We start from the raw sequence: 114,451 nt of genomic DNA on the forward strand, positions 1-114,451 counted from the left end.
CAAGATGTCAAAACGCGCCATCCCGGCGACTAAGATCAAGCGCCCTGCGCTCTTTCTTATCCGGGCGACCTTTTCCTTCGTAGCGCGGATTACGCGGCACGGGGTCCTGTTTTTCGGTCAAATCAAAGTACAGCGCCTGTGCCTCTGGAGCAGGTCCGCGCCGTGTTCCAAGTGCTTCGACCCGGACGGTCCGGATGATGCGCCCTTGAGGGAAGGTCAGAACGTCCCCAAGAGAGACGTTCTGAGCCGGTTTTGCAATCTTGTTGCCATTGAGACGGAGATGGCCCGCGCTGACCATCTTGGCGGACAGGCTACGGGTCTTGAAGAACCGCGCCTGCCACAACCATTTGTCGATCCTGATCTTTTCAGCGACCTGCGTCATCCATGGCACCAGCAGCCGATCAATCGGATTGTTTCAGTCCCATCAGCGCCGCTGCAAAGGGATTGTCGGGATCAATCTGCTTTTCCTTCTTCGGCGGGCGGGCCGAATAGGTTTTGCTGCCCTGATCCTGACGGCCACCCTTCTTGCCGGGTTTGCCATCGCGGCCAGGCTTGCCGCCACGTGGTTTGCCCTTGCCGCGCGCAGCGTCGCCGCCACGCTTTGCACCGCTCTCGCCAGCGTCCTGACCGCGACGGCCACCGCCGCGGTGGCCGCCCGTCTTCCGGGCGCGCCCCCAGGTGAAGGTGTAGAACACCTCCATCTCAAGCTCGTCTACATTGGCATCGGCAGCTTCGCCAACCGGGGTCTCGATCTCGGCGGTCTCGGGGATCGGATCAACAGCTGCCGGGTCGGCCATGGTTTCTGCAACCGGTGCCACCCCTGCGTCCTCAATCGCCGCAACATCACCCGGAACATCGGCTGGCGCATCAGGATCAGCGGTAACTGTTTCCGTGACGGCAGCGGTATCGGTCTCATCCGGGGCGGCGGCAGGCGTGTTTTCAACCTGTTGCGCCGCGTCCATCACCGGGATATCCGCATCAGGCGTGCTGGTTTCGGTGACCACGGTGTCAACCGCCTTGGCCTTGACCCGCTCGCCCTTGTCGGCCTGATAGCCAAGCCCCTGCATCAAATCTGCAAACTGCTCCAGCGTCATGCCGGTGATCGACAGCATGTCGGCCTTGGCCTCGAACCCGCCACGGCTGTCTTCGGCGCGCAGCATGTCTGCAAGACGTTCGAGCATGTCGATACGGATCATGCGTTCGCCCGCGTTGCGATACCCGCACATGGTATCATAGCCCTGCGGAGCATCCTTGATCACAGGAACGGTCACCAGACCGGCAGGCGGTGCATCGGGGAATTCGCCAAGACCCTCGGACAGCGCCCAGAGCACCAGCCGCAGGCGAGTCGGCGCCGGCTTCAAAAGCAGCGGCATGAAGATGGTGAACTGGCCAAAGCGGATGCCATGTTTGCGCAACGCGCCACGTGCATCCTGGTCCAGATCTTTCACTTCCTGCGCGACACTGCCGCGCGGCAGCAGACCCAGCCCCTCGACCATGCGGAAGGCAAAGCCACGGGCCAGGCCGGTCAGCTCCTCGTCGCGCTGCAGGTTGAGCAGCGGCTCAAACAGCGCGTTGATCTTGCGTGAGATGAAATGTTGCAGGCGGCGTTCGACCTTCTGGGCCACATCTGGGCCCGCAGTATCGTCGACAAACACCTCGATGCGCGGATTCAGCGGGTCAGCGCCGGCCACCAATTTGCCGACAGCATATTCACCCCACATCAGGCCGCCCTGATCGGTAAAATCAATTTCGGTATCCGGCGCGTTGTAAAAACGGTCAGCCCGGAGATGAAAATGCGGTGCGAGTGCTTGCAGGGAGGCGGATTTCAACGCCTTTGCCTCGGCGCCTTGTGCGCCCTTGTCCGGCGAGAACCGGAACCCTTCAAGACGACCAACGAATTCACCTTCGACGGTCACTTCACCCTTATCATTCACTTCGGCCAAAAGGGCCTCCTTCTGTTTGAGCCGGCGCAAAAGCACGGATGTGCGCCGGTCCACAAATCGCTGAGTCAGACGTTCGTGCAAGGCGTCCGACAATCTGTCTTCTACAGCGCGCGTCTCCCCGCGCCAATGACTTTCATCACGGACCCAGCCGTTCCTTTGTGCGACATAGGTCCATGTTCGTATAAAGGCCAAACGTTTCGACAATGCGTCAATGTCGCCATCAACCCGATCAATCCGTTTGACCTGCCGCGCCAGCCAGTCGTCCGGGACAACGCCTGAGTCGTGCAAATACTGGAACAAAACGCCCAAGAGCCCCGAATGTTCCGATTGCGAGATACCGCGAAAATCCGGGATGCGACAGATATCCCAGAGCAATCGTACCGAGGGCGCGTTGGTTGTGCGCGCCAGAATTTCATCCTGCTGGGACAAGGATTTCAAGGCGATAAGATCGTCCGCTTCGCGGGCGCGGATCAGGTTCTGATCGTCAGGCGCTGATTCGAGAGCGCGGATCAGTGCCTCTACCGTGCCGAATTGCAGCGCCGAGGAACGCCAGTTCAATTTCTTCAACGGCGTGAACCGGTGTTCCATGATCGCCTGCGCGACGCCATCCTCCAGCGGCGGGGCATCGCCGGTAACCCCAAAGCTGCCGTGACTCATCCCGCGCCCTGCCCGCCCCGCGATCTGGGCCAGTTCATTCGGGGCCAATTGCCGCATCCGGCGACCGTCAAATTTGCTGAGCGACGAAAAGGCGACGTGATCGATATCCAGATTGAGACCCATGCCGATGGCATCGGTCGCGACCAGATAGTCCACCTCGCCATTCTGGTAGAGCTCGACCTGGGCGTTGCGGGTCCGGGGGCTGAGCGCGCCCATCACAACGGCTGCCCCGCCCTTCTGTCGGCGCAACAGTTCGGCGATGGCATAGACATTGTCGATGGAGAACCCGACGATAGCGGTGCGCGCAGGCATCCGGCTGAGCTTCTTGGATCCGGCATAGACCAGATCCGAAAGCCGTTCGCGGCGCATAAACTGCACGCCCGGAACCAACGCAGCAATCGGCCCGCGCATGGTGTCAGCGCCAAGAAACAGCGTCTCATGAGTGCCACGCGCCCTTAGCAGACGGTCGGTAAAGACATGGCCCCGTTCCGGGTCGGCGCAGAGCTGGATTTCATCCACCGCAAGGAAATCGCAGCCCATCCCCTCGGGCATCGCCTCAACAGTGCAGATCCAGTATTGTGCGCGCGGCGGCACGATACGCTCTTCACCGGTGATCAGTGCCACCACCGACGGGCCACGGGCGGCGACGACCTTGTCATAGACCTCGCGCGCCAGAAGCCGCAACGGGAATCCCATGACACCCGTGCGATGCCCCAGCATACGTTCAATCGCATAGTGCGTCTTGCCGGTATTGGTCGGCCCCAAAACCGCCAGGACCCGGGCGCTCCCGGAACTCTGCGTGCCTGTCATGATATTGCCCTCAACGCCCGAACCGAGCTCAACTGTCCGCCCTAAAGCTCTTTGCCCTCGACTTCGGTCTTCAGCCGGTCGAGCGCGCTGGTTATCGCCTCGTGGTGCGGATGTATAGCCTGCGCCCTTTTATAGGCCTCATAGGCGTTTTGCGGGTCATTGAACTGTTCGAACATCGCCCCCAGCGCAAAAATCGCATTGTAGTCGTTGGGGTTCAGCATCAGCGTCTGCTCCAGATCGGCCACGGCAGGGCCATAGAGGCCCGCGGTGAAATACGCCCGTGCCCGCTCGTACCAGCCCATGGCAAATCCTGGCGCATGATCGGTCAGCGCAGTCAGATGCTCGATGGCAATCCGGGTATCGCCGCGGTCCAGCGCGTCCTTGCCACGTTTCAAAAGCAGGTCCATCGCAGGCGAGCCGCTACTGTTCCAGAGCGCCTGCAGGGATCTGTCCAGACCGATGGCTTCCTGCGGGTCGGCATCGGACAAAGCGGCCAGCAGGTCCGCCTCGCCCTGAACCTCCTGAGCGTGACCTTGCAAAGGCACGGAAAACAGGACTGTCAAAGACGTTGCCGCCACGATAGCTTTGAGATTGGAGAATTTTGCAACCATGATGGGTTAAGTGTAACCGCGCAGCCTGCGTTTTCCAGAGTGGGAAGGACATCCTTCACATAAATTTGCAGGCTGCGGACCAAAATGAGGACTGAACATGAGCGAAACGCTGACCCAAGCAGCAGAAACGCTGAACGCAAAAATGGATGGTGGCTTTGACGGCTCCGCCAAATTCGACATCACCGGCATGGGTACCATCATGCTGGATCAGAACGGGGCCCGCGTCGCCGACGAAGAGGCAGAGGTCACCATGACCGCCGACGCAGAGACGTTTCAGTCCATCATCGAGGGTGAACTGAACCCGACCACGGCATTCATGAGCGGCAAGCTGACCATCGACGGTGACATGGGCACCGCGATGAAACTGGCATCGGCGATGGCCTGATGGACGCGCGCCCGATGGATCTGACCCCCGCTCCCTTCTTTGCCGATATCGCGCGAGGACCAGACGGCGGGCAGGCCCATTGGGTGAGCACCAGCGATGGCCTGCGCATCCGCGTGGGCCATTGGCGCCCTGCGGGCGCTGAGAAGGGCACGTTGCTGCTGTTTCCCGGGCGCACCGAATATATCGAAAAATACGGCGGAGCTGCCCAGGATCTGGCAAGCCGAGGCTATGCAACGCTGGCAATCGACTGGCGCGGCCAGGGGCTGGCGGACAGGATGTTGCCGGAGCGGCTTCTGGGTCACGTCGTCGCCTTTCGCGATTTTCAGAAAGACGTCCAAGCGGCGGTCGAGCTGGCCGATCGGCTCGCTCTGCCGAAACCATGGTTCGTCCTCGGCCATTCTATGGGCGGCGCCATCGGTCTGCGCGCAGTCATGGAAGGGCTTCCGGTCAAAGCCTGCATTTTTTCCGCGCCGATGTGGGGAATTCAGATCCCGCCCGCGCTGCGGCCCGTGGCGCGGCTGCTCAGTTCTATGGGTGACCGGTTCGGCATCGGCGCAATGCGGACCCCGACGACAACCCTAGCCCCATATGTGCAGGCCAGCCCGTTCGAGGGCAATTCGCTCACCAATGATCCTGAGATGTACCGCCTGATGCAGGATCAGCTTGCGGCACAGCCCGATCTGTCGCTTGGCGGGCCGACCGTCCGATGGCTGGGCGAAAGCCTGCGAGAATGTGCAGCCCTTGCGAAAATGCCCTCACCCGCACTGCCCTGCATCACCTTCCTCGGCACACAGGAACAGATCGTCAATACGGCAGCCATTCATGACCGGATGGCGCGCTGGCCGGGCGGCGAACTGGATCTGGTCGAGGGGGCGCAGCATGAGGTGATGATGGAAGAGGCTGAAACCCGCCGCGCCATTTTTGACAAGATCACCCGTTTGTTCGATCAATACGCAGACTAGGTTCACCCCGGACAGGCTGACGCGATCAGCGTTCTTAAAATCTCGCGCGCAGTGCCCCCTGCCCGGCCAATAAATCGCCGCCCGACGCGGGCCGCTTGCTTGTGATCCCCAGCCCTCGCGCTTAGATGTCGTAGAAGACACACAACAGCCCGAGGTGCCCTGATGTTCAACGCTCCCTTCCTTGACCGCGACCTGATGCGAGACGCCAACGCCAATGATGCGGGCGGTGCCGGGCCGGATGGGCTGGGCAATCTGCCTGAATGGGATCTGAGCGACCTCTACACCTCTGAGGATGCGGCAGAGCTGGATCGCGACCTCAACTGGCTGGAGAAAGAATGCGCCAGTTTCGCCAGTGACTACGAAGGCAAACTGGCCGATCTGGATGCCGACGGTCTGCTGGCCTGCGTCTTGCGCAACGAGAAGATCAACGCCATCGCCGGGCGGATCATGTCCTTTGCTGGTCTGCGCTATTATCAGCTGACCACCGATGCCGGTCGCGCCAAATTCATGTCCGACATGCAGGAGAAGGTAACGATCTTCACCACGCCGCTGGTGTTCTTCTCGCTTGAAATCAACCGGGTTGAAGACGCGGCACTGGAGGCCCATTTCGCCGCCAACAGCGATCTCGCCCGCTACAAACCGATTTTTGACCGTATTCGCGCGATGAAGCCTTATCAGCTGTCTGACGAGCTGGAGAAATTCCTGCATGATCTGGGCGTTGTAGGCGACGCCTGGGAGCGGCTTTTTGACGAAACGATTGCCGGCCTCACCTTCACCGTTGACGGCGAAGAGTTGAACATCGAAGGCACGCTGAACCTGTTGACCGAACAAGACCGCACCAAGCGGGAAGCCGCGGCGCGCGAACTTGCCCGGGTGTTCTCCGACAACATCAAGATCTTTGCCCGTGTCCACAATACCCAGGCCAAGGAAAAGGAAATCCTGGACCGCTGGCGCGGGATGCCCTCTCCGCAGATGGGACGCCATCTCTCCAACCACGTCGAGCCGGAGGTCGTCGAGGCCCTGCGAGAAGCTGTGGTGGCCGCCTACCCCAAGCTGTCGCATCGCTATTACGAGCTGAAGCGCAAATGGCTGGGGCTGGACCGGATGCAGGTCTGGGACCGCAATGCGCCGCTGCCAATGGAGACCTCCCGCACCGTCAAATGGGAGGAAGCACGCAAGATGGTGATGGATGCCTATAGCGCTTTTGATCCGCGCATGGGCGATCTGGCAGAGCCGTTCTTTGAGAAGGGCTGGATCGACGCCGCCGTGAAACCGGGCAAGGCGCCGGGGGCATTTGCTCACCCGACCGTCACCGATGTGCACCCCTATGTGATGCTGAACTACCTCGGCAAACCGCGCGATGTGATGACGCTCGCGCATGAGCTGGGCCACGGCGTGCACCAGGTACTTGCAGCCGAGCAGGGCGAAATGCTGTCGTCAACGCCGCTGACGCTAGCGGAAACCGCATCTGTGTTCGGCGAGATGCTGACCTTCCGCAAGATGCTGGAAAACGCCAAGGACCAGAACGAGCGCAAGATCCTCTTGGCGGGCAAGGTCGAGGACATGATCAACACGGTCGTGCGCCAGATCGCGTTCTATGACTTTGAATGCAAATTGCATGCCGCCCGCGCCGAAGGCGAGCTGACCCCTGATGGCATCAACGCGCTGTGGATGTCGGTACAGGCCGAGAGCCTTGGTGAAGCCTTTGATTTCATGGACGGCTACGAGACCTTCTGGACCTATGTACCGCATTTTGTCCACTCGCCCTTCTACGTCTACGCCTATGCTTTTGGCGACGGGCTGGTGAACGCGCTCTACTCCGTCTACGCCGAGGGGGCCGAAGGGTTCGAGGACAAGTATTTCGACATGCTGAAGGCAGGCGGTTCCAAACACCACAAGGAACTTTTGGCGCCCTTTGGCCTGGATGCCTCTGATCCCACCTTCTGGGACAAGGGCCTAAGCATGATCTCCGACATGATCGATGAGCTGGAAGCGATGGAGGGGTGAAGCCGATTACCCTGCGCTCGGCGGCGCGCAGCGAGCTTGATCTGGTCGCCCATACAAGTGTGGAACCGGATCAGGTCCGCTTCTCTGGCACCGTGGCGCAGGCCTTTGAAGAAGGCGAGGACGGCGTGGATTTTTACGCCATCCTCGACGGGCCCCGCGCGCTGGGGTTCTTGAAGATCGACCGCCTTTAACACGAAACCTATGATTTCGCCTCGGCAGATGAGCTGGGCCTGCGCGCGTTTATGATCGACCGCGGCGCGTAGGGTAAAGGTTATGCCCCCACAGCCGTCTCTGCTTTACAGAGCAATCTGCCGACCCAGTACCCGGCCCGCCATGCAGTGGTGCTGAGGGTGAATTTGCAAAACTCTCCGGCGGTTCGCTGCTATCAGAAAGGCGGGTTTCAGGACACCGGCGGCATCTATCCCCATGGCCTTGCCGGCCCCCGGCACATCCTGCGGATGGCCCTACCGCGCGAATAAACCATCATCAATCGCCGCCAGGTGGCGGTCACCCCAGGCAGCAAAAGCCTTTACACTCCTGGAACCGCACTGTCGGATTTTCGGACAATTTATGGTATAGTTTCGCCGTTCACCAGTTTGAGGGGATGAGTAATGTTTATTTTCAAAAAAATTTGTGTATTGGCGATTGTGTCAGCCCTGGCAGCGACGCCGGTTTTCGCAGCGGGCCCCGACCGGAAAAACCGCGTAAGCGGACAAACGGTTGTCGAGCTTTATTCCGGCAAGACATGGATCTGGAGCAAAGGGGGCTCGTATTGGGCGCCTGACGGGAGCTTCCAAGCCGTTTGGGAAGACAGCGTTGGCTTGGGAAAATGGTACGCAACCTCAAAGGGCCAGCTGTGCTATGAGGCGCTCTGGTACAGCAGCGAAGGCGGGTCCGGGGATCAGAACAAAGAATGCTTCCGCCATGTAGCAGACAGCAAGGGCCAGCTGTGGAAGTACAGCGACAAGGACCAATCATGGTACAAGCCGACGAAGGAGTTCGCCGAACGCGTGAAGCCCGGGAACAAGATCTCGTCACAGGTCCGCAAGCTGCGCAAGAAATACGGCATCTGACAGCCTCAGACAGCGAGCCGGACCGACTGAGTAGCTACGGTTAGCAACGCATGCGAAACTGGTCCGCAGGATACCTGCACTGGAGACCTGCTCCCGGTAGACAAGTACGGTCAAGATTAACCGTCGAAGAGTGGCGCGCCGTAGCTGACGGCGCGCCACTGCTCACTGATGCGGGAAGTAATCTTCGCAGTCGCCGTCGCGGTAGACATCTGCCGTACAGCAGTGCAACCCGCCGCCAAAGGCATAGGCGTCGCGCAACTCGACCTCGACCACCTCCATGCCCAGCTTGTCCATCTGCTCGGCCTGATAAACCTCGGATTTCTCGACGCAGACGGTTTTCGGATCCAGCACCAGCACGTTCATCGACAGCCAGGTGGAGGAGTAGCACAGCGGCGGCGGGGTGTTGTGGGCAGGCTGTGCTGCGTCAACGATTTCCCAGCCGTTCTTGTTGAACATCTCGCGCTGCTCTTCCGGCAGGCGGCGCTGCGGGTTGTTCAGGATCAGCCCCGGGCGCAGCGGTGTGAAAGTGGCGTCGATGTGGATCGGGTACGGATCGCCCGGGAAGTTCACAGTATGCACCCTGTGATCCGGGAAGTGGCGGCGCAGCCACTCAATGCCCTTGAGGTTCGTTGTGAAGCCGTGCTGCACCACCAGATCCTTGCCAAAGCGCAACACGTCGGCGGCGTCAAACAGCGGCTCTTCCTCGGTGGTGACAAAGAATTTCTCCGCCGCCCATTCCAGCCGCTTGGCCACGCCGATCTTCTCGCTGAGGTAATCCGGGTGGTAATCTGCGTCCGTGAGGCGCGGCTTGGGGGCGGCTTCGTGGCGGAACCTGGGGTCTTCTTCCCAGTACTTCTGCAAAAGCGGGCGGTAGTTCAGGTATTCGAACCAGCGGCAGCGGTAGGACATCGTCGCTTCCAGCATCTCATGGCCGACAGTCAGCAGCACGTCACGCGGCGGCATGCAGCCGAACTGGCTGTCGGTGTTGAAGTCCGGGGTGGTCACCGGCTGGGAATGATCAATCGAAACCGGCCGGTCCACCCGGATACCGCGGTTCTGCAGCTGGCTGGCAAAATTGTCCAAAAGCTCATTGGCACGGTCGATGGTTTCCTGCGGGCGGCGGCCCCACTGGCCGCGCATGTCGCTGTCTTCCGGCACCTTGGCATCCAGCGCGGGCTCTTCCGGCGGGATGTGGCAATCATCGGCACGGCCCACGATCACATGGCGCAGCGTGTCCCATTCATTCCAGCTTTTGACTTCAGTTTTTTCCGGCGACCAGGCCATGGATGCCTCCCTTGATCTCGGGAGGCAAAGGCGGGGCCTTCAATCTCCCGATTGAAAGTCCCGGCGTACAGGAGCGTGGTTTTGGGCCAGAGCAGTCTGCCTGCGGCGACGCCATCGCCTGTGAGCCCGGCTCGGGATATAGCATCCGCAGATGGCGCGGGGAAGATACTTCGGCGCGATCAAGCCGGCGAAAGGACCATGTTACTTCAGCTGGCTGTCCTTGGAGCCGCGCCGATTGATTCCGCCACGCGCCTGCTGGGCGCCGTCGCGTTCCTGCTGACACTCGATACAGAGTTTGACGCCAGGGATCGCCTTACGCCGCGGTTCGGGGATCGGCTCCTCGCAATCGGCGCAATGTGTCAGGCTTTCACCGACCGGAGCGCGCCTCGACCTGAGACGCGCCAGCTCGTCACTGATTGACGCTTCGATCTGTTCACTCACCGCACCATCGCGGGTCCATCCTCCGGCCATTCTGTTTCTCCTCCTGTCCTGCGATTTACTGGTTTCGACCTGCTGCACCCCTGGCTGCGAAACGCCCTCCGCACCGCTCGGGTTCCGGTATCCGCCGGATCGCAGTCTACAATGCGGGCGCTTTATCGGGAACGAAATCGCGATCCGGGCTGTTGAGTATTCGACGACGGCACCGATGCCGTCTTTCTTTTGTGACCGCGCATCACTGGCATGACAAGTATCTGAGCCGAGCGCGGAATTGACCGACTCTGAAGGAGACGCCGCTCATGCTGAAGATCCACTGCCTCGCCTACTCCCGCGCCATTCGCCTGATCTGGCTGATGGAAGACCTCGGGCAACCCTATGATGTCACAACCTACGACCGCACGGATAACTTCAGGGCGCCTGAAAGCCTTGCCAAGATTCATCCGCTCGGCAAATCGCCTGTGATTGAGGACGCCGACATGAAGATAGCGGAATCGGCGACCTGCCTGCGGTATCTTTCTGATCGCTATGGTGACAGCCGCCATCAACCAGCTCCGGGGACAGCAGACGCATTGCGCCACGACGAGCTGCTCGACTACGTCGAGAGCTCCTTTGCCGACGTTGCGATGGGCGTGCTCCTGCCGGCCCTGAAGGGAGAGGATGCTGGCGATGAGGCCAAGAAAGCTCTGGACCTGCATCTGGACTACATCGCCCAGCAGCTTCCTGAAACGGGCTTGCTGTTTGGCGATCAGGCCGCGCTCGCCGATATCCAGTTCTCGTACATCCTCGCCAATCTGGCGGCGATTGGCGCGCTGAAAGATGCGCCGCGCGTCGCGCGCTACTGGACCGATCTGCAGGCACAGGATGGCTACAAGGCCGCAGTGGCGAAGGTGGGACCGATGGCTCCGTCGTTCTGACCCGTCGCCCCGCTGTGCCCCCCCAATTGTCCCAATCCCATTATCGAAATGAGGAAACCGTTATGAAAGTTCTTGTCGCAGGTGCTACTGGCAATACAGGCCGCCGTGTGGTGGAAAAACTCCAGCGCCTGGGCCACCAGCCCATCGCATTGATCCGGGAGGGGTCGGATACCAGCACGCTTCCACCCGGGACTGGCACGCGGCGCGGCGACCTTACCGACCTGCCTACGGATGTCTGCGAGGGGTGCGACGGTGTGATCTTTGCAGCAGGAGCTGGCGGCGACACCTCTCGCGAGATGACGGACAAGGTTGATCGTGATGGCGCGAAGGCGCTTGTGGATCTTGCAAAATCATCGGGCGTGACCCGGTTTGTCATGCTTAGTTCGATAGGAGCCGGCGATCCCGATCCCGAAAGCGAACTTGCCCATTACCTGCAGGCCAAACACGACGCGGATGTTTATCTGGAACAGTCGGGACTGGACTACGCGATCCTGCGCCCAGTACGTCTGACTGATGGCGACGGCAGCGGAGACCTGCTGTTCGGCGAGCAGGTCGATCCCGAAGGCGTCGCCGCACGAGGCGATGTCGCCGCAACCCTCGCAGATGCCGTCAGCAACTCGGCATGGTCGGGAAAGACAAAGCGGATGCAGTCACTGTAGCCGCGGACCATCGCTGACAGCCCTCCTCCTTCTAGCGCAGACGCAGCTCTGTCGTCCCGTCAAAGAAATAGGCGTCAGCATCGTCAAAATCCAAGGCGACGGCGCTTCCTTCGGGCAGCGCCTCGTCCCCCCGTGTTTCGACAATGACCTTCTCTCCCGTTGGGGTGCGTAGATAGTCGTAGGACACACCGCCCAGCCGCTCGCGCAGATCAAGGATCAGATCGCTGTCACGGGCGACGACAGAGAGATGCTGCGGGCGCAATCCCACAAGGACCGATGCACCCTCTTCAGGCAGCGTGACAGAGGCCGCGATCCGGCGGCCGCCAAGAGCGGGTACTGTGACCGCGCCGCCGGAAACGGTCGCTTGCAGGAAATTCATGCTCGGCGAGCCGATAAACCCCGCGACGAACCGGTTGTCGGGATCGGCGTATAGCTTCATCGGGCTGCCAACCTGTTCGACGCGACCGGCCCGAAGCACGACGATCTTGTCTGCCAGCGTCATCGCCTCCACCTGATCATGGGTCACATAGATCATCGTGGCGCCAATTTCCTTGTGCAGCCGAGCGATCTCGACCCGCATATCCACGCGCAGCTCGGCATCGAGATTTGACAGCGGCTCATCGAAGAGAAAGACATCCGGCCCGCGCACGATCGCACGTCCGATGGCGACGCGCTGGCGCTGCCCGCCCGACAGCGCCTTGGGTTTGCGTTTAAGGTATTGATCCAGCTTCAGGATCCGGCTGGCCTCTGCCACCTTTTCCCGGATCGCATCCTTGGGATGACCGGTCATCTTAAGCCCGAACCCCATATTATCCTCAACCGTCATATGCGGATATAGCGCGTAGGACTGGAAAACCATCGCAACCCCACGGTCAGCCGCATCCAGTCGTGTGACATCCCGCTCACCGATATGGATGCTGCCGCTGCTGGTCTCCTCCAACCCGGCGATCATCCGCAGAAGCGTCGACTTTCCGCACCCGGATGGGCCGACAAAGACGCAGAACTCACCGTCCTCAATGGTGAGGTCCACGTCGTGGATCACCTGAACGTCACCATATTTCTTGACGGCCTTGGCCAGAGTGACCCCTGTCATGTGTTCTCTCCCTCGGGTTAATTTGGAAATTGCCAGGTCTCGGCCGCTGCCGCGATTTCCTTGGCGGTTGTCATCAGGGCCGGTCGAAGCGTCTCCAGCTCCTCCAGCGAGCGACGCTGCACGGAGGAGGTGATCGACAGCCCGCCCATCACTTTGCCCGCCTCCGACAGGATCGGAACGGCAATGCAGATGATGCCCGGTTCATGCTCTTCACGGTCGAAGGCAACGCCGTCTTTGCGGATCTGCTGCAACTCGTCCATCAGCGCCTCTGGCGTGGCCAACGTGTTGGGCGTATGGGCAAAAAACGCCTGCCTGCGGATCGCATCCTGCTGCGCCTCCTGCGACAGATACGCGATCATCGCCTTACCCACCCCGGTACAGTAGCCCGGCCCTATTTTGCCCGCCTGGCTGAACATCTCAATCGGTGTGGCCGCATTACGCTTGTCGACGTAGAGTACCTGCCCCCGATCCAGCTGCGCCAGATGTATGGTCTCGCCGATATCCTGTGACAGCTTGTCCAGATAGGGCCGCGCCACCGGAGCCAGCGCGCTTTGCCGCCAGGCAGCATGAGCCAATCGCACCAGGCGCAAACCCGGAGCATAGGTCTGATGGGTCTCATCATAGGACAGCATCCCCTGATTGGTCAGCGTCTGCACCAACCGGTACAGCGTCGCCTTGGGGTGATCCGAGGCCGCCAGCACCTCGCCGAACCGCATTGGGCGGCCCGCTTCAGCGATCTGATCCAACACGGCCAGAGCCTTGCCAACGGTGCCATCTGTCTCTCGCGATTGGGGCGCAGCTTTCGCCATTACTGTCCTTTCTCTGATCGGGCGGGGCCGATGTAACTGTTGACATCCTTAGCCGAGCGCGGTCATAGTTTCAATAGTTGGAATTTGGTTCCAATATATGAAACCAAACGACACACGTCAACAGGGAGGACGTCATGAAGACTTTGAAAGGAACAGTTGCGAGCCTGGCTCTCAGCCTCGGCCTGGCCACTGCGGCACAGGCTGAATTGAGCGGCACGCTCAAGATTTTCTCAGATATGTCCAATCCTGCGCCGCGCGCAGTAATGGAGGGGATGGCGGCTGAATTCGACGCGATGCACCCGAACCTGACCGTTGAGCTGACGGTGATCGACCGCGAGGCCTACAAGACGCAGATTCGCAACTTCCTATCTGCCAACCCACCGGACGTGGCCAACTGGTATGCGGCAAACCGGATGCGGCCCTATGTCTCTGCCGGGTTGTTCGAAGACATTTCCGACCTTTGGGCAGAGCCGGAAATCGCTGATGCGCTGGCTTCCACCAAGGGCGCAATGACATTGGACGGCAAGCAATGGGGCGTGCCCTACACCTACTACCAGTGGGGCGTCTACTACCGCGAGGACATCTACAACGAGCTTGGCCTCGAAGAGCCCGAGGACTGGGAGACCTTCAAAGCGAACTGCCAGAAGATTCTCGATTCAGGTCGCAAGTGTTTCACCATCGGCACCAAGTTCCTGTGGACGGCCGGCGGCTGGTTTGACTACCTGAACATGCGCACCAACGGCTATGATTTCCATATGGCGCTGACCAATGGTGAAGTCGCCTGGACCGATGACCGTGTAAAGCAGACCTTTGCCAACTGGCGGGAACTGATCGACATGGGGGCCTTTATCGACAACCATCAGTCCTACAGCTGGCAGGAGGCCCTGCCCTTCATGGTCAAAGGTGAAGCCGCCGCCTATCTGATGGGCAACTTTGCCGTGGCACCGCTGCGTGAAGCCGGTCTTGGCACCGATCAGCTGGATTTCTACCAGTTCCCGACCATCAATCCCGATGTCGAGCTGGCTGAAGACGCACCAACCGACACCTTCCACATTCCATCCGGCGCCCAGAACAAAGAAGCCGCGCGCGAGTTCCTGCGTTTCGTCGTCTCGGCGGACAATCAGACCAAGATCAACGGCGGCGCAGCACTCGGCCAGCTGCCTGTGAACTCAAAGTCCTCCGTCGATGATGACGAAATGCTCAATCAGGGCTTCGAGATGCTGTCCGCCAACGCGCCCGGTGGTATCGCGCAGTTCTTTGACCGCGATGCACCAGCGGAAATGGCCTCCGTTGCCATGGAGGGCTTCCAGGAGTTCATGGTCTTCCCGGACAATCTGGATGATATCCTGAACCGTTTGGAAAAGACCCGCGAGCGCGTCTACTGATCACTGCTGCTGGCCAAAACAACGCGCAAGGCCGATCTGCCTATCGGCCCTGCGCAGCCCGGTCACGGACCGGAGCGCGCAATATGCTGAACCGTATCGGCCCTTCCCAGTCGACAGGCTGATATCAATCGACAAACAAGGGAGAATTCCCGTGGCTGAGATGAACCTCGCTCCAGAAACCAGATCGTCTGCCAGCGCATCAGGCAGCCGTGACAGCTGGCTAAGGCGCAATCGTCAGACCCTTGCGCCCTGGCTCTTTCTGGCGCCCGGCGTGATTTTCTTTCTCTTCTACGTGATTTTCCCGATCGTACAGAGCTTCAACCTGTCGTTCTACCGCTGGGACGGGCTCGGTGATCCACAGTTCGTCGGCATGGAAAACTACCGGGAGCTGATGGATGATCGCGCGTTTGAGGTCTCGCTCTGGAATAACCTGAAATGGCTTCTGCTGTATTTGCTGGCAATCCCGGCAGGCCTGTTCATCGCGCTGTTCCTCAATCAGACCGTAACCGGCATTCGCCTATACAAGTCTCTGTTCTTCTTTCCATTTGTGATCAGTCAAGTTGTTGTCGGCCTGGTGTTCAGCTGGTTCTATGACCCGACCTTTGGCCTGCTCAATCAAGTGTTGGGCTGGGTTGGCCTTGGGCCGTTGAATGTGCTGGGGGATCCGACGCTGGTGACCTATGGCATCATCGCGGCAGGCCTGTGGCCGCAGACGGCCTATTGCATGATCCTCTACCTCACGGGCCTCAATGCGGTTGATCCCGAACAGGTCGAGGCGGCGCGGCTGGACGGTGCCAAAGGCGCCAAGATGCTGTGGTATGTGATCATCCCGCAACTGCGGCCGGCGACCTTTGTCGCCTTTGTCGTGACAATCATCGGCGCACTGCGCAGCTTTGATCTGATCTCCATCATGACCAACGGCGGCCCGTTCGGCTCCAGCCGGGTGCTGTCGTTCTACATGTTTGAAAAGGCCCTGTCGGAATATGGCTTCCGCATGGGTTATGGCGCAGCAATTGCAGTGGTGTTGTTCCTGATCATGCTGTGCTTCATCGCCTACTTCCTGTGGTCCATGTACCAAGACGACAAAGGGGGCCGCTGATGTTTCCGAAACCCATTCAGAACAGTTCTCGCGGATGGCAGGCCACCTATCAGGCCCTGGTTCCGACTGCGCTCGTCCTTTGGCTGTTGCCGCTGATCGCGGTGGCCATCTTCTCGATCAAACCGGATGTGGACTTTACCACCGGCAACTACTGGGGAATGCCGAGCTCGTTTGAAGGCGCCAGCAATTACGGCAAGGTTTTCTTTGGCTCCGACATGCCACGCTACCTACTGAACTCCGTCCTGATCACGGTGCCGACGGTGATCGGCGCCGTAGCGCTCTCCTGCATGACCGGCTTTGCACTTGGCGTGTATAAATTCCGTGGCAACCTGCTGCTGTTTTTCATGTTTGTGGCAGGCAACTTCGTGCCGTTTCAGATCCTGATGGTTCCGGTACGCGATCTGACGCTGGACATGGGGCTCTACAACACCAAAACTGGCCTCGTGCTGTTTCATATCGCCTTTCAGACCGGGTTTTGCACGCTCTTTATGCGCAACTTCATCCGCGCCCTGCCTTTTGAGCTGATCGAAGCCGCCCGCGTCGAAGGGGTCGCGGAATGGCGGATCTTCTGGTTCGTGGTATTGCCGCTGATGAAACCCGCAATTGCGGCGCTCAGCGTGCTGATCTTTACCTTCATCTGGAATGATTATTTCTGGGCAGTTGTTCTGACCCAGGGCGCCGAGAGCCAGCCGGTGACCGCAGGCATCACCTCCTTCAACGCGCAATACCGGGCAGCGTACCATCTGATGAGCGCGGGCAGCATCGTCGCGGCCCTGCCGCCGGTTGCGATGTTCTTCCTGATGCAGCGCCACTTTATCGCCGGTCTGACGCTGGGAGCCGTGAAGTGAGCACGGTGAGAGACACCCGCTGCTGGGCGCTTCAGGATCAGTGCCAAAGCCTGATCCTCGCCGCCCGTGGCACCGATCTGGCAGAGGTCATCTACTGGGGACCGCGGCTGCCCGATGGAACCGATCTGGACGTGCTCGCCGCCGCCTCGCGCATGGATGTGACGGGGGGGATGCTGGATCAGGTGCCGCCGCTGTCGATCTGCCCCGAGGCACGCCGCACCTTCCCCGGCCAGCCCGGTCTGTCGCTGACGGATGGCGCGGGCAAGGCACTGCTGCCACGCTTCACCTTCGAGCGGGCGGAGGAAGGCACTCGGACCCTCACCCTCCACTACCGCGATGCCAAAATCGGCCTGCACTATCAGGCACAGTTTGAGCTGACGCCCGCAACCAGCATGATCACTGCGCAGGCCGCTCTCACCTCGGAGCAGCCCGTCAGCGTGAACTGGCTCTCCGCTCCGGTCTTTCCGGCACCTCAGAACAGTCATGAGATGATCGACTTCCATGGCCGCTGGATCGGTGAATTTCAGACCAGCCGCACCGCCTGGAGCGCAGGCGCGCGGCTAAGGGACAACCCCACAGGGCGCACCGGGCATGAGCATTTCCCCGGTCTGATTGTGCCCTGCAGTGGTGCCACGAACAGCCAAGGATCCGCCTATGCCTTCCACTACGGCTGGTCGGGGGGCCATAGAATGCTGGCAGAGGAACTCCCCGACGGGCGTCGCCAAATCCAGTGGGGACACGCCACCGGCAGCCGCCGCACATCCGGCACGCGTTTTGAGACCGCGCCACTCTATGCGGTGTTCTCGGATCGGGGGATCAATGGCTGCGCTGTCACCTTCCAACGCCACCTGCGCGATGAGATCCTGCGACCACCTGAGCCTGTGCGCGCGCGTCCGGTACATTTCAACTGCTGGGAAGCGGTCTATTTCGAGCACGATCACGCCATGCTCTGCGAGATCGCAACCCGTGCGGCCGACCTTGGCGCGGAACGTTTCGTGCTGGACGATGGATGGTTCGGCAAACGTGATGACGATACCACATCCCTCGGCGACTGGACGATCGACAGGCGCAAATACCCCGATGGGCTGATGCCACTGATCGACCATGTCCACGCCGAAGGCATGGCATTTGGCATCTGGTTTGAACCGGAAATGATCAATCCTGAAAGCGATCTGTTCCGCGCCCATCCCGACTGGGTTCTGGGCGACTTGGATCAGGTGCTTGGTCGCCAGCAAATGGTACTGAATATCGCCCTGCCGGAGGTACAGGCCTATCTCTACGACCGCATTGCAGCGGTTCTGGCAGATCACCCGATCGACTATGTGAAATGGGACCACAACCGTGTCCTGCCCGAGCCGGACAGCGCCCAGGCCGAGGCAGCCTATGCGCTCTTTGACCGCCTGCGGGCAGACTTCCCCAAGGTGGAATTCGAGAGCTGCTCCTCGGGTGGCGGGCGTATAGACTTTGGGATCCTATCGCGCACCCATCGCGTCTGGCTTTCGGACAGCAACGATCCGCTGGAACGGCTGCGGATCCAGCATGAAGCGGCGCTTTTCCTGCCGATGGTGGTCACCGGCAGCCACGTAGGTCCCCGAAAATGCCACACCTCTGGCCGGGTGACAGACATCCGCCTGCGCGCCTGGGTCGCGGCGCAGCGCCACATGGGGTTTGAAATGGACCCGCGCGAGCTGACCGAAGAAGAGGCAGACATCCTCCGCAAGGTAACTTCCTGGTGGAAATACAACCGCCACTGGATGCAGCGGGCCGATATTCTGCGGCTCGACAGTGACGATCCGGCGGTAATCGCAGAGCTACAGCGCGCAGAGGATGGCAGTCGGTTTGTCGTCTTTGCCGGGGTTTGTGAGGCCAGCGCACAGATCCTGCCCCGCCCGCTTCGCCTGACCGGGCTAGAGCCGGATACACTATATGAAATCAGCCTGCTGAACCGCGAGGATGCCCCCGGCCTGTCACGCGGTTCACCTCTTTTGAAAACCGGCACCGCCCCCCTTAGCGGCCAATATCTGATGCACCAAGGGATCACCCTGCCCTGGACATTCCCACAGTCGATCTGGGTGATTGAAGGAACACGCCTATGACCAAAGACAGACGAAATCGTGCCTGGTATGGCAAACTGGACAAGGACGGATTTATCCACCGCAGCTGGATGAAAAATCAGGGCTTTCCCGATCATGCCTTTGACGGCCGACCAATCATCGGGATCTGCAATACCTGGTCCGAACTGACGCCCTGCAACTCCGGTCTTCGCGATCTCGCCGAAGGGGTGAAGCGCGGGGTCTGGGAGGCTGGCGGCTTCCCGGTTGAGTTCCCGGTCATGTCGCTGGGCGAAACCCAGATGAAACCGACGGCGATGCTGTTCCGCAACCTTCTGGCCATGGATGTGGAAGAGTCGATCCGGGCCTATGGGATTGACGGCGTTGTCCTGCTTGGCGGTTGTGACAAGACCACACCGGGCCAGCTGATGGGAGCGGCCTCGGTCGATCTGCCTGCCATCGTGGTCAGCTCGGGCCCAATGCTGAACGGCAAATGGCAGGGTAAGGATATCGGTTCCGGCACAGACGTCTGGAAATTCTCCGAAGCGGTGCGCGCGGGTGAGATGACCTTGCAGGACTTCATGGCGGCTGAATCCGGGATGAGCCGATCCAAGGGCGTGTGCATGACCATGGGTACGGCCTCCACTATGGCGTCCCTCGTCGAAGCGATGGGGATGAGCCTGCCGACGAATGCCGCCCTGCCAGCAGTGGACGCCCGCCGCATGGCGCTGGCGCATCTCACCGGAAAGCGGATTGTCGAAATGGTGGAGGAAGATCTCAAACCCTCCGACATTCTGACCCGCGATGCGTTCATCAACGCGATCATGGCCAATGCAGCGGTTGGCGGCTCGACCAATGCGGTTGTCCATCTTCTGGCACTGGCTGGCCGTGTCGGGGTAGAGCTGACCCTGGATGATTTTGGTCTGGGGAGCGACATCCCCCTCTTGGTGAACTGCATGCCCTCTGGCAAATACCTGATGGAAGATTTCTGCTATGCGGGCGGCATGCCTGTTGTGCTGAAGCAACTTGCCGATAATGGGCACCTGCGCAGCAACACCACCGTTCTGGGCGGCGATATCTTGGCCTATGCCGAGGGTGCCGCATGTTTCAACGATGATGTCATCAAGAGCTTTGACACCCCAGTCAAACCGGCAGCGGGCCTGCGTGTTCTGCGCGGCAATCTTGCGCCCAACGGGGCCATCGTCAAGCCCTCAGCCGCGACCGATCATCTGCTGGAGCACGAAGGCGTCGCCCATGTTTTCGAGACCATTGAGGACATGAAAGCCAATATTGACCGCGACGATCTACCGGTGACCAAAGACAGTATCCTGGTGCTGAAAGGCGTCGGTCCCAAGGGCTATCCGGGTATGCCGGAGGTCGGCAACATGCCGATCCCACGCAAACTGGTGCGCGACGGGGTACGCGATATGATCCGCATTTCCGATGGTCGAATGTCCGGCACGGCATTTGGCACCGTGATCCTGCATGTCTCGCCAGAATCGCAGGCTGGTGGTCCCCTTGGTCTGGTCCAGACCGGCGACCGGATCCGGGTCAGCGCAAAGAACGGCACGCTTGACCTTCTGGTTTCGGAGGAAGAGCTGACCGCGCGCCGGGAGGCCTGGCGACCAGAGCCGCCGCATTACACGCGCGGCTATGCAAAACTCTATGTCGACAGCGTCCTTCAGGCTGAAAAAGGCGCTGATCTTGATTTTCTCGTGGGCAAAGACACCCGCCCCGTCACACGGGAGAGCCACTGATGAGCGATACTGCAATCTTTCCGGAACTGAAGGGCGCATCGGTTTTCATCACCGGTGGCGGTTCCGGTATTGGGGCCGCGCTGAGCGAGGGGTTTCTGCGTCAGGGCGCCAAGGTCGCCTTTGTCGGACGCTCCGATGCCTACGCATTTGTTCAACGGATGGAAGCCGAGACCGGCAACCGCCCCTTGTTCATCCAATGCGACATCACCGATATCCCGGCGCTGAAATCCGCGATTGAGCAGGCGGCAGAGGCACATGGCCCGATCACCACGCTGGTGAACAACGCCGCCAACGATCAGCGCCACGCCACGCTGGATGTGGACGAAGAGTTTTGGGACTGGGCGCAGGCGATCAATCTTAAGGCCTATTTCTTTGCCTGTCAGGCTGTGCTGCCAGGGATGCAGGCCGCCGGTGGCGGGTCAATCGTGAACTTCACCTCCATCAGCTATATGATGGGCAACAGCGGCTACCCCGCCTATACGACTGCCAACGCAGGCATCAATGGCCTGACCCGCAGCCTTGCCCGCGAGTTCGGGGCGGATCATGTGCGGGTGAATGCGCTGGCGCCCGGGTGGGTGCTGACCGACAAGCAGCTTGATAAATGGGCCACGCCCGAGGCGCTTGCCGCCCATCTCGATCGCCAATGCCTGAAGGATCATCTCACCCCTCAGGATATCGTCGGCTCCACGCTTTTTCTGGCCTCGGCAACAAGCCGCATGATCACAGGACAGACGCTGGTGGTGGATGGCGGGGTTGTGGTGACAGGATGACGGCCGATCCCAACCGTTCCTTTGACATGATGCCAGCTGGCCCGACGCCTGCATGGATTGCGGCTGACTGGGGGACGAGCCAGCTGCGGCTGTGGGTGATGGACAACCGTAATCAGGTCCTCGACCGCATCTCCTCTGACCGCGGCATGTCGCGGCTTGGCCCGCAGGACTATGAACCGACACTGCTGGGCCTGCTTGGCGATCGTCTGGCGCCCGGTAGCAACAGCGATGTCCGGGCGGTTCCGGTCATCTGCTGCGGAATGGCAGGTTCGCGTCAGGGCTGGGCCGAGGCCCCTTATGCCACCGCGCCCTGCCCCCCGCCGGGAATAGCCGAGGCGTCCCGACCGCTGATACAGGACAAACGCCTGACCGTTTACCTGCTGCCCGGGATCAAGACAACCGATCCGGCGGATGTGATGCGCGGGGAAGAAACCCAGATTGCGGGGTACCTCGCACAAGACAGCAATCAGACCGGGCCTCAGGTCATTTGCCTGCCCGGCACCCATAGCAAATGGGTCAAACTGGATCGGGGCCAGGTCACCAGCTTCTCGACCTTCATGACCGGCGAGATGTTCGCACTGCTGCAAGGCCAATCCGTACTTCGACACTGCGTCTCTGAGGATGGCTGGGACGAAAAGGCGTTCAAACAGGCCGTGGCCAAGGCGCTTTCCTCGCCGGCTGCGATCTCGGCACAGCTGTTTCGTATCCGTGCGGATGCGCTGTTGTCCGGGCAGAACGCGGAGACCGGAAGAGCGCGCCTGTCAGGGCTTTTGATCGGTGCGGAGCTTGCCGCGACCCGGGGCTACTGGTCTCACCAATCCGTCACCATACTCGGCACAGATGCGCTGGCCCGCTGCTATGAAACAGCCCTATCCGCGCTGGGGTGCAAGCCCCGTCGCGTTGACGCCGAATCCCTGACACTCGCGGGCCTATGCGCCGCATATGACCAACTGCAAAAAGGCCAAACCCAATGAGCCGTAACATCATCGCCATCCTGCGCGGTCTGCGTCCCAAAGAGGCGCGCGCCATGACCGATGCCCTGATTGATGCAGGTATCACCAAGATCGAAGTGCCGCTGAACTCTCCCCAGCCTTATGACAGCATCGCCGCCATGCTGGATCAGGCGAAGGGGCGCGCCACAGTCGGCGCTGGAACCGTGCTCAACACCGGCGCAGTGGCTCAACTCGCGGCCATGGGGGCGCAGATGGTGGTTTCGCCAGACTGCAACCCTGATGTGATCCGTGCAACCAAAGCCGCAGGCATGTTGTCCTATCCGGGTGTCTTCACCGCGTCAGAGTGTTTTTCGGCTCTCCGAGCCGGTGCTGATGGTCTGAAGTTCTTCCCTGCCTTCAAACTGGGACTGGACGGTTTTTCGGCGCTGAAAGCGGTCCTGCCCGCTGATGCTGAAACCTACGCAGTTGGCGGTGTCGGGCCTGCGGATTTTGCTGATTGGCACAGGGCAGGCATCACCGGTTTTGGCATGGGGTCCTCTCTCTACAAACCCGGCCGCTCTGTCGAAGATGTAACCCTCATCGCTGCAGAAACCGTCGCGGCCTACGACGAGGCCTTCGATGGCACATGATCCGGCGCTCCATCCCATGACAGCGCAGGTCTTCAGCGAAACGCGCTGCACGCTGGGGGAAGGTCCGCTGTGGCATCCGACGCGCAAACAGTTGTTCTGGTTCGACATCCTTGAAAAACAACTGCTGAGCGTTGCCGGAGAAACGGAGATCCGCTGGCAGTTCGACGACTGCGTTTCCGCCGCAGGCTGGGTCGATGATCAGACCCTGATCATGGCCAGCGCCCGTGCGCTATGGCGGTTTGACATCGAAACCGGCACCCGCACGCATCTGATTGATCTGGAGGCCGATCAGCCGCTAACCCGCTCCAACGATGGGCGCGCAGATCCCTGGGGCGGGTTCTGGATTGGCACGATGGGCTACAAAGCGGAACCCGGCCTTGGCGCCATCTACCGCTACTATCGGGGCGAATTGCGCCAGCTGGTCGCACAGCAAACCATCACCAATGCCATCTGTTTTGCCCCTGACAAATCCTGCGCGTATTTCACCGATACAACGACCGGCAAGATCATGCGCCAGCCTCTGGCGACCAAAGACGGCTGGCCGGTTGGCGCGGCATCGGTCTTCCTCGACCTCAGCAACCAGAATTTTGGCCCTGATGGCGCGATTGTCGACGCCGAAGGCCGCTTTTGGAATGCCCAATGGGGGGCCGGCCGTGTCGCTGTCTATACCTCGACCGGCGCGCTGTCAGAGATCTATCCGATCCCAACCTCCCAGGCCTCCTGCCCTTCGCTTGGCGGGGACACCTTGTCAGAGCTGTTCGTTACCACCGCCGCAGACGGGCTGAATGATGCGGCTGCAGGTAGGACCTATCGCATTCAAACAACGGCCAAAGGCCAGCGCGAACACCGCGTCATTCTCTGAGGATCTCCATGCAGCGCACACTTGGCACCTGCTACTATCCCGAACATTGGCCCGAAGACATCTGGCAGGAGGACGCCGCGCGCATGGTTGCGGCCGGGCTCACCTGGGTTCGCATTGGCGAGTTTTCATGGTCGCGCATTGAACCTAGCCCAGGCGATCTGCAGTGGGGCTGGCTTGATCGCGCCATTGATGTGCTGGTGTCGGCCGGACTGAAGGTGGTGCTGGGCACCCCCACCGCTACGCCACCCCGCTGGATGGTGGACCGCCACCCCGATATGTTTGCGCTGGACGTCGACGGCAAACCGCGCGGTTTTGGCTCGCGCCGCCACTATTGTTTCAGTCACGAGGGCTACCGCGCCGAAGCCCGGCGGATCGTCTCCCTGATGGCGGAACGTTATGGCCCAGGTGACCGTATCGCCGCCTGGCAGACCGACAATGAATACGGTTGCCACGACACAACAATCAGCTATTCCCCGGCGGCACAGATCGCCTTTGTCCGCTGGCTAGAGGCGCGTTATGACGGCGATATTCATGCGTTGAACAGTGCCTGGGGCAATGTTTTCTGGTCGATGAACTATGATCGCTTTGATCAGATCGGCCTGCCCAACCTGACCGTGACCGAACCGAACCCGGCGCATGTGCAGGCCTTCCGGCGGTTTTCTTCGGATCAGGTGGTGAGCTTCAACCGCGATCAGGTCGAGATTCTGCGTGCCCATTCCGATGCGCCGATTGCCCATAACTACATGGGGCGGGTGACCGATTTCGATCACTACAAGGTTGGCGAGGATCTCGACATCGCCAGTTGGGACAGCTACCCTTTGGGCTTTCTCGAAGATCGAGTGGGCGCCAACCCCGAGGACCAGCGCCGCTACGCGCGTCAGGGCGACCCTGATTTTCAGGCCTTCCATCATGATCTCTATCGCGCCGTCGGGCGCGGACGCTGGTGGGTGATGGAACAGCAACCCGGACCGGTGAACTGGGCCCCCTACAATCCCGCACCGCTGCCCGGCATGGTCAGGTTCTGGACTTGGGAGGCCTTTGCCCATGGTGCGGAGGCGGTCTGCTATTTCCGCTGGCGCCAGGCGCCGTTTGCGCAGGAACAACTTCACGCCGGTCTGCTGCGTCCTGATAGCCAAGATGCCCCTGCCATCGTCGAGGTGCGTCTGGTTGCCGATGAACTGGCCGCAGCGGGCGCGGTGGCACCGGCTCAAGCTCCCGTGGCGCTGATCTTCGACTATGACGCCGAATGGGCCTGGCAGGTGCAGCCACATGGCCAGGGTCTGAGTTATTTCGACCTTGTGCTGGCGCATTACCGTGCACTGCGACGGGCCGGCCTGTCTGTGGACATCGTTCCCCCGACACAGAGCGATTTTGCAGGATACGCCCTGATCCTTGCACCCGGTCTGATGCACCTCCCCGACCATTTGCGCGCAGCCTTGGCAACAGCGGCGGCTCAGGTGCTCTATGGGCCGCGAACAGGCGCGCGGGATGCGGACTTCAACATCCCAACCAGCCCCCTGCCCCCAGCATTGGACGGGCTAGATATTGTCGTTGCCGCAGTCGAGAGCCTGCGGCCGGATATGCCACTGCCGCTGGCGCAGGTCGACGGGGCCGTCACCGGTTATCTGGAAACACTGGATGGTCAGGGAGAGACTCTGATCGAGACGGCCAACGGTCAGCCCGTGGCTGTTGCCGCAGGAAACGAAGTCTACTGCGCGGGCTGGCTGGACGCGGCGGGTCTGGATCACCTTGTCGCAATGCTTTGCAAGCGTGCGAAGCTGCGCATCTGCAAGATGCCGCTGGGCGTGCGTCGGCGCCAGACCGCGACCGAAGAGTTCTGGTTCAATCATCTGGCTGAAGCGGTAGAGACCGAGGTCGGCACTCTGCCACCTGCGGGCGTTCTGCGCAGAGCAAGAGGCAACTGACCGTACAACCACCCGCCCGGGCAGAAGCCCCGGCGGGTGGTTATCTTCTGAGCCGACATTGGTTCAGACCGTACCGCCGAGGCTCCCCTCCAGTGTCGCCAGCTCTTGCCCGCCGGCCATCATATCCTGCAATTCCTCTGGCGTGATTTCGCCGCGTTTTGCAGTACCGAGAGTCTGCCCGCGATTGAGAACGGTAAACCGATCACCAACGGCCATAGCGTGGCGGACGTTATGTGTGATGAAGACAACCGCAACACCTTGCTTGCGGACTTTGTCGATGGTGGCCAGAACATTCGCTGTCTGGCGCACCCCAAGTGCCGAGGTCGGTTCATCCAGGATCAGCACTTTGGCCCCGAAATGCACCGCACGGGCGATGGCAACCGTCTGACGCTCCCCTCCCGACAGGGTTCCAACCGCCTGATCCGGGCCGCGCAGGTTGATGCCCATCTTGCGCATTTCTTCCATGGTGACCCGGTTGGCATATTCATGGTCAAACAGTTTCAGCGGGCCGATCTTGCGGATCGGCTCATTGCCCATGAAGAAGTTGCGACTGACCGACATCAGCGGGATCATCGCCAGATGCTGGTGTACTGTGGCGATTCCAGCGGCAATCGCGTCGCGAGGATCCGCGAAATGAAGTGGCTGACCCTCAAACAGGATCTCGCCTCTGGTCGGTTTATGCACACCGGACATGGTCTTGATAAAGGTCGATTTCCCGGCGCCATTGTCGCCAAGCAGGCAGTGACATTCGCCCGGAAAGACATCGACCGAAACCCCGGCAAGCGCAATGACGCTGCCAAAATGCTTCTCGATGCCCTGCATCCGGATCAAGGGTTGAGACATGGACATATCAGCGCTCCCCCGTGATGACGCGACGAATGTAGGTGTTGAGGATCACGGCAAACAACAGGATCAGCCCCAGGAAAACGCGGAACAGCGAACTTTCGACGCCAGCAAAGAACAGCCCCTGCTGCACGACGCCAAAGATCAGCGCACCCAGGGCGGCGCCAAGCACAGACCCGTAACCGCCAGTCAGAAGGGCACCGCCAATCACCACCGCAATAATCGCTTCGAACTCTTTCAGCAGGCCCCGGTCCGATCCCGCGCCACCAAATTCCATAACCTGACAGGTCGCAAAGACCGTCGCGCAGAAGGCGGTGAACATGAACATCAGGATCTTCACGCGGTTCACTGGCACGCCGGAATTGCGCGCGGCCTCGGCATCGCCGCCGGCCGCGAAAATCCAGTTCCCGAACCGTGTCTTGGTCAGGATGATATGTCCGACGATAACCAGCAGAATGGCCCAGACGATCAACATCGGCAGCCCGTCGACCACCGGCTGTCCCTTTCTGGTGCCGCGTTCAAAAACGGCAATCCAACCATTGTCACCCAGCCACTGGAACAATCCCGTCAGGATCTTGCCACCAAACAGAGCGGCCAGCCAATCACCCTCAGCTGCGTCTGCCACGCCACCGATAATGGTTTTGCGTTCAATGGTTTGCGGCAGGTAGATCGCAAACCCACGCAGAATGAACAGAAACGCCAGCGTGACGATGAAACTGGGCAACCCCGTCCGCACTACGATAAAGCCGTTCAATGCCCCGATCGCCATCGCCAGCACAAAAGTCACCAGGATCGCAAGCCAGACCGGCCAGCCCAGCGTCACGCTGAAGATTGCGATCAACATGCCGGTAAAACCGATCATGGAGCCGACAGACAGGTCAAACTCGCCTGCGATCATCAGCAGGCAGGCACCAACCGCAATGATCATGAACTGGGCAGAGATCTGGCTCCAGTTCAGCACGCCCTGACTGTTGAACATGCCGCTGTCACCGGCAAAAATAATAAACATCGTAAAGACGGCGATGGTGCCGATAATGCCGCCGAGTTCTGGTCGGATCATGGCTTCGCGGAACTTCGAACGGCTCTTGATCCGTTCGTCCTCCGCAAATTGGGTATGTGCGTCAGACATTGTACTCTCTCTAAAAAAAGGGCGGCCAAATTGCTTCGGCCGCCCGCACCTGGGGGAGATTGTTAGCGGTACTCGCCCGCGAACTCCTCGACCTTTTCCAGGCCGTCCTTGGTGACAAAACCAGGGCCAGAGTTGATGTTGTTGCCCGGCAGAACGCCGTAGCGGTGGTAATTGGTCAGAACCACCACGGGCAGATAGGCCTGCAGGAAGGGCTGCTGATCAATACCCCAGTTGATAACACCGGATTTCAGACCTTTGACGATTTCCTCGCCCAGATCAAAGGTGCCGAAATAGATGTCGCCGGCCATACCGTTTTCTTCCAGTGCCAGCATTGTCGGATCAGCCGATGTCGGCCCCAATGTCAGGATCGCGTCAGTTTCCGGGTTGGTATTCAGATAGGCAAGAACCCGGTTCTTGATCTCAGCCGGATCCTGACCGCTGTCGATCATCTGGTCGCCCAGTTCGATCCCAAGACCATCTGCAAACCCCTGGCAGCGCTCTGTCGAAGAGGGCGAGCTGATATAATGGTTCACACAGAGGAAGCTGCCAACACCGTCGGATTTGGCGCGCAGGCCGGCCGCGTGACCGGCGTCATATTCTGGCTGACCAACATACATCAGAGCCCCCACCTCGCGGGCCTGTTCCGGGGTGCCGGAGTTCATGATAATCACATCCACACCACTGTCGACAGCCGCTCTGATAGGACCGGACAGGACGTCGTAATCGGACAGGGTGGTGATGATGCCATTGGGCCCGGAAGCCGCCGCCTGTTCGATGATCCGCGCCATATCGGCAAGGTCACCGGTCGGCGGGTTGCGATATTCCACCTCCACATTCATCTGCTCACCCGCGAGGGCGATGCCGTTCTTGATGGTGTTCCACCAGCTGTCGCTATCGGGCGCGTGGCTGACAAGGATGTATTTTTCGCCTTCTGCCGAGGCGGTGGTCGCCAGCATCATCGGCGCCGCTGCAACCGTTGTCGCCAGCAGGAATGTCTTGAAAATTGACGTCATTCTTTCCTCCCAAAGTTTTACCGTCACGATCGCGTCCGGGCGGTCCCATCCGCGTCGGGGATCAGCATAACCACGAATCGATTTTTTTTGCAACCGGTTGCAAATTGTGGCAGCATTTTTTCTGCTGAACTTGAATTCGATCCGCGATAGATAGTCTGATCCGGTGCGCAGCCGGTTGCACAGGCGGATGGGCCCGGCCGGGCCCTGACAAAGGGAAGACCAAGAATGGCTGTTACGTTAAAAGATGTGGCTGAACGGGCGCAGGTCTCGCGTTCGGCGGTGTCGCGCACATTCACCGATGGCGCATCGGTATCGGAGAAGATGCGCCGCAAGGTTGAGAAAGCCGCCCAGGAGCTCGGCTATAGTCCGAACGCGCTGGCCTCCTCCCTGACAACCGGGCGGACCAAATTGATTGGCCTGGTGTCCAACAACTTTCACAACCCGATTTTTCTCGAAGTCTTCGACCGGTTTACGCGACGGCTTCAGGACAAGGGGTTGCGCCCGCTGCTGGTCAACCTCTCTGACGAAACCGACCCCGAGAACTCGGTTCGTATGTTGCGGCAATATTCCGTTGACGGCGTTGTTGTCGCCTCGTCGACCCTGCCGCCGGGGTTTGCCAAGGCCTTTCGAGATGCAGGCGTGCCTGTAGTTCACAGTTTCGGCCGCTCCTCCTCCACGCCGCAGGTGCATGTGGTTGGGATCGACAACGTCGAATGCGGACGAATGGCGGCGCGAACGCTGATTGATCGCGGCTATCGCAAACTGGCCTTCATGGGCGGCCCACAGAGCGCGACCTCGACTCAGGATCGCTGGAAGGGATTCACGCTGGAAATGGAAGCTTATCCGGATATCGTCTCCTCCTACAGTTTTGCGGATGATTACTCCTTTGAGGCCGGTCGCCGGGAAATGCTGCGCCTGTTGCAGGACGACCCGGCCGAAGCCTATTTCTGTGGGGATGACGTGTTGTCAATCGGGGCGCTCAGCGCGATCCGCGAACAGGGCCTAAAGGTGCCAGGTGACATCGGGGTCATCGGTCTCAACGATATGGAAATGGCCCGTTGGGAGAACATAGACCTGACCACCATCCACCAGCCGATCGAACAGATCGTCAATTCATCAATCGAGCTGGTTGTTGCCATGCTGGACGAGCCGGATCGCTATCCTGAAGCCCGCATCTTTCCCTGCCATGTGGTGGATCGCGGCACATTGCGACCGCTGACATACTGAAGCGATCCTAGGCATGAAAAGGACACCCGCTGCCGGGTGCCCTGCGATTGCTTAGACCACTGTGTCAGCGAAACATCGGCGGCCGGGCATCAACCCAGGCGCCATCTGTTGCGCCGCTTTCGGCGACGGCAAAAACAGCCGCCATGGACCGCAGCCCATCTTCGGCCCGTGGATAAAGATCCGCCGCCGGGTCCATGGATCGCCCGGCTTTCCGCGCGCCGATGGCTTCGGCCAAATCGCTGTATATATTGGCAAAAGCCAGAGGCATCCCCTCGGCATGGCCGATTGTCACGCGGCTGGTGCGATCCGCTTCGGGGCTGAGGTTGGCTTCACCACGTTCGATTACCTGCAAGCGGCCACCCAGCGGCATCCAATAGAGCTGGTTCGGCTGCTCCTGCGACCAGCGCAGACCGCCCTTTTCACCAAACACCTGCAAGGTCAGCCCATGCTGGCGTCCGATTGCCACAGACGAGGTCCAGAGCCGCCCGACGGTGCCGCCATCAAAGCGCATATTGACCATGGCGTCGTCTTCCAGAACCCGGCTCTCAATACAGCTGACCGTATCCGCAGAAAGGCGTTCCAGTTCCTGCCCGATCACAAAACTGGCCATATGCAGCGCGTGGATGCCGCAATCGGCAAACTGCGCAGAAACCCCGGCCTGAGCCGGATCATAGCGCCAGCGCACCCGCGGATTGTCCGCATCAGCCGCATCAGCATGATGCCCATGGGCAAACTCGGCCTTCACAAGGCGGATCTTTCCAAGATCACCACGCGCCACCATCGCCTTCATGTGGCGGACCAGCGAATAGCCGGAATAGCCATAGTTCACCGCGCAGATCTTGCTCTGCGCCTTGGCGATTTTGACGATTTCCTCGCCTTCCTCCACGGTCATTGTCATCGGTTTTTCGCACAGCACATGAAAACCGGCTTCAAGGAAGCTCTTGGTGATTGCAAAATGCGTGGCATTGGGTGTGGCAACGGTGACAAGATCAACGCGGTCGTTGCGATGACGTTCCCCCTCCAGCATCTCCTGCCAGTCGCCATAGGCGCGGTCTGCGGCCAGCCCCAGCCGCTGACCGTAGGCGCGCCCTTCGTCGGGGCGGTGATCCAATGCCGCTGCGGCGAATTCAAACGCCCCGTCAAGCCCTGCTCCCAGACGATGGGCCGGTCCGATCTGGCTGCCTTCACCACCGCCGATCATGCCCCACTTCAGCTTTGCCATGGTGTTACCCCCTAGTTGAAACCAATGGATTCAAGATATTCACGGTTGGCCCGCGCATCCCCCACCGGGTCGGGATCCAGCGTTGGATCGCAATCCTGCTCCACCGTACACCAGCCGGAAAATCCAGCGTCTAAAAGCAGTTGCCTCACCGCCGGAAAATCCACATCACCCTCGCCGAGATTGCAGAAAATCCCCTGCCCGCAGGCATCATAGAAGTTCGTCCGCTTGGCGATCACATCGGCTTTCACCTTCGGGTCGATATCCTTGAAATGCATATAGCTGATACGATCCATGTGCCGTTTCATGAAAGCGACGGGATCAAAACCGGCGTAGGAATGGTGGCCGGTGTCAAAACAGATCTTCAGGATCCTGTCGTCGACCTCATCCAGCAGCCGCTCCAGCTCCGGCTCGAAATCCATGAACCCCGCCGCATGGGCGTGGATGCCGACGGTGAGACCGTAGTCCTCGGTGCCAATCCGCGCGACGGTGGCGAGCCGGTCACGGAATGCCGACCATTCGTCGCGATCCATCTGCTCGGCTTCATCAGCGCGGCCAGCAGTCGGCGCACGGCGCGGCGAGATCGAATCGATCAGCACCAGATGCTCGGCTCCATGGGCTTTCAACGCCTTGCAGGTGCGGTGCGCCCCGTCCAGCACATCCTCCCATTGGGCCGGATCGTGGAAGGCACGGAAGACGACGCCACCGATCAGTTCCAGATCATGCTCGGCGAGCGCGTCCCTCAGGATCGCAGGGTCCTCAGGCATATACCCAACTGGTCCTAATTCGATCCCCTTGTAGCCAGCATCGGCGCAGTCCTTCAGAACGCTGCGCCATTCCGGATTGCGGGGATCCTGTGCAAATTCCACCCCCCAGGAGCATGGGGCATTGCCAATTCTGATCGTCATTTTGCAGTGCTTTCTTAGATGCTTAGAACTTTGATACGGTTTGCCACGACCGGGCCTTGGACGACGCCATGGCAGCGGCAATCACCTGATTTACGGCCACGCCATCCTCGAATGTCGGCCAAATCGGTGTCTGTGTCTCAATCGCGCGCAGGAAGTCACGCGCCTCGATCAGGATCTGATCCTGATAGCCAGTGCCATGTCCAGGGCCCTGGCAGAACGGCAGATAGTCGGGATGCGCGGGACCGGTCAGGATCTTGCGGAAGCCACGGGTAGCGTCCTCGCCCTCGCTGAGGTAGAGCCAAAGTGCGTTCTGATCCTCCTGGTCAAACCTGATCGCACCCTTTGTTCCCGTAATTTCATAGGCATAGCCCATCTTGCGGCCCGTCGCGATCCGGCTGAAAAACATCTGCCCCATTGCCCCACCGGCAAAGCGGCACATCATCTGGCCCTGATCGTCATTGGTGACAAGGCCACCGGGGCGGTCGCTATGGACGGTCTCAACCTCAGCAATCAGCTCTGCTATCGGCCCGATCAGCGCTATCGCTGCATTGATCATATGCGGGGCAAGATCCCCCATCGTGCCATTCGCCTCTCCTTTGGTCCGCCAGCTCGCCGGGGTATGGGGATCGGCATAGAAATCCTCGGTATGTTCGCCACGAAACCAGGTGACCTCGCCGATCACGCCATCTGCAATCAGCTGGCGGGCAAATTGGCTAGCCGGTGTACGGATGTAATTAAAGCCTACCATGTTGGGACAGCCCGAAACCCGGGCCGCCTCGACCATCGCACGGCTGTCCGCCAGCGAAGCGCCGAGAGGTTTTTCACAGAAAACCGGTTTACCCAGCGCAAAGGCCGCCGCTGCCACCGCACGATGTGTCTGCTGCGGGGTCGCAATCACAATCGCCTCAACCTTTGGGTCATTGACCAATACCTGCCAGTCATCCGTCGCACGACGAAAACCATAGGCCCGCCGATATCGCTCTGCACTGGTGGGGGTTGAGGCACAGACCATCTCCAGCCGTGGGCGCAAAGACGTATCGAACACCGCCCCCACTGCGGCCATCGCGACGGCATGAGCCTTGCCCATGTACCCACCGCCTAGAATTCCGATACCGATTTCGGTCATTCAGGCCTCCCAATCCATGAAATTCGATTTGCAACCGGTTGCAAAACTTGTATCTTGGGATTCGATATCTCGCAAGATCAAATCGACCCGACCACCGACCATCCCAGGGATCCCTGCCTATGACGACGCCGCCGAATACGATAAGATTGACCACCGCCCAGGCCATCATCCGATGGCTCTCCAATCAGTTCATTGTGATCGACGGGGAGGAAATGCGCCTCTGCGGCGGCGGCTTCGGGATCTTCGGCCATGGCAACGTAACCTGCCTCGGAGAAGCCCTTTATGAAGCGCGCGAGGCGCTGCCGCTCTATCGCGGCCAGAATGAACAGAGCATGGGATTTGCCGCCGCGGGATACGCCAAACAATGGCTGCGCCAACGCTTCATGTTCTGCACGGCAAGTGCCGGTCCCGGCACATCGAATCTGGTGACCTCGGCAGCGCTGGCGCACGCCAACCGGCTGCCGATGTTGATGCTCTGCGGTGATACCTTCCTGACCCGCCTGCCCGATCCGGTGTTGCAGCAGATGGAGAACTTCGACGATCCGACCTTTGGCGTGAATGATGCGTTCAAGCCTGTGTCGCGCTACTGGGACCGCATCACCCATCCGGCGCAGATCATCCAGTCCCTGCCCGCCGCGATTGCCACGATGCTGGATCCCGGCGACTGTGGCCCGGCCTTCCTCGGCCTGCCACAGGACGTCCAGGGCTGGACCTATGATTACCCGGAAGTTTTCTTTGAAAAGAAGACCCATCGCATTCGCCGTATCACACCGGACACCGCCGAGATTGCCGAAGCCGCAGCAGCGCTGCGCGGTGCCAAACGCCCGATGATCATCGCAGGCGGTGGCGTGCAATACAGCCGCGCGGTGGCTGAGCTGACCGCCTTTGCCGAGGCCCATCAGATCCCCGTCGTAGAAACCATCGCAGGCCGCGCCAACCTGCGCGACACCCATCCGCTGAACATCGGCCCGATTGGCGTGACCGGGTCGGACAGCGCCAATGCCATCGCGGCAGAGGCGGATGTGATCCTCGCAGTGGGCACAAGGTTGCAGGACTTCACCACCGGTTCCTGGACCGCATTTGCGCAGGATGCCCAGTTCATCTCGATCAATGCGGCACGCCATGATGCAGGCAAGCACTGTGCATTGCCGGTTGTCGGTGACGCCCAGCGCGCCCTGCTCGACCTCGGCTCCGCTTGCCAAGGCTACAGCGCCCCGCAGGACTGGGTGGTCCGCGCACAGGAGGAACGACGCAGCTGGGTCGCCTATGTGGCTGACAATATATCCTATGGCGACAACCGGCCCAATTCCTATGCCCAGGCCATCGGCGTGGTGAACGCGCTCTGCGACCCGCGCGACCGCGTCGTGGCAGCGGCGGGCGGCCTACCCGCCGAGGTCACCGCCAACTGGCGCACGCTGGAACCTGGCACGGTCGATGTCGAGTTCGGATTTTCCTGCATGGGCTATGAAATCTCCGGTGCCTGGGGAGCTCGCATCGCCCAAACCGAGCGTGAGCCGGAGCGTGACACCATCGTCTTTGTCGGCGATGGCTCATATATGATGCTGAACTCTGATATCTACTCCAGCGTACTGAGCCGAAAGAAACTGATCATCCTCGTGCTCGACAATGGCGGTTTCGCCGTCATCAACAAGCTGCAGAACAATACGGGCAACACCAGTTTCAACAATCTTCTCGCCGATTGCCCGACCATCCCTGAGGCCTTTGGCGTGGATTTCGCCGCGCATTCAGCCGCTATGGGCGCGATTGCGGAAACGGTCGCCAATCCGGGCGAGCTGGCAGAGGCCTTCAAGCGTGCTCAGGGCAACGACCGAACCACCGTCATCGTGATGAACGTCGATGCCTACGAGGGCTGGACGACGGAAGGTCACGCCTGGTGGGAAGTCGGCACGCCGCATATCACCAACAATCCCGATGTGCAGGAGGCCCATGTCGAATGGGAATCCAGCCGCAGCAAACAACGGCGGGGGGTCTGATGAACACCCCATCCAAAGCCCATGGCGATCTGTCAGGGCGCAACTTCCTGGTCATCGGGCGGGTGGGCATGGATCTTTGTCCAACCCCGGCAGGCACCGCAACAAAAGATGCCCAAGACATGATGGTGGCGATGGGCGGCAGCAGCGCAAATATCGCCGCTGGACTGGTCAAAATGGGATGCCGTGCCGCGCTGGTCACCAGCATCTCAGACGATGCCGTGGGTTGGTATTGCCTGAACCAGCTGGATCACTACGGGATCGACCGGACTCACGTGAAACGCATCACCGGCGAATATCGGACATCGCTTGCGATTTACGAAAGCGTTGTGGAAGACCACCAGAGCGTGATCTACCGCAACAACGCCGCCGACTTTCAGATGACCATCGCTGATGTCGAGGCGGTGGATTACAGCCAATACAGCGCGCTGATCACCGCAGGCACGGTCTTTGCTGCCGAACCATCGCGCAGCGCGACCTTCCGCGCCTTTGAACTGGCGCGCGCTGCGGGCTTACCAATCATTTTTGACGTCGATTACCGGCCCTACAGCTGGCCCTCGGCCGAGGTGGCCGCTGATTTTCTGTCGCGTGCTGGTGAGTTGTCCGACATCATCGTCGGCAACGACGAAGAATTCGGGTTCATGGCCGGTGGCGTTGACATGGGGCTCGCCAAGGCGCGCAGCCTTGCGCAAACCACCGCCTCCGTCGTGGTTTACAAGATGGGTCCAGAGGGCGCCATCACCTTTGCCGACGGGCAGGAAATCCGCACCGGCATCTACCCTGTTGATGCGCTGAAGCCAACCGGCGCGGGCGACAGCTTCATGGCCGGCTTCCTCGCCGCGCTTTCCGAAGGACGCCATACGAAAGAGGCCATTCTACGCGGCTCCGCCTGTGCCTCCGTTGTTGTAGCCAAACCCGGCTGCGCCCCGGCGATGCCCGATCTTGCTGCGCTGGAGGCGTTCCTCGCAACGCACCCCGGCGCCACCGAAATCTGAAAGGACCCCCCCATGCATATCGCCCCCCATGACAACCAGAACAAAGCCATCGTCGATGCCGACAACGATCTGGTGCCGCTCAACTATTTCAACATCGTCAAGCTGACCAAGGGCCAGACATTCGAATATCAGGTCCCCGGATATGAGACCTGCATCGTTCCCGCCACCGGTACCGTGGATATCGAAGTGGAAGGTCTGAGCTATGCCGGGATCGGCAACCGAACCGCGGACGTCTGGGATGGCGAACCAGAAGGCGTCTATATCCCGGTCGGCGCAAAGGTCACGATAACCTGCACCACCGACGCAACGGAAACCTTCGTTGCCGGTGCAAAATACGACAAGGTTCTGGAGCCGTTCGACGTCCGTGCGGATGGCATCGACCTCGTGCAATACGGATCTGATGACACCAAGACTCACCGGAAGATCAAACATATTCTCGGACAGAAGCAGCATGACAAGGTCGGACGCCTGCTGGTTTCGGAGTTGTTCACTGTGGGTCAAGGCGGCTGGTCCGGCTTTCCGGCGCACAAGCACGACACCGATCGCAAGGACGCCGATGGCAATATCATCGAAACGCGTCATGACGAGACCTATAACTTCCGCTTCCGCCCCAACCATGGTTCCGGCGTCCAGATCCTGCAACGCGAAGAAGGCAAGCCGGGGGATGCTTACCAACTGATGGACGGCTCTACCATCATGATCGACAGGGGCTATCACCCCTGCGCCGTGATGCCGGGATATGAGATGTATTATTTCACCATCCTTGGCGGTCTGAGCCAGCGCAGCCTGATCCAGTATTTCCAGCCAACTCATGCCTATCAGGTCGAAACGATCCCCGGCATCAAGGATATGGTGGCCAAGTTCAAATGACCGTTGCAACTCTGGCTGAGGTCCTGCAACCGGCCCTGCGCGATGGCTATGCCGTCGCCGGGCTGGTGACGCTGGGCTGGGAAGACATGCGCGCCTATGTGGCAGCGGCAGAGGCCGAAGGCGTGCCTGTGATCTTGCAGGCGGGGCCATCCTGTCGCGCCCATACGCCGCTGCCAATCCTGGGCAAGATGTTCCACCATCTGGCCGAGGCCGCATCGGTTCCGGTGGTTGCACATCTCGATCATGGCTACACCCCAGAGGATTGCCGTATTGCCATCGACAGCGGCTTTACCTCCGTGATGTTCGACGGCTCTCGCAAACCTCTTGAGGACAATATCGCCGAAACCGCTGCCATCGCCGAAATGGCCCATGCCGCAGGTGTCTCATGCGAGGGTGAAATCGGATTTGTCGGCTACTCGGGCGGCGAAGGGTCGGCAGGAACTGATCCTGAAGAGGCCCGCCGCTTTGCACTGGAAACCGGCGTGGACGCGATGGCAATCTCTGTCGGCAATGTGCATCTGCAACAGGACAAGGACGGCGGGCTGGATATTGACCGGATCCGCGCCATCGAGGGCCTCACCGAGGTGCCGCTGGTCATCCATGGCGGCTCCGGCGTACCGGTCGCACAGCGCAGAATGCTGGCCCGCGAGTCGCGTATCTGCAAATTCAATATCGGCACCGAATTGCGCATGGCTTTCGGCGCCGCCATGCGCGATGCGGTCAACCGGGACCCGGACCGCTTTGACAGGGTCAGCATCCTGTCGGAAACCCACGATCCGGTCGTTGCCGCGGCGCGCGGCGTTCTTCGCGCCTTCAAGGGAGAAACACAATGTTGAATATCGGCCTTCTGGGCTGCGGGCGCATCGGTCAGGTCCACGCCCGTTCTGTGGGACAATTGGACGGCGTGCGTGTGACAGCCGTCGCCGATGCCGTGCCGGAAGCCGCCAGCGGGCTGGCCAGCAAGATCGGTGCGGATGTGCGCGAGGCCTCGGCGCTGATCACCAGCGCGGACGTAGACGCGGTGGTGATTGGCACACCCACCGATACCCATTACGATCTGATCCATCAGGCCGCAGCGGCGGGTAAGGCAATTTTCTGCGAAAAACCGGTCGATATGTCCGCCGACCGCATCCGTGATTGCCAGAAGGTGGTGGCGGAGGCAGGGGTTGCGTTCCTGACCGCGTTCAACCGACGGTTTGACCCCAACTTTGCCAATCTGCAGCAGCGTCTGCGCGCGGGCGAGATTGGTGATGTGGAGATCGTCTCGATCCTGTCGCGCGATCCCTCTCCGCCCCCGGTCAGCTACATCAAGACCTCAGGCGGGTTGTTCCGGGATATGATGATCCATGATTTCGACATGGCGCGTTTTCTGCTGGGCGAAGAGCCAATTCAGGTCTTCGCCGTCGGCTCGGCCCTGGTCGACCCGGCTATTGGCGCGGCAGGTGACGTGGACACTGCCGCCGTCACCCTGACCACGGCCAGCGGAAAGATCTGCCAGATCTCGAACTCGCGCCGGGCCACCTATGGCTACGATCAGCGGGTTGAGGTACATGGCTCCAAAGGGATGCTGCGCGCTGCCAACATGCTGGAAAACACGGTCGAGGTTGCCGGGGCCAATGGCTTCCAGACAGCGCCCGCGCAGCATTTCTTCCTTGAGCGCTACGAGGCTGCCTATCGCAACGAAATGGCCCGCTTCGTCGAGGCTGTTCAGGCAGGCACCACCCCGTCGCCCAGTATCGACGACGGGCTTCGCGCTCAGATGTTGGCCGATGCCGCCGCCAAATCGCTTGAGACGGGGACACCGGTCAAACTGTAGCGGGTCAGATCATTATGCCCGGCGGCGCGCGTCTTGCGCCGCCAGCGCTTCGTTGAAACGCTCGGGCGGCCAGCCCTCAGCCAGCGCCTGATGCAGCAAATCCGCCTGCGTCTGCGGGGCCAGGCCTCCCGTCGGCGGATCTCTATCCAGATTGGTCGGAAAGGAATAGCCCTCGGCGCAGGCTGCGATTGCCGCGGCGCGCTCCGCCTCTGGCATCGCGCCCTCAGCCTCCAATTGCACCAGCGCCGGATAAAGCCGCTCGGACATGCCGAACCGATCCACGGTTTCCATCGCGCGACCAAAGGCAGACGAGACCTGCAACAAATTCGCCATGCGCTGGACATCCTGCGACCGGTTGGCGCCTGCGGCATGAAACAAAGCCGGGTTGAAAAACACCGCATCGCCCTTGGCCAGTGGCAGCTGGACATAGCGCTCCTCGAAATAGGCGCGGAAATCCGGCCGCCGCCAGGCCACATAGCCCTCCCGGTATCTCTGCGAGAACGGCAGCAGCTTGGTTGGGCCACTTTCAACAGGCATGTCCCCATGGGCGACCGCCCCCTGCAAGGTCAGAACCGGCGACAGATCATGCACATGGGCTGGATACTGCGAGGATGTTTCCGCCGTTTGAAAGCCCAGATGATAGTCGCGATGCGCCTGCTGGGCCTCACCGCCCGGCCGAACCAGATTGATCTGCGCCGTCATCTGGTAGTTCGGCCCCAGCCAAGCCTCGCAAACTGCGGCCAACGCCACATTACCAAAGTAACGCGCGAAGACCTCCGGCGCGGCCTCGCAGAGTTTCTGAAGAGAGTTCCAGATCCGGTCATTCGAGCCTGCCGCCGCGAAGTGATCCGCACCGCCACCATTGGCCAGCTTCTCGTGTGCGATGATCTGTTCATATATCGCGCTCGCGCTGTCGATAGCAGCCGTGTCCTGATAGGCCTGTTTCAGCACCAATACGCCGGCCCCTTCGCGCAAACCCTGCGCCCATTCCGCCATCAGCCGCCGCCGGTCATCACTGTTGCCGAGCATCCCGCTGAGGGCCGTCATGTCGTAGATCGGGATATTCTTCACGATGGCACCCGCGAGCGGCACCTGATCCGCCGTCAAATCCTGTTCAACCAGCTTCCGAAAATCACTCAAGTCACATCCGGCAGGGTCGAAATAGGTATCTCCTCTTCTTGCTGCTCTGTCCGCCATCCCTGTTCTCCTTTGCGTGGTTTCAAATCTCCTGCCATCAGACTGCCGGTGTAATCACTTGTGGTCAGCCGCATGATCCATCAAAAATACATCAATGAGCCATCGCTTCCCGATTAAGGATATCGCTCGGCAGTCCGGGCTGAGCACGGCAACCGTGGACCGCGTCCTGAACGGGCGCGCCAATGTCAGCGCCCGCAGTCGCGCCAGGGTCGCGGCGGCCATCGCCGAGCTGGAGGGCCAGGAACAGCAGCTCTCAGCCCGTGGGCGACGCCTCTATTTCGACGTTGTTGTCGAGGCTCCCGAACGGTTCAGCCGGGAAATCCGTCTCGCGACCGAGGCCGTCCTTCCAACCATCGGTCCGGCGGTGATCCATACCCGCTACAGTTTCCGACAGATTATGTCCGCCGATGACTGCGTTGAAATCCTCGGGCAGATCGCCCGGCGCGGCAGCCATGGGGTAGTGCTGAAGGCACGGGATCTGCCTCAGATTATTGCAACGGTGGCCGAACTGGACAGCAAAGGCATTCCTGTTGTCTGTGTCTTTACCGACCTGCCAAACAGCCCCCGCAGGCTCTACTGCGGGCCTAACAATTATGCGGCGGGCCAGTCTGCCGCCTACATGATCGACAAATGCCTTCCCGGCATCCCTGGCCCGGGCGCAACCATCCTGACCACCCTTAGCCAGATGGCATTCCACGGTGAGGAACAACGGCGGCGCGGCTTCTTGCGCGTCTTGCAGGAACGCCGCCCGGATCTGAGACTGGTCACCCTCAGTGCCGGTGCAGGCCTTGCGCTGGAAACCACGGAGCTGCTGCGTCAACGGCTGGCCGAACCGGATCTCGGCCGGATAGTGGCGGTCTATTCAATGGGCGGCGCCAATCGTGCCATCATCGAACAGCTGTGCGCCTTTGGCCACCAGCCCCGCGCCTATATCGCCCATGATCTGGATGCGGAAAATCGAACCCTGATGCGTCAGGGCAAGATCACCGTGGTCCTGCAACACGACATCGCCAGCGATATGCGCAATGCCTTTCTCAGCCTGCTCCATGCCAACCACATCCTGAAGGCACCTCCCCCCGCGACTCAGAGCAGGATCTCCATGGTTACGCCCTTCGACGCCAGCGAAAGCTGACCAAAGCGTGCCTTTATCGGCTTCTTCCGGAACACAGGAATATTTCTGCGCTGGCGCTTTCAACATAGCCTGCGACGCAAATGCCCTTTTGATTGCAAGCGCCAGTCCTGGCGCTGAAAGGCCGTCTCGCCAAAGGCCGATTTTTCAGCCTCGAAGATGCAATTCTTGTTTCTCTTTGCGCTCATTCTTGGAATGCTTTCGACAATAGCCAGCAGGGAGAGCGGCATGAAAGTAGGATTTATTGGCCTTGGCAACGTCGGCGGCAAACTGAGCGGCAGCCTGCTGCGCAACGGTATCGACCTCAGCGTCTATGACCTGAACGACACGCTGGTCGCAAAGGCGGCCGAGGCGGGAGCGACGGCAGCGAAGAACCCCGCCGAATTGATGCGCAGCTGTGACGCGGTGATCACCTGCCTGCCGTCGCCTGCGGCCTCGGATCAGGTTATGCAGCAGATGCTGCCGGAGATTGGCCCCGGCAAGATCTGGATGGAGATGTCCACCACCGATGAGGCAGAGGTCAAACGCCTCGGCGAGCTGGTGGCGCAGGCGGGCGGCACAGCCGTAGACTGCCCGGTGTCGGGCGGATGCCACCGGGCCGATACCGGAAACATCTCGATCTTCGCCGGATGTGACCGCGAAACCTTCGAACGGATCGTCCCCCTGCTGAAAACCATGGGGCGGCGCATTCTGCACACTGGGCCGATCGGCTCGGCGTCGGTGCTGAAAGTCATCACCAATTATCTGGCCACCGCCAACCTGCTGACCTGCTGCGAGGCGCTGGTCACGGCCAAGGCTGCAGGCATGGATCTCAACACCGCCTATGAGGCGATCAAGATCTCCTCCGGCACCTCATTCGTGCATGAAACGGAAAGCCAGGTGATCCTGAATGGATCCCGCGATATTTCCTTCACCATGGATCTGGTTTCAAAGGATATCGGCCTGTTTCAGGCAGTGGCGGATCGGCATAACGTCCCCCTCGAAATCAACCCGTTGATGATCAAGATCTTCAAGGACGGCGAAGCCCGTTTCGGCAGCCGCGAATTGTCGCCAAACATCATCCGGCGGCTGGAAGAGGCAACAGGGTTAGACATCAGAGCGCCCGGATTTCCGGCTGAGATGGTCGACGACGAGCCGGAGGAACCGGGTTACGAGGTGATCCCCACGGGCCGCAACGCAGCTACCGGCAGCTAAACCTCCGATACGGAAAATGGTAGTGGGGGCGTCTGGCGGTGCCCCCCTTTAGGCACCTGTGCCCGGTGCGTTGGCTCGCGGGCTAGTTGCGCATAGTTCCGCCGACACATCCTATAGAGTCTTGCCAGACTCATTTTTCCCGAATTACGGTACTATTGTCCGTATTATGGGATTCACATGCAGGACCGTCAGATCCTCCTTCTGGAAGCGGTAGCGTCGTCCGCGACGCCAGTGAGCGCAAGCGAGCTGGCCAGAATGACGGCGACCCCTCGGGCCAGCCTCTATCGCCATATTGCCACCCTGCTGGCCTGCGGGTTCCTGGAAGAGATCGACACCGGCAACCGTTACGTATTGGGCATGCGGTTCATCAAGATTGCGCTGACCGGAAAATCGGACACCCATGTGATCAACGCGGTCTCCGCCGTGCTGCTACGGGTGGTCAAAGACCTGGGAGAAACCGCATTTCTGGCGCGCTACCGAGCTGGACGCGTTGACCTCATCCATACGCAGGTCCCGACAGATCCTTCTGTTCCCCATATCTACCCCGGGTTGGGCGCGCGTCCGGTTCATGCCTGCTCCTCGGCCAAGGTTATTGCCGCCTTTCTGGCACCGGAGCTCCAGTGTGATCTGATTGAAACGCAACCCACGCGCTTTACCGACAAGACCCGCACCGACCCCGAGCAGATCACCCGCGAATTGCAGCAGGTGCGCCGCCACGGCTATGCAACCTGCGACGGCGAGATCGACGTCGGTGTCACCAGCATCGCCGTACCAATCATTATTGATCGTCTCGGCGCGGTTTTTTCCATGGGCGTGGTCGGGCCATCTGCCCGCATCACTCCGGCCATTCACCCCCGAATTCTGCCAATTTTGTCGAAAGAAGCCTTTCACGCCGCTGCGGCCATTCAGCATTGCTCGGTCGTTGAGGCGGAAACCACAAATGCCATGTCACTGGCTGCAGCAAAGGAAAGGTCGAACCAACAACACTGAATTTATTGAAGGGAGAAAGAACATGAACAGAAGAGAATTCGGCGGGCTGACCGCTGCTGCTGCACTGGCCATGGCCGGTCCGTTTCGCGCCTTTGCAGACGAGACCTGCCAATCCCCCTATATGCCCAAGATTACGGGCCAAGAAGAATTTGTGTACGTCTGGACCCTCGGTGTCGAGGGGATGGGCGACGAGCAGGACAAGATGGTAACCGTCGACCTCCGCCCTGGCTCATCCACGCGCGGAGAGGTCATCCACAGCCTCTCTGTAGGGGGCCGAAACGAGGCCCATCATGGCGGCTTCTCCGCAGATCGTCGGTATTTCTGGACCGGCGGGCTTGATACCAATCGCATCTTCATCTTTGACATTCACAGCGACCCGGCGGCCCCCAAGCTGCACAAGGTGATTGAAACCTTCGTCGCCGATTCCGGCGGTGTGGTTGGTCCCCACACGTTTTTTGCCCTGCCCGGCAGCATGATGATCACCGGGCTCAGCAATCAGGACGATCACGGCGGTCGCACGGCGCTGGTCGAATATAACGATGATGGAGATTACGTCGCCACCTACTGGATGCCCAACGCAGATGACATGCAGGGTGCCGTTGCGGTGGATGGCGCGGTTGCCGATGGCTACGGCTACGATATCCGCGCGCTGATCCGCAAGAATGTCATGCTCACCTCCTCCTTCACGGGCTGGTCCAACTACATGATGGATTTTGGCCAGATGTTGCAGGATCCCGAAGCGATGAAACGCTTTGGAAACACGATGGTGCTGTGGGATCTGCACACCCGCCAGCCCCGCAAGGTGTTCAATGTGCCCGGCGCACCGTTGGAAGTGCGCTTTCCCTGGGGTCCGAATGCCAATTATGCCTTCTCCACCACCGCGCTCACCTCGCAGCTGTGGCTGATCTACGAAGACGATGATGGCGAATGGCAGGCCAAATCGGTCGCGGATATCGGCAACCCGGAGGACATCCCCCTGCCCGTCGATATCTCCATCGCTGCGGATGACCAGACGCTCTGGGTCAATTCCTTCATGGATGGCAAAACCCGCCTATTTGACATCTCGGACCCGCATAACCCGTCGCAAATCTACGAGAAGACCATCGACCGGCAGGTCAATATGGTCAGCCAGAGCTGGGATGGCAAACGGGTCTATTTCTCGTCGTCGCTGCTCGCCAACTGGGACAAGAAGGGCGAGGATGATGTGCAGTATCTGCGCGCCTATACATGGGACGGCACAGATCTGGTCGAAGATTTCAATATCGACTTCTATGCCGCTGGATTGGGCCGCGCTCACATCATGCGCTTTGGCAGCTCTGCGCTTTACTCAGCCTGACTGCCAGTTCCCGGGGCGGCCAGCTGCCGCTCCGGTCTCCCCTTGCGGACCTAAACTTGCCGGAGGATCTCCATGCGCAAGACAACACTCGCTGTTTCCATTACCGCCGCTGCGGCCTTGCTGACGGGCGTTGTCGCCCTGGCCGACACCTGGCGTCCCTCAGATCTGCTCGCACGGTTGACACCTGCTGCGCTGCGGACCGCCACCACTCCCTTTTCCGATATCTTCCCGAGCGATCCCGCCTTCCAGTTCAGCCCACCGGAACCGGGATCCTATAGGCTGAACCGGCTGAAGCCCGCACCCGATGGCGCGGTTCTGACCACAAACGGAATACAAACCCGCCTGCACCAGCTGTTCGACGAGAAAATCACCCTCGTCAGCTTTGTCTATCTTACCTGTGGCGATGTGGACGGCTGCCCGCTGGCCTTCTCGACGCTTTATGACATTCATGATGCCAGCGCCCAGCTGCCCGGACTGCGCCAGAAGGTGCAGCTGATGACCATCAGCTTTGACCCCGAGCGCGACACGGTAGAGGCGATCGCCGCTTTTGCCCACCCGGTCAGCAGCGACCCCGCCAGCGCGCAGAAACTGGACTGGCACGTCCTGACCACCGCTGACGCGGAGGCGCTGCGCCCCTTGCTGGATGGATTTGGCCAGGTGGTTGATCGCGGATCCTCGGATGATCAGATCAATCACCTGCTGCGGATGTATCTGGTCGACACCCAAGGCATGATCCGCAACGTCTATGGTCTTGGCCTGATCGACCCGCGCCTTTTGATGACCGACGTGGAGACCCTACTGATGGCGGAGGCCGCAGAGTGACCCGCCGCCCGCCTGCCTTGCTGCGCCAACGTCTTGCACCATGTGCTGCGCTTCTGGCTCTGCTCTGGACCGTCCCGGCATCGACTGCGGCGCCGCTACAGATCTCGGCGGAAACCTGTGAACGCTCGCCCGATAATTGGGCTGAAGCTGCGTCAAGACGTAGCCGGACGCCGCAGCTCGGCCTACCGCCATTGCAACATCCGGCCGACAACCCGCCCACAGCAGCACGCATTGCGCTTGGCCGACGGATCTTTTTTGATCGCGCCTTGTCGATCAACAACACCATGTCCTGCGCCATGTGCCATGTGCCGGAACAGGGATTTGCCAATTGGGAGCTGGCGACCTCCATCGGCGTCGAGGGCCGCAGCGTGAAGCGCAATGCTCCCAGCCTGATCAATGTCGGCCTGCTGCGGCCCCTGTTTCATGATGGGCGCGACCCTACACTGGAAACCCAGTTCATCGGACCGCTCACCGCTCGTAACGAGATGGCAAACCCATCGGTGGGCCACGTGGTTGCCTATCTTCAGGAGCAGGCTGACTATGACCGATTGTTTCGCGAGGCATTTGGTGCCTCCGCGTCTCTGGATCGCATAGGTATGGCGCTCGCGGCCTACCAGCGCGCGTTGACGCTGGGCAACAGCTCGTTCGATCGGTGGTTTTATGGCGGCGACAGCGCTGCTGTTTCTTCGGCCGCCAAACGTGGTTTTGACGTCTTTCGCGGCAAGGCAGGCTGCGTCTCCTGCCACAGCATCGGACCAGATGACGCGCTCTTCACCGATCAGCAGTTCCACGACACAGGCTACGGGCAGATGCGCGAACTGGCGCGACAGAACCCGCCCGAAACCCTGCCGGTTCAGGTCGCTCCCGGCGTGGTCCATCAGATCGACTACGCGCTAGTTCGCGCCGTCAGCGGTCCGCGGGAGGCCGATTTGGGGCGCTACGAAGTCACCGAGGATCCACGCGACCGATGGCGTTTCCGCACGCCGACGCTGCGCAATCTCGCCGTCTCGCCGCCCTATATGCACGACGGCGGGTTCGGCACCCTTGCTGAGGTGATCGACTTCTACAATGGTGGCGGTGCCAATCTGCCCGGTCAGGATCCGCGCATTCGACCGCTCGGTCTGACCGATGGCGAACAGCGAGACCTGCTGAGCTTCCTCGAGACGCTCACCTCTTCGGGACTGGACTGCCTCGTCGCGGAGGCACGCCAGCGATAGGCGCCGAACCGCCCGCGAAACCGGTCGGGCGTCCTGAAATCGCCCAAACTCCATGATCAATAGCCGAAACAGACCTGAAGAGGGCGCGTCTCACTCTAGGTGATAGCCGCGAAACTCCTTCACCGTAGAAACCGCCAGCAAGGTCTTCATCTGTGCGACCGACGGGATGTCCGACAACCGGTTGCGATAGAGGTTTTCATAGGTTTCCGTATTGCGCGCCGCGACGCGTATCAGATAGTCGAACTCGCCCGAAATCAGGTGGCATTCCAACACCTCGGGCATATGGGCGATAGTGTTCTCAAAGGCCTGGATATGCTCGCGCTGCTGACCGACCAGCTTGATCTCGATAAAGATCTGAAGCTCCAGACCAATCTTCTTGCGATCCAGCCGCGCGGCATAGCCTTCGATCATACCGCTGGCTTCCATCAACTTGACACGACGGTGACATGCGGACAAAGACAGCCCTACTTTCTCCGAGAGGCGCGCCATTGATATCTGACCATCCTGCTGTAGGGCGGAAAGAATACGAGAATCCAGCATGTCCATCGGAAATTTTCCCAATACTTAATCGTTATCCGCACATTTTTCCGAAATTTTCCGAATAGGCAAGGAAATCGAGAACCTTTCCTATCAACAACGTCATAAAATTGAGACACTTCGTCACAGGGATGACGTAACCAAGGGAGGGGCAGATGGCCTCAAAAATCGTAGTTGGCTACGACGGCAGCACGAGCGCGCGGAGTGCGCTCAACTTTGCGCTGGGTGTAGCAAAGGCACAGGGCGGCAGCATCGTAGTCGCGCATGTGCTGGAATGGTCACCATATTCTTTTCTATCCGCAGCCGAGCTGGCAGAGCGCCACAAGCGCCGCACCGAAGAGCTTGAACGCGCCGAGACCGCGCTGATCCAGCCCCTGCTCAAGGATCTTGAGACCAGCGGTGTCGAGGTCACGGCCACCGTGAAATACGGCAATATCGCCGAGGTTCTCGTGTCCATCGCGAAGTCCGAAGGGGCCAATCACGTGGTTATCGGGCGCACCGGCCATTCCGCATTGTCATCGCGGCTGTTTGGTTCGGTCGCAGGCAGTCTGGCGCAGGCCGCGCCGGTTCCGGTCACCATTGTCCCATAACTGATCGACAGGGGTCATCATGAACAGTTTTTCCAAAGCGGCCGCACTGGCCGTCCCCGGCGCCCTAGTGCTGTCGGGTCCGCTAATGGCACAGAGCATCGACCAGAAGGTCAACGATCTCTTTGCCAGTTCCACGGGCTGGTTTGTCAATTTCATCTTCAGCCCATTTCCGGGCACCAGCTTCCCGTGGATCGTGGCATGGCTGGTAATTGCAGCGACGATTTTCACCATCTATTTCGGCCTGATCCAGTTCCGCGCCTTCCCGCACTCGATCTCGCTGGTGAAGGGCGACTACTCCGACCCGAATGACGCAGGCGAGGTCAGCCATTTCCAGGCTCTGGCCACCGCGCTTTCCGGCACCGTTGGCCTTGGCAATATCGCAGGCGTCGCGGTTGCGGTTGGCATCGGTGGTCCTGGCGCAACCTTCTGGATGATCCTCGCGGGTCTGATGGGGATGGCGTCGAAATTCACCGAATGTACGCTCGGTGTGAAATACCGCAACGAATACCCTGACGGCACAGTTTCCGGTGGCCCGATGTACTACATGACCAAGGGCTTTGCTGCGCGTGGCCTGCCCGGGGGCAAGTTCATGGCGGTCCTGTTCTCGATCTTCTGCATTCTGGGCGCCCTTGGTGGCGGCAATATGTTCCAGGCCAACCAGGCCCATGCCCAGCTGACCAATGTTCTGGGCGACTATCCGGGCTGGGTCACCGGCGTTATCTTCGCTGGTGTCGTCTTTGCCGTGATCATTGGTGGCCTGAAGTCGATCGCCAAAGTCACCGAAAAAGTGGTGCCGTTCATGGGCGTGCTCTATGTGCTGACCGCGCTGGTGATCATCCTGATGAACTTTGACAAAATCGGCTGGGCCTTTGGCCAGATCTTCGACGGTGCCTTTACCGGTCTTGGCGTTGCGGGCGGCATGGTTGGCGCACTGATCCAGGGCTTCAAACGCGCGGCCTTCTCCAACGAAGCGGGCGTTGGCTCCGCGGCAATTGCCCACTCCGCCGTGCGGACCAAGGAGCCGATCACCGAAGGTTTCGTCTCGCTCTTAGAGCCGTTCATCGACACCGTGGTGATCTGCACCATGACCGCCTTGGTGATCATCATCACCGGCCAGCTGGTCAGCAACCCTGAAACCGGTCTCTACGTGCTGAACGAGGCAGGAAGCGCGATCCAGACCGTGGATGGCAATTCCGGCGTGGCTCTGACATCTGCGGCCTTCTCGTCCGCATTTGGCTGGTTCAAGTATATTCTTGCCATCGCGGTGATCCTGTTTGCCTTCTCCACCATGATCAGCTGGTCCTACTACGGCCTCAAAGCCTGGACCTTCCTGTTCGGTGAGGGCAAGACCACTGAACTGGTCTTCAAGGTGATCTTCTGCCTGTTTGTCATCATCGGCGCCGCGGCCAGCCTGGGTCCGGTCATCGACTTCTCCGATGCGGCAATCTTTGCCATGGCCGTGGTGAACATCGTCGCGCTCTACTTCCTGATGCCAATCGTCAAGGGTGAGCTGAACAGCTACATGGCACGCCTCAAGACCGGTGAAATCAAGAAGTTCCAGTAACAAAGCAGCAACCCGGCCGCCGATGGTGGCCGGGTTATTAGGCTGATCCGTCGCCGCGATTGTGCCGACCTTCGGACAGCAACACCCGCGCCTCATGGCTGCGCAAGGACCGCCGCGCCGTCGGAAAGGCCTGCCCCATACTCTCCAGCTCCGGGAACAGTTGGCAAAGCTCTGACCGCTGGGCCATATCCATCCCCGCCAGTGTCAGGTCACCGGGCTGAAAACTCTCGCTCCAGGCTCCATCGGCGCAGATGATTTCGTGCTGATCGAAGAGCAGATGAATATAGGTCACATCCAGTGTTCGCGCCCGGCGGATATCGCGATCGTTGATCAGATGCACAGCCGCCACCAGCACCTCGTTTGAGCCGAACAGCAGTTCGGCACGGCTTCCCGTCAGCAGCATCCTGTGTTGCGGTGACACCATCATATCCCGGTTCGGCACAAGCTCGGCCCCCTCCCGGCCGAGCGCCCCGGCCTCAATCAGGATCGGTTGGAACTGAGGGCGGCGTGCCAACTCTGCCGTTGTAACCACCCGTCGCGCGGTCCAGCGCAGGGTTTGCAACCCGCTGTCGCGCGTCAGGACGCGATCACCAATCTCCAGATCCTCGACCGGAACCGCACCCTGCGGTGTCAGGACAAGGCTGCCCGGCGTAAAACAGGGAATGACCTCTTCGATGTTATAGAAGGTCAACGTTCCAATGGTGTCGTTGTTGTTGTTCGTGACCTCGACCCGGCCGTCCTCTCGGTCAGCGCTGGTATAGATGATCCGGGTGTTTCCAAGCGCGCGCAGCTCGCTGATATCAAGCCGGTCGTAATCATCACCACCTTCGCCACCATCGACGATATCCCCGGCCCCGCCGATCAACAGATCCCGGTCATCCTCGCCGTATAGGCTGTCCGCACCCGCACCGCCGATCAGCGTATCAGCGCCGCTTCCGCCTTCGATGATGTCATCTTCGCTGCCGCCATCCAGCGAATCGCCGCCTGCGCCGCCACTCAGCTGGTCATAGCCCTCGCCGCCCAGCAACGTGTCATTGCCGACGCCGCTGTTCATCACGTCGTCGCCACGGCCACCTTCGCCATAAAAGGATGACCCGGCGGTGCTCCCATCGAGATAGTCATTGCCATCGTCGAGGAAGATGCGGTCGGAATCTTCATAGACACCGATAAAGGCGAGGTCGTCGCCATCGCCGCCATGGATCTCATCATTGCCCTGGCTGCCCGCCAGAATGTCATTGCCAGCCCCGCCCCAGACGGTGTCGGTCCCCATGCTGCCGATCAGCGTGTCATTGCCGTCTTCACCATAAATCAGGTCATCCTGATCGCGGCCAAAGACATGGTCGTCCCCTTCACCAGCATAGATCAGATCGTTGCCATAGAGCCCTTCGAGCTGGTCATTGCCAGCCCCGCCATAGATCGTGTCATCGCCATAGCCTGCGGTGATCGTATCGTTGCCATCGCCGCCCAACAGCAGATCGTTATCGTCGCCGCTGCTAAGCGAGTCATGCCCGATACCACCTTCCAGCGTGTCGCGCCCGGCGCCGCCCTCCAGCGTGTCGCTACCGATGCCACCTTGCAGCAGATCATCACCGGCGCCGCCCTGTAGCAGATCGTTCCCATCGCCGCCAAACAGGGTGTCCGACCCGATACCCCCTTCGACCGAGTCATCGCCGGCACCTGCATCGACCCGGTCATCCCCCTCACCTGCGATAACCGTATCATTGCCGCCGCCGGCCTCGATCACGTCGTCCTGGGAGCCATCAGCCGCGTCGGCGCTGTCGACCCGATCGCCTTCGGGATCGCCCAGGTAGTTGACGTCGATGCGCTCGCCGGAATCGGTGCCTTCGACGATGTAATCCAAGGCCGGCGGGATCGTGAACGTCAGATCGGACAGTCCCGCTCCGCCGGAAACAGGTGCGTCCCCCCCATTGTCAAAGATCACATCCAGCTGCGAAACGGGGCCGTCGATTGCAACACCGATATCGGCGGCTGTGCTGCCCTCAGCCTCGATCGAGACCGTGCCATCGGCGTTGACCGTGACCTGATGGTGGGTAACCCCGGTCAACCCGGCAATGATCTGCGATGCGGGGATCAACACACCGCTTGCGTCCAGCACCCGAAGCGTAAATTTATCGTCATTCGAACTGCCGTTCGAATTCACATGCTGAAGATCAAACCGTAAATTGGTGACAGGATTGGAGAACCCGTAACTTGCGGTGATGGGATCGCTGACGCCAAAGGCACCGAAATCGGAAACCGCGTAGCCATCCTGCGAACTGTCCCAGCTGTCCGCTGTGAACGTGCCTGTCACAACCGTGGTATTGCCGCCTTCACTCAGTGAGGTAGACCCACTTTGCGCGGTGCCGTTGATGCCGGTCAACCAGATCGCATTGTCAAGAATGGCCATGTCTCGCGTCTACCTTGTACCTAACAATTAACTCCGCTCCAGCAACAGCAGCGGACACCCCGCGCCGATACAGCCGGCGCCCCCGATGACGCGCCCGCGCCCAGATCCCACAGGCGGCGCGCTGTTCGGGTCCAGGGAAAAACACATCCAACGGCCAAGATTTACCCGGCAAACACGTCCAACACAGGACCGCTCTGGGACCGGTGCTGGCCCATTTTGCGGTCAGAATATGGCGAAACGCCGGACCGGTGCCGCTGCGATGGTCCGCGCGACAGGGCTACGGCTAGAGTTTTCAATGCAAAATCAATAGCAGCGGCGGCCAAAACCTGACTAAACTGCGGTCATGCAGCGCGCAGATGGTCGCGACGTCTGCTCAATGAAAATGACTTCGTTAACAGGGACAAACAACATGCTTCAGGAATTCAGAGATTTCATTGCCAAGGGCAATGTGATGGACATGGCCGTCGGCATCATCATCGGCGCCGCCTTTACCGCGATCGTCAGCAGCATGGTCAACGACCTGATCAACCCCATCATCGGATTGTTCACTGGCGGGATCGATTTCACCAACTCCTACCTGGTCCTTGCGGGCAACGTCCCTGAAGGTGCCAGCCTGGAGGCCGCACGTGAGGCAGGCGCCGCTGTGTTTGCTCACGGTGCCTTTGTGATGGCCGTGATCAACTTTCTGATCATCGCATTCGTGGTGTTCATGCTGGTGCGCTACGTCAACAAGGTCAAAGACGCCGCTTTCCGCAAGCAGGAAGCCATGCCCGCCGAGGAAGCCCCCGCCGGCCCCACAGAGCTGGATGTCCTGTTGGAAATCCGCGACTCCCTGAAACGGTAAGCAGACACAGACGATCCGCAGGTGGCATCCTGCGGCCGGTCGGACTAAGGCCACACCTCGGGCACCGGCGACCTCGTGTTGCCGGTGATCGGGCATTCCTTTGAGACAATGGCAGGGACCAGACAACAACATGGAAGAATGGATCGAACAATTGGGCGCGCTCTGGCCCTTGCTAATCAGTGCGGCCAAGGCGCTGGTTGTGCTGGTGCTTGGCTGGATAACCGCCGGTATCATCAGCAGCACCGTGCGCCGTCGCATCAACGCTACGCCACATCTGGATCAAACACTCGGTAATTTTGCCGCCAGTGCCGTCCGCTGGATATTGCTGGCCATCGTGCTGGTCGCCGTGCTTGGCATCTTTGGGATAGAGGCCACCAGCCTGGTCGCCATGCTCGGCGCTGCGACCCTGGCGATTGGCCTTGCTCTCCAGGGAACGCTGAGCGATCTGGCTGCGGGCGTCATGCTGGTTCTATTTCGCCCCTACAAGCTCGGCCAGTATGTCGATATCGGCGGCACCTCCGGCACCGTGGTTGACCTGAACCTCTTCGTGACCGAACTGGTCACACCGGACAACGTCCAGATCATCATTCCCAACGGTCAGGCCTGGGGTGCAATCATCACCAACTACTCTGCCCATGACACCCGCCGCGTGGATATGGTCTTTGGTATCGACTACGGCGACAGTGCCGATGACGCCAAGGAGATCATCATGGCCCTCGCCGAGGCCGATACACGGGTCATGGCGGATCCTGCTCCTTGGGTCCGGGTGACCAATCTTGGCGACAGCTCGGTCGATCTCACCGCACGTCTGTGGTGCAAGGCCGCGGATTATTGGGAGCTGAAGTTCGCAATGACCCAAGCCGTCAAAGAGGCTTTTGACGACAAGGGCATCTCAATCCCCTACCCGCACAGCGTGGAAATCAAGAAAGAGGGCTGATCTCCCGGCAGCCGCCCCGGATCTACGTGCAGGGCGGCTGTCTATGGCTTCGAAAGCGTGTTAGCGCGGGATCGCTCTGGTCATCACCAGTGTCGGCTCTTGACGGTAGTTGGCTTCGTGACTGGCGCTGTAGCCCATCTTCTCGGCGACTCGGATCGAGGCTGCGTTGTCAGGGTCCAGAAGACAACAGGTTGATCGCCATTGGGTCGTCTCGGCAGCCCACCGGTGTATGCGCTCGACCGCCTCTGTCGCCAGCCCCTTCCCATGCTCCGCTGGCATCAGCCCCCAGCCCGCCTCGGGCACCGAGCCGAGCGGAGGGTCGATATCTCGCTGATAATCGGCAAAGCCGGCGGTGCCGAGATAGCGTCCGTCGTCGCGGCTGGTGATCGCCCAGTAACCGTAACCCAGCACCTGCCAATGTCCGATGTAGCGCAACAGGCGCGTCCAAGTTTCCTCGCGGCTGGCCGGGCGACCGATTGTATGACGGACAACCACCGGATCCATCCACAACGCCGTCAGCGCATCAAAATCCTCCAGCCGGTGCGGGCGCAGCGACAGCCGCTCCGTCGTCAATGTCGGCCCGGTCACGCAGGCAGGCTCCCCTGCAACACGTAGCGCAGGATTTCGACAACCTGCCGCGGTTCTTTCGCGACAGCCAAGGCAGCGGCATGTACCTCTTTCAAGGCATGCTGATGCTCATCCTGAGACAGGACAATCAGCGACTTGCCCAGAGCGGCCGCGTAGCCCGCATCAAAGGCCGCGTTCCACTGTTTGTATTTTTCGCCAAAGCGGACAACGACGATATCCGCGTCTGACAGACCCTTGCGGGTGCGAATGGCATTGACCATCGCGCCTTTGTGGTCGTGCCAATACTTGTTCGGCTCACTGCCCAGAATAGCCACACCGCAGTCATCGCTGGCGTCATGATCGGTAACCGGGCTGGCAAAATGCACATCCAGGCCCGCCGCACCATCAATAATCTGGTCCCGCCAATCGGTGTGAATTTCGCCTGAGAGATATACGTTCAAAGTCACGGAATGTCCTTTCCTGCGCGAGCAGCTGACGGTTTCGGCTCGCCCTGCCAGATCCTGTCTGTTGCTGGCCCCGCCAATGTGATGTGCCCTGGCGCCGGGACCATAGCCCGTTCGGCCAGCAGGCAGAGTATCCACCAGCTGCAACAATTCGTCCACCGCTTCGCGTCAGGTCAGGAAGCTAGCGCCGCCGTGCCACCAGATAGCGGCTCGGTATCGAGATCGGGTAATTGCCGGTCTCGATAATCTCGAACCCGGCCCGCTCCACGGCGGCCTCCAGCTCAGCAATACTTAGCAAAGCCACCGAGCTCGGCGCCTTTCCGACCAGACGCATCAATGGGATCAGTACCGAGAACATCCAGTACTTCAGGCTGCCACGCTCCTCGCCCAGACAGGGTGTCTTGGAAATGAACAGCTTCCCGCTCGGCACGCGTTCGGCGACCGACGCAAGTGCGGCATCCACATCCGGAACCAGATGCAGAAGGTTGAAAGCCATCACCACGTCAAACGGTCCGGCTGGCAGCGCGTCGTCACCGCAATGTTCAAAGGTCACGTTGTCCGCCCCGGCCTGCGCGGCCCTGTCGCGACCGATGCGCAGCATTCCCTCCGACAGATCGGTTGCGGTCATCGCCGAAACCGCGTCCGACAGTGCGATCGCGGTGGATCCCGTACCGCAGCCCACTTCCAGCACGTGGTCGCCCGCCTTCAGATAGGCTCTCGTGCGCTCCAACGTGTATTGATAGGCGGCCTCATCCCGGATTTTGGATTTGGCGTATTTGGGGGCAATCCTGTCCCAGAAGCGCGCATCGGTTGTCATCTCTATCCTCCTAAGATGGCTACAGGCTACCCATGCAGAAACATAAGTAAAATTGCCAAAATTTGCAGTTGAGGTATACATATTTGTATGGATAAACTCGACTGGAATCATATCCGGGCGTTTCTGGCGACGGCAGAAACCGGCTCCCTCTCCGCCGGTGCGCGCAAGCTGGGGCTGACCCAACCGACCCTGTCCCGACAGGTCGCAGCCCTAGAAGCCGATCTCGGTGTGATGCTGTTTGAACGTCCGGGGCGCCGTCTGGCACTGACTTCCGCAGGGCAGGATCTGCTGGACCACAGCCGCAGGATGGGGGCCGCAGCCGAGGGCCTGTCACTGGCGGCCAGCGCCTCGGCCCAAACCATCGAAGGCACCATTCGGATTACCGCAAGCGACGTCGTGTCGGCCTATGTGCTGCCGCCTGTGCTGCGCCAGATCCGACAGCGCGCGCCGCGGCTGACGATTGATGTCGTGGCCGCCAACGACATCCGGGACCTGATGCGACGCGAAGCGGATATTGCCATCCGCCATGTGCGCCCTGACCAGCCGGAACTGATCGCGCGCCTCGTGCGCGAAGCGCGGGCGCATTTCTACGCCGCCCCGAGCTATCTGGAGCGGCGGGGTCGTCCGGCATCGACCAAGGAGTTGGCAGACCACGATTTTGTCGGTTTTGCCGATGTGGACCGTTCGATTGACTTCCTGGCACCGCTTGGAATCCATCTCGCGCCGGAAAACTTTCGGATCAAGTCCTCCAGCGGTCTTACCGCCTGGGAGCTGGTCAAACAGGGCTTCGGCATCTGCCCGATGATGGAGGATGTGGCCGAGCCCACGCCCGGTATTGAACGGCTACTGCCGCGGCTGGATCCAATCGTATTTCCGATCTGGCTGACCACTCACCGCGAGCTCCACACCAGCCGCCGCATCCGGCTGGTCTTTGACCTTCTGGCAGATTTTCTCGCCCAGAACTGAAAACGCGCCCTCAACCGGGGCGCGTTTCCAGAATAATACAGGTTTCAGCCAGAGGTCACAGGCGCCGTTATCCGCGCAATGTGCCGCCGGTGACCTTGGTGACTTTTGTGACAATCTTGTCGCTGACCGCTTCGATATCCTTTTCGGTCAGGGTTTTTTCGGTCGGCTGCAAGCGGACCGTGATGGCCAGAGACTTGTTGCCCTCTCCCAGGCTGCCACCGATGAACTCGTCAAAAACGCGCACATCATCAATCAGCGCCTTGTCGGCGCCTGCGGCGGCATTGACCAGGGTAAGGGCTTCGACGTCCTCGGCCACGACAAAGGCGAAATCACGCTCGACCGCTTGCAGGTCGCTTTGAACCAGCGCACCACGATTGGCCCCGGTTTTGCGTGGCATCGGAACTTCGTCAGGCCAGATGGTAAAGGCAACAGCGGCCCCCTTGATCCCCATTTCGCTCAGAACCTTCGGGTGCAGTTCGCCAAAGACACCCAGCACTTTCTTCGGACCCAGGCAGATTTTGCCATGCCGCCCCGGATGCCACCAGGGCTCTGCCCCGCGAAGGATCTGGACCTTGGCAGGCGCACCGATTGCGGCCAGAACCGCCTCGATATCTGCCTTGGCGTCAAACGTGTCGACCGCGCGGCTGGTGCCATGCACGTCCTTGGGGCCGGTACGGCCAACCAGAAGGCCGGAAATCAGGTTATGCTGCTCACCCGGTTCACCACCGTGAAAAGCAGGTCCCGCCTCGAAGAGCGCCAGATCCATGAAGCCACGCGCCTGATTGCGTGCGGCAGCCTGCAACAGCCCGGGCAACAGTGCCGGACGCATGTGCGACATCTCGGAGGAGATCGGATTGGCCAGCATGGTCGCATCGTCCCCGCCACCAAACAGCGTTGCAGAGGCCTTGTCGATGAAGGTGTAGCTCACCACCTCGTTATAGCCGAGGCTGGCGCAGGTCCGCCGCGCGATCTGCTGGCGGCGTTGCTCAGGGGTCATCACCGGTGCAGGGACGCCATCTGTCAGGCGCGGCAACGGCTTACCTTCCAGTTTCGTGAGCGACGCGATACGCGCCACCTCCTCCACCAGATCAGCCTCGCCCATCACATCCGGGCGCCAGCTCGGAACATGGGCCATATTGCCCTCAAGCCGGAAACCCAGACGGGTCAGGGTCTGGCGCTGCTCTGATTCCGGGATATCCATCCCGACCAGCGACTGGACCCGCTCGGGATCCAGCTTATAGGCGCGCGCGTGATCCGGTACAGCACCTGCGATCACCACATTCGACGGCTCGCCACCGCAGAGGTCGAGGATCATCCGGGTGGCATGATCGAGACCTTCACGGGTGTATTCGGGGTCGACGCCCCGCTCGAAACGGTAGCGCGCGTCCGAGTTGATTTTCAGCGCCCGGCCAGTGGTCGCGATCTGCACATGGTCCCAGAATGCGCTCTCAAGGAACACATCGGTCGTTTCCTCGGTGCACCCGGTGTCGGCCCCGCCCATGATGCCCGCAATGCTCTCTGGGCCATTGTCGTCGGAGATGACCATCTGCCCTTCGGCGAAGGTGTAGTCCTTCTCATCCAGCGCGGTCAGCGTCTCGCCACCCGCTGCCCGGTGGATGCGCAGATTGCCCGCTACCTTGGCCGCGTCAAAGACATGCAGTGGGCGGTTCTGATCGAAGGTGAAATAATTGGTGATATCAACCAGTGTCGAAATCGGACGCAGACCAATGGCGCTCAACCGGTCCTGTAGCCACTGCGGGCTAGGGCCGTTCTTCACGCCGCGGATCAGGCGACCGGTGAACAGCGGGCAGCCATCCAGCGTATCTGCGTCGATATTGACCTTGATCGGGCTTTCGAATCCGCCGTCGACCGGCTCGATATCAAGCGGCTTCAATGTGCCCAGCCCGCGTGCGGCCAAATCCCGCGCGATCCCCCTAACCCCCAGCGCATCCGGGCGGTTCGGCGTGATGGCGATTTCAATAACGGGATCGACCTTGGCCGGGCTATTCTCGGCCAGCCAATCGACGAAGCGATCGCCGACATTGCCCGAAGGCAGCTCGATGATGCCGTCATGTTCATCCGACAGTTCCAGCTCGCGCTCGGACGCCATCATGCCAAAGCTCTCGACACCGCGGATCTTGCCCACACCGATGGTGATGTCGAGACCGGGAATATACATGCCCGGTTTGCAAACCACGACGGTGATACCTTCACGGGCATTGGGCGCGCCGCAGATGATCTGCATCTCGCCTTCATCGGTGTCGACCTTGCACACCCGCAGCTTGTCCGCGTCGGGGTGTTTCTCGGCATGTTTCACATAGCCGAGCGTAAAATCCTTCAGCCGGTCCGCAGGGTTCGACACACCTTCGACCTCAAGCCCGAGGTCGGTCAGTGTTTCGGTGATGTCCTCGACGGAGGCCTCAGTGTCGAGGTGGTCTTTCAGCCAAGAAAGAGTGAATTTCATCGGTCCGGTTTCCTATGGCAAGCCATGCATGTTGCAGCAGGCAATGACAAAGATTGCCCCCATGTGCAAGCCTTGGCTCCGCTCTCGGTCTAAGGATAGCTGGGGGTGAGACCCAAAAGCTCATCCAGCTGCCGACCGATCCAACCATGCGGGATGAAATGCCCGCCCGGGTGCAGATCCAGGGTGACATCATGCCCACCGCAGCTCCAGCCGGTGCGCGAAAACGTCAGGAAACTGCGGACCTGCCAATCTCCCTGCGCCTCGCCTCCGCCGGAACAGTCGAACGCCCGCCGCCACAAGGCCACCGGATAGGTCACATCACCCCCCGGCCCCATCGGAAAATCCATCACCGTGTCCGCAAGCCCGTGCACATGCCGAACCTCCTGCGGGGCCTCGGCGCAGGTTTCGGTTTGATCAATACTGCCCGCCACCGCCAGCAATGCCGCAATCCCCTTGCCGCTCTGGCAGGCGTAACGCCAGGCCATGGCGGATCCGTAGGAATAGCCCGAGACAAAGACCTGTTCGGCATCGACCGGGTAGCGTTTTGCCACATCCGCCAGCACCGCATCGGCAAAGGTCACATCTTCGGTGTCTGCCGTCCAGAAATTCCAGCTCTTGCCACGGCCATTCGGGGTGACCAGCAATACGCCCCGCCGTTTGGCCGAGGCCCCGACCCGATCGGAGCGCAGCGCATGTTTGCCTGTTCGCGACCAGCCATGAAAATGCATCAGCACAGGCAGCGGCGCGACACCGTCCCAGTTATCAGGCTCCATCACGTGATAGCTGCGATCTCCCAGCGCGCAGGCCAGCTCTTCGCCGCAGGGGTCTGCATTTGCCTTCCACGGCCCCATGGCCGCGACAGAGGTGGCACACATGTAAGCGGTTGAGAGCAAGAGGAGAAAACGTGTCATAGACGGGAGACTACCCGACACCACCCCCCTGTCATTTCACATGTTTGTGGGCAAGACATCGGAAGGCAGCCTACTTATGAAATAGTCTGATCAATCTCTCCAACAACACCCTTCAAATTGTGTGTGTAAATGAAACTAGCCAACGAAGCGGTCCGCATTAGATCTAAACGAAATAGAGACGAGATAAGACCGTGTAGGACACCCCTTCGGTAACTTAAATTGCCCATACACTCCGATGGGTTTTCAAACTTATTATCCTGGCGTTTCTCTATATCCATATCTTTGTGCTGGTTTTCACATATCGCCACATGCTTTCTGAGATACATTGGAACTTGAAGGAGAGTCGCAAAGACGTCACTCTCACACAACAAATCAAGCTCATATGTCAGGCTCTCGATTTCAACGACACATTTCTTAGCTTCGCTCCAATCATCTACGCGTAAGGCCTGATTTATCTGCCCGAGTAGCTGAAGATATGCTCTAAATGCTTGTCGTTTTTCGCTTCGCAACAGAAACTGATGCTCCAACTTTCGCTGCCACCCGAAAACAAAAGTCGACACTAGTAGACCTACGACGGCTGCCGAAGTCACCCACCCTTGTATCACCGGCTCAAACCACCGTGCAGCGTCGGCACGTCGAGACACTGGAAACCGTAGTGGCGCAGCCAGCGCAGGTCGCTGTCGAAGAAGGCGCGCAGATCAGGAATACCGTATTTCAGCATCGCGATCCGGTCGATCCCCATCCCGAACGCAAACCCCTGATAGATGTCTGGGTCGATCCCGCCAGCGGCAATCACCTTGGGGTGCACCATGCCGGAGCCGAGGATTTCAAGCCAGTCGTCACCCTCACCAATCTTCAGCGTGCCATCTTTCCAGGAACAGCGGATATCAACCTCGGCCGACGGTTCGGTGAAGGGGAAATGCGACGCACGGAAACGCAGATCGACGCTGTCCACCTCAAAGAAGGATTTCACGAATTCTTCCAGCACCCATTTCAGGTTCGCCATGGAGATGTTCTTGTCCAGCGCGAGGCCTTCGACCTGATGGAACATCGGCGTGTGGGTCTGATCGTAATCAGCGCGGTAAACGCCACCCGGACAGATGATGCGCAAAGGCGCACCCATCTTCTCCATCGAGCGGATCTGGACGGGGCTGGTATGGGTGCGAAGCACATGCGGCGGGCGGTTATCGCCCTCGGCACGGTGCATGTAGAACGTGTCCATCTCAGCGCGTGCCGGATGGTGGCCGGGGATATTCAGCGCATCGAAATTGTACCAGTCGGTGTCAATACGCGGGCCTTCGGCAACGGAGAAACCCAGCTCGGCAAAGATCGCGGTCAACTCCTCGCTGGCCTGGCTGATCGGATGCAGAGTCCCGCTGCGCGTCGGGCGGGTCGGCAAGGTGACGTCCAGCCATTCGGTCCGCAGGCGCGCATCCAATGCGGCATCGGCCAGCCCGGCCTTCTTGGCGGCGAGTGCGGCGTTGATCTCATCCTTCAGCGCGTTCAGGGCCGGACCCGCAACCTGACGCTCTTCAGGCGTCATCTTGCCCAGCTCACGCATCTTCAGCGCGACTTCGCCCTTTTTCCCAACAGCTGCAACCCGGATGGTCTCCAGCGCGTTTTCATCGGCAGCATCGGCGATCTGCCCGAGATATTTTGCTTTAAGATCGTCCATGACGGTCCCCTGAATAATGCTGCAGCCCTGCTACCACAGCAGAAGCTGAAAGCAAGCTTTTGAACCGGTTCTCTGCCAATCGGGCGGCAATCGCGACAATCCGGCAGCCTCCCCGCCTCCGTCAGACCGTATAGCCTGCCTCTCTAGCAGATCAGCAACAGCAAAAGGGCCGCCCTTTGCAGAGCGGCCCTTTCGGAATTGTCTTGCGCCTAAGCTTAGGCTGCCAGTGCGCTCTGTGCCTGCTTCACGATGGCACCGAATGCTTCGGGCTCGTGTACGGCCAGATCGGCCAGCACTTTGCGGTCCACTTCGATACCGGCCAGGGTCAGGCCGTTGATGAAGCGGGAGTATGTCAGAGCCTCGTCGTGGCTACGCACGGCTGCGTTGATCCGCTGGATCCACAGCGCGCGGAAATTCCGCTTGCGGTTCTTACGGTCGCGGGTTGCGTATTGGTTTGCCTTGTCAACAGCCTGACGCGCGACCTTGAAGGTATTCTTGCGACGGCCATAATAGCCTTTTGCGGCCTTGATGACTTTCTTGTGACGGGCGTGAGTTGTGGTACCACCTTTAACGCGGGACATATCTCAGATCTCCTCTTAGCGGTCGTAGGGCATGAAGCCCTTGACGATCTTTGCGTCGGGTGCCGACAGGGTAGTGGTGCCGCGGGCGTCGCGGATAAACTTGCGGGTCCGCTTGATCATGCCATGGCGCTTGCCGGCCTGACCTGCGAGGACCTTGCCGGTCGCGGTCACTTTGAAGCGCTTCTTGGCGCTCGATTTTGTCTTCATTTTGGGCATTTCCGTCTCCTTCAATGCGGGTTCGGTCTATGCGCGACTCGGCATGCCACATTGGGCCGGCCACGCGAACAGGGCTGCCGTTTACGCAAGCTGGACCATAAGGGCAAGCAGATTCTTCGAGCAGACGGCCAATCCGCCCTGCTGCGGTTCAGTCAGCGCGGCCTCGACAGTCAGCGCGCGCCATGACGCTCAGGTAAAGCGGCCAATCACCCGGAAAATGGCTTTCGGGATATCGTCGATCTGATACCCGCCGGATTTGGTACTGAACGCATATAGGAGCAGACCCACCGCCACGACAAGAAAAACCGCCGACACCCTGGGGGTGCGGCGGTCGGTAGCGGCAGACAACAGCGCGGGTATTGCCAGAAAAGCCAGCAACAACCCAAGCACCAGTGCCAGATCCGTATCCATGCTGCGCGTCCTCGCAGAAGACTAAGACGCGTTCAGGTTACTCCGGGTCGGTGCTGTAGATCAAACGTTCATCGCAGGGTGCCACACGCAGGATGTTGGTGGTGCCCGGAACGTTGAAAGGCACACCGGCCGTCACGACGATCTGATCGGTTTCCCCGGCGAACCCGCCGGAACGGGCGGCACGCGCGGCACCGACCACAGCGCCTTTGAAGCGTTCCTGATCCGGCGTCACCACACAGTTGCAGCCCCAGCTCAGCGCCAGACGGCGGGCCGTCCGGTTCAGCGGCGTCAGCGCAATGATCGGCACGCCCGGACGCTCCCGTGCGGTCAGCAGCGCGGTGGTGCCGCTTTGGGTATAGCAGCAGATCGCCTTGATCTCGGTCTTCTCGGCGATTTCACGCGCGGCAGCGACAATGGCGTCGGCGACGGTATCGCCCTTGGCCGAGCGGGAAGAGGCAATGATCTGGCTATAGGTCGGATCCACCTCTACCTCGGTGGCGACATTATCCATCGTCTTCACCGCTTCGATCGGGTACTGGCCTGCCGCGGATTCAGCGGAGAGCATGATTGCATCCGCCCCCTCGTAGATCGCGGTTGCCACATCGGAGACTTCGGCGCGGGTCGGCATCGGGCTTTCGATCATGCTTTCCAGCATCTGGGTGGCCACGATCACCGGTTTGGCAGCTGCACGGCAGCGACGCACCAGACGTTTCTGGATCGGCGGCACAGCAGCAACCGGCAGTTCAACACCCAGATCGCCGCGCGCAACCATGATCCCGTCGGAGGCATCTAGGATTTCATCGAAATTGTCGACCGCAGCCGGTTTTTCGATTTTCGACAGCACAGCCGCGCGACCATCCGCAAGACCACGTGCCTCGTAGACGTCCTTGGCGCGCTGAACAAAGGACAGCGCCAGCCAATCGACGCCCAGCCCGCAGACAAATTCCAGATCGCCGCGATCTTTCTCCGACAGGGCCGCCAGCGGCAGCACCACATCGGGAACATTCACCCCCTTGCGGTTGGAGATTGTCCCACCTGTGGTGACGGTACAATTGGCGAAGTCGTTGCCGCAGGTCTCCACCTTCAGGCGAATCTTGCCATCGTTGACCAGCAGATGGGCACCGGGCTGCAGGGCTTCGAAAATCTCGGGGTGGGGAAGACAGACGCGATTCACGTCACCCTCTGCCTTGTCCAGATCCAGCCGGAAGGACGCACCTTCGACCAGCTCCTCCGAACCATTGGCAAAGACGCCGACACGCAGCTTCGGCCCCTGAAGGTCGGCGAGGATGGCAATCGAGCTGTCCAGATCGGCCTCGACCTTGCGAATAATCGCATGTTTGGCGGCAATCTCTTCGTGGCTGCCGTGCGACATGTTCAGACGGAACACATCTGCACCCGCCTCATGCAGGGCACGGATGGTCTCATAGGTTTCGGATGCCGGCCCAAGGGTGGCAACAATCTTTACATTGCGCGATCTTCTCATGGGGTCATCCTCTTCATCGGCTGGAACGGTGTTATCGCAAACATTGCTGCGGCGCTTATCGCCTAATTCCCATTTTGCCGCAACTCCCCTAAAGCTTCATCATCAAATGGCGACGGACAGATGACATATTCACCATTCTTCTTGCATGGGGCCGGGCGCCCTGCCCGCTGGGTGATCTGCTGCGATCACGCCACCAATCATGTCCCCCCGTTTGTGAACAACGGCGAACTTGGCCTGCCGCGCGCGGACATGGAGCGCCACATTGCCTATGATATCGGCGCCTATGGGGTGGCACAGCAGTTGGGGCAGCTTCTGGATGCGCCGGTCATCGCCTCCAATTTCTCGCGACTGGTGATTGATCCAAACCGTGGCCCGGATGATCCGACCCTGCTTATGAAACTCTACGACGGGACCATCATTCCCGGCAACCGCCACGCCGATGCGGCCGAGCGAACGGCGCGGATGGCGGCCTGCTACCACCCCTATCATGATGCTCTGGCCGAGCTGCTGATGCGGCCCGGCGCAATTCTGGTGTCCATCCACTCCTTCACCCGCCAACTGCGCGGACGTCCGCCACGGCCCTGGCACATCGGAATCCTGTCACCTGACAACGAGCCCCTGTCGCCCCATATCGTCACCGAGCTGAAGGCGCAGCCGGACCTCTGCGTCGGCGTGAATGCGCCCTACACAGGCTATCTGCCCGGCGATACGCTGGATCGACATGGTACCGCCCATGCGCGCCCAAACACGCTGATCGAACTGCGCAACGATCTGATTGCCAGTGCGGCCAAGCAGCAGGACTGGGCCGAACGTCTGGCCAATGTACTGCCCTGCGCCTTGGACAAATCAGGTCTCTGACACCCGATAGGGCGCGACCACCGGTGCGAGTTGCCCCGCCCGGATGCAACTGCTAGTCACGCAGATAGTGTCATGGAAGGAGCCCGACATGGACAAGCAGACCCAGATCGAACTAGAGGCGGCCGCCTTCCGCCGGTTGCGCCAGCACCTGATGGAAGACCGCACCGATGTGCAGAACATCGACATGATGAATCTCGCAGGGTTCTGCCGCAATTGCCTGTCGCGCTGGTATCAGGAAGCCGCCAATGAACGCGGCATCGAGATGGGAAAAGCCGAGGCACGTGAAAGCTTCTACGGCATGACCATGGATGAATGGAAAGCCAACTATCAGACCGAGGCCTCTGTCGAGAAACAGGCCGCTTTTGAGACCGCATTTCAAGAGAATGTAGGAAAAGAGCCCTCCTGACGGTCCAGCCCCGCCACCACGGACCGCGAGGTTACTGCCGCGTGAAGCGACCTGATGAAGGCCCCGGCAGGGGCCTTTTTTGCGTCACTGCGCCCCTGACACATAGGCGATCATAGCCGATTGGTCGTCGGCTGGTCAGATCACGCCGATTTCCGCAAGCGCCTGCGACAGCTCAGGCGGCAACGGCTTTTCTGCCACACGCCCTTTTCGCAGATCCGGCGGCGTGTCCTCCGGCTTCAGATAGCGCCACCCCTGAAAAGCCCGCCGCGTTGCGACCTGTGTACGGTGGATTTCCGGCTCCAGAACAATTGCACAGCGGCGGATTCCGTCGCCACCGATCACCTCGTCCAGCCGCAGAATGCGTTGACGACACTGGATTTGTCCCTTGATCACCCAATAGATCGACCCACCATTGAGGATCTCCGCTTCGCGCTTGGGCCACATCCGCGTAACATGGCGCGGCAATCCCTCCGGCAACTGCTTGCGGTACTCCGCCTGCCAGGCTGCCAGCCCGTCAACAGTTTCAGTCCCAACGGAAAGTTTCACGAGGTTGATATAGTTATCCACAAGATGCCCACAGAGTCGTCCAGATGATCAACTCTATATTGTAGGTCAGACTGGCAGATCGACAAGGTGTTGTGGTACGATGATGATAAATTTACGCCTCCGCGCGATTTCTGCGTTGAGGATATCGGCGCGGCTGGTGTAGTCAGGCCGCCACCTTGCCACGACCGACCATAGGGATTCGCCATATGAGCCGCTTTGCCGCCCCGATTGCCGAACAGATCTGGGACATGAAATACCGTTTCAAACAGGCCGATGGCACCCCCATCGACCAGACCGTCGAAGACAGCTGGCGCCGCATCGCCCGCGACCTGGCACGGGCTGAGACCGATCCCAAGATGTGGGAGGACAAATTCTACGGCGCGCTTGAGGACTTCCAGTATCTGCCCGCTGGTCGGATCACCGCCGGTGCCGGCACCGCGCGGCAGGTGACCCTGTTCAACTGCTTCGTGATGGGCACCGTCCCCGACAGCATGGCTGGCATCTTCGACATGCTGAAAGAGGCCGCGCTGACCATGCAGCAGGGCGGTGGCATCGGCTATGACTTCTCCACCATCCGTCCGCGCGGCGCCGATGTGAAAGGTGTTGCCGCAGACGCCTCTGGCCCGCTCAGCTTCATGGATGTCTGGGACGCCATGTGCCGCACCATCATGTCCGCAGGCTCGCGCCGGGGCGCGATGATGGCGACCATGCGCTGCGACCATCCCGATATCGAGGCCTTCATCACCGCGAAATCCGATCCCGCCCGCCTGCGCATGTTCAACATGTCCGTGCTGGTCACCGACCCCTTCATGGAAGCGGTAAAGGCAGATGGATCCTGGGATCTGGTTTTTGGTGACAAGGTTTATCACACCGTCCAGGCGCGGGACCTGTGGAACAAGATCATGCAGGCGACTTATGATTACGCCGAACCCGGTGTGATCTTCATCGACCGCATCAACAAGGCCAACAACCTGTCCTACGTGGAACAGATCGCGGCCACCAACCCCTGCGGCGAACAGCCCCTGCCCCCCTATGGCGCCTGCCTGCTTGGCTCGATCAATCTGGCGCGCCTGGTCAAGAACCCCTTCGAGAAAGACTCCGAACTGGATCCGCAGGCCCTGAAAGAGCTGGTCGCCACCGCGGTGCGGATGATGGATAACGTTGTAGACGTGTCGAAATTCCCCTTGGAGGCCCAGGCACAGGAAGCCCAGAACAAGCGCCGCATCGGTCTTGGTGTAACAGGCCTTGCCGACGCACTGCTGATGCTGGGGCTGCGCTATGGCTCGGACGAAGCCGCGCGGCAGACCGAGGATTGGCTGCACGCGATCGCCCGCGCGGCCTATCTGGCCTCGGTGGATCTGGCCAAGGAAAAAGGCGCCTTCCCGCTGTTCGATGCGGATGCCTACCTGGCGTCGGGCACCATGATGAATATGGACGAGGATGTGCGCGACGCAATCCGCGAACACGGTATCCGCAACGCGCTGCTGACCTCCATCGCACCGACCGGCACCATCTCGCTTTATGCGGGCAACGTGTCCTCGGGGATCGAACCCGTCTTTGCCTATGCCTATACCCGCAAGGTCCTGCAAAAGGACGGCAGCCGCACTGAAGAGGAAGTCGTGGATTACGCCGTGCAGATGTGGCGCGACAAGTTCGGCGACAAGGAGCTGCCCGACTATTTCGTCAACGCCCAGACCCTGCCCCCCTCCGACCACGTCAAGATGCAGGCGGCGGCGCAGAAATGGATCGACTCGTCGATCTCCAAGACCATCAACTGCCCCGAAGACATTTCCTTTGATGAGTTCAAGGACGTCTACATGCAGGCCTGGGACCTCGGTTGCAAAGGCTGCACCACCTATCGCCCCAATGACGTAACCGGCTCAGTCCTGACCGTCAGCGAAAGCTCCGACAAGGCGCCGGGCGAAAGCGCCGATGCACCGCATCAAAGTGATATGGGCGAGAATGGCGCCGAAGTCGTCTATATGTCAGAGCCGCTGGACCGCCCGCAGTCTCTGGAGGGTCACACCTACAAACTGAAGTGGCCGGATTCCGAGCACGCCATTTACCTCACCATCAACGACATCATCATCAACGGCCACCGCCGCCCGTTTGAGGTCTTCATCAACTCCAAGAACATGGAGCATTACGCCTGGACCCTGGCGCTGACCCGGATGATCTCGGCCGTGTTCCGCCGTGGCGGCGATGTGTCCTTTGTCGTCGAGGAGCTGAAAGCGGTCTTCGATCCGCGGGGCGGCGCCTGGGTGCAAGGCAAATACATCCCCTCCATTCTGGCGGCGATCGGCGGCGTGATTGAAACCCATATGGTGGCAACCGGCTTCCTCGAAGGTGAAGGCATGGGGCTGAAATCAGATCCGCAAGCGGAAGTGGTTTCCCTCAATGCTCCACGCGGCAAACCCTGCCCCAGCTGCGGCCAATACGATCTGCAGATGGTGGAAGGCTGCATGACCTGCCGCAGCTGCGGCCACAGCAAATGCGGGTAACCTGCGGCACCTGATGTCTCGACAGTCGGACGCAGCATGACCCGCCCATTCAGAGGCGCTTCTTAGCCTTCTGATGCACAGTAAATAGACCACCGGGAGCCCCGCTCTCGGTGGTTTTCTATTAAGCATACTTTCTGCAAAACACCGACTTTGTTGGAGGTTTCTTTCAGGAAAAGCAGCCTGCCTTCAACGTGGAGTTCGCCATCGGCTCCCGGGAAGAGGGAAAAAACTCGCTAGCTGCGCATCCGTCAGCTAGAAGAGATCAGACATGGTCAACACTCAGTTTTCGAACCGTGAGTCACGCATCCTGTCAGAAACCAATCGGCCTCCCCCTCGGTGAAACGATCGAGCCTGTGAGCGATTTCCTGTCAAGCCCCTGGAATACCGAAGAAAAGCGATGGCTCTTGGGACAAGAACCATCTTCAACGCGACCATCAAATCACCATGGGCCTACGACAGATAGACCGTTTGCCGCAGGGCGCAAGCTGCTGAGAGTTTTGGATTTTTGGATATCTTCACATCAAAATGTGAAATGGTGCGGTCGAGAAGACTCGAACTTCCACGGGTGTTACCCCACAGCGACCTCAACGCTGCGCGTCTACCAATTCCGCCACGACCGCACTGTCTTGACTTGGTGTAGCGGCGTATAGACGAGCGCGGGACGGTTGTGAAGATGCAAAATGATCATTTCTCAGGCTTTTCTGCTCGCCCGAAAAAGGAACGGGGGCGGATGATCATTCCGCCCCCGTTGACAGGTCTGATGGTGTGAAAACCAATCAGTCCGTTGAGAAACTCGGCAGCGCGGCCGCGGTGCTGGACGCCGGTACCGGTTGTGCCAATGCGCCGGTCAGGCCCGCAGCGGCGGCCTTGATCAGGGCGACTCGTTCCGGCTGTCCGGGTGCGAAGACCGGATCAACCCCGGCCTCCAGCGCGGAAACAGCTGTCTGATACCAGCCCTGTGCCTGCTCGGGCGATTTCGCAACGCCAAAGCCCTGCGCCAGGTGATGGCCGATCAGCTCTGCATAGGGACGCTGGCCGACACCAACCATGATGAGCGCCGCTCCTAGCGCCACCTCCATATTGTCACGGCGATACCCCGAGAACAGGCAGATCCCGGCGGTATTGGACAGCTGCTCGATCGACATGTTGGATTGCAGCACAAATTTCTGCACGTCGGAAATCAAGGCGTCACTGCCCGTGGTCGCCAGTTTGGCAAGATAGGGTTGAACAGCAGGCCCAAAGGCGTCGCACTGGCTGTCGACCTGTGCCTGGCTCACTCCCTGCACCTTGGCCACAAGCGCTTCGCCGGAATTGATCGCATAGGACCGGGTCAGGCAGAACTGCTCTCCCAATGCCAGCTCCGGGTCGCGCAGATTGGCAACGGTCATATAGCCACCGTTGGAACTGGTGAGCAGGCTGACCTTGCTGCAATGGCTGGTGAGCGACGCGGTGCTTGCCGCCGGTGCCGGTTGCTGGAACAGCTGAATGCCGGCCAGCCCGCCTCCGGCAGGAGCGGGTGCGGGAGCAGGCGCCGGAGCGACGGCCTGCGGCGCGGAGGCCAGCACAGTTGCTCCCGGAGCGGGTGCGGGCGCAGGGGCCGGGGTTGGCACAGCCGCCTGAACCGTGCCAGACGTCGGCTCATCCGTCATCCGGCAGACGCCCTGATGACAGGCGAAGTTTGCCGTCGTGACGCCCCGCGCCATGAAGTCATTGCGCTGATAGCCCTGCGGCGTTGAGGCAAAGACCATGACGGAGCAATGCGACGCACCGCACCAGAAGGAGCTGCCGGACACCGAGGTGTCGATCATGTAGTCGTTCTTGCCATCGCCGTTCAGATCCGCCAGCTGCATGAAACCCGAACGTTGCAACAGCTGTTCGGCGCTGGGATCGGCGCTGGCCGCGATTTCATCCACGGCCTGGCTGACTTCAAACGGCAGGCCGCCGTAGCTGCCATAGCCGGCTGCACTCGCGCTGCGGGTGCCGGTCGCCTCATCCCGCCAGATCCGCAACAGCCCGCGCACGCCATTGGGGCCCTGCATCGCCTTGATCACCTGCGGGCCGCCAATCTGGGCGCGGCTGTAGGACGACACCAGGAAATCCCGTTCATATTGTGTCAGCTGCCCGGTCGCCGGGAAACCCATATGCCCCTGATACTGCGCCACGGCGCTGCGGGATTTGCGCCCCATCACGCCATCGGGGGAGCCGGCGGGAAAGCCGAAGTAATTCAGCGCCGTCTGCGTTTCACGGTTCTGCGCCCGCGCGGGCGAATAGGTCCGTTTGCGGGTCACTGGCTGTTTGCGCGCGCGGTTTTTATGCGCTTCATTGACGATCACGCCGCCGATGATACTGCCGACCAGCGCCGCGCCAAGATTGTCGGCAACCGCCGGAGCAGCCCCGGAGGTCGCCAGAATTGATGCTGCCAATGTAGTTTTAAGAGATTTTGAGAACATATTACGCGTCCCCCCCATTGATGAATACACGCAATCACGGTAGCGCACGACCCATCACGCAGGCCAGAAAATTCCGCGCATTGCTCTATAGTGGTTACAAAAGTCATAACAAAGGACACCGTCGATGGTTGAATGGATCACCACCTCCGGCCTGACCGGCTATGACGAGGCCGTCACCTTCATGGAGGAGCGTGCGGCGGGTATTGCCGCAGGAACCCACGAGGAATGTATCTGGCTGGTTGAACATCCCCCGCTCTATACGGCCGGCACCTCGGCGCGGCCCGGCGATCTGACCGACCCCGACCGTTTCCCGGTCTACGCAAGCAAGCGCGGCGGACAATATACCTACCACGGACCCGGCCAGCGCGTGGTTTACGTCATGCTGGATGTCGCCAAACGGGGCCGCGATGTGCGCTGTTTCGTCCGCCAGATGGAGCGCTGGGTGATCCTGGCGCTCGACCGGTTCAACGTGACCGGCCATATCCGCGACGGCCGTGTCGGCGTCTGGGTGGAGCGGGACGACAAACCCCTGCGGCCCAACGGAGAGAAGACCGAGGACAAGATCGCTGCAATCGGCATCCGCCTGCGCAAATGGGTGAGCTTTCACGGCATTTCGATCAACGTGGAGCCTGACCTCAGCCATTTTGACGGCATCGTCCCCTGCGGCATCACCGAATTCGGCGTTACCAGCCTCGTGGATCTGGGGTTGCCGGTCACGATGACGGATGTGGATGTGGCGCTGAAGCAATGTTTCGATGTCGCCTTTGCCACAACCGATACCTGTGCCCTCGACTAGGCGTCAGCCCCCGTTGCGGGACAGGCCGATCATGACGTCATGCGCTGACGCAGGTCGTCGATCGCTGCAAAAACCAGCTCCGGCTGGGCATAGAGCAGCATGGTACCGGCGCGTTTGCTGACCCGGATCTGAAGGTTGGCGTGACCACTCCCCAGCGCGGCCTGCAATTTGTCGACCGGCGTCACGGTATCTTCTCCGCCATGCAGATAGATGGTCGGCGCGGCCTTGGCACAATGGCGCATGTCGCGCGAGCGAACCGCCAGCCGCAGATCAATTTCGTAGCCGCCGCGCCCCTGCTGCATCATCATCCTGTGGCTCTGGTCCAGAACCGCGCTCAACGCGGGGTCAGCCAGCAGTTGACGGTCCGCGCTTTCGCGGGCGATCTGGCGCGACACCAAGACCTGCGGCCCCTTTTGCCGCACGGACCGTGACCAGCTGCGCACCACAAGCGGCAGCACCGCGCTGGCATGGACCGCGCTCAGCGCCAGCGCGCGCTGATGCCCGCGCAGGGCCCTTGCATGTCCGATACTGGGCAATGGCAGTGTCGCGCCGATACAGACCACCCCGCCCAGCCGGTCACGCAGCCGGCGCCCGGCGGCGGCGGCAAACAGGCATCCGCTGCGATGCCCCAACAGGATGGGATTGACCAAACCCTCCGCGTCGATCAGCGCATCCAACTGGGTTACGAATAAATCAATCGGATCAGTCCCGCTCGGCAAACTGTCCGAGCCACCATAGCCGCAGCGCAAAGGTGCCAGACACCGCAGGCCACGCGCCCGCAACTGCGGTTGCAGCCGCTGGATCGCCGCAACCCCGTCAAAGATACCATGGACAAAGATCACCGGCTGGCCGCGCTCGGCGCCAAACTGCAAATATTGTGAAGTCAGCCCGGACGCCAGGCTCAGTACGCGTTGTGGGGGTGACGCGCGACCCGCAGCGATATCGTGATCGCGAGTCGTCTGCTGCATGAGATAGGCAAGGAACCGCAGCATCTCAGGGCAGCTTGGCGCTGCAGTTTTGCTGAGCATCTGGCCCAGAAGGGCCAGTTCTGGCCCGCGCTCGGCACCGGTCCCGATGCGCAGCTCAATCCAGTCGGCCTCAATCAACAGATGACGCAGCAGCGACATTTCCTCCGGATCAAAGCCGAACCGCAATGCCACCTGATCTGCCGCCACATCCGACCAGCCGGTCGTAAGCTGTTCCACCAGAACCGCCGGTGCCGAGGGGTCCACGGCCCGTAATCGGCCGCGCCATGCAGCCATGTCAGACGGGCGCGCGCCAGAAAGACCATCGACGGCGCCCAGCCTCTCCCCGCGGCCGCCCACCGCTTGGCACATCAGCAGCCGCCCCCCCTCGCCCCGCAGCAACGTAAGTGCAGGGCGCGGCCTATCCTCATCAAAAAGCGTGTGCCACAGCGGCAGCTTGGCATCCGCAACCCCAATGGCCTGAGCGATCCAGGGCGCGGTGATGCGCCCACGGCTCGGCCAGTCATCACCTGCGGCCAGAATCTCCGCCTCGCGCGATACCAGCAGCCAGTTCCTCGCACCGCAGGGAAGCACTGCCTGAAGCTCTGGCCAGGATCCATGGTTCTGCGCCGCGATCAGGCGACTCCTGAGATAGATGGCGCGGTCAAAGTGACGTCCGATCAGCGCCGACCCGGCAAGCTCGCGTTCAGGTGACAAATGCGCCGCAAGCCCCAGCCCGTCAGAAGAGCCCGCAGATCCCTGCCAGGAGCTGGCAACCGCCTTACCGGCGCCAACCGGCGTCGATCCTATCAGTGCGCTCTTGGCTTTCCCGGCGACACCATCATAGCCCGCACGGATCAGCCGGTCCCGCCAGGCGACCGCATTGGACGCGCCAAGAACAGAGCCGTAGACGGCCGCTGCCACCGTCTCGTCCGACAGCCCCCTTAGATCACCACTATCCTCTGCCGTCTTACCCACGGCCCCTCCTCAGCAACATACACAGGCCAAACGCCCGTCACTTTGCAAAACCATGGCGCATCTGCGCAGGTTGGTATGAACACAAGCAGCCCCGACCGATACGAGACTGCCGCAACTTTCATTTCCGGTTCCCCTTCGCCGGGCGTTGCAGAGACACCACGGGCAGGCCAGGGACAGGCCGCCATAAACATGAAACCCACATCGCTCCGCCTGGACAGCTGCGCTGCCAAGCCCCCTCCCGATATCGGTTCAGTTCTCAGTTCTTAAGGCCCTATGGCCAAGACTGCCGGGACCCTAGGATAAACGGGTCACACATATCAATATAAATTTCATCCAAAGGTAGAATAACTGGTCCGCGACTTCGCGCCTGTGCATCAGCACAGCAGCACGAGCCGCGACAGGCCAGGACAGCCCGCCGGTAATCGCTTACTCTGAGAACATGCGGCCTCTATCAGGCGGCGGCGTCCACGGCCTTGCGCATTATCTCCGCATGTGCCTGCAAAACACCCGGATCGGCCATTATGCCCGGTGGTCGCACTGTATCGCCGTCGCGACGTGGCAACACGTGGAAATGCAGATGGAACACCTCCTGCCCACCCGCAGCCTCGTTGAACTGCTGAATGGTAATCCCTTGGGCGTCAAATGCCTGCATCGCGATCCGACCGATCTTCTGCACGGTCGCCATGACCGCAGCCAGCTGGGCCGGTGATGCGTCAAGGACATTCCGGCAGGGCGTCTTGGGGATCACCAGCATGTGCCCGTCGGAGCGCGGCATGATATCCATGAACACCAGCGTATCATTGTCTTCGTAGACTTTGTGCGCTGGCAGTTCTCCGAGCAGAATTTTTGCGAAGATATTGTTTGGATCGTACACCGCCACTATCTGCCCTCCGTAGCTATCAACGGGAACTTGCGCGGCTATCGCCCGCGGGTCAAGCACACAAGGACCGCCCGTTCGATAAAACACGGCTAAATCCTTCCCGGACGACCCAAGGCCGGGGGGCGCTTCACCGTGACATACGCCGGACCACGGCGCCAAAGGATCAGAAAGGCAGCCCGAAAGGGCCTGCCCGCGACAATTATTCTTGATCCATATCAAACTCCGCCATTGAAGGCCTGTTGCCGGCGAACTAAAACGCAGGATGAGTCTAGGCCCGCCGGGGACGGTGTTTGTTGGCCTATCGTTATGCAACAGGAGGCACCTTAATGGCAGATGCAGCCATTCATGGTCACGGCCACGAAGACGAGCGCGGTTTTTTCACCCGCTGGTTCATGAGCACGAACCATAAGGATATCGGCATTCTCTACCTGATCGTTTCGGCGATCGTTGGTTTCATCTCCGTCGCGTTCACCGTTTACATGCGGCTTGAACTGATGGATCCCGGCGTTCAGTACATGTGTGCTCCAGAATCTGGCGGCATGAGGTTCATCGCAGATGCTACGCGTGAGTGTATCCCCAACGGGCATCTGTGGAACGTTCTGATCACCGGCCACGGCATCCTGATGATGTTCTTCGTGGTTATTCCCGCGCTGTTCGGCGGGTTCGGCAACTACTTCATGCCGCTACAGATCGGCGCGCCGGACATGGCGTTCCCGCGGATGAACAACCTGTCGTTCTGGATGTATGTCGCGGGCACCTCGCTGGCGGTTGCCTCGGTCCTCGCACCGGGCGGCAACGACCAGGCCGGTTCCGGCGTCGGCTGGGTTCTCTACCCGCCGCTGTCCACCAACGAAGGCGGCTTCTCCATGGACCTGGCGATCTTCGCCGTTCACGTCTCTGGTGCGTCCTCGATCCTCGGTGCGATCAACATGATCACCACCTTCCTGAACATGCGTGCCCCCGGCATGACCCTGTTCAAGGTGCCGCTGTTCTCCTGGTCGATCTTCGTCACCTCCTGGCTGATCCTGCTGTCCCTGCCTGTTCTGGCCGGCGCGATCACAATGCTGCTGATGGACCGTAACTTTGGGTTCACCTTCTTTGATCCTGCCGGCGGCGGCGACCCGATCCTGTATCAGCACATCCTGTGGTTCTTCGGCCACCCGGAAGTGTACATCGTGATCCTGCCGGGCTTTGGCATCATCTCCCACGTGATCGCGACCTTCGCCCGCAAACCGGTCTTTGGCTACCTGCCGATGGTCTGGGCGATCATCGCGATTGGTGTTCTGGGCTTTGTCGTCTGGGCGCACCACATGTACACCGTCGGCATGTCGCTGAACCAGCAAGCCTACTTCATGCTGGCCACCATGGTGATCGCGGTTCCGACCGGGGTTAAGGTGTTCTCCTGGATCGCCACCATGTGGGGCGGCTCCATCGAGTTCAAAGCACCGATGATGTTCGCCTTCGGCTTCCTGTTCCTGTTCACCGTCGGTGGTGTGACCGGTGTGGTTCTGTCGCAGGCGGCTGTCGACCGCGCCTATCACGACACCTACTATGTGGTTGCGCACTTCCACTACGTGATGTCGCTGGGTGCTGTCTTTGCGATCTTCTCCGGTGTGTACTTCTACTTCGGCAAGATGACCGGTCGTCAGTACTCCGAGCTGGGCGCCCAGATCCATTTCTGGATGTTCTTCATCGGCGCCAACCTGACCTTCTTCCCCCAGCACTTCCTGGGCCGTCAGGGCATGCCACGTCGTTACATCGACTACCCGGAAGGCTTTGCGTACTGGAACAAGATCTCGTCCTATGGCGCGTTCCTGTCCTTTGCATCGTTCCTGCTGTTCTTTGGCGTTGTGATCTACTCGCTGCTGCGCGGCGCCCGCATCACCCAGAACAACTACTGGAACGAATATGCGGATACGCTGGAGTGGACCCTGCCCTCTCCGCCGCCGGAGCACACCTTCGAAATCCTGCCCAAGCAGGAAGACTGGGATCGCTCCCATTCGCACTAAGGTGTTGATGAACTGAATGACAGACAGGCCCCGGAGCACCCGCTTCGGGGCCTTCTTTCTGCCCGCAGCACCGACCCGGTTCCCCCCTTCGCAGCTGTGACGCATGGCCCTGTCGAGATGCTGGACAGGCCGCTGGCGGACGCTAAATTCACGCCATGCCGTATCAATGGATCACAGCCCGAACCGACAGCAATCAAGAGCTGCACCTATGGCCGCATCAGTCGCTGCCGCCAGAGGGCTATGTCCGCTTTCTGGGGGTGCTTGCCGCGCTGATCACCATCCCGATGATCCCCCTTTTGGGCAGTGCGGCGCTCTGGGGGGTTCTGCCCTTTGTGACAGCGACGCTGTTTGCGGTGAAATGGGCACTGGATCGCAGTCGCCGTGACCGGCATGTGCTGGAAGTGCTGACGCTGGACTCCACCGAAGCGCATCTGGAGCGCATCAACCCGACCGGACAGCGCCAGAACTGGCGTTGTAACCGCTATTGGACACAGGTCGAACTGCATGCCGATGACGGACCCGTGCCGAATTACGTCACCCTGCGCGGCAGTGGCCGAGAGGTCGAAATCGGCGCCTTCCTGTCCGAGGAGGAACGCAAGGCGCTCTATGAGGATCTGAAGACCGCGCTGCACCGGCACAGCCCGTGACACCCCGATGCCGGAGCGCCCCGCATAACTGCACCTTTGACTTTGGCCGCGGCGCCGCGTATCAGAGGCATATGTTCAATACGTCCGTATCCTTTTCGATCCAGTATTATCCGCTGTTTTCATAACGGCGGACGTATTCTCATTTCTTGATGTTCATCCCGCCGCGTTCCGGCGGACAGAGGCAGCATCTCACATCATCCCAACGGCAGCGCGGCACAGACCGGAGCCCGATGTCGATGTCGCTTTCCACCAGATTTCCCCGCGTTGGCCTGATTGGTTTTGGCGCCTTTGGCCAGCTGATCGCCCGTCACCTGTCGCCGCTGGTGCCGATCTGCGTGCATGATCCAGCCTCAGGCTGTGACCTGCCGCAACACCCGTCCCTGCGTTTCTGCCCGCTTGCCGAAACCGCCGCCTGCCCGCTGGTCATTATTGCCGTCCCTGTCAGTGCGATGGAGCAGCTCTGCCACGAGATTGCACCGCTGCTCACCCCCGGCGCATTGGTGATGGATGTCGGTTCTGTCAAAATCGCGCCGGCGGAGGTGATGCTGCGGACCCTGCCGCCTGAGGTCCAGCTTCTGGGAAGCCATCCCTTGTTCGGCCCCCAAAGCGCCGCGCAGGGTCTCGCCGGTCAGAAAATCGCCCTCTGCCCCTTACGCGGCGGGCGCCCCTTGCGCCTGGCGGCGCTGCTGCGCCATGTCTTCGGGCTCGATGTCATCTGGACCACACCCGAGGCCCATGACCGCGAGCTGGCGACGGTACAGGGTCTGACCCATCTGATCGCCCAGGCGCTCAGTCAGGTTGCACCGGGTCCCCTGCGGATGACCACAGCCAGTTTCGAACTGATGCAACAGGCCAGCCGGATGGTCGCCGGAGATGCCCCCAACGTGCAGCAGGCGATCCTGCGCGACAATCCCTTCGCCGCTGAGGTGCGCCAGGCCTTCCTGCAATGCGCGGCCGACCTCGGCCAATCATCCACATTCCAGCCCCGGGCAACCCCCTGGTCGGCAACCCAATGCCCAGCAAAAAGCCCGCCAAAGGTGGCGGGCTTCTGATCTGACAGCGATTGGCTCAGGTCAGCGTCAGCAGTCGCCGCTGTGGCAGAGCTGATCCTTCACCAGGGGGCCGACTTTGCCGAAATCCATCTGGCCGGTGTATTTGCCCTTCAGGGCGCCCATCACCTTGCCCATGTCACGGATCGACTGCGCACCAGTATCAGCAACCGCAGCCTTGACCGCCTCGGCGATTTCGTCGTCGCTCAGTTGTTTGGGGAGGAACTCCTCGATGATAGCAATCTCACCCAGCTCGCGTTCGGCCAGGTCCAGCCGTCCGCCTTCTTCGTAGGCGCGTGCGCTTTCGTTGCGCTGCTTGGTCATCTTGCCCAGAATGGCGAGGATCTCTGCATCGCCAATTCCGCCCCCTTCACCATCGACCCGGTCGGCAATTTCACGGTCCTTGATCGCGGCATTGATCAGACGCAAGGTTGCCAGTCGGGCAGCTGCGCGGTCCTTCATGGCCTGTTTCAGGGCCAAATTGACCCGAGTTCGCGTATCCATTTATCTGTCCATTCCCACGGAGTCGGAAACCGGATCTTTACCTAAAGTGGTAGTCAAGTTCAAGTTGGGGCCAGACAAATGACGTTGGGGCACCCAAACACCGTTAGATGGTGCCGGCCTCGCCCCGCAAACAGGCCCAGATCGCAGCGACGGAGGCTTGACGGCTTGGCGCACACCCCTTAGATACCCGTGAATTTTGCCCATATTGGAGAGTCGCGCCATGGCCGATACCGTCCCACCCAAGCCCACCGCATGTTTGGCACTGGCTGATGGCACCATCTTTTATGGAAACGGCTTTGGTGCCACCGGCGAAACCGTGGCAGAGCTCTGCTTCAACACGGCCATGACCGGCTATCAGGAAATCATGACCGACCCCTCCTACGCGGGGCAGATCGTAACCTTCACCTTCCCTCACATCGGCAACACCGGCGTCACCCCCGAGGATGACGAAACCGCCGATCCCGTCGCCGCAGGCATGGTGGTGAAATGGGATCCGACACAATCCTCCAACTGGCGCGCCACCGAAGAGCTGAAAACCTGGCTCACCCGCACCGGACGTATCGCCATCGGCGGCGTTGACACCCGCCGCCTGACCCGTGCGATCCGCCAGCAGGGCGCCCCGCATGTGGCCCTGGCCCATGATCCCGACGGCAATTTCGAGATCGAAGCACTGATCGCCAAGGCCCGCGAATGGTCAGGCCTCGAAGGGCGCGACCTGGCCAAGGACGTTACCTGCGCGCAAAGCTATCGCTGGGACGAAATGCGGTGGGCCTGGCCCGAGGGCTATACCCGTCAGGAAGACCCCAAGCACAAGGTTGTCGCCATCGACTACGGTGCCAAGCGCAATATCCTGCGCTGCCTCGCCTCGGCGGGTTGTGACGTGACCGTCTTGCCGGCCTCTGCCACCGCTGATGAGGTGCTGGCCCATAACCCCGATGGTGTCTTCCTCTCAAATGGTCCCGGTGATCCCGCCGCCACTGGCGTTTATGCCGTGCCGATGATCCAGCAGATCCTCGACACCACGGATCTGCCGATGTTCGGGATCTGCCTCGGCCACCAGATGCTGGCACTGGCGCTTGGCGGCAAGACCGTCAAAATGAACCACGGCCACCACGGCGCCAACCACCCGGTGAAGGAAAACGCCACCGGCAAAGTTGAGATCACATCGATGAACCACGGGTTTGCCGTCGACGGGCAGAGCCTGCCTGACGGTGTCGAAGAGACGCATGTGTCGCTGTTCGACGGCTCCAACTGTGGCATTCGCATCTCCGATCGTCCGGTCTATTCGGTGCAGCACCACCCCGAAGCAAGCCCCGGCCCGCAGGACAGTTTCTACCTGTTCGAGCGCTTCGCCGAGGCTATGGCTGCGCGCAAATCTGCGTAAATTCAGCGGGGCTGAGATAAGCCTACGCAAAAAACACGGTTCCATGGCAAGCTTTTGCCATGGAAAACAAGGGCTTGATAAATACGCCCCTGTAAAAACCTCTTGCTCGAATCCATGACCGCATAAACTGTGCTGTCATGGTTGAACACAACCTCAAATTCCTAGAGGCGGCACGACCCCTCATTCGGCGCGAACGCCAGACCTCCTTTGAACGGCGGCTGGTGGAAGATCACGCCGTCAGCAAGGATCACCTGATGCGGGCGCTGGTTCTGCGTCAGCATCAGCGCGCTCCGATTGATCAGATCCTTGTTTCCGAAGGATGGGCCAGTCAGGAGCAGGTTCTGGATGCGCTGTCGTCCCAGCACGGGATGCCACGGGTTGATCTGGGCGGGCATCGCCCCCAGGCGCGTCTGCTCGCGCGCAAACCCGCCCGGTTCTGGCTGCGTCGCTGTGCGCTGCCATACATGCAACTGGGGCAGACTGTGATCGTCGCGATAGCGCATCCAGCCGCCTTTGCCGAGGTGCAGCGCGACCTTGCAGAAAGCTTTGGCGATGTGCGGCCGGTGATCGCAAGCGAAGCGCAGATCACCGAACTGCTCAGCAGTCATTTCCGCGAGGATCTTGCCCGCGACGCCAGCGCCTCTGTACCGCTGCGCTATAGCTGCCGCACTTTGCGCCAGCCGAACTGGCTGGGCCTGCCGCTGCTGACGGGGCTCGCCGGCCTTGGCCTGACCGCGACCCGGCCAAGGCTGGTTTTCACCCTGCTCTGCGGGTTGGCGCTCTTTACGCTCTTGCTGTTCATTCTGCTGAAATGTGCAGGATTCGTATCCCATTTGCAGGACCGGCGGCGGCGACGTCTGCACGAGAGCACGCAGCCTCTGCCAAAGCAGCCGCCCAGCGCAGGCCCTCTACAGCTGGCGGCCACGGGACGGCGCCTGCCGCGCATGTCGGTCCTTGTCCCGCTCTACAAAGAGGCCGAAATCGGCCGCGCCCTCCTGCGACGCCTGTGCAAACTCACCTACCCGCGCAGCCTGCTCGAAGTGCTTCTGGTCCTCGAAGAAGACGACGAGGTCACCCGCAACGCCATCCATTGCGCCGATTTACCCGATTGGTTCCGCGTGATCGAAGTGCCCGCCCACGGCGGCCTGACCACCAAGCCACGGGCGATGAACTACGCGCTGAACTACTGCCGGGGGGAAATTATCGGTGTTTGGGATGCCGAAGATGCCCCGGATCCCGACCAGTTGGAACAGGTCGCACGTGCCTTTGCGCAGGGCGATAACGATCTGGCCTGCCTGCAAGGCGCGCTCGACTACTACAACCCGGATCAGAACTGGATCTCGCGCTGTTTCACCCTCGAATACGCCAGCTGGTTCCGCATCGTACTGCCGGGCATCGCCCGCCTTGGTCTGGTGGTTCCGCTGGGTGGCACCACGCTGTTTATCCGCCGCGACATTCTGGAACAGCTGGGCGGCTGGGACGCCCATAACGTGACCGAGGATGCCGATCTTGGCGTCCGCCTCAGCCGCCTTGGCTATCGCACGGAAATGCTGCCCACCACCACCTATGAGGAGGCCAACTGCCGCGCATGGCCCTGGATCAAGCAACGCTCGCGCTGGCTGAAGGGGTTCATGGTCACCTATCTGGTGCATATGCGCCGCCCCGCCGTACTGGCGCGGCAATTGGGCTGGCGCCAGTTCCTCGGCCTTCAGGCCTTCTTCCTCGGCACCGTTGGCCAGTTCCTGCTGGCGCCCTGCCTCTGGACCTTCTGGCTGATCACCCTCGGCCTTGGCCATCCCAGCGCCCCGCTGCTGCCCGCAGGCGCGCCCTATCTGGCCGCTGCCGCCCTGGTTTTCTTTGAACTCCTTGGCATCATCATCGCCGTTACGGCGGCCTTTGCCAGCGGTCGGCGATCGCTGGCGCTCTGGGCGCCCAGCATGATGCTCTATTTTCCGATGGGTGTGATTGCCGTCTACAAGGCGCTCTACGAGCTGATTTTCAAACCGTTCTTCTGGGACAAGACCGCGCACGGCCAACCTGCGAAGGCTCGCAAGCCGCTCGACCCGAGGCTCCCGACCGGTGGCGCCTAGCCCTTGCTGCGATCGCCCGCGTCCTGTTTCAGCCGGGTCATGAAGGCGACGGAAATATGGTCCTTAAGCGCCCGCCCCGCCGCCTCTTCATCGCGACGCTCGATCGCGTTCACGATGGTCTTATGTTCGGCCTGCGCAATCCGGCCCCGCCCCTCCGCCGCCAGCGAGGTGGTCGCCATCAGCGCCATCGTGCGGTGGACCAGGTTCAGCTGCTGCACCAGATACCGGTTATGTGACGCCAGATGGATCTGCTCGTGAAACCGGCGGTTGGCCTTCGCAAGCTCCGTCGGATTGTCTACAAAGGCATCGTCAGAGGCGACCATCTCCTGCAGCACCCGGACCTCCTCCTCGGTAGCGTGCCGCGCCGCAAGGCTGGCCGCCAGCCCTTCCAGTTCGCGCCGCACCACATATAGCTCCGCCATCTGGTTGTGATCCAGCGAGGCAACAATCAGCGACCGGCCATCGCGCTCCAGCAGCGATTGGGTCTCCAGCCGCTGCAACGCCTCGCGGATGGGCGTGCGCGAGACACCGAACCGTTCGGCAAGGTCGCTCTCGACCAGACGGTCTCCGGGCCGGTAAACCCCGACATCGATGGCTTCAAGGATCAGCGCGTAAGCGTCGGTCTGGCTGGTGCTGCGGGTCAGGTTCATGTCGATCCTTGGGTTGTTGACCCCCGATGTCTACAGGTCCGGCCGCCGTGCAATCAACCCCGCCCCGACCACGCAGTTAAAATCAGCCCCTCGGATCGACCCGAAGACGCCACGACGATGTAGTGCACCGGCGCATGGCGACAGTTGCAATCATGCGGCGGGCGACCTAGGTCACAGGCCATGGTATCGCAATCTTTTTCTCACGTCCGCCATTGGGTGTTCGATCTCGACAACACCCTCTATCACCCCTCCGCCCGGCTGTTCGATCAGATCGAGGTCAAGATGACGGACTACGTCATGACCGCGCTTGGCGTCGACCAGCAGATGGCCAATAAGCTGCGAGATGACTACTGGCGCGAACATGGCACCACCCTTGCCGGGCTGATGGCCCATCACGATCTGGACCCGGACCCGTTCCTGATCGAGGTCCACGACATCAATTTCGATCATCTGGAGCCGGACAGCCTGCTGGCCGAACGGATCCGGGATCTGCCGGGCAAGCGGATCATCTATACCAATGGCACCGCCCCCTATGCCGAGCGGGTGCTGGCGGCGCGGGGTCTTGAGGGCTGCTTTGACGAGATCTACGGGGTCGAACATGCCAATTACCGCCCCAAACCCGAACGTCAGGCCTTTGACATCATCTTTGCCAAGGCAAAGATCGACCCGACAAAAGCTGCGATGTTCGAGGACGATCCGCGCAATCTGCAGGCGCCGCATGATCTGGGGATGCGTACGGTGCATGTGGCACCAACCGCGGCGACCGGCGCGCATATTCACCACCACACGGATGATCTGACCGGGTTTCTCGGGCTGCTGTAGCCGCCTGCGGACAGCGTAAGGTGGCACCGGCCTGCGCATCCTGTCGCACCCCCGTGGCGCGCCGCCGCACCCGACTTTTTCCGGGACTGATAACCTCTATATGGCAGGTATCTTTTCCGCGCAGGCCCGGCCCTTCCGCCATCAGGCTGCGCTCTCCGCCACAGCCAAGGATGCCCGCCCGATGAATGACCTGACGTTCGACCACAGCCAGCACCGCACCACTGTGACCGCAGCCCCGGCCGCGGCTCCCGTGCCTGCCGATGGCCATAACAGCGGCGCCACAAAGGCGCTTCTGGCTATCCTCCTTTATGTTCTGCTCTGGGGCCTCGCTGTTGCGATCTGGGGCCTGCCCGCGCTGTTCCTCCCTGCGGTCGCCAAGACCGGCATCATGTTTGTCGTCTTGGTGATGATCACCCGTGGCTAGGGGCGCGGCGCCAATAGAACCCCGAAAAAGGCCCGGCATAAGGACAGTATGTCGCTTGTCATTCCAGCTGCCAGCGGCCTATCTCAGGACCAGTGATGAAAGGCAGGTCTGATGACTGACAGCTGTGACATTCTGATTTCGGGTGGCGGTATCGCCGGGCTCACCGCCGCCGCAACCTTTGGCGCCGCCGGGTTCCGGGTGATCTGCGTCGACCCGACCGCGCCCGTAACACTGCGCGACGAGGCCGGTGCCGATCTGCGAACCACCGCAATACTGCAACCGGCAAAGGCGCTGTTGCAGGACGCCGGGATCTGGACCCGGCTCGACGCCCACGCCGCGCCGCTGGACATCATGCGGATCATCGACGCTGGCGGGGCAGAGCCGGTGGCCCGTGTCACCAAGGATTTCAAGTCCGCCGATATCTCCGATCAGCCCTTTGGCTGGAACCTGCCCAACTGGCTCCTGCGGCGGGAACTTTTGGCGCGTCTGGACGATCTGGAGACGGTGGATTTCCGTGCGGGTCTGGGCACCACCGGCCTGTTCACGCGCACGGACTCCGCCCAGGTCACCCTGAGCGATGGCACCCGGGTCACGGCCCGTCTTGTGCTCGCCTGTGACGGGCGCGACAGCCCGATGAGGCGGGCAGCGGGCATCCCTGTGCGGACCACCCGTTACGGACAGAAGGCGCTGGCCTTCGCCGTGACCCACGACCTGCCCCATCAGAATGTCTCGACCGAAATTCACCGCTCCGGCGGCCCCTTCACTCTGGTGCCGCTGCCCGATCACGACGGTCGGCCCTCCTCTGCGATTGTCTGGATGGAACGCGGCCCAAGAGCCGAGGCATTGCAGCGGATGGATCAGGCCCCGTTCGAGATCGAGATGAACCGGCGCAGCTGCGGAGTGCTGGGAGAACTGCGGCTGGCCTCACGCCGCAGCATCTGGCCGATCATCAGCCAGTCTGCCGCCCGCATGTCGGGCGAACGCCTTGCCCTGATGGCCGAAGCCGCCCATGTGGTGCCACCAATCGGCGCCCAGGGCCTGAATATGTCGCTGGGAGATCTGCGGGTGCTGCTGGATCTGGCACAGACCCGGCCCGAGGCCCTGGGCGACGCCAGGATGCTCGAGAGCTATCACAAGGCCCGCCATGGCGACATTCTGATGCGGGTGAAGGGGATCGACCTATTGAACCGGACCTCGATGCTGTCGCCCCGCCCGCTGCGCGATTTGCGCGCGTTTGGCCTGAATGCGCTCTATTCCATGGCCCCCGTACGCAAGACCCTGATGCAGATGGGGCTTGGGGTAAAATAGGGATCCGGCCCCCTGCGGGGACCGGTGCCTTCGGCGAGAGTATTTGGGGAAAGATGACAGGGCTGTCGCATCCGGGCGACGGCGCCGTCTAGCCGAGCGGGCCGGGCCGGCGTTCTTCGCTCAAGAGCACGTTGGCATCCACATTGCCCACCCCCGGCAGGGTCATGATCCGGCGGCGCAGCACGCGTTCAAAATCAGCAATGTCGCGCGCCGTCACCCGCAGGCGATAGTCATACATGCCCAGCACATGTTCGACCGTCTGCACCTCCGGGATGGCAGTCACCGCACGTTCGAAATCCTCAAGCGAGACGCGCCCCTTGGTGGCCAGTTTGAGCCCCAGAAAGACCGTCACACCAAAGCCCAGCTTGCCGGCATCAAGATCCAGCTTGCGGCCCCGGATGATCCCCGTCTCCTGCAGGCGGCGGATGCGGCGCCAGGTTGCGGGCTGGCTCAGCCCCAGTTCGCGCCCCAAGGCGCCGGCCGATTGCGTGGCATCCCGTCCCAATGCGCGCAGCAGCGCGTGGTCGATGTCATCCAGAGCCATCATATCGGCAGCGCCTCGTCCGATTTGATGCGTGCCACATGCATCAGCGCCTCAATGTCGGTGATATGCGGCAGGATCAGGATCTGGCTGCGGTAAATCCCCTGATAATGTGCCATGTCCCGCGCAATCACCGAGAGCCGTACATCGACCTGGCCGAGGAAGGTCTGGATTTCCAGCACCTCCGGGATCTCACGCGCGGCGGGGATGAATTCATCAAAGGCGCGGGGATTGGTCTTGTCCAGCGTGATCCGCAGCGAAACCTCCACCTCATAGCCAAGCGCACGCCAGTCGATCACCGCCCGCTGCCCAAGGATCACGCCGGTCTCGCGCAGCTTCTCCAGCCGCCGCGACAGGCGCGAGGCGGTGAGGCCAAGGCGATCCCCCAGATCAGGCAGCGATTGTTCTGGGTCCGCCTGAAGATGGCGAAGTATGCGTCGGTCCAAGTCATCAAGCATGATCTTCATTATAATTGCGTAACACACGAATGACCATTGCAATAATTTGCAGATTTTCGCGCCAGATACGCCTCTCCTTTATTGAAAACATGCCTATGCTGCATCCAAACACGAACCAAGAGGACGATGATCATGCGTGTATACTATGACCGCGATTGCGACGTTAACCTGATCAAGGACAAGAAAGTGGCCATCCTGGGCTATGGCTCTCAGGGCCACGCCCACGCGCTGAACCTGCGCGACAGCGGCGCCAAGAACCTTGTCGTCGCCCTGCGCGAAGGCTCCCCTTCCGCGAAGAAAGCCGAAGGCGAAGGCCTGCAGGTGATGGGTATCGCAGAAGCAGCGGCCTGGTGTGACGTGATCATGTTCACCATGCCCGACGAACTGCAGGCAGAAACCTACAAGAAATACGTCCACGACAACATCCGTCCGGGTGCCGCGATCGCGTTTGCCCACGGCCTGAACGTGCACTTCGGCCTGATCGAGCCGAAAGAAGGCGTCGACGTCATCATGATGGCCCCCAAAGGCCCCGGCCACACCGTGCGCGGTGAATACACCAAAGGCGGCGGCGTGCCCTGCCTGGTGGCTGTTGACACCGACGCCACCGGCAAAGCGCTGGAAATCGGCCTGTCCTATTGCTCCGCCATCGGTGGCGGCCGCTCCGGCATCATCGAAACCAACTTCCGCGAAGAATGCGAAACCGACCTGTTCGGCGAGCAGGCGGTTCTCTGCGGCGGCATCGTCGAGCTGATCCGTTGCGGGTTCGAAACTCTGGTCGAAGCCGGTTACGCACCTGAGATGGCCTATTTCGAGTGCCTGCACGAAACCAAGCTGATCGTTGACCTGATCTATGAAGGCGGCATTGCCAACATGGATTACTCGATCTCCAACACCGCGGAATACGGCCAGTATGTCACCGGCCCGCGCATCCTGCCCTACGAGCAGACCAAAAAAGCCATGAAAGACGTGCTGACAGACATCCAGCAGGGCAAATTCGTGCGCGACTTCATGCTGGAGAACGCTGTGGGCCAGCCCACCATCAAAGCGTCGCGTCGTGCCAACGACGAGCACCAGATCGAAGTGGTCGGCGGCAAGCTGCGCGACATGATGCCTTGGATTTCCGCAGGCAAGATGGTCGACAAAGAGAAGAACTAAGGCGCCCGCGAGACTGCTCGCACACCCTAGCTCTCCGGGGCGCTCCTGTTTGGGGCGCCCTTTTTCATTTATTTCACTGAGGTGATCCGATGCCAGACTCCCCCGGTGCCGCCAATTGGGCCAAGCTGTTGTTCCTAGGTGTGATCTGGGGCGCCTCCTTCATGGCGGTGTCACTGGCGCTCAGGGGCTTTGCGCCGCTGACCATTGCCGCGCTCAGGATCTCCATCGGTGCAGCCTGTCTGCTGGCGGCTGTCTACGCCATGGGAATCGGCCTGCCCACCCTGCGCAACCGCGACGGCCGCATCATCTGGGCCTGCGCGGCTGGCATGGGGCTCTTTACCAATGCGCTGCCCTTCACCCTGCTTAGCTGGGGGCAGACTTTTGTGGCCAGCGGCTTTGCCGGGGTCTGCATGGCGGTGGTGCCGCTGTTTGTGCTGCCGCTGGCGCATTTTCTGGTGCCGGGCGAGCATATGACCCTGCGCCGCAGCATCAGCTTCCTGATCGGCTTTGCCGGTGTGGTGGTGCTGATCGGGATCGACGCCCTCCGCTCTGCCGGAACGGATTTTGAATCGCTGGCCCGCCTCGCCTGCCTTGGGGCCTCGCTCTGTTATGCCATCGGTGCGATCATCACCCGGCTCTGCCCACAGGTGAATATGCTCTCGCTCTCGGCAGCAACCCTCCTGTGCGGAGCCACAATGATGGTGCCGGCCGCGCTTTGGGTCGAAGGGCTGCCAGAGCTGCCCGCCCCCCTGCCACTGGGCGCCGTGATCTACCTCGGCCTCTTGCCCACCGCGCTCGCCCAGGTGCTGCTGGTGCAGGTCGCCCGCAGCGCAGGCCCGGCATTCCTGTCCACCGTGAACTATCAGGTGCCGGTCTGGTCGGTGATCTTTGGTGCGGCGCTGCTGGGGGAAACCCTGCCACCGCAGCTGTTTGCCGCGCTGGCGCTGATCCTCGGCGGCCTGCTCCTCAGCCGCAGCCGCCGCCCGCGCATGGCCTGAACCGCAAATCGTTCGATAGCGGACAAAGCAATTGCGATTGACCCGGCCACTCCGTCGGGGTCTTGTCGCGCGACACCACAAAGGGAGATCGCGATGCCCGATATCGCCCCGCGCTACTGGCTGATGATCGCCGCCCTGGGCTTTGTCTGGGGTGGGACATTCCTGCTGATCAAGCTGGCCCTGACGGGCACGACGCCGTTCTGGCTCGCGGCCAGCCGCATCGGGTTTGCAGCTTTGCTGCTGACCGCGATCTGGGGCCTGCGCGGGTTCAGGCTGTTCAAGGATGAGACCAACTGGCCATCGCTGATGATCATCGGCGTCCTCAGCACCGCGCTGCCCTTCATGCTGATTTCATGGGGCCAGCAGCATGTCTCCTCTGGATTTACCGGCGTCAGCATGGCGGCGATTCCGCTGATGGTGCTGCCCTTGGCGCATGTCTTTGTGCCGGGAGAGCAGATGACCCTGCGCCGCCTGATCGGGTTTTCCATCGGCTTTGTCGGGGTCGCGGTCCTAATCGGCAGCAAGGCGTTTCAGAGCACCGGCGCCGCATTGGAGGGCTATGGCCGGGCCGCCTGCCTGTCCGCCGCCGCCTGCTATTCGGTCAGCTCCATCCTGACCCGGCGCCTGCCGCCAGTGGATCCGCTGGGGCTGGCCGCCATCCTGCTCATCATCGGTTCTGCCGTGACCCTGCCTGCGGCCTGGCTGCTGGAGGGACCACCGGTGATCCCGGACATGCAAACCCTGGGCATTGCAGCGGTTCTGGGCCTGATCCCCACCGCCGCTGCCAATCTGCTGCGGGTCATTGTCGTTCGTGAAGCAGGCCCCACCTTCATGACACTGACCAACTATCAGGTTCCGGTCTGGGCGGTGGTTCTGGGGGCCATATTTCTGGGCGAGGAACTTCCGCCCTCCATGCTGCTGGCGATGGCCCTGATCCTCGGCGGTCTGGGCATCAGCCAGTTCGGTGCGTTGCGGCGATTGTTTGGCTCCCCGCGCAAGCTGCGGCCCTGAGACAAGGCAAAACCCGCCACCCGGTCACGGGTAGCGGGTCCATCTCAGCTGTCCATCGGCCTGTCACAAGCCCTGTAATGTCACAAGCCCTGTCACAGGGCATACCCGACGACCGGACTATTCAGCCACAGCCGCCTCAACCGCAGCAACCACGCTATTCACCGCCTCTCTCAGCACGGCAGCATCTTCGCATTCGGCCATGACCCTAACCAGCGGTTCGGTGCCTGACTTGCGGATCAGCAGACGTCCCTGCCCCGCAAGAGAGGCTTCGGCGCTCTGGATCGCGCTCTGCACCTGATCTGTTTCCAGCGGTGTCTGCCCGGCGGCAAATCGGACATTCTTCAGCAGCTGCGGCACCGGGGTGAACTGCTGCGCCAGCTGCGATGCCGGGCTGTCGGAGCGGATCATCTCCGCAAGAAAATGCAGCCCTGCCATCAGCCCGTCCCCGGTGGTGGCGTAATCCGACATGACAATATGGCCGGACTGCTCGCCGCCGAGGTTGAAGCCGCCTTCGCGCATCCGTTCCACGACATAGCGATCACCAACTGCCGTCCGCTCAAGCCCGATCCCGCGGGCGTCGAGGTGCCGCTCAAGCCCCAGATTGGACATCACCGTCGCCACCAGAGCCTTGCCGGACAGCAGGTCATCCTCGGCCCAGCGGGTCGCCAGCAGCGCCATCAGCTGATCGCCATCCGCCACTTTTCCTGTCTCGTCGATCAGGATCACCCGGTCGGCATCCCCGTCAAGACAGATCCCCACATGGGCGCCATGGGCCACAACGGTCTCTGCCGCGGTCCCCGGATGAGTAGAGCCACAATCGCGGTTGATATTGGTGCCATCGGGTGAAACACCCACGGGTATCACATCGGCGCCCAGCTCCCACAGGATTTCCGGCGCAGCCCGGTGGGCAGCCCCATTGGCGCAATCAATCACCACCTTCAGCCCGTCCAGCCGGATATCGCGGGGCAGCGAACTTTTGACCCGCTCACCGTAGCGGAACCGCGCGTCATCAATCCGTTTCGCACGCCCGATATTCTGCGCCTGCGCGGGTTCGACACCGGCCTCGATCAGAGCTTCCAGTTCCATTTCGACGGTATCGGACAGTTTGAAACCATCCGGTCCAAAGAACTTGATTCCATTGTCCGCCGCCGGATTGTGGCTGGCCGAGATCATTACGCCAAGATCGGCGCGCATCGAGCGAGTCATCAGCCCCACCGCCGGTGTCGGCACCGGGCCAAGTAGCAGCACATTCATACCGGTCGACGTCAGCCCCGCGGTCAGCGCGCTTTCGAACATGTAGCCCGACAGGCGGGTGTCCTTGCCAATCACCACACGGTGCACCCCGGAGGCGTCGCGGCGGAAATAACGGCCAACAGCCGCGCCAATGCGCAGCGCCATGTCCGCTGTCATAGGATGGATATTGGCCGTGCCACGCACGCCATCCGTGCCAAAAAACTTGCGCATATCAGCCCTTTCGGTCGGGTCTTATCGGACGGCCTGCCACAGGCGAACCGCCTGCGCCGTCTCGGCAACATCATGCACCCGCAGGAATTGCACGCCTTGGGCCAGGGCTGCAAGCCCTACCGCGATAGAGCCCGGCGCGCGGGCGGCAGCATCCGGCTCATGGCCCAGCTTGCCGATAAAGCCCTTGCGCGACACCCCCAGCAGGATTGGACAGCCCAGCCCATGGAACAGGCTGAGATTGCGCAACAGGGTCAGATTGTGGTCCAGCGTCTTGCCAAACCCGATGCCCGGATCAACCACGATCTGTTCCCGCACCACCCCGATATCTTCCAGCCGGTCGATCTGCCCCTTCAGGAAATCATAGACATCCAGCAGGACGTTCTCATAGGTCGGATCTTCCTGCATCGTCGCCGGGTCGCCCTGGGCGTGCATGATACAAGCAGGAACCCCGGCCTGCGCAGTCAAGGGTGCCAGAGCCGGATCAAAGGTAAATCCCGACACGTCGTTGGTCAGGCTCGCTCCGGCGTCCAGCGCCTCGGCCAGAACGACCGCCTTGCGCGTATCAATGGAGATCGGCACCTGCGAACGGGCGCGGATCGCTTCAATCACCGGAGCGGTGCGGCGGATCTCCTCATCTTCGGGGACCAGCGCGGCACCGGGGCGGGTGGATTCTCCGCCAACGTCGATGATGCTTGCCCCGTCGGCAACCATCTGCAAAGCCGCCGCACAGGCGGCGCTGACCTCATCATGCTGCCCGCCATCGGAGAAACTGTCAGGGGTCACATTCAGGATGCCCATGATCTGCGGCTGCGTCATATCCAGCCCGGCAATCGTTGCCCGCCGCGCCGTCAGCCGGTGGCGCACATCCTCGGGCAGCAGACCGGCAGGCATCAGCCGCGGTGGCGCGCCGCGCTCCAGCACTTCCACCTGGGTAAACCAGAGCCCGCCACTGATCAGCGACAACGCTCCCTCGGGGCGATTGTCCCCGTGTTGTACCAGCGGTCGGTAATAACTCACAGTTGGGTCTGCTCCACATCCACGGCGCGCAGCGGCACCCCCGGATTGCCAGGCAGTGCGGCGCCAATCACGATCATCTCGCCGGCCTCGAATGTGGCGGCGAACCAGGCAGCCAGCGCCACCGCGTCAGAGGGCGCCGCCGAAGGGCCATCTACCGCATCCAAAACAATTTTTGACGGTGCCCAGACGCAAATCTGCCCGTTTTTCATGGCCCAGTCCAGCTCCGTTCGCGTCGAAACGACGACGCAGCGATCATCCTTTGCCGCGAGCCGCCAGGCGTTCTGTTCAATCGCCAGCAGATCAATCCGGCGCTGGGTCCATTTGTGACCGGTCTGCGGCGTGGCCAGCTCATGCGCCCCAACACAGAGGATCAACGGACGCTTGCGGCACTGCATCTGGTCGATCCAGCCGGTCAGGTGGTCACTGTCGATGGCACGGTTGGACAAATACATCAGCCGCGGATGCGGGCGCTCTTCACTGTCGACACCAGTCGCGACCTGATTGCGGGCGCGCACGATTTCCACACCCAGTGCCCCCGGCCCGCGATCCAGTTTCTCAATCCGCACAAAGGCCCGCACGGCCTGCGGTTCCAGCAGGATCCGCTCGGCCACGCGCTCCGCCAGGGTTTCCAGCAGGTTCAGACGTTCTTCGGACAGCTCACGCGCAATCGCCTCTGTCACCCGGTCATAGGACAGGATACGGTCGACATCATCATCCAGATCCGCAGGCAGCGGCGCAACTTCAACAACCACATTGAAGCAGATACGCTGGGTGGTTCCGCGTTCTGCCTGAAAGGCGCCGATTTCCACCTCGACGATGTGATCCCTGAGCGAAATCCGATCCAGCGGTCCGCGCGCTGCAGTGGCCTCCGACCGTTCGGAAGGATGCGCAAATGCGAGACGAATTTCTGAAGACATGACGGTCGAGCCCCTGAACTGGCTATCTGGCGGTGAGGTTCCAGCATAAACATGCCGCGCCCGCATAACAGGCCTTCATGCGCCATACCAGTGGCCGAAAACGGCGCTGCCAGGGTTTCAACCACGGCAAGCACCCGCCCCTGACACGCCTTAGTTGTTGAGCGCAGTCCGAAAACGATCATCGCGGTAAAAGAGATGGACGCCGATCCGCGCGGTCTTGGTGAAGCTCTTGCTCCAGCGCGGACGCACCGCTGTGGTATGGTAATAGGTCGCGCCATCGGTGATCCCGGTGATCGCCCCATCCATCACCAGACGGGCCACTTTGGAGACCCGCTCAAACGCGGTTTTCTCGCGGATCACTTCCTTATGGCCGTCGCAGGTGTAGGTGAACTGGCACTGATACTTGCGCCCGGTCCCCTGGTTGATCACGCCGCACAGGCTGTCAGGGAACTGCGAGGATTTCACGCGGTTCATAATCACCTCGGCAACGGCGAACTGGCCCTTCACGGTTTCACCGCGCGCCTCGAAATACAGCGCTTCGGCGAGGCAGGCAAAATTCTCGCCCCCCTTGGCGGCCGGAATGGTGTCCAGCCATGCCTTGGTGAATTTCACTTCGGTCGCCTTGGCCTTCTTGGCCGAGCGGTTGAAGTTGAAGAAATTGTTCAAACGCCCGGTCGGCACGGCGTTCAGGGTGGATTGCTCACGTTCGAACAGCGCGTCCAAACCGGAATCCGCATATACATCTTTGGCCGCTGCCAAGGCGGCAGCAAACACGGCAGCTACAGTCAGAATCTTCATAAGGGCATCCCCACTAGACAGATCGCGCACGGCCATCCCAACGTCACGCGATCGCACCTCCTAGTGGAAATCCCTCCAAACGTCCAGCGACGGGACAGCGCACCCCGCTGCCCCTTGGTTAAGCGCCAATCCGCTGCTTTCTGCTGCCCCTGCGAAAGCCCCTTGTTTTCTTTACGATTTTAGAGATTCTCGTGGTGAATCTCCGGTTTGGCTGGAAATCGCCAATTGCGCCGCAGCAAGCCGTGCAACGGGCACCCGAAACGGGGAACAGGAGACGTAATCGAACCCGGCTTCGCGACAGAACGCAATCGATTCGGGGTTGCCGCCATGCTCGCCACAGATCGACAGCGTGATCTGCGGGTTCTCTGCACGACCCCGCTGAACCCCCAGTTTCAGCAGCTCGCCGACCCCGTCTGTATCCAGCACGTGGAAAGGATCCTCTGGAAAGACGCCCTGATTGACATAGGCCGACATAAACCGCCCCGCATCGTCCCGCGACATGCCATAGGTCATCTGGGTAAGGTCGTTGGTCCCGAAGCTGAGGAACGACGTATGCGGCGAAATCTCACCCGCGCGCAGGGCCGCACGCGGGGTCTCCACCATGACCCCCAGACGATAGGTGAAATCCTCGCCACGCTCGGCCTTCACCGCCAGCGCGACGGCATCAATGCGCGCCTTCACCAGCTCCACCTCACGTTTGGCCGAGACCAGCGGGATCATGATCTCCGGCACCACCGGATCGCCCTCCTTGGAGGCATCCAGAGTGGCCTCGAAAATCGCCCGTGCCTGCATGTCGTAGATTTCCGGCACCGTCACCCCCAGCCGCACGCCGCGCAGGCCCAGCATCGGGTTGTATTCCTCCATCTCCTCGACCCGGCGGGTCACATCGCTCACCGGGATACCCAAGGCTTCCGAAAGCTCCCGCTGCCCGGTTTTGGAGGTCGGCAGGAATTCATGCAGCGGCGGGTCGAACAGCCGAATACAGACCGGCAGCCCTTCCATGATGCGAAACAGCGCAAAGAAATCCTCCCGCTGCATCGGCAGCAACCGCGCCAGCACCGCAGCCCGCCCCTCCGAGGTCTCGGCAAAGATCATCTCCCGCATCACCGTCAACCGGCCGGGATCAAAGAACATATGCTCGGTCCGGCACAGGCCGATCCCCTGCGCGTTGAACTTGCGCGCGGTCTCGGCATCCTCCGGCGTGTCGGCATTGGCGCGGATGTCGATATCGCGCACCTCATCGGCCCAGGTGAGAAGGGTCTGAAAGGCGCCGTCCTCCGCCGCCTCCAGCATCTCCGGCTCGCCCGCCAGCACCTCGCCGCTGCTGCCGTCGATGGTGATGATATCGCCACGGCTGAACACCCGGTCGCCCTGGGCCACCAGCTGCTTGCGCCGACTGTGGAACTTCAGGTTAGAGGCCCCGACGATACATGGCAGCCCGAGGCCGCGACCGATCACCGCCGCATGGCTGGTGATCCCGCCGCGCTCCGTCAGCACCCCGACCGCCGCGTGCATACCCCGCACATCCTCGGGCGAGGTTTCGCGCCGCACCAGAATGCAGGGCTCACCGCGCGCCGCACTGGCCTGCGCCTCCGCAGCGGTAAACACCAGCCGCCCGGTGGCAGCACCGGGGCTGGCGGCAATGCCCTTTCCGATCACATCACGGGTCGCCCCCGGCGCCACCTGCCGGTGCAGCAGCTCGGTCAGAATATGCGCGTCGACCCGCATCACCGCTTCCTGCCGCGGGATAATGCCATCCTCGGCCAGCGCCACCGCGATCCGCACCGCCGCCTGTGCCGACCGGGTGACCCGCACCCCGTCCAGGATATGCACCGCGCCGCTCACGATCACGAATTCCACCTGCATCTCTTCGCGCAGACGCTGTCGCATCAGCCGGGCATGGGATTTCAGATCGGCAAAGGCCTCGGGCGCCGATTCCTCCAGCGATGGCCCGCGCGGGTCACGCTCCAGATACAGCGCCTCGGCCCCCGCCCCGAGCGCATCGCGCCCCTGGCTCTGGCTCAGGTACCGCCCAGTGATCTGAGGCTCACCGGTCTTGGTATTGACCAGCTGCAACACACCCGAACCGCATTCGCCCTGACCAAAGCCCGGCACCATCTCCTGCACCACCAGACCCAACCCCGCATCCGCAGGCGCGCCCTTGGCCTGCCGCAACAGCCGGGCCGAAGTGCCTTCCCAGGCCCGCGCCATCGACCGCAACACCGCCGCCAGCTGCTCCGCCGGATCCTGTGGAAACGGCTCATCGGTCTCCGCCTCATAGGCGTGCAGAACCTCGCTCAGCGCATCCGGCCCACCGTCCTCCACATCGTCAAAGACATCCGGGTCCAGCCGCGCCACATGCACCGCATAAGACTGCACAAACCGCAGATACAAGGCCGCCGCCCCGTCGCGCCCAAGACTGTCGCAAAGGTCGACATAGCGCGCATCATTCATGCCGATGTTGAGGATCGCACCGGGGCCGCCCCAATCGGGATCCTGTGACGACGGGCGCACACAGAGCAGCGCATCCGACGGAAAGGCGTCAACAATCGCCGCCATATCGGGCATCTCGCCCTGGGCGATCCCGTGCACCGCCTGAAACGACAGCGCCACGGTGCGCGGCACCGGCAGATCCAACCGCACCAGACGTTGCAGGCATTTCGCCCGCCCGCCATGGGTGTGATTGGCAATGGGCGCCACCGGCGTGATCAGCACAAAATCCGGCGTCTCATCCTGTGGGGCACGAGCCATGTCTCGATCATTTTTCTGCACTGCGGCGCCTTTCCTTTGCTATGCAGCATAGCCCTGTCGTCCATTCCCGCAAGGAAAAGCACGTGGACCAAAAGGAGAAAACCGGGACGACCCTGCGATCACCCCGGTTTCTCGTTGTTTTGCCTGCCCGGACTGCGCGGACTGCGCGGTCAGATCGCGGCCCTGCGGGGGTCTCAGCCCTCGATCCGGGTCAGATCGGCGACCTGCCCGCAGACCTTGCGGATCTGGCTCAGCAGGTTCAGGCGGTTGCGGCGCACCACCTCATTGTCGGAATTGACCTGCACCGCTTCAAAAAACGCATCCACCGGGGCGCGCAATGCGGCCATGCTGCCCATGGCAGCCGCGAAATCTTCGGCCTCGATGGCCGAAGAGATCGCCCCCTCGCTCTGCGCAAGCGCATCGAACAGGGCCACTTCGCTGTCATCCTCGGCGAATTTCTTATCCGCGCCGTAGGAATATTCTACGCCATCCTTCTCCTCGGCCTGCGCCAGGATATTGTTGGCCCGTTTGAAGCCCTGCAACAGGTTCTCGCCATCCTCGGAGGCCATGAACTCCTCCAGCGCACGGGCGCGTTTCACCAGCAGCGTGAGGTCATCGTTGGCCTCCATCGCGATGCAGGCGTCGATCACGTCATGACGGATGCCCTGATCACGCAGGAACACCTTGAGCCGGTCGTGGAAGAAGGAGAGGAGGTCACGCGACACATCCGGCAGCTGCGTCTTCAGCCGCTCGATATGTTTGGGCAGATCCCCGTCAAAGGCATCCAGCACCGTGCGCACAGCAGAACCAAAGACACCGTGATCGGCGATCTCGTTCAGCATGTCCTGCATCAGCCCCGTAGCAACCGGGTCACCACCGTTCTGGGCCATTTCATGGCGCAGCAGATGGGCATCAATTGCCCCGTCCAGCCGCATCCGCACATCATTGTCCAGCACCAGCCGGATCACCCCCAGCGCAGCACGGCGCAGGGCAAAGGGGTCTTTGGAGCCGGTGGGTTTTTCATCAATCGCCCAGAACCCGGTCAGCGTGTCCAGTTTATCGGCCAGCGCCACGGCAACCGAGACCGGCTCGGAAGGCACATCATCCGACGGGCCAAGCGGCGAATAATGCGCCTCGCAGGCATTGGCCACCTCTTGCGGCAGGCCAGCCGCCTCCGCGTAGTAGCGCCCCATCAGGCCCTGCAATTCCGGGAACTCATAGACCATTTCGGAACTCAGATCGGCCTTTGCCACCCGTGCGGCCTGCTCTGCCAGATCGGCATCGGCGCCGACAACCGGCGCGATCTCGCGGGCCAGCGCGGCAATACGGTCAATCCGCGCCGCCTGCGTGCCCAGCTTGTTGTGGAAGGTCACATTGCCCAGCTTCGCAACCCAGGGCTCAAACCCCTGCTCGGTCACCGTGCGCAGATCATTCTCCCAGAAGAACTTCGCATCCGCCAGCCGTGCCGACAGAACTTTTTGGTTGCCGGCCAGGATGGTCGCGCCATTGTCGGCGGTCTCGCGGTTGGCGACGGTGATGAACTTCTCGATCCGCCCGGTCTTCGGATTGCGCACCGAGAAAAACTTCTGATGTTCCTTCATCGAGGTCTGCAAGACCTCCGGCGGCAGCGCCAGGAATTCATCGTCGATGGCGCCCATCAGCACCACCGGCCATTCCACCAGACCAGCGACCTCGGCCAGAAGACCCTTGTCCTCGACAACCTCCAACCCGCTGGCAAAGGCCTGATTGGTGGCCTCCTGCCAGATGGCCGCTTCCCGCTCGGCCGGATCCAGCACCACATGCGCCCGCTTCAGCTTGGCGGCATAATCGTCAAAGCTGGATACGGTGATCTGATCCGGCGCCATGAAACGGTGGCCAAATGTGGTCTTGCCCGATGCAATTCCGTCGATATCCAGCGGCACAACCTCGGCGCCATCCTCCTTGGACAGGAGACAGAGGATCGAATGCAGCGGGCGCACCCAGCGCAGGGCGCCCGATCCCCAGCGCATGGACTTCGGCCAGGGGAAATTGCGGATGGTGTCTTCCAGCACCTCTGCAATGATCTCTGCCGCCGGGCGCCCCGGCTTTTCGATCAGCGCAAAATAGACTGCGCCCTTCGGGGTGTCGCGCTCTTCCAGCTGCTCGCGTGTGAGGCCGGCACCGCGCAGGAAGCCTTCGATGGCCTTGTCCGGCGCGCCCACTTTCGGCCCCTTGCGCTCCTCGCGCACTGTCGGGGAGTGCTCCAGCAGCCCCTCAAGCGCCAGCGTCAGACGGCGCGGCGTCGATAGCGCATGGGCACCGGCATAGGTCAGCCCCGCTTCGACCAGACCATCGGTCACGCGCTTTTTCAGATCCTCGGCCGCACGCGCCTGCATACGGGCCGGAATTTCCTCGGAAAACAGTTCAATCAGAAGATCAGGCATCAGATGTCCTTACGGATGGCCGCGCGCGGCGCGGAAAATACGTGTTGACGGAACGGAGCCGCTTCTGAACGAAGGGCTGCGCCGTCCCGCGGGGTGGCGCTATTGCGCCGCCCCAGAGGGGCGGTACTCTTCAGAAAGGCAAGCATCATTCGCCTCCGACCGCCTCTGGCCGGGGCGGGCATTCCTCGCCCACAACCGTGCCGTCATAGGCTTTCTGGCCGCAATCGTTCAGCTCATGCCAGACATAGCCGCGCCCTGCGTCGGTGATCGCTACGATACGGTCCACCCCGTAAGAGATATTCTTGACCGACAAAAAGCTCTCGGCGCGTCCCTCGGCCAGCGCCTGGCCAATGGCTTCGGCATCAAAACAGTCAAACCAGCCCGGCGCATTGCGCGGCTCTTTCTGATCCGACAGCACAAACAGTTGCGCCAGCTCTTCGGGCTTCAGATCGGTAGCGAAACAGGCGCGATAGCGAATGGGAGAACTCTCCGCGTCGATCGCCTCAAAGCCACTGTAGCGGATCGGCAGCGCCGCGCCACCACCAAGCGGCGTCAGCATCACGTCCTTGCCCGGCTCCAGCTCGACATCCTCGTAAAAGCCGTAGACCTGCAGGTAATACATCGCCGCCCCAGCCGCGAGGCCGGAGCAGATCAGGATCAGCGAAAGGAACTTGCCCATACCTTGGACTCCTATTGGCAATCAGCCTCGGGTTACGCTGCGTGACCGCCGGCTTCGGTCTGCACAAAGGCATCGGCGCATTGCTTGGCCAGCGCGCGCACCCGGCCGATATAGGCCTGCCGCTCGGTGACGGAAATGACGCCGCGCGCATCGAGCAGGTTGAAGACATGGCTGGCCTTGATGCACTGGTCATAGGCCGGATGGGCCATGATGATGCGTTTGCCGGTCTTGGGGTCGATATGCTCCTGCGCGAGGATCGCGGCGCATTCGGCCTCGGCCTCCTCGAAATGGCGCAGCAGTACCTCGGTATTGGCCACGTCAAAGTTCCAGCGGGCGTATTCTTCCTCGGTCTGCTTGAACACATCGCCATAGCTCAGCGGGATCAGCGCGTCCGGGTCGTTGAACGGCATGTCCATCACGTGATCGACGCCCAGAATATACATCGCCAGACGTTCCAGACCATAGGTCAGCTCGCCCGATACCGGGTGACAATCGTAGCCGCCGACCTGCTGGAAATAGGTGAATTGGCTGACTTCCATGCCGTCGCACCAGACCTCCCAGCCCAGGCCCCAAGCGCCGAGCGTCGGGCTTTCCCAGTCGTCCTCGACAAAACGAATGTCGTGCATGTCCATATCGACGCCGATCGCCTCGAGGCTGCCCAGATACAGCTCCTGCAGGTTCGGCGGCGAGGGTTTGATCAGCACCTGATACTGGTAGTAGTGCTGCAACCGGTTCGGGTTCTCACCATAGCGGCCATCGGTCGGACGGCGCGACGGCTGCACATAGGCGGCCGCCCAGGCCTTGCTGCCCAGCGCGCGCAGCGTGGTCGCGGGGTGAAAGGTGCCCGCGCCGACTTCCATGTCGTAGGGCTGCATAATGGCACAGCCTTTGGAGGCCCAGTACGTCTGAAGCCGCAGAATGATCTCTTGGAACGAGCGCGGAGCGCCTTTGATGTCGGTCATGTTTCTTCCCTATGGGGGCAGCAAATCCGGGGTTCTTCCTATGCAAGCCCCGGCGCAGGGTCAACGGCGCATCGCAGCCTCAGCGGCTCCGGCCCGGCTGAAACACGCAGCCCCCGCCCTCCAGCGCGTCCCTGAGGCCACATCAGCCGAATTTGGCGCCATCCGCCGGGTTTTCCCCCTGCGAAGAGGAGTTCCCTTCGCGGCGCGAAAGTGGTTATGTGCGCGCCAACGACCGATCACCCCGATAGAGGCCTTTTGATGAAGAGTTTGATTGCTACGCTGGCACTGTCCCTGATGGCGCTGGCATCCGCCTTTACAGGTGTTGCCACCGCCCAGACCGGCACCCAACAATCCGCGCAGGAGACGGTCTGGATCCAGGTTGCCGCCCGCGCCTCCCTGCGCGAAGCCCAGGCCGAAGCGCAGGAATTTGCCGCGCGGCTGCCCGATGTCTCCGGCTTCTCGCTTGGCGGTGGCTGGTATGGCATTCTGCTTGGCCCCTATACCCGCAGCGATGCCGACCGGGTGCTTCAGGTCTACCGCGCCGAACGGCAGATCCCGCGCGACAGCTTCATCGCGTTAAGCAGCAACCTCGGCAATCAGTTCTACCCGACAGCCGCCACCGCCAATACCGAGCCGCAGGCCACCGTCGAAAGCCCGGTTCTGGAGCCGATCGACCCCGCAGTGGTGACCCAGGCCCCTGCGGAACCGGTCGAAACCGTGCTCCCCGATGAGACCCCGGCTGAGGCGCGCCGCAGCGAATCCCGTCTCACCCGCGAAGAACGCATGGATCTGCAAACCGCGCTCAAGGCCGCCGGTTTCTATACTTCCACCATCGACGGCGCCTTTGGTCGCGGCACGCGTGGCTCCATGTCGGACTGGCAGTCGGCCCGCGGCTACGCGCCCACCGGTGTGCTGACCACCGCCCAGCGTCAGGCGCTGATGGATGAATATAACGCGCCGCTGATTTCGGTTGGCATGGCCCCCCTCACCGATACCAAAGCCGGGATTTCGATGCAGATCCCCGCAGGTGAAGTGACCTTCGATCGCTACGAATCTCCCTTTGCCCTGTTCAAGAGCAGCGGCGATCTTGGCGCGCAGCTGCTGCTGATCAGTCAGCCCGGTGACCGGCGCACGCTCTACGGTCTCTACGACATCATGCAGACGCTGGAGATCGTCCCTCTGGACGGTCCGCGCCAGCGCAGCGGCGACAGCTTCACCCTGGAAGGCCGCGGCAATGGCATCGTCTCCTATACCGAGGCCCGGCTCGCCAATGGCGAAATCAAGGGCTTCACGCTGGTCTGGCCGACCGGTGACGACGAGCGGCGCGCCCGCGTGCTGGCAGCGATGTCGGCCAGCTTCGAACGCATCGACGGCGTTCTGGATCCCGCCGCCGGTGCCGATGCCCCGCAGAATGTCGATCTGATCTCGGGCCTTGACGTGCGCAAGCCGCGCCTGTCGCGCTCCGGCTTCTATGTCGATGCCAAGGGCAGCGTGGCGACCACCGCCGATGTGGTTGCAGGCTGCACCCGGGTGACACTGGATCACGACTACCAGGCCGAGGTCGCCTATACCGACACCGCCACCGGCATCGCCGTGCTGCGCCCGGTTGAGGCGCTGGCCCCGATGGCCGTCGCCAAACTGGCCAGCGCCTCCGCCCGGCTTCAGTCCGATATCGCGGTTTCCGGCTTCTCTTACGAGGGCGTCCTCGGCGCCCCCAGCCTCAGCTGGGGCAGCTTGCAGGATGTAAAGGATCTGTCCGGCAACCCCGGTGTCTCGCGTCTGCAACTCAGCAGCCAGCCGGGCGATGCGGGCGGCCCGGTGCTGACCACCGATGGCGCCGTGCAGGGCATGTTGCTGAGCCAGACCAAAGGCGCCACCCAGCTGCCAGAAGGGGTCAGTTTTGCGGCAAATGCCGATACCCTGCGCGCCGCCCTGAGCAGCGCCGGGGTCACCGCCTCTGACGCCAGCGCTGAGGCGACCGCCTTGCCGGTCGGGGCGCTGACCCGTCAGGCCAGCGGCATGACCGTTCTGGTCAGCTGCTGGGACTGAGCCACGGCCAGCCACCGCCCTGCGGGGCTTTGCAAACCCAAAAAGGCCGGAGCGAATGCTCCGGCCTTATTCGTTTCCGCGCCGATCTGTTCAGCCGGTCTTCACTCGCACGCTCAATAGGCGTGGATACGGCCATCCCAGGTGTGAAAACAGCCCGTGGTTTCCGTGCTCAGCACGTCAAACTCATGCAGCAGCCCGGCGACGGATTCCTGCACCGAGATGTCGCCCTCTTCACCGCCCATATCCGTCCGCACCCAGCCCGGATGATAGATCCCGACGGCGATGCCCTCCGGCAGCAGATCCGTCGCCAGATTGCGCCCGATATTGAGCGCTGCCGCCTTTGACGCGCGATAGGCATAGCTGCCGCCGGGCGCACGGGAATGGCTCGCCATCTGTGACGAAATGATCGCGATCTTCGGATCCGCCGCCAGCCGCAGGTTCGGCAACAGCGCCTGCACCGTCAAAAAGACCCCAGTGACATTGGCGGCCAGCGTCTTGCCCCAGACCTCGGCAGAGTAATCCTCCAGCGCCATTGATTTATCGAGATAGACACCGGCGTTGCACACCAGCAGGTCAACCGGTCGCCCCTTCAGCTGGGCGGCAAACCGCGCCTGCTGGCCGGGATCGGTCACATCCAGCCGCACACCGGAGGAATGATCGCGCGACGTGCCAGTCACCTCGTGACCATCCTCCCGCAGCTTCGCGACCAATTCGCGGCCAATGCCCCGGCTGGTTCCTGTCACGACGACATGCATACATGCTCTTCCTTCAATTGGTTTTTCTATTGGGCAGGAAGGGCAGCGGCAGCACCGGCACGCCCTCCTCGATCAGCGCCCGCGCCTCTTCCGGTCGGGCCTCACCGTGGATCGCCCGCTCCGGCGCATCACCAAGGTGCATGGCGCGCGCCTCATTGGCGAAATCCTTACCGACGTAATCTGAATTCTTCTCAACCTTGCGCCGCAGCTCCGCCACCGCAGCCTCCAGCTCTCCCGATGGGGTGCTCAGCGCCCCCGCACCGGGTGGGACCGCCCGCAGCGCGCCCGGCGCTCCAGCCGCCTGTGGTGCAGGTTGCTGCGGCGCGACAGCCCCCGCAGCGGCACGCGACTCTGCCTCACCGACCGGCGAAACCGCCGTACGGCCGGGGCGCACGCGGGGCGCCATGATTGCCTTTTCCACCTGACTGGATCCACATTGCGCACAGGCCACCATCCCCGCCGCTGCCAGCTTGTCAAAAGCGGCTGCCGACTGGAACCAGCTGTCAAAACTGTGTCCTTCAGCGCATTTCAGAGCGTATTGTATCATCGTCATCACTCTTCATCAGGAGGGGATGATTAAATCTGCAATCCCCACAAGTGCAAGGGCAGAAGCGCCGGCTGCCGCTGTTCCACATCAGACCGCCGCAGATCGGCAACCGCCTTCGGAGGGCGGGTTGCTACCGTGGTGCCAGCAACCGGTCCTGCAGGCGCGCAACCAATGTCTCATGTGGCTGATCCGCCGCCACCGCCAGACGACGCAGACCAAAATGGACCCGCGCCATTTCCTGATAATAGCCCGAATAGACGAAATTGGTCGTGGCCCCGGCCACGGCCCCCAGCACCGGCAGAGTCTGCGCGGCCAGTTTCTGCCCCAGAGCCATGCTGAAACGGGGGGCCACCTGCGCGATCAGTTTCTGCACCGCCCCCCCGGTCAGCCCCAGCCGCAGTGACAGGAACCCCAGATCCGCGCCATCATCCGCCGCCAGCGGACCGGCAGCTGCGAACACCCGGATACAGTCAAAGCGAACGCCCTCGGCCTCCGGGTCAAAGCCTTCTTCGGCCGCCACCCCCTGAATACTGCGCAGCAGGAAGGCCGTGGTTGCGGGCAGCTCGACCAATGCTCCGGGCAAACCGCCCATACCACCCGCCGCGCCCATCGCGGCGCTGACCGCGCGGTTGACCGCCGCCGGCTGATCCGGCACCACCCGGCGCGATCCGCTGGCCCCCTGCATCGCCAGTTGCAGCGCCTGCTCGGTGGCGCCGTTCAACCGGCTCCGCACCGGCGCAGGCAATTTGTCCAGCAGCCCGTCAACCGAGCCGCCCAGCAGGTTCAGGATCTGGATGCCCAGCCCACCGGCGGCGCGGTAACGCTTGGCCAGCGCCTCCAGCTCCGCCTCCACGGCAGCAGCGTCCAGCGGCGTGGTCAGGGCAGTGTCAGGGGTCAGGATCTCGGTCATGGCATACCTCATGTTGCCAAAAAAATGTTTGTCTTCCCGGCCCGTATTTCAAGATCTCGGTGACCTGCGCCTGCGATCCACCCCGATCAGCCGGGGATCTGCGGCCCGCTCCAGCGCAGAACCCTGCCGCGCACATCGGCCCAGCCGCCAGCCGCCAGATCCAGACCCAGAACCCGCTCCGGGTTGGTCGGCGGCGGCATCTCGACCGCGGGCAGCAGCGAAAACCCAAAGCGCCGGTAATACGGCGCATCGCCCACCAGCAGCACCCTGCTCCAGCCGCGCTCCTCCGCCTTGGCCAGACTGTCGCGGATCAGGGCGCCGCCCAGCCCCTCGCCCTGATGGGTCGGGTGAACCGCCACCGGCCCCAGCAGCAGCGCCGGCAGGCCCGCCTCACCAATCCGCACCGGCCAGAAGCGGATCGCCCCGGCCAGAATACCGCCCTGATCGCGCGCCACCTGGCTCAGCCCGCTGACCGGCGGCACGTCGTCGCGCAAACGATAGGACGACAGCGCCTCGCGACCGGGCGCAAAGCACAGGTCATATAGCGCCTCGACCTCCCAGCGGTCCTCGGGCTGCTCTGCCTTCAACTCAATCACGCGCCCGCCTCCACGCCCGTCGCCGTCACCGCCCGCTGACCAACCCAGCACCACCGAGGGATTTGCCCCACAGCGCGCTGCAAACTCTTCACGCAGGCTGGTCATCGCCCTAACACGGGCGTAAGCCTTGGGCAAACCCCGGCAGCCGGATCCGCAAGCAATACCAGCAGGCTACCGGCCCGGCTCAGACTTGGAGACCAGCATATGTTCTACCGACCCGAGAGCGGCCACGGGCTGCCGCACAACCCGTTCAACGCCATTGTCACCCCGCGCCCCATTGGCTGGATTTCCACCCGTGCGGCCGATGGCACCAACAATCTGGCGCCCTATTCCTTCTTCAATGCCGTCGCCTATGAACCGCCGCAGGTGATGTTTGCCTCCACCTCGGCCAAGGACGATCAGGACGGCACCAAGGACAGCGTGGCCAATATCGCCGAAACCGGCGTGTTCTGCGTCAATGTTGTCTCCTACGCGCTGCGGGATGCAATGAACGCCAGTTCCGCAGCCCTGCCCAAAGGGGTGGATGAATTTGCCCACGCGGGTCTGGAGATGGCCGCCTGCGAAACCATTCCCTGCGGTCGTGTCGCCGCCGCCCCGGCTGCGCTGGAATGCCGCCTGACGCAGATCGTGACCCTTCCCGGCACCGCCAACAAGGTGGTCTTTGGTGAGGTGGTCGGCGTCCATCTCGACGACAGCTGCCTGATCGACGGAACTTTCGATGTGACCCGCTTCCAGCCGCTGGCGCGCCTTGGCTACCGTGACTACTCTGTGGTGCGGGATCTGTTTTCCCTCACCCGCCCGGATGAATGAGGCCCAGAAATGCCGTTACCCGACCCAAAGAAACGCCATCCGATCACCCTGCCCGATGGCAGCGCCCATGCCGGCACGGTGATGCTGTCGGAGGCGATTGATCACCCGAATTTCTCCATCGGCGTCTTCACCTATGCCTCCGCCTTTGAACCGCCGTCGGACTGGGCCAGCCGTCTGGCGCCCTATCTCTTTGCCGGATCGCGCGAGCGGGTGGTGATCGGCAGATTCTGCCAGATCGCCGAGGGCGTGCGCATCATCACCGCCTCTGCCAATCACGCGCAGGACGGGCTCAGCTGCTATCCTTTCCCGGTGTTCGATCAGACGCAGATGACCGGATTTCAGCCCGATACCCGCGACACGGTGATCGGCAATGATGTCTGGATCGGCTATGGCGCGATGATCCTGCCGGGGGCGCGGATCGGGGATGGCGCCATCATCGGTGCCGGTGCGGTGGTGCGCGGGTCGATCCCGCCCTACGCCATCGTGACCGGCAACCCCGGCACCGTCCACAGCTACCGCTTCACCAAACCGCAGATCGCGCGCCTGCTTGGTCTGAAATGGTGGGACTGGCCCGCCGACCTGATCTCGCGCGCTGAACCTGCGCTCTTGTCCGGTGACCTCGACATGCTGGAGACCCTGGCACCTGACTGACCAAGCTTTGCCCAAGAGCGCCGTTCAATCACCGTAAAACGAGAAAACCCGCGACGCCGATGGTGTCGCGGGTTTCTTCTTTCAGATGCCACGGGACAGCTTAGTGGCCCCCCAGGATCCCGGTCTTGACCGAGTAGTCCACCGCCAGCGCATAGTCAGGGTCATCGTCACTATCGACCATCAGATGCCCGGCCTTGGTCAGAAGCTGATGGCAATCACGGCTCAGATGCCGCAGCACCAGCGCCTTGCCCTCGGCCTCATACTTGCCCGCCAGCGCCTCGATCGCCTGTAGCGCCGACTGATCCACCACCCGGCTGCGGGCAAAGTCCACGATCACATGATCCGGGTCATTCGCTACATCGAACAGCTCGATGAACCCGTCGGTCGAGCCAAAGAACAGCGGCCCCTCGATCTCATAGACCTTGGCGCCCTTGTCGGTGGCGGATTCGCGGGTATAGGCGTGGATGCGGCGGGCGTTGTTCCAGGCATAGGCCAGCGCCGAGACGATCACGCCCACAACCACCGCAATCGCAAGGTCGGTCATCACCGTCACCACGGTCACCAGCACAATGACAAAGGCGTCCATCATGGGCACTTTGGTCATCACCTTGAAGCTGTTCCAGGCAAAGGTGCCGATCACCACCATGAACATCACGCCCACCAGCGCCGCCAGCGGGATCTGCTCGATCAGCGGCGAGGCCACCACGATAAACGCCAGCAGGAACAGCGCCGCAGCAATGCCAGCAATCCGCGTCCGACCGCCGGATTTCACATTGATCATCGACTGGCCGATCATCGCACAGCCGCCCATGCCGCCAAAGAAGCCTGTGACCACGTTGGAGGCCCCCTGCGCGATACATTCCTGGCTTGCCCCGCCCCGCTTGCCGGTGATTTCACCAACCAGGTTCAGCGTCAGCAGGCTCTCGATCAGGCCGATCGCCGCGAGGATCACCGCATAGGGCAGAATGATCCACAGCGTCTCCAGCGTGAAGGGGGCCAGCGCGGTGCCGTAAAGGCCTTCACCCGTGCCAAACGGATTGTGGAAGGAGGGGAAACTGCCCTTGATCGAGGCCATATCGCCCACCGTCGGCACGTCAATGCCCAGCGCAATCACCAGCGCCGCCACGATGCCGATCCCGGCCAGCGGCGCCGGAACGATGGCGGTGATCTTGGGTGTGCCCCAGATGATCAGCATGGTCAGCCCCACCAGCCCCAGCATCATGATCAGCTGCGACCCTGCCAGCCAGGCCTCGGTATTGTCCGGGTCCTTGAACTGCGTCAGCTGCGCCAGGAAAATCACAATCGCCAGCCCGTTCACAAAGCCGAGCATCACCGGATGCGGCACCAGCCGGATGAATTTCCCCCAGTGCATGACACCGGCAAAGATCTGCAAGATCCCCATCAGCACCACGGTGGCAAACAGGTATTCCACCCCGTGCTGCGCCACCAGCGCCACCATCACCACCGCCAGCGCGCCGGTCGCACCCGAGATCATCCCGGGCCGCCCGCCGAACACCGCGGTGATCAACCCGACCATAAAGGCCGCATAAAGCCCCACCAGCGGGTGCACGCCCGCCACAAAGGCAAAGGCGACCGCCTCCGGCACCAGCGCCAGCGCCACGGTCAGGCCCGACAGCAATTCGGTGCGCACACGGCCCACGGTAAAGCCCTCGTCCTGCATGATGGAGAGATTGGGCGGTGAAATCTGTTTGGCGAGCGTCGCCATAATGCCGCGGGTCATGGGGTCACCTGTGATCGGGAAAGGGTATCGTTAGCGCCCGCCCCTAGCGGAATTCCGCCAGTGGGGCAAGGGCAGCCCCCGTTACCGCCCGCTCAGCGCCCAACAGGTCAGCCCTCCTGTCCAAATGTTTCGCACGCGAAACATTGCGGCAGCGCTGCTGACATTAAACTTAAGCGTTTAGCAGCACTCAACCACTCGCCTCGCTTTGATTGGCCCACAATCCATCGGACGGTCCTCTCATTGGAATTGGGGAATATGTGATGCAAGGCGCCAACAAGATAACGGATTTAAGGACGATGCAGGAAGGCGAGCTTTCCCCAGCAGATGAAAAGCGCATCGCCGCCAGCTCTCGAGCTTCACCAGATCGTGTTATGTGCGATCTGAACCCTCACATCCGCGGTGAGCGATCTGCGAAGCCCGCCGGTCATTGAAGTGATCACAAAATTCCCGGCCGCGACTGGGAAAGCTTCTCAGCGATCGCCTATGCCGCCGACGTCGTGGTTCCGATCATCGACTTCGGCCAGACCGAGGCCTGGGCACCCTCCACCACCCGTGGCCCGGCGGGTGTGATCCTGTGGTGGGCACGCTGGATCTTCACCTTTGCAGGCTGGATCGTCACCGCCCTTGGCGCGGCGGCTTTGACCGGGATCATCCGGCGCGAATAGCGCCCGCCTGTCATCTTTCTCCAAATACTCTCGCCGAAGGCCTTGCTACCGCCCACAGGGCGGCAGCAATCAAATGCCCCGTCGCGCTTGTCAAACCGGGGCCTCCTCGGGCAGAACGACAAGGACCAGTTTCAGGGGACAGAACACGTGACACAGGAAACAATGATTGCCGTCATCGGCGGCTCGGGCCTCTACGACATCGACGGGCTGCAAAACGCAGAATGGGTCTCGGTTGAGACGCCCTGGGGGGCGCCCTCGGATCAGATCCTGACCGGCGACCTCGATGGTGTGAAAATCGCCTTCCTGCCCCGCCACGGGCGCGGCCATGTGCATTCGCCAACCGAAGTGCCCTATCGGGCCAATATCGACGCGCTGAAACGGCTCGGCGTCACGGATGTGTTTTCGATCTCCGCCTGCGGCTCCTTCCGCGAGGAGATGGCGCCGGGGGATTTTGTCATTGTCGATCAGTTCATCGACCGCACCTTCGCGCGCGACAAGAGCTTTTTCGGCACCGGCTGCGTGGCGCATGTCAGCGTGGCCCATCCGACCTGCGAGCGGCTGTCCGATGCGGCAGAGACCGCGGCGCGGGACGCGGGCATCAATGTGCATCGCGGCGGCACCTATCTCTGTATGGAAGGGCCGCAGTTCTCCTCCATGGCCGAAAGCAAGATGTACCGCAGCTGGGGCTGCGACGTGATCGGCATGACCAATATGCCGGAGGCCAAGCTCGCCCGCGAGGCTGAGCTTTGCTACGCTTCCATCGCCATGGTGACGGATTTCGACAGCTGGCACCCGGATCATGGCGCGGTGGAGATCACCGACATCATCGCCACCCTGACCGGCAATTCCGCCAAGGGCCGTGCGCTGGTGCAGCGGCTGCCTGCGCTGCTGGGGGCGACCCGCGAGGCCTGCCCGCATGGCTGCGACCGCGCGCTGGAACATGCCATCATGACGGCGCCGGAAAAACGCGATGCCGCGCTTCTGGCCAAACTGGATGCGGTTGCCGCACGGGTTCTGGGCTGACCGGCTGCCGGGGCCGCCGAGGCGGCCTCGGCATACCGACCGCCCGGTCTGGTAACGGTTGATTATCGCCTCCGCCGCTGGTTCCGAAAGGCCACAGCCGCGCCGCTTGAGAGCAGCCACCCCATCCGCCCCCTTGCCTGCGCCAAGAGCATCAGCGACATATCATTGGTCGCGTCGCCCGCTAGGGGCCGCAGGCGCCAGAGATCAGACGACCCATTCCAGACGACCAAAAAGGGGACACCCCATGGCCCGCAAGACTGCTGTCAAAGACTACATCCGCACCATCGTGGATTTCCCCCATGAGGGCATCATGTTCCGCGATGTCACCACGCTGTTTGCCGATCCGCGCGGGTTTCGCATGGCAATCGACCAGATGCTGCACCCCTATGCGGGCGAGCAGATCGACAAGGTTGTCGGGCTTGAGGCGCGCGGTTTCATCCTTGGTGGCGCCATCGCCCACCAGCTAAGCGTCGGTTTTGTGCCGATCCGCAAAAAGGGCAAACTGCCCGGCACCACCATCAGCCAGGAGTACAAGCTGGAATATGGCGAGGCGATCATGGAGATCCATGACGACGCGATCCAGCCCGGAGAGAAGGTTCTGGTGGTCGATGACCTTCTGGCCACCGGCGGCACCGCGGCGGCGGGCATCAAGCTGATCGAGCGGCTTGGCGGTGAGATCGTCTCCTGTGCCTTCATCATCGACCTGCCGGAGCTTGGCGGCCGCAAGGTGCTCGAAGATCTGGGCATGGATGTCACCGTGCTCTGCGAATTCGAAGGCGCCTGAGCCTCTGCAAATAGGGTTGGATCACCCCTTGATTGCAAAGAGCATCCAGCGTTCAATCACATAATTGTGAGTGGAAATTCTAAAAGCGCGCGGCTTAGGCGGCGCGCTTTTCTTGTCAACATGCAGGTGGCGGAAACCCGCCAGATCCAAACCGCAGACCTCGCCGTAATACCGACAATGCCGACACAGGCAGGTAACCCAGACAGAGGACTGTACTCATGATCCGCAAGACACTTCTGACCGCCGCCGCCACGCTCGCCATGACCACCTCGGCTTTTGCCGGTGGTCACGCAAAGGACATCGTCGACACGGCTGCGGGTGCCGGTGATTTCTCGACCCTGATCGCCGCAGTTGAAGCTGCTGGCCTGGTCGACACCCTGAAAGGCGACGGTCCCTTCACCGTGTTTGCCCCGACCGATGCCGCCTTTGCCGCCCTGCCCGAGGGCACCGTCGAAGAACTGCTGAAGCCTGAAAACAAGGACAAGCTGATCGAGATCCTGACCTACCACGTGGTGCCGGGCAAGGTGATGTCCGGTGATCTGGTCGATGACATGAAGGCCGCCACCGTTCAGGGCAGCGAAATCACCATTGATCTGGACAGCGGCGTGATGGTCGATGAGGCCAAGGTGGTGACCGCCGATATTGAGGCTGAAAACGGCGTCATTCACGTCATTGATACCGTGATCATGCCCTGAGCCTACGGGTGGGTCGGCCAGCGAAGCGGTTCGCGCGGCCACCACCCACAGGTGGCGTGAACGCAGCCCGGCGATCTTTTTCCTTTCGGATCGCGGGATGCCTCAGCGCCACCATCGGCAGCGGCGGCCCGAGACGTCGCTGCCGAGACCCTTTGCAACAACAGCAGCCTTTAGGCCTCTCTCCCCCGGTAACAGGCGTTATTATCGTTGCAGCATGTCGGCGCGTCTCCTAGCGTGCCGACATGTCTACATCCGCAATCCTCGACAGCCGCTACTCCTGGACCAGACTTCTGGTGACGCTGGCCATTGCCACCGTCGCCAATGTCGGCATGTGGGCGGTGATTGTGGTGATGCCTGCGGTCGAAGCCGAGTTTGGCGCAGGCCGTGCGGCGGCGTCGCTTCCCTATACATTGACGATGATCGGCTTTGCCGTTGGCAATCTGGTGATTGGCCGTCTGGTAGACCGGTTTGGCATCACGCTGGCGCTCTGCGCGGCGGCGGCGCTCAGTGCGGTGAGCTACGGGCTGGCGATGCTGGCGCCGGATATGCTCTGGCTGTCGGCGGCGCATCTGTTTTTGGGGCTTGGCACGGCAGCGGGGTTTGGTCCGCTGATCGCCGATATTTCGCATTGGTTCCAGCGGCGGCGCGGCATCGCGGTGGCGCTGGTGGCCAGTGGCAACTACCTCTCCGGGGCGATCTGGCCGACCGCCCTTGCCGATATGCTGGCCGAAAGCGGCTGGCGCAGCGTTTACGCCACATTGGCAATGGTCACGCTGCTGGTGGTCGTGCCTTTGTCTGTGGTGCTGCGGCGGCGCATCCCGGTGGACGCCCTGGGCCACAGCGCAGCCGCATCCGCCAGCAACGCGGCCCGGGCCGGGCTCTCTCCGCGCCAGCTCCAGTGGGTTTTGGGGCTGGCCGGTATTGGCTGCTGCGTCGCCATGTCGATGCCGCAGGTCCATATCGTGGCCTATTGCGTCGGGCTGGGCTACGGCCCCACGGTGGGCGCCGAGATGCTGTCGCTGATGCTGCTCGGCGGCGTGGTCAGCCGGGTGATTTCGGGGCTGGTCGCGGATCGGTTCGGCGGCGTACGCACGCTGCTGGTGGGCTCCATCCTGCAATGTATCGCGCTGTTTCTATACCTGCCCTATGACGGCATGGTCTCGCTTTATCTGGTCAGCGCCATCTTTGGCCTGGCGCAGGGCGGGATCGTCCCCAGCTATGCGCTGGTGGTGCGGGAATACATGCCCCCGGAAGAAGCCGGAACGCGAGTTGGTTTCGTAATGATGATGACCATCCTCGGCATGGCGCTGGGAGGCTGGATGTCCGGCTGGATCTACGACGTCAGCGGGTCCTATCAGCTGGCCTTTGTGAACGGGATCCTGTGGAACGGGCTCAACATCGCGATCATGGTGCTGCTGCTGATGCGCAGCCGACCGGCGCGGCCCCGGATGCAACTGGCCTAACGACGGTACCACCACTGCCTAATCTGCCAGTGGCACCACCGCGCCGGGGTTCATGATGCCATGCGGATCAAGCGCCTGTTTGATCGCCCGCATTGCCGCCAGTTTGACCGGATCGCCATATCGCGCCAGATCGGCGACCTTCAGCCGCCCGATACCATGTTCGGCGCTGACCGAGCCGCCGTAATCATGGGTCAGATCATGGACGCAGCGTTTCACCTCGTCGCGCAGATGCTCATAGGCGCTGCGGTCCCGCCCCTGCGCCGGAAAGACATTGTAATGCAGATTGCCGTCGCCCAGATGGCCAAAGCAATTGATCCGCATATCTCCCAGGGCCGCCAGACGCTTGCCACCTTCGACAATGAAATCGGGGATGCGCGAAATCGGGATCGAGATATCATGGCTGGAGACCGAGCCGATGCGGCGGTTGCCTTCCGGGATATGTTCGCGCACCGACCATAGCGCCTGCCGCTGCGCCTCAGACTGGGCGATGACGCCATCGCTGCTCAGCCCCGCTGCCAGCGCCGTCTCAAACAGCTGCGCCAAGGCATCCTGCGGGGCGCTGCCCTGCGGCAGTCCAAGATCAATCAGCACGCACCAGTCCGGCAGGTCGCCGAAGGGCAGCCGCAGATCTGGCAGGGTTTCGCGCAGGAACTCAAGCCCCTGCCGGTGGATCAGTTCGAAGGCGCTGATCGTCTCGCCCAGCTGGTCCCGCGCCATCGCCAGCAGATCAATCGCCGCCGCGGGCGAGGCCACTGTCAGCATCGCGGTGCCCTGTTCGGCCGGAATCGCGGAGAGTTTCAGCGACGCGGCCGTGATAATGCCCAGCGTGCCCTCGGCCCCGATCAGCAGGTTGCGCAGATCATAACCGGTGTTGTCCTTGCGCAGGCGGCTGAGGCCCTGCCAGATCTCGCCGGTTGGCAGCACGGCCTCCAGCCCCAGAC

The 114,451-nt window shown here is 61.4% G+C and carries 105 protein-coding genes, 1 tRNA gene and 1 pseudogene (1 of these 107 cut by a window edge); 57 read left to right on the forward strand and 50 right to left on the reverse strand.

All coding sequences use genetic code 11. The features are described from left to right. Positions 1-7 precede the first annotated feature (7 nt). Genes VWZ81_RS16765 through VWZ81_RS16775 form a run of 3 tightly spaced genes read right to left on the reverse strand, consistent with a single transcriptional unit; the run spans position 8 to position 4,021 of the window. Entirely contained in the window at positions 8-382 is a 375-nt protein-coding gene (locus VWZ81_RS16765; RefSeq protein WP_416534727.1) for an RNA-binding S4 domain-containing protein, read from the reverse strand. Between the two features lie 19 nt (positions 383-401). After that, positions 402-3,410 carry a helicase-related protein gene (locus VWZ81_RS16770; protein WP_416543151.1) on the reverse strand — a complete coding sequence of 1,003 codons (3,009 nt, stop codon included), beginning with the start codon at positions 3,408-3,410 and terminating at the stop codon, positions 402-404. A gap of 41 nt (positions 3,411-3,451) precedes the next feature. Further along, positions 3,452-4,021, reverse strand: coding sequence for a tetratricopeptide repeat protein (locus VWZ81_RS16775; RefSeq protein WP_416543152.1), 570 nt, complete (start codon positions 4,019-4,021; stop codon positions 3,452-3,454). A gap of 97 nt (positions 4,022-4,118) precedes the next feature. Here VWZ81_RS16775 and VWZ81_RS16780 point away from each other — a divergent pair, with 97 nt between their 5' ends. From VWZ81_RS16780 to VWZ81_RS16800, 5 genes are all read left to right on the forward strand, one after another. Then, the gene (locus tag VWZ81_RS16780; protein ID WP_340544777.1) at positions 4,119-4,406 is read left to right on the forward strand and encodes an SCP2 sterol-binding domain-containing protein; all 288 of its coding nucleotides are present in this window, start codon (positions 4,119-4,121) and stop codon (positions 4,404-4,406) included. After that, on the forward strand, positions 4,406-5,368 hold the full coding sequence (locus VWZ81_RS16785; RefSeq protein ID WP_416543153.1) for an alpha/beta hydrolase: 963 nt from the start codon (positions 4,406-4,408) through the stop codon (positions 5,366-5,368). The genes VWZ81_RS16780 and VWZ81_RS16785 overlap by 1 nt, the downstream gene beginning before the upstream one ends. A gap of 162 nt (positions 5,369-5,530) precedes the next feature. Further along, positions 5,531-7,375 carry a M3 family oligoendopeptidase gene (locus VWZ81_RS16790; protein ID WP_416543154.1) on the forward strand — a complete coding sequence of 615 codons (1,845 nt, stop codon included), beginning with the start codon at positions 5,531-5,533 and terminating at the stop codon, positions 7,373-7,375. Then, positions 7,372-7,566 (forward strand): hypothetical protein, encoded by a 195-nt coding sequence (locus tag VWZ81_RS16795; RefSeq protein ID WP_416543155.1) that lies wholly within the window; start codon positions 7,372-7,374, stop codon positions 7,564-7,566. Before VWZ81_RS16790 ends, VWZ81_RS16795 begins: the two co-directional genes overlap by 4 nt. A 420-nt stretch (positions 7,567-7,986) precedes the next feature. Continuing rightward, a complete protein-coding gene (locus tag VWZ81_RS16800; RefSeq protein WP_340544773.1) occupies positions 7,987-8,448 on the forward strand; it encodes a DUF995 domain-containing protein in 462 nt (153 codons plus the stop codon). Between the two features lie 162 nt (positions 8,449-8,610). Here the strand turns inward: VWZ81_RS16800 and VWZ81_RS16805 are convergent, their stop codons facing one another. Both VWZ81_RS16805 and VWZ81_RS16810 read right to left on the reverse strand, forming a co-directional pair. Further along, on the reverse strand, positions 8,611-9,732 hold the full coding sequence (locus tag VWZ81_RS16805) for a serine/threonine protein kinase (RefSeq protein ID WP_416543217.1): 1,122 nt from the start codon (positions 9,730-9,732) through the stop codon (positions 8,611-8,613). A 201-nt stretch (positions 9,733-9,933) separates the two neighbouring features. Continuing rightward, positions 9,934-10,203 carry a DksA/TraR family C4-type zinc finger protein gene (locus tag VWZ81_RS16810; protein WP_340544771.1) on the reverse strand — a complete coding sequence of 90 codons (270 nt, stop codon included), beginning with the start codon at positions 10,201-10,203 and terminating at the stop codon, positions 9,934-9,936. 266 nt (positions 10,204-10,469) lie between these two features. On the opposite strand from VWZ81_RS16810, the gene VWZ81_RS16815 reads away from it, so the two are divergent. Both VWZ81_RS16815 and VWZ81_RS16820 read left to right on the forward strand, forming a co-directional pair. Beyond that, complete coding sequence (locus VWZ81_RS16815) at positions 10,470-11,084, forward strand: glutathione S-transferase family protein (protein WP_416535879.1); 615 nt, start codon at positions 10,470-10,472, stop codon at positions 11,082-11,084. Between the two features lie 62 nt (positions 11,085-11,146). Then, complete coding sequence (locus VWZ81_RS16820; RefSeq protein WP_416543216.1) at positions 11,147-11,743, forward strand: SDR family oxidoreductase; 597 nt, start codon at positions 11,147-11,149, stop codon at positions 11,741-11,743. A 31-nt stretch (positions 11,744-11,774) separates the two neighbouring features. Here VWZ81_RS16820 and VWZ81_RS16825 read toward each other — a convergent pair whose 3' ends face one another. Further along, positions 11,775-12,836, reverse strand: a complete 1,062-nt coding sequence (locus VWZ81_RS16825; RefSeq protein WP_416543215.1) for an ABC transporter ATP-binding protein — start codon at positions 12,834-12,836, stop codon at positions 11,775-11,777. Positions 12,837-12,853: 17 nt separating this feature from the next. Then, entirely contained in the window at positions 12,854-13,645 is a 792-nt protein-coding gene (locus VWZ81_RS16830) for an IclR family transcriptional regulator (RefSeq protein WP_416543214.1), read from the reverse strand. Between the two features lie 134 nt (positions 13,646-13,779). On the opposite strand from VWZ81_RS16830, the gene VWZ81_RS16835 reads away from it, so the two are divergent. From VWZ81_RS16835 to VWZ81_RS16880, 10 genes are all read left to right on the forward strand, one after another. Further along, positions 13,780-15,030: an ABC transporter substrate-binding protein gene (locus VWZ81_RS16835; protein WP_416535876.1), complete on the forward strand. Its 1,251-nt coding sequence runs from the start codon at positions 13,780-13,782 to the stop codon at positions 15,028-15,030. 160 nt (positions 15,031-15,190) lie between these two features. Further along, complete coding sequence (locus VWZ81_RS16840) at positions 15,191-16,129, forward strand: carbohydrate ABC transporter permease (RefSeq protein ID WP_340546288.1); 939 nt, start codon at positions 15,191-15,193, stop codon at positions 16,127-16,129. Next, positions 16,129-16,977, forward strand: coding sequence for a carbohydrate ABC transporter permease (locus VWZ81_RS16845; RefSeq protein ID WP_340544765.1), 849 nt, complete (start codon positions 16,129-16,131; stop codon positions 16,975-16,977). Before VWZ81_RS16840 ends, VWZ81_RS16845 begins: the two co-directional genes overlap by 1 nt. Next, a complete protein-coding gene (locus VWZ81_RS16850; protein ID WP_416543213.1) occupies positions 16,974-19,073 on the forward strand; it encodes an alpha-galactosidase in 2,100 nt (699 codons plus the stop codon). The genes VWZ81_RS16845 and VWZ81_RS16850 overlap by 4 nt, the downstream gene beginning before the upstream one ends. Further along, the gene (locus VWZ81_RS16855; RefSeq protein WP_416543212.1) at positions 19,070-20,785 is read left to right on the forward strand and encodes an IlvD/Edd family dehydratase; all 1,716 of its coding nucleotides are present in this window, start codon (positions 19,070-19,072) and stop codon (positions 20,783-20,785) included. The genes VWZ81_RS16850 and VWZ81_RS16855 overlap by 4 nt, the downstream gene beginning before the upstream one ends. After that, positions 20,785-21,555, forward strand: coding sequence for an SDR family NAD(P)-dependent oxidoreductase (locus VWZ81_RS16860; protein WP_416543211.1), 771 nt, complete (start codon positions 20,785-20,787; stop codon positions 21,553-21,555). The genes VWZ81_RS16855 and VWZ81_RS16860 overlap by 1 nt, the downstream gene beginning before the upstream one ends. After that, complete coding sequence (locus VWZ81_RS16865) at positions 21,552-22,529, forward strand: 2-dehydro-3-deoxygalactonokinase (RefSeq protein ID WP_416538445.1); 978 nt, start codon at positions 21,552-21,554, stop codon at positions 22,527-22,529. Before VWZ81_RS16860 ends, VWZ81_RS16865 begins: the two co-directional genes overlap by 4 nt. Continuing rightward, a complete protein-coding gene (locus tag VWZ81_RS16870; protein ID WP_416543210.1) occupies positions 22,526-23,137 on the forward strand; it encodes a 2-dehydro-3-deoxy-6-phosphogalactonate aldolase in 612 nt (203 codons plus the stop codon). The genes VWZ81_RS16865 and VWZ81_RS16870 overlap by 4 nt, the downstream gene beginning before the upstream one ends. Then, the gene (locus VWZ81_RS16875) at positions 23,127-23,999 is read left to right on the forward strand and encodes an SMP-30/gluconolactonase/LRE family protein (protein ID WP_416543209.1); all 873 of its coding nucleotides are present in this window, start codon (positions 23,127-23,129) and stop codon (positions 23,997-23,999) included. Before VWZ81_RS16870 ends, VWZ81_RS16875 begins: the two co-directional genes overlap by 11 nt. Before the next feature lie 8 nt (positions 24,000-24,007). After that, the gene (locus VWZ81_RS16880) at positions 24,008-25,924 is read left to right on the forward strand and encodes a beta-galactosidase (protein ID WP_416543208.1); all 1,917 of its coding nucleotides are present in this window, start codon (positions 24,008-24,010) and stop codon (positions 25,922-25,924) included. Positions 25,925-25,987: 63 nt separating this feature from the next. On the opposite strand, the gene VWZ81_RS16885 is transcribed toward VWZ81_RS16880, so the two are convergent. The 3 genes from VWZ81_RS16885 to VWZ81_RS16895 all read right to left on the reverse strand — a co-directional run bounded on the left by VWZ81_RS16885 (position 25,988) and on the right by VWZ81_RS16895 (position 28,909). Further along, on the reverse strand, positions 25,988-26,773 hold the full coding sequence (locus VWZ81_RS16885; protein ID WP_340544757.1) for an ATP-binding cassette domain-containing protein: 786 nt from the start codon (positions 26,771-26,773) through the stop codon (positions 25,988-25,990). Between the two features lies 1 nt (position 26,774). Further along, positions 26,775-27,896, reverse strand: coding sequence for an ABC transporter permease (locus VWZ81_RS16890; protein WP_340544756.1), 1,122 nt, complete (start codon positions 27,894-27,896; stop codon positions 26,775-26,777). A 62-nt stretch (positions 27,897-27,958) separates the two neighbouring features. Continuing rightward, the gene (locus VWZ81_RS16895; RefSeq protein WP_416535867.1) at positions 27,959-28,909 is read right to left on the reverse strand and encodes a sugar ABC transporter substrate-binding protein; all 951 of its coding nucleotides are present in this window, start codon (positions 28,907-28,909) and stop codon (positions 27,959-27,961) included. Positions 28,910-29,134: 225 nt separating this feature from the next. Between VWZ81_RS16895 and VWZ81_RS16900 the strand changes: the two genes are divergently transcribed. After that, positions 29,135-30,136, forward strand: coding sequence for a LacI family DNA-binding transcriptional regulator (locus VWZ81_RS16900; protein ID WP_416543207.1), 1,002 nt, complete (start codon positions 29,135-29,137; stop codon positions 30,134-30,136). 64 nt (positions 30,137-30,200) lie between these two features. Here the strand turns inward: VWZ81_RS16900 and VWZ81_RS16905 are convergent, their stop codons facing one another. Genes VWZ81_RS16905 through VWZ81_RS16915 form a run of 3 tightly spaced genes read right to left on the reverse strand, consistent with a single transcriptional unit; the run spans position 30,201 to position 33,389 of the window. Next, complete coding sequence (locus VWZ81_RS16905; protein ID WP_416538440.1) at positions 30,201-31,358, reverse strand: Gfo/Idh/MocA family protein; 1,158 nt, start codon at positions 31,356-31,358, stop codon at positions 30,201-30,203. Between the two features lie 11 nt (positions 31,359-31,369). Further along, positions 31,370-32,263 (reverse strand): sugar phosphate isomerase/epimerase family protein, encoded by an 894-nt coding sequence (locus VWZ81_RS16910; protein ID WP_340544752.1) that lies wholly within the window; start codon positions 32,261-32,263, stop codon positions 31,370-31,372. A 22-nt stretch (positions 32,264-32,285) separates the two neighbouring features. Next, on the reverse strand, positions 32,286-33,389 hold the full coding sequence (locus tag VWZ81_RS16915) for a Gfo/Idh/MocA family protein (RefSeq protein ID WP_416543206.1): 1,104 nt from the start codon (positions 33,387-33,389) through the stop codon (positions 32,286-32,288). 119 nt (positions 33,390-33,508) lie between these two features. Here VWZ81_RS16915 and iolD point away from each other — a divergent pair, with 119 nt between their 5' ends. From iolD to iolG, 5 genes are read left to right on the forward strand one after another with little or no spacing between them, the layout of a single operon-like run. Next, a complete protein-coding gene (gene iolD / locus VWZ81_RS16920) occupies positions 33,509-35,383 on the forward strand; it encodes a 3D-(3,5/4)-trihydroxycyclohexane-1,2-dione acylhydrolase (decyclizing) (protein ID WP_416543205.1) in 1,875 nt (624 codons plus the stop codon). Beyond that, positions 35,383-36,375, forward strand: coding sequence for a 5-dehydro-2-deoxygluconokinase (gene iolC / locus VWZ81_RS16925; RefSeq protein WP_416543204.1), 993 nt, complete (start codon positions 35,383-35,385; stop codon positions 36,373-36,375). The genes iolD and iolC overlap by 1 nt, the downstream gene beginning before the upstream one ends. 12 nt (positions 36,376-36,387) lie before the next feature. Further along, the gene (locus VWZ81_RS16930; protein WP_340544748.1) at positions 36,388-37,245 is read left to right on the forward strand and encodes a 5-deoxy-glucuronate isomerase; all 858 of its coding nucleotides are present in this window, start codon (positions 36,388-36,390) and stop codon (positions 37,243-37,245) included. After that, a complete protein-coding gene (locus tag VWZ81_RS16935) occupies positions 37,242-38,081 on the forward strand; it encodes a class II fructose-bisphosphate aldolase (protein WP_416543203.1) in 840 nt (279 codons plus the stop codon). Before VWZ81_RS16930 ends, VWZ81_RS16935 begins: the two co-directional genes overlap by 4 nt. Next, positions 38,075-39,061, forward strand: coding sequence for an inositol 2-dehydrogenase (gene iolG / locus VWZ81_RS16940; RefSeq protein WP_416543202.1), 987 nt, complete (start codon positions 38,075-38,077; stop codon positions 39,059-39,061). Before VWZ81_RS16935 ends, iolG begins: the two co-directional genes overlap by 7 nt. Positions 39,062-39,073: 12 nt before the next feature. On the opposite strand, the gene VWZ81_RS16945 is transcribed toward iolG, so the two are convergent. Beyond that, a complete protein-coding gene (locus VWZ81_RS16945; protein ID WP_416543201.1) occupies positions 39,074-40,258 on the reverse strand; it encodes a phytanoyl-CoA dioxygenase family protein in 1,185 nt (394 codons plus the stop codon). A 94-nt stretch (positions 40,259-40,352) separates the two neighbouring features. Here VWZ81_RS16945 and VWZ81_RS16950 point away from each other — a divergent pair, with 94 nt between their 5' ends. From VWZ81_RS16950 to VWZ81_RS16975, 6 genes are all read left to right on the forward strand, one after another. Continuing rightward, on the forward strand, positions 40,353-41,390 hold the full coding sequence (locus tag VWZ81_RS16950; protein ID WP_416543200.1) for a LacI family DNA-binding transcriptional regulator: 1,038 nt from the start codon (positions 40,353-40,355) through the stop codon (positions 41,388-41,390). A 225-nt stretch (positions 41,391-41,615) separates the two neighbouring features. Then, positions 41,616-42,581, forward strand: coding sequence for an NAD(P)-dependent oxidoreductase (locus VWZ81_RS16955; protein ID WP_416535857.1), 966 nt, complete (start codon positions 41,616-41,618; stop codon positions 42,579-42,581). Positions 42,582-42,758: 177 nt separating this feature from the next. Continuing rightward, a complete protein-coding gene (locus VWZ81_RS16960; RefSeq protein ID WP_416543199.1) occupies positions 42,759-43,571 on the forward strand; it encodes an IclR family transcriptional regulator in 813 nt (270 codons plus the stop codon). A 22-nt stretch (positions 43,572-43,593) separates the two neighbouring features. Then, the gene (locus VWZ81_RS16965; RefSeq protein ID WP_416543198.1) at positions 43,594-44,907 is read left to right on the forward strand and encodes a selenium-binding protein SBP56-related protein; all 1,314 of its coding nucleotides are present in this window, start codon (positions 43,594-43,596) and stop codon (positions 44,905-44,907) included. 72 nt (positions 44,908-44,979) lie between these two features. Next, entirely contained in the window at positions 44,980-45,729 is a 750-nt protein-coding gene (locus VWZ81_RS16970) for an SCO family protein (RefSeq protein WP_340544736.1), read from the forward strand. After that, positions 45,726-46,946: a cytochrome-c peroxidase gene (locus VWZ81_RS16975; protein ID WP_416543197.1), complete on the forward strand. Its 1,221-nt coding sequence runs from the start codon at positions 45,726-45,728 to the stop codon at positions 46,944-46,946. Before VWZ81_RS16970 ends, VWZ81_RS16975 begins: the two co-directional genes overlap by 4 nt. Before the next feature lie 90 nt (positions 46,947-47,036). On the opposite strand, the gene VWZ81_RS16980 is transcribed toward VWZ81_RS16975, so the two are convergent. Further along, positions 47,037-47,357, reverse strand: a complete 321-nt coding sequence (locus VWZ81_RS16980) for an Lrp/AsnC family transcriptional regulator (RefSeq protein ID WP_416543219.1) — start codon at positions 47,355-47,357, stop codon at positions 47,037-47,039. 3 nt (positions 47,358-47,360) lie between these two features. Beyond that, positions 47,361-47,492, reverse strand: a pseudogene (locus VWZ81_RS16985) (AsnC family transcriptional regulator); the annotation flags it as partial. Positions 47,493-47,638: 146 nt separating this feature from the next. Between VWZ81_RS16985 and VWZ81_RS16990 the strand changes: the two are divergent. Next, positions 47,639-48,073: a universal stress protein gene (locus VWZ81_RS16990; protein ID WP_416535851.1), complete on the forward strand. Its 435-nt coding sequence runs from the start codon at positions 47,639-47,641 to the stop codon at positions 48,071-48,073. Positions 48,074-48,092: 19 nt separating this feature from the next. Next, positions 48,093-49,637, forward strand: coding sequence for an alanine/glycine:cation symporter family protein (locus VWZ81_RS16995; protein ID WP_340544732.1), 1,545 nt, complete (start codon positions 48,093-48,095; stop codon positions 49,635-49,637). 37 nt (positions 49,638-49,674) lie between these two features. Here the strand turns inward: VWZ81_RS16995 and VWZ81_RS17000 are convergent, their stop codons facing one another. Next, positions 49,675-52,044, reverse strand: coding sequence for a Hint domain-containing protein (locus tag VWZ81_RS17000; protein WP_416543196.1), 2,370 nt, complete (start codon positions 52,042-52,044; stop codon positions 49,675-49,677). A gap of 409 nt (positions 52,045-52,453) precedes the next feature. Here VWZ81_RS17000 and mscL point away from each other — a divergent pair, with 409 nt between their 5' ends. Both mscL and VWZ81_RS17010 read left to right on the forward strand, forming a co-directional pair. Further along, the gene (gene mscL, locus VWZ81_RS17005) at positions 52,454-52,888 is read left to right on the forward strand and encodes a large conductance mechanosensitive channel protein MscL (RefSeq protein WP_340544729.1); all 435 of its coding nucleotides are present in this window, start codon (positions 52,454-52,456) and stop codon (positions 52,886-52,888) included. A 130-nt stretch (positions 52,889-53,018) separates the two neighbouring features. Further along, entirely contained in the window at positions 53,019-53,825 is an 807-nt protein-coding gene (locus tag VWZ81_RS17010) for a mechanosensitive ion channel family protein (protein ID WP_340544728.1), read from the forward strand. 60 nt (positions 53,826-53,885) lie between these two features. On the opposite strand, the gene VWZ81_RS17015 is transcribed toward VWZ81_RS17010, so the two are convergent. The 3 genes from VWZ81_RS17015 to VWZ81_RS17025 form a co-directional block, all read right to left on the reverse strand. Next, positions 53,886-54,413 (reverse strand): GNAT family N-acetyltransferase, encoded by a 528-nt coding sequence (locus tag VWZ81_RS17015; protein WP_416543195.1) that lies wholly within the window; start codon positions 54,411-54,413, stop codon positions 53,886-53,888. Then, entirely contained in the window at positions 54,410-54,859 is a 450-nt protein-coding gene (locus tag VWZ81_RS17020; protein ID WP_416535848.1) for a YtoQ family protein, read from the reverse strand. The genes VWZ81_RS17015 and VWZ81_RS17020 overlap by 4 nt, the downstream gene beginning before the upstream one ends. A gap of 178 nt (positions 54,860-55,037) precedes the next feature. After that, entirely contained in the window at positions 55,038-55,673 is a 636-nt protein-coding gene (locus tag VWZ81_RS17025; RefSeq protein WP_416543194.1) for a class I SAM-dependent methyltransferase, read from the reverse strand. Between the two features lie 87 nt (positions 55,674-55,760). Between VWZ81_RS17025 and VWZ81_RS17030 the strand changes: the two genes are divergently transcribed. Continuing rightward, positions 55,761-56,639 carry a LysR family transcriptional regulator gene (locus VWZ81_RS17030; protein ID WP_416540569.1) on the forward strand — a complete coding sequence of 293 codons (879 nt, stop codon included), beginning with the start codon at positions 55,761-55,763 and terminating at the stop codon, positions 56,637-56,639. A 67-nt stretch (positions 56,640-56,706) separates the two neighbouring features. On the opposite strand, the gene pheT is transcribed toward VWZ81_RS17030, so the two are convergent. The 7 genes from pheT to pyk all read right to left on the reverse strand — a co-directional run bounded on the left by pheT (position 56,707) and on the right by pyk (position 64,380). Continuing rightward, positions 56,707-59,103 (reverse strand): phenylalanine--tRNA ligase subunit beta, encoded by a 2,397-nt coding sequence (gene pheT, locus VWZ81_RS17035; protein WP_416543193.1) that lies wholly within the window; start codon positions 59,101-59,103, stop codon positions 56,707-56,709. 89 nt (positions 59,104-59,192) lie between these two features. Continuing rightward, positions 59,193-60,014 carry an alpha/beta hydrolase family esterase gene (locus VWZ81_RS17040; RefSeq protein ID WP_416543192.1) on the reverse strand — a complete coding sequence of 274 codons (822 nt, stop codon included), beginning with the start codon at positions 60,012-60,014 and terminating at the stop codon, positions 59,193-59,195. Between the two features lie 601 nt (positions 60,015-60,615). After that, a complete protein-coding gene (gene pheS / locus VWZ81_RS17045; protein WP_340544717.1) occupies positions 60,616-61,689 on the reverse strand; it encodes a phenylalanine--tRNA ligase subunit alpha in 1,074 nt (357 codons plus the stop codon). Positions 61,690-61,904: 215 nt separating this feature from the next. Continuing rightward, positions 61,905-62,270, reverse strand: coding sequence for a 50S ribosomal protein L20 (gene rplT / locus VWZ81_RS17050; RefSeq protein WP_014873789.1), 366 nt, complete (start codon positions 62,268-62,270; stop codon positions 61,905-61,907). A 15-nt stretch (positions 62,271-62,285) separates the two neighbouring features. Then, entirely contained in the window at positions 62,286-62,486 is a 201-nt protein-coding gene (gene rpmI, locus VWZ81_RS17055) for a 50S ribosomal protein L35 (protein ID WP_014873788.1), read from the reverse strand. 189 nt (positions 62,487-62,675) lie between these two features. Further along, positions 62,676-62,897 carry a hypothetical protein gene (locus VWZ81_RS17060; RefSeq protein WP_340544710.1) on the reverse strand — a complete coding sequence of 74 codons (222 nt, stop codon included), beginning with the start codon at positions 62,895-62,897 and terminating at the stop codon, positions 62,676-62,678. A gap of 37 nt (positions 62,898-62,934) precedes the next feature. Then, positions 62,935-64,380 carry a pyruvate kinase gene (pyk, locus tag VWZ81_RS17065; RefSeq protein ID WP_416535844.1) on the reverse strand — a complete coding sequence of 482 codons (1,446 nt, stop codon included), beginning with the start codon at positions 64,378-64,380 and terminating at the stop codon, positions 62,935-62,937. Between the two features lie 120 nt (positions 64,381-64,500). Between pyk and VWZ81_RS17070 the strand changes: the two genes are divergently transcribed. Together VWZ81_RS17070 and VWZ81_RS17075 are read left to right on the forward strand one after the other, a co-directional pair. Continuing rightward, positions 64,501-65,238 (forward strand): N-formylglutamate amidohydrolase, encoded by a 738-nt coding sequence (locus VWZ81_RS17070; protein WP_416538419.1) that lies wholly within the window; start codon positions 64,501-64,503, stop codon positions 65,236-65,238. 88 nt (positions 65,239-65,326) lie between these two features. Then, positions 65,327-65,644: a DUF1244 domain-containing protein gene (locus VWZ81_RS17075; RefSeq protein WP_416535842.1), complete on the forward strand. Its 318-nt coding sequence runs from the start codon at positions 65,327-65,329 to the stop codon at positions 65,642-65,644. Between the two features lie 135 nt (positions 65,645-65,779). Here the strand turns inward: VWZ81_RS17075 and VWZ81_RS17080 are convergent, their stop codons facing one another. Continuing rightward, positions 65,780-66,211, reverse strand: a complete 432-nt coding sequence (locus VWZ81_RS17080) for a DUF1489 family protein (RefSeq protein ID WP_416538417.1) — start codon at positions 66,209-66,211, stop codon at positions 65,780-65,782. 185 nt (positions 66,212-66,396) lie between these two features. Here VWZ81_RS17080 and VWZ81_RS17085 point away from each other — a divergent pair, with 185 nt between their 5' ends. Then, complete coding sequence (locus VWZ81_RS17085; protein ID WP_416535840.1) at positions 66,397-68,691, forward strand: adenosylcobalamin-dependent ribonucleoside-diphosphate reductase; 2,295 nt, start codon at positions 66,397-66,399, stop codon at positions 68,689-68,691. A gap of 533 nt (positions 68,692-69,224) precedes the next feature. On the opposite strand, the gene VWZ81_RS17090 is transcribed toward VWZ81_RS17085, so the two are convergent. Together VWZ81_RS17090 and VWZ81_RS17095 are read right to left on the reverse strand one after the other, a co-directional pair. Then, positions 69,225-69,311, reverse strand: a tRNA-Leu gene (locus tag VWZ81_RS17090). A gap of 156 nt (positions 69,312-69,467) precedes the next feature. Then, entirely contained in the window at positions 69,468-71,141 is a 1,674-nt protein-coding gene (locus VWZ81_RS17095; RefSeq protein WP_340544704.1) for a peptidoglycan-binding domain-containing protein, read from the reverse strand. Positions 71,142-71,265: 124 nt separating this feature from the next. Here VWZ81_RS17095 and lipB point away from each other — a divergent pair, with 124 nt between their 5' ends. Beyond that, complete coding sequence (gene lipB, locus VWZ81_RS17100; protein WP_416543191.1) at positions 71,266-71,937, forward strand: lipoyl(octanoyl) transferase LipB; 672 nt, start codon at positions 71,266-71,268, stop codon at positions 71,935-71,937. A 29-nt stretch (positions 71,938-71,966) separates the two neighbouring features. Here the strand turns inward: lipB and VWZ81_RS17105 are convergent, their stop codons facing one another. After that, entirely contained in the window at positions 71,967-73,880 is a 1,914-nt protein-coding gene (locus VWZ81_RS17105; RefSeq protein ID WP_416543190.1) for an alpha/beta fold hydrolase, read from the reverse strand. A 451-nt stretch (positions 73,881-74,331) separates the two neighbouring features. Further along, complete coding sequence (locus VWZ81_RS17110; protein ID WP_416535882.1) at positions 74,332-74,760, reverse strand: HIT family protein; 429 nt, start codon at positions 74,758-74,760, stop codon at positions 74,332-74,334. A gap of 326 nt (positions 74,761-75,086) precedes the next feature. Between VWZ81_RS17110 and ctaD the strand changes: the two genes are divergently transcribed. From ctaD to VWZ81_RS17125, 3 genes are all read left to right on the forward strand, one after another. Further along, complete coding sequence (gene ctaD, locus VWZ81_RS17115) at positions 75,087-76,769, forward strand: cytochrome c oxidase subunit I (RefSeq protein WP_416543189.1); 1,683 nt, start codon at positions 75,087-75,089, stop codon at positions 76,767-76,769. A 155-nt stretch (positions 76,770-76,924) separates the two neighbouring features. Next, a complete protein-coding gene (locus tag VWZ81_RS17120; RefSeq protein ID WP_340544699.1) occupies positions 76,925-77,416 on the forward strand; it encodes a DUF2244 domain-containing protein in 492 nt (163 codons plus the stop codon). Between the two features lie 236 nt (positions 77,417-77,652). Continuing rightward, entirely contained in the window at positions 77,653-78,468 is an 816-nt protein-coding gene (locus VWZ81_RS17125; protein ID WP_416549224.1) for a prephenate dehydrogenase/arogenate dehydrogenase family protein, read from the forward strand. 27 nt (positions 78,469-78,495) lie between these two features. Here the strand turns inward: VWZ81_RS17125 and VWZ81_RS17130 are convergent, their stop codons facing one another. Continuing rightward, positions 78,496-78,969: a GatB/YqeY domain-containing protein gene (locus VWZ81_RS17130; protein ID WP_416543187.1), complete on the reverse strand. Its 474-nt coding sequence runs from the start codon at positions 78,967-78,969 to the stop codon at positions 78,496-78,498. A gap of 220 nt (positions 78,970-79,189) precedes the next feature. Here VWZ81_RS17130 and carA point away from each other — a divergent pair, with 220 nt between their 5' ends. Further along, positions 79,190-80,353 (forward strand): glutamine-hydrolyzing carbamoyl-phosphate synthase small subunit, encoded by a 1,164-nt coding sequence (gene carA / locus VWZ81_RS17135; protein WP_416543186.1) that lies wholly within the window; start codon positions 79,190-79,192, stop codon positions 80,351-80,353. Positions 80,354-80,490: 137 nt separating this feature from the next. Then, complete coding sequence (locus VWZ81_RS17140) at positions 80,491-82,443, forward strand: glycosyltransferase (RefSeq protein ID WP_416543185.1); 1,953 nt, start codon at positions 80,491-80,493, stop codon at positions 82,441-82,443. Here VWZ81_RS17140 and VWZ81_RS17145 read toward each other — a convergent pair. After that, entirely contained in the window at positions 82,440-83,093 is a 654-nt protein-coding gene (locus VWZ81_RS17145; protein WP_340544695.1) for a GntR family transcriptional regulator, read from the reverse strand. The genes VWZ81_RS17140 and VWZ81_RS17145 overlap by 4 nt on opposite strands. A gap of 180 nt (positions 83,094-83,273) precedes the next feature. Between VWZ81_RS17145 and VWZ81_RS17150 the strand changes: the two genes are divergently transcribed. From VWZ81_RS17150 to VWZ81_RS17160, 3 genes are all read left to right on the forward strand, one after another. Further along, a complete protein-coding gene (locus tag VWZ81_RS17150; protein ID WP_340544694.1) occupies positions 83,274-83,915 on the forward strand; it encodes a pyrimidine 5'-nucleotidase in 642 nt (213 codons plus the stop codon). Positions 83,916-84,015: 100 nt separating this feature from the next. Further along, positions 84,016-84,339, forward strand: coding sequence for a hypothetical protein (locus tag VWZ81_RS17155; protein WP_416543184.1), 324 nt, complete (start codon positions 84,016-84,018; stop codon positions 84,337-84,339). 111 nt (positions 84,340-84,450) lie between these two features. Further along, complete coding sequence (locus tag VWZ81_RS17160; RefSeq protein ID WP_340544692.1) at positions 84,451-85,647, forward strand: UbiH/UbiF family hydroxylase; 1,197 nt, start codon at positions 84,451-84,453, stop codon at positions 85,645-85,647. Between the two features lie 88 nt (positions 85,648-85,735). Here the strand turns inward: VWZ81_RS17160 and VWZ81_RS17165 are convergent, their stop codons facing one another. Both VWZ81_RS17165 and VWZ81_RS17170 read right to left on the reverse strand, forming a co-directional pair. After that, positions 85,736-86,194 carry an Lrp/AsnC family transcriptional regulator gene (locus VWZ81_RS17165; RefSeq protein ID WP_340544690.1) on the reverse strand — a complete coding sequence of 153 codons (459 nt, stop codon included), beginning with the start codon at positions 86,192-86,194 and terminating at the stop codon, positions 85,736-85,738. Continuing rightward, positions 86,191-86,646 (reverse strand): Lrp/AsnC family transcriptional regulator, encoded by a 456-nt coding sequence (locus VWZ81_RS17170; protein WP_340544689.1) that lies wholly within the window; start codon positions 86,644-86,646, stop codon positions 86,191-86,193. Before VWZ81_RS17170 ends, VWZ81_RS17165 begins: the two co-directional genes overlap by 4 nt. Positions 86,647-86,778: 132 nt before the next feature. On the opposite strand from VWZ81_RS17170, the gene ilvC reads away from it, so the two are divergent. The 3 genes from ilvC (at position 86,779) to VWZ81_RS17185 (ending at position 89,810) form a co-directional block, all read left to right on the forward strand. After that, positions 86,779-87,801, forward strand: coding sequence for a ketol-acid reductoisomerase (ilvC, locus tag VWZ81_RS17175; RefSeq protein ID WP_340544688.1), 1,023 nt, complete (start codon positions 86,779-86,781; stop codon positions 87,799-87,801). Positions 87,802-87,890: 89 nt separating this feature from the next. Beyond that, positions 87,891-88,799 carry a DMT family transporter gene (locus VWZ81_RS17180; RefSeq protein WP_416543183.1) on the forward strand — a complete coding sequence of 303 codons (909 nt, stop codon included), beginning with the start codon at positions 87,891-87,893 and terminating at the stop codon, positions 88,797-88,799. Between the two features lie 93 nt (positions 88,800-88,892). After that, entirely contained in the window at positions 88,893-89,810 is a 918-nt protein-coding gene (locus tag VWZ81_RS17185; protein ID WP_416543182.1) for a DMT family transporter, read from the forward strand. Positions 89,811-89,927: 117 nt separating this feature from the next. On the opposite strand, the gene glmM is transcribed toward VWZ81_RS17185, so the two are convergent. The 8 genes from glmM to VWZ81_RS17225 form a co-directional block, all read right to left on the reverse strand. After that, positions 89,928-91,274 (reverse strand): phosphoglucosamine mutase, encoded by a 1,347-nt coding sequence (glmM, locus tag VWZ81_RS17190; protein WP_416535785.1) that lies wholly within the window; start codon positions 91,272-91,274, stop codon positions 89,928-89,930. 21 nt (positions 91,275-91,295) lie between these two features. After that, positions 91,296-92,291: a dihydropteroate synthase gene (gene folP, locus VWZ81_RS17195; RefSeq protein ID WP_416543181.1), complete on the reverse strand. Its 996-nt coding sequence runs from the start codon at positions 92,289-92,291 to the stop codon at positions 91,296-91,298. Further along, positions 92,288-93,208, reverse strand: a complete 921-nt coding sequence (locus VWZ81_RS17200) for a dihydroneopterin aldolase (RefSeq protein ID WP_340544682.1) — start codon at positions 93,206-93,208, stop codon at positions 92,288-92,290. The genes folP and VWZ81_RS17200 overlap by 4 nt, the downstream gene beginning before the upstream one ends. Before the next feature lie 150 nt (positions 93,209-93,358). Further along, positions 93,359-94,042: a cell wall hydrolase gene (locus tag VWZ81_RS17205; RefSeq protein ID WP_340546285.1), complete on the reverse strand. Its 684-nt coding sequence runs from the start codon at positions 94,040-94,042 to the stop codon at positions 93,359-93,361. Between the two features lie 135 nt (positions 94,043-94,177). Continuing rightward, positions 94,178-96,757 carry a putative PEP-binding protein gene (locus tag VWZ81_RS17210; RefSeq protein ID WP_416535784.1) on the reverse strand — a complete coding sequence of 860 codons (2,580 nt, stop codon included), beginning with the start codon at positions 96,755-96,757 and terminating at the stop codon, positions 94,178-94,180. Between the two features lie 194 nt (positions 96,758-96,951). Further along, positions 96,952-99,180: a glycine--tRNA ligase subunit beta gene (glyS, locus tag VWZ81_RS17215; protein WP_416539341.1), complete on the reverse strand. Its 2,229-nt coding sequence runs from the start codon at positions 99,178-99,180 to the stop codon at positions 96,952-96,954. Positions 99,181-99,325: 145 nt separating this feature from the next. Further along, positions 99,326-99,859: a DUF6446 family protein gene (locus tag VWZ81_RS17220; protein WP_416535782.1), complete on the reverse strand. Its 534-nt coding sequence runs from the start codon at positions 99,857-99,859 to the stop codon at positions 99,326-99,328. A gap of 32 nt (positions 99,860-99,891) precedes the next feature. Then, positions 99,892-100,821, reverse strand: a complete 930-nt coding sequence (locus tag VWZ81_RS17225; RefSeq protein ID WP_416543180.1) for a glycine--tRNA ligase subunit alpha — start codon at positions 100,819-100,821, stop codon at positions 99,892-99,894. Positions 100,822-101,079: 258 nt separating this feature from the next. Between VWZ81_RS17225 and VWZ81_RS17230 the strand changes: the two genes are divergently transcribed. Beyond that, entirely contained in the window at positions 101,080-102,870 is a 1,791-nt protein-coding gene (locus tag VWZ81_RS17230; RefSeq protein ID WP_416543179.1) for a serine protease, read from the forward strand. Positions 102,871-102,983: 113 nt separating this feature from the next. Here VWZ81_RS17230 and VWZ81_RS17235 read toward each other — a convergent pair whose 3' ends face one another. The 4 genes from VWZ81_RS17235 to VWZ81_RS17250 form a co-directional block, all read right to left on the reverse strand. Next, positions 102,984-103,625 carry an SDR family oxidoreductase gene (locus VWZ81_RS17235; RefSeq protein ID WP_416543178.1) on the reverse strand — a complete coding sequence of 214 codons (642 nt, stop codon included), beginning with the start codon at positions 103,623-103,625 and terminating at the stop codon, positions 102,984-102,986. A gap of 13 nt (positions 103,626-103,638) precedes the next feature. Further along, positions 103,639-104,172 carry a DUF1178 family protein gene (locus VWZ81_RS17240; protein WP_416539351.1) on the reverse strand — a complete coding sequence of 178 codons (534 nt, stop codon included), beginning with the start codon at positions 104,170-104,172 and terminating at the stop codon, positions 103,639-103,641. A gap of 130 nt (positions 104,173-104,302) precedes the next feature. After that, positions 104,303-105,082 (reverse strand): EcsC family protein, encoded by a 780-nt coding sequence (locus VWZ81_RS17245; RefSeq protein ID WP_416543177.1) that lies wholly within the window; start codon positions 105,080-105,082, stop codon positions 104,303-104,305. An 86-nt stretch (positions 105,083-105,168) separates the two neighbouring features. Beyond that, a complete protein-coding gene (locus tag VWZ81_RS17250) occupies positions 105,169-105,678 on the reverse strand; it encodes a GNAT family N-acetyltransferase (protein ID WP_340546284.1) in 510 nt (169 codons plus the stop codon). Positions 105,679-105,882: 204 nt separating this feature from the next. Here VWZ81_RS17250 and VWZ81_RS17255 point away from each other — a divergent pair, with 204 nt between their 5' ends. Continuing rightward, positions 105,883-106,488: a flavin reductase family protein gene (locus VWZ81_RS17255; RefSeq protein ID WP_340544673.1), complete on the forward strand. Its 606-nt coding sequence runs from the start codon at positions 105,883-105,885 to the stop codon at positions 106,486-106,488. A gap of 9 nt (positions 106,489-106,497) precedes the next feature. Continuing rightward, entirely contained in the window at positions 106,498-107,139 is a 642-nt protein-coding gene (locus VWZ81_RS17260; protein WP_416543176.1) for a CatB-related O-acetyltransferase, read from the forward strand. Between the two features lie 100 nt (positions 107,140-107,239). Here the strand turns inward: VWZ81_RS17260 and VWZ81_RS17265 are convergent, their stop codons facing one another. Beyond that, entirely contained in the window at positions 107,240-108,880 is a 1,641-nt protein-coding gene (locus VWZ81_RS17265) for a SulP family inorganic anion transporter (protein WP_340544671.1), read from the reverse strand. A 497-nt stretch (positions 108,881-109,377) separates the two neighbouring features. Here VWZ81_RS17265 and VWZ81_RS17270 point away from each other — a divergent pair, with 497 nt between their 5' ends. The 5 genes from VWZ81_RS17270 (at position 109,378) to VWZ81_RS17290 (ending at position 113,510) form a co-directional block, all read left to right on the forward strand. Next, positions 109,378-109,545 carry a hypothetical protein gene (locus VWZ81_RS17270; RefSeq protein ID WP_416543175.1) on the forward strand — a complete coding sequence of 56 codons (168 nt, stop codon included), beginning with the start codon at positions 109,378-109,380 and terminating at the stop codon, positions 109,543-109,545. A gap of 147 nt (positions 109,546-109,692) precedes the next feature. Next, a complete protein-coding gene (locus VWZ81_RS17275) occupies positions 109,693-110,568 on the forward strand; it encodes an S-methyl-5'-thioadenosine phosphorylase (RefSeq protein WP_416543174.1) in 876 nt (291 codons plus the stop codon). A 244-nt stretch (positions 110,569-110,812) separates the two neighbouring features. Then, on the forward strand, positions 110,813-111,352 hold the full coding sequence (locus VWZ81_RS17280; RefSeq protein WP_008563170.1) for an adenine phosphoribosyltransferase: 540 nt from the start codon (positions 110,813-110,815) through the stop codon (positions 111,350-111,352). Positions 111,353-111,570: 218 nt separating this feature from the next. Further along, positions 111,571-112,047, forward strand: a complete 477-nt coding sequence (locus VWZ81_RS17285; RefSeq protein ID WP_416543173.1) for a fasciclin domain-containing protein — start codon at positions 111,571-111,573, stop codon at positions 112,045-112,047. Positions 112,048-112,289: 242 nt separating this feature from the next. Next, positions 112,290-113,510 (forward strand): CynX/NimT family MFS transporter, encoded by a 1,221-nt coding sequence (locus tag VWZ81_RS17290; protein ID WP_416543172.1) that lies wholly within the window; start codon positions 112,290-112,292, stop codon positions 113,508-113,510. 18 nt (positions 113,511-113,528) lie between these two features. Here VWZ81_RS17290 and VWZ81_RS17295 read toward each other — a convergent pair whose 3' ends face one another. After that, positions 113,529-114,451: the 3' portion of an FAD-binding oxidoreductase gene (locus tag VWZ81_RS17295; protein WP_416543171.1), read on the reverse strand. 502 nt of this gene lie beyond the right edge of the window; 923 of the gene's 1,425 nt are visible here — the last part of the coding sequence; its start codon lies beyond the right edge, outside the window — the gene reads right to left on this strand; the stop codon is at positions 113,529-113,531.

The organism is Phaeobacter sp. JH20_34, assembly GCF_048056095.1.
GTDB lineage: Bacteria > Pseudomonadota > Alphaproteobacteria > Rhodobacterales > Rhodobacteraceae > Phaeobacter > Phaeobacter bryozoorum.

Bases quoted from the DNA above. Each gene is read 5' to 3' on its own strand.
- VWZ81_RS16765 (WP_416534727.1), bottom strand. From the start codon at position 382: ATGACGCAGGTCGCTGAAAAGATCAGGATCGACAAATGGTTGTGGCAG.
- VWZ81_RS16770 (WP_416543151.1), bottom strand. From the start codon at position 3,410: ATGACAGGCACGCAGAGTTCCGGGAGCGCCCGGGTCCTGGCGGTTTTG.
- VWZ81_RS16775 (WP_416543152.1), bottom strand. From the start codon at position 4,021: ATGGTTGCAAAATTCTCCAATCTCAAAGCTATCGTGGCGGCAACGTCT.
- VWZ81_RS16780 (WP_340544777.1), top strand. From the start codon at position 4,119: ATGAGCGAAACGCTGACCCAAGCAGCAGAAACGCTGAACGCAAAAATG.
- VWZ81_RS16785 (WP_416543153.1), top strand. From the start codon at position 4,406: ATGGACGCGCGCCCGATGGATCTGACCCCCGCTCCCTTCTTTGCCGAT.
- VWZ81_RS16790 (WP_416543154.1), top strand. From the start codon at position 5,531: ATGTTCAACGCTCCCTTCCTTGACCGCGACCTGATGCGAGACGCCAAC.
- VWZ81_RS16800 (WP_340544773.1), top strand. From the start codon at position 7,987: ATGTTTATTTTCAAAAAAATTTGTGTATTGGCGATTGTGTCAGCCCTG.
- VWZ81_RS16805 (WP_416543217.1), bottom strand. From the start codon at position 9,732: ATGGCCTGGTCGCCGGAAAAAACTGAAGTCAAAAGCTGGAATGAATGG.
- VWZ81_RS16810 (WP_340544771.1), bottom strand. From the start codon at position 10,203: ATGGCCGGAGGATGGACCCGCGATGGTGCGGTGAGTGAACAGATCGAA.
- VWZ81_RS16815 (WP_416535879.1), top strand. From the start codon at position 10,470: ATGCTGAAGATCCACTGCCTCGCCTACTCCCGCGCCATTCGCCTGATC.
- VWZ81_RS16820 (WP_416543216.1), top strand. From the start codon at position 11,147: ATGAAAGTTCTTGTCGCAGGTGCTACTGGCAATACAGGCCGCCGTGTG.
- VWZ81_RS16825 (WP_416543215.1), bottom strand. From the start codon at position 12,836: ATGACAGGGGTCACTCTGGCCAAGGCCGTCAAGAAATATGGTGACGTT.
- VWZ81_RS16830 (WP_416543214.1), bottom strand. From the start codon at position 13,645: ATGGCGAAAGCTGCGCCCCAATCGCGAGAGACAGATGGCACCGTTGGC.
- VWZ81_RS16835 (WP_416535876.1), top strand. From the start codon at position 13,780: ATGAAGACTTTGAAAGGAACAGTTGCGAGCCTGGCTCTCAGCCTCGGC.
- VWZ81_RS16840 (WP_340546288.1), top strand. From the start codon at position 15,191: ATGAACCTCGCTCCAGAAACCAGATCGTCTGCCAGCGCATCAGGCAGC.
- VWZ81_RS16845 (WP_340544765.1), top strand. From the start codon at position 16,129: ATGTTTCCGAAACCCATTCAGAACAGTTCTCGCGGATGGCAGGCCACC.
- VWZ81_RS16855 (WP_416543212.1), top strand. From the start codon at position 19,070: ATGACCAAAGACAGACGAAATCGTGCCTGGTATGGCAAACTGGACAAG.
- VWZ81_RS16860 (WP_416543211.1), top strand. From the start codon at position 20,785: ATGAGCGATACTGCAATCTTTCCGGAACTGAAGGGCGCATCGGTTTTC.
- VWZ81_RS16865 (WP_416538445.1), top strand. From the start codon at position 21,552: ATGACGGCCGATCCCAACCGTTCCTTTGACATGATGCCAGCTGGCCCG.
- VWZ81_RS16870 (WP_416543210.1), top strand. From the start codon at position 22,526: ATGAGCCGTAACATCATCGCCATCCTGCGCGGTCTGCGTCCCAAAGAG.
- VWZ81_RS16875 (WP_416543209.1), top strand. From the start codon at position 23,127: ATGGCACATGATCCGGCGCTCCATCCCATGACAGCGCAGGTCTTCAGC.
- VWZ81_RS16880 (WP_416543208.1), top strand. From the start codon at position 24,008: ATGCAGCGCACACTTGGCACCTGCTACTATCCCGAACATTGGCCCGAA.
- VWZ81_RS16885 (WP_340544757.1), bottom strand. From the start codon at position 26,773: ATGTCCATGTCTCAACCCTTGATCCGGATGCAGGGCATCGAGAAGCAT.
- VWZ81_RS16890 (WP_340544756.1), bottom strand. From the start codon at position 27,896: ATGTCTGACGCACATACCCAATTTGCGGAGGACGAACGGATCAAGAGC.
- VWZ81_RS16895 (WP_416535867.1), bottom strand. From the start codon at position 28,909: ATGACGTCAATTTTCAAGACATTCCTGCTGGCGACAACGGTTGCAGCG.
- VWZ81_RS16900 (WP_416543207.1), top strand. From the start codon at position 29,135: ATGGCTGTTACGTTAAAAGATGTGGCTGAACGGGCGCAGGTCTCGCGT.
- VWZ81_RS16905 (WP_416538440.1), bottom strand. From the start codon at position 31,358: ATGGCAAAGCTGAAGTGGGGCATGATCGGCGGTGGTGAAGGCAGCCAG.
- VWZ81_RS16910 (WP_340544752.1), bottom strand. From the start codon at position 32,263: ATGACGATCAGAATTGGCAATGCCCCATGCTCCTGGGGGGTGGAATTT.
- VWZ81_RS16915 (WP_416543206.1), bottom strand. From the start codon at position 33,389: ATGACCGAAATCGGTATCGGAATTCTAGGCGGTGGGTACATGGGCAAG.
- iolD (WP_416543205.1), top strand. From the start codon at position 33,509: ATGACGACGCCGCCGAATACGATAAGATTGACCACCGCCCAGGCCATC.
- iolC (WP_416543204.1), top strand. From the start codon at position 35,383: ATGAACACCCCATCCAAAGCCCATGGCGATCTGTCAGGGCGCAACTTC.
- VWZ81_RS16930 (WP_340544748.1), top strand. From the start codon at position 36,388: ATGCATATCGCCCCCCATGACAACCAGAACAAAGCCATCGTCGATGCC.
- VWZ81_RS16935 (WP_416543203.1), top strand. From the start codon at position 37,242: ATGACCGTTGCAACTCTGGCTGAGGTCCTGCAACCGGCCCTGCGCGAT.
- iolG (WP_416543202.1), top strand. From the start codon at position 38,075: ATGTTGAATATCGGCCTTCTGGGCTGCGGGCGCATCGGTCAGGTCCAC.
- VWZ81_RS16945 (WP_416543201.1), bottom strand. From the start codon at position 40,258: ATGGCGGACAGAGCAGCAAGAAGAGGAGATACCTATTTCGACCCTGCC.
- VWZ81_RS16950 (WP_416543200.1), top strand. From the start codon at position 40,353: ATGAGCCATCGCTTCCCGATTAAGGATATCGCTCGGCAGTCCGGGCTG.
- VWZ81_RS16955 (WP_416535857.1), top strand. From the start codon at position 41,616: ATGAAAGTAGGATTTATTGGCCTTGGCAACGTCGGCGGCAAACTGAGC.
- VWZ81_RS16960 (WP_416543199.1), top strand. From the start codon at position 42,759: ATGCAGGACCGTCAGATCCTCCTTCTGGAAGCGGTAGCGTCGTCCGCG.
- VWZ81_RS16965 (WP_416543198.1), top strand. From the start codon at position 43,594: ATGAACAGAAGAGAATTCGGCGGGCTGACCGCTGCTGCTGCACTGGCC.
- VWZ81_RS16970 (WP_340544736.1), top strand. From the start codon at position 44,980: ATGCGCAAGACAACACTCGCTGTTTCCATTACCGCCGCTGCGGCCTTG.
- VWZ81_RS16980 (WP_416543219.1), bottom strand. From the start codon at position 47,357: ATGATCGAAGGCTATGCCGCGCGGCTGGATCGCAAGAAGATTGGTCTG.
- VWZ81_RS16990 (WP_416535851.1), top strand. From the start codon at position 47,639: ATGGCCTCAAAAATCGTAGTTGGCTACGACGGCAGCACGAGCGCGCGG.
- VWZ81_RS16995 (WP_340544732.1), top strand. From the start codon at position 48,093: ATGAACAGTTTTTCCAAAGCGGCCGCACTGGCCGTCCCCGGCGCCCTA.
- VWZ81_RS17000 (WP_416543196.1), bottom strand. From the start codon at position 52,044: ATGGCCATTCTTGACAATGCGATCTGGTTGACCGGCATCAACGGCACC.
- mscL (WP_340544729.1), top strand. From the start codon at position 52,454: ATGCTTCAGGAATTCAGAGATTTCATTGCCAAGGGCAATGTGATGGAC.
- VWZ81_RS17010 (WP_340544728.1), top strand. From the start codon at position 53,019: ATGGAAGAATGGATCGAACAATTGGGCGCGCTCTGGCCCTTGCTAATC.
- VWZ81_RS17025 (WP_416543194.1), bottom strand. From the start codon at position 55,673: ATGACAACCGATGCGCGCTTCTGGGACAGGATTGCCCCCAAATACGCC.
- VWZ81_RS17030 (WP_416540569.1), top strand. From the start codon at position 55,761: ATGGATAAACTCGACTGGAATCATATCCGGGCGTTTCTGGCGACGGCA.
- pheT (WP_416543193.1), bottom strand. From the start codon at position 59,103: ATGAAATTCACTCTTTCTTGGCTGAAAGACCACCTCGACACTGAGGCC.
- VWZ81_RS17040 (WP_416543192.1), bottom strand. From the start codon at position 60,014: ATGACACGTTTTCTCCTCTTGCTCTCAACCGCTTACATGTGTGCCACC.
- pheS (WP_340544717.1), bottom strand. From the start codon at position 61,689: ATGGACGATCTTAAAGCAAAATATCTCGGGCAGATCGCCGATGCTGCC.
- rplT (WP_014873789.1), bottom strand. From the start codon at position 62,270: ATGTCCCGCGTTAAAGGTGGTACCACAACTCACGCCCGTCACAAGAAA.
- rpmI (WP_014873788.1), bottom strand. From the start codon at position 62,486: ATGCCCAAAATGAAGACAAAATCGAGCGCCAAGAAGCGCTTCAAAGTG.
- VWZ81_RS17060 (WP_340544710.1), bottom strand. From the start codon at position 62,897: ATGGATACGGATCTGGCACTGGTGCTTGGGTTGTTGCTGGCTTTTCTG.
- pyk (WP_416535844.1), bottom strand. From the start codon at position 64,380: ATGAGAAGATCGCGCAATGTAAAGATTGTTGCCACCCTTGGGCCGGCA.
- VWZ81_RS17070 (WP_416538419.1), top strand. From the start codon at position 64,501: ATGACATATTCACCATTCTTCTTGCATGGGGCCGGGCGCCCTGCCCGC.
- VWZ81_RS17075 (WP_416535842.1), top strand. From the start codon at position 65,327: ATGGACAAGCAGACCCAGATCGAACTAGAGGCGGCCGCCTTCCGCCGG.
- VWZ81_RS17085 (WP_416535840.1), top strand. From the start codon at position 66,397: ATGAGCCGCTTTGCCGCCCCGATTGCCGAACAGATCTGGGACATGAAA.
- VWZ81_RS17095 (WP_340544704.1), bottom strand. From the start codon at position 71,141: ATGTTCTCAAAATCTCTTAAAACTACATTGGCAGCATCAATTCTGGCG.
- lipB (WP_416543191.1), top strand. From the start codon at position 71,266: ATGGTTGAATGGATCACCACCTCCGGCCTGACCGGCTATGACGAGGCC.
- ctaD (WP_416543189.1), top strand. From the start codon at position 75,087: ATGGCAGATGCAGCCATTCATGGTCACGGCCACGAAGACGAGCGCGGT.
- VWZ81_RS17120 (WP_340544699.1), top strand. From the start codon at position 76,925: ATGCCGTATCAATGGATCACAGCCCGAACCGACAGCAATCAAGAGCTG.
- VWZ81_RS17125 (WP_416549224.1), top strand. From the start codon at position 77,653: ATGTCGCTTTCCACCAGATTTCCCCGCGTTGGCCTGATTGGTTTTGGC.
- VWZ81_RS17130 (WP_416543187.1), bottom strand. From the start codon at position 78,969: ATGGATACGCGAACTCGGGTCAATTTGGCCCTGAAACAGGCCATGAAG.
- carA (WP_416543186.1), top strand. From the start codon at position 79,190: ATGGCCGATACCGTCCCACCCAAGCCCACCGCATGTTTGGCACTGGCT.
- VWZ81_RS17140 (WP_416543185.1), top strand. From the start codon at position 80,491: ATGGTTGAACACAACCTCAAATTCCTAGAGGCGGCACGACCCCTCATT.
- VWZ81_RS17145 (WP_340544695.1), bottom strand. From the start codon at position 83,093: ATGAACCTGACCCGCAGCACCAGCCAGACCGACGCTTACGCGCTGATC.
- VWZ81_RS17150 (WP_340544694.1), top strand. From the start codon at position 83,274: ATGGTATCGCAATCTTTTTCTCACGTCCGCCATTGGGTGTTCGATCTC.
- VWZ81_RS17155 (WP_416543184.1), top strand. From the start codon at position 84,016: ATGGCAGGTATCTTTTCCGCGCAGGCCCGGCCCTTCCGCCATCAGGCT.
- VWZ81_RS17160 (WP_340544692.1), top strand. From the start codon at position 84,451: ATGACTGACAGCTGTGACATTCTGATTTCGGGTGGCGGTATCGCCGGG.
- VWZ81_RS17165 (WP_340544690.1), bottom strand. From the start codon at position 86,194: ATGATGGCTCTGGATGACATCGACCACGCGCTGCTGCGCGCATTGGGA.
- VWZ81_RS17170 (WP_340544689.1), bottom strand. From the start codon at position 86,646: ATGCTTGATGACTTGGACCGACGCATACTTCGCCATCTTCAGGCGGAC.
- ilvC (WP_340544688.1), top strand. From the start codon at position 86,779: ATGCGTGTATACTATGACCGCGATTGCGACGTTAACCTGATCAAGGAC.
- VWZ81_RS17180 (WP_416543183.1), top strand. From the start codon at position 87,891: ATGCCAGACTCCCCCGGTGCCGCCAATTGGGCCAAGCTGTTGTTCCTA.
- VWZ81_RS17185 (WP_416543182.1), top strand. From the start codon at position 88,893: ATGCCCGATATCGCCCCGCGCTACTGGCTGATGATCGCCGCCCTGGGC.
- glmM (WP_416535785.1), bottom strand. From the start codon at position 91,274: ATGCGCAAGTTTTTTGGCACGGATGGCGTGCGTGGCACGGCCAATATC.
- VWZ81_RS17200 (WP_340544682.1), bottom strand. From the start codon at position 93,208: ATGTCTTCAGAAATTCGTCTCGCATTTGCGCATCCTTCCGAACGGTCG.
- VWZ81_RS17205 (WP_340546285.1), bottom strand. From the start codon at position 94,042: ATGGCCGTGCGCGATCTGTCTAGTGGGGATGCCCTTATGAAGATTCTG.
- VWZ81_RS17210 (WP_416535784.1), bottom strand. From the start codon at position 96,757: ATGGCTCGTGCCCCACAGGATGAGACGCCGGATTTTGTGCTGATCACG.
- glyS (WP_416539341.1), bottom strand. From the start codon at position 99,180: ATGCCTGATCTTCTGATTGAACTGTTTTCCGAGGAAATTCCGGCCCGT.
- VWZ81_RS17220 (WP_416535782.1), bottom strand. From the start codon at position 99,859: ATGGGCAAGTTCCTTTCGCTGATCCTGATCTGCTCCGGCCTCGCGGCT.
- VWZ81_RS17225 (WP_416543180.1), bottom strand. From the start codon at position 100,821: ATGACCGACATCAAAGGCGCTCCGCGCTCGTTCCAAGAGATCATTCTG.
- VWZ81_RS17230 (WP_416543179.1), top strand. From the start codon at position 101,080: ATGAAGAGTTTGATTGCTACGCTGGCACTGTCCCTGATGGCGCTGGCA.
- VWZ81_RS17235 (WP_416543178.1), bottom strand. From the start codon at position 103,625: ATGCATGTCGTCGTGACAGGAACCAGCCGGGGCATTGGCCGCGAATTG.
- VWZ81_RS17240 (WP_416539351.1), bottom strand. From the start codon at position 104,172: ATGATACAATACGCTCTGAAATGCGCTGAAGGACACAGTTTTGACAGC.
- VWZ81_RS17245 (WP_416543177.1), bottom strand. From the start codon at position 105,082: ATGACCGAGATCCTGACCCCTGACACTGCCCTGACCACGCCGCTGGAC.
- VWZ81_RS17255 (WP_340544673.1), top strand. From the start codon at position 105,883: ATGTTCTACCGACCCGAGAGCGGCCACGGGCTGCCGCACAACCCGTTC.
- VWZ81_RS17260 (WP_416543176.1), top strand. From the start codon at position 106,498: ATGCCGTTACCCGACCCAAAGAAACGCCATCCGATCACCCTGCCCGAT.
- VWZ81_RS17265 (WP_340544671.1), bottom strand. From the start codon at position 108,880: ATGACCCGCGGCATTATGGCGACGCTCGCCAAACAGATTTCACCGCCC.
- VWZ81_RS17280 (WP_008563170.1), top strand. From the start codon at position 110,813: ATGGCCCGCAAGACTGCTGTCAAAGACTACATCCGCACCATCGTGGAT.
- VWZ81_RS17285 (WP_416543173.1), top strand. From the start codon at position 111,571: ATGATCCGCAAGACACTTCTGACCGCCGCCGCCACGCTCGCCATGACC.
- VWZ81_RS17290 (WP_416543172.1), top strand. From the start codon at position 112,290: ATGTCTACATCCGCAATCCTCGACAGCCGCTACTCCTGGACCAGACTT.